The organism is Geomonas sp. Red32 (assembly GCF_023652955.1).
Classification (GTDB): Bacteria; Desulfobacterota; Desulfuromonadia; order Geobacterales; family Geobacteraceae; genus Geomonas.
Map to the genome: position 1 here is coordinate 1,373,722 of NZ_JAKLOY010000001.1, position 115,111 is coordinate 1,488,832.

The 115,111-nt window shown below is 64.1% G+C and carries 95 protein-coding genes (1 of these 95 cut by a window edge); 66 read left to right on the forward strand and 29 right to left on the reverse strand.

Annotated elements, in window-relative coordinates; translation table 11 throughout:
• The 3 genes from L4X63_RS05980 to L4X63_RS05990 form a co-directional block, all read left to right on the forward strand.
• Nucleotides 1–2,101, forward strand: the 3' portion of a protein-coding gene (locus L4X63_RS05980) for a DUF748 domain-containing protein (RefSeq protein WP_250677670.1). It extends 1,502 nt beyond the left edge of the window; 2,101 of the gene's 3,603 nt are visible here — the last part of the coding sequence; its start codon lies off the left edge, out of view; its stop codon occupies nucleotides 2,099–2,101.
• Between the two features lie 198 nt (nucleotides 2,102–2,299).
• On the forward strand, nucleotides 2,300–2,965 hold the full coding sequence (locus tag L4X63_RS05985; protein ID WP_250677671.1) for a DUF1318 domain-containing protein: 666 nt from the start codon (nucleotides 2,300–2,302) through the stop codon (nucleotides 2,963–2,965).
• 281 nt (nucleotides 2,966–3,246) lie between these two features.
• Entirely contained in the window at nucleotides 3,247–3,408 is a 162-nt protein-coding gene (locus tag L4X63_RS05990) for a hypothetical protein (protein ID WP_250677672.1), read from the forward strand.
• A gap of 163 nt (nucleotides 3,409–3,571) precedes the next feature.
• Here L4X63_RS05990 and L4X63_RS05995 read toward each other — a convergent pair whose 3' ends face one another.
• The 3 genes from L4X63_RS05995 to uppP all read right to left on the reverse strand — a co-directional run bounded on the left by L4X63_RS05995 (nucleotide 3,572) and on the right by uppP (nucleotide 5,653).
• Nucleotides 3,572–4,036: a hypothetical protein gene (locus L4X63_RS05995; protein ID WP_250677673.1), complete on the reverse strand. Its 465-nt coding sequence runs from the start codon at nucleotides 4,034–4,036 to the stop codon at nucleotides 3,572–3,574.
• A 17-nt stretch (nucleotides 4,037–4,053) separates the two neighbouring features.
• Nucleotides 4,054–4,755 carry a RadC family protein gene (radC, locus tag L4X63_RS06000; protein WP_250677674.1) on the reverse strand — a complete coding sequence of 234 codons (702 nt, stop codon included), beginning with the start codon at nucleotides 4,753–4,755 and terminating at the stop codon, nucleotides 4,054–4,056.
• Between the two features lie 85 nt (nucleotides 4,756–4,840).
• Nucleotides 4,841–5,653 carry an undecaprenyl-diphosphatase UppP gene (uppP, locus tag L4X63_RS06005; protein WP_250677675.1) on the reverse strand — a complete coding sequence of 271 codons (813 nt, stop codon included), beginning with the start codon at nucleotides 5,651–5,653 and terminating at the stop codon, nucleotides 4,841–4,843.
• A gap of 197 nt (nucleotides 5,654–5,850) precedes the next feature.
• Here uppP and L4X63_RS06010 point away from each other — a divergent pair, with 197 nt between their 5' ends.
• Nucleotides 5,851–6,468: a DUF47 domain-containing protein gene (locus L4X63_RS06010; RefSeq protein WP_250677676.1), complete on the forward strand. Its 618-nt coding sequence runs from the start codon at nucleotides 5,851–5,853 to the stop codon at nucleotides 6,466–6,468.
• The gene (locus L4X63_RS06015) at nucleotides 6,461–7,462 is read left to right on the forward strand and encodes an inorganic phosphate transporter (RefSeq protein WP_250677677.1); all 1,002 of its coding nucleotides are present in this window, start codon (nucleotides 6,461–6,463) and stop codon (nucleotides 7,460–7,462) included. Before L4X63_RS06010 ends, L4X63_RS06015 begins: the two co-directional genes overlap by 8 nt.
• Nucleotides 7,463–8,056: 594 nt before the next feature.
• Here the strand turns inward: L4X63_RS06015 and L4X63_RS06020 are convergent.
• Complete coding sequence (locus L4X63_RS06020; protein ID WP_250677678.1) at nucleotides 8,057–8,551, reverse strand: DUF2062 domain-containing protein; 495 nt, start codon at nucleotides 8,549–8,551, stop codon at nucleotides 8,057–8,059.
• Between the two features lie 150 nt (nucleotides 8,552–8,701).
• Between L4X63_RS06020 and proB the strand changes: the two genes are divergently transcribed.
• The 9 genes from proB to L4X63_RS06065 all read left to right on the forward strand — a co-directional run bounded on the left by proB (nucleotide 8,702) and on the right by L4X63_RS06065 (nucleotide 17,247).
• Nucleotides 8,702–9,826, forward strand: coding sequence for a glutamate 5-kinase (gene proB, locus L4X63_RS06025; RefSeq protein WP_250677679.1), 1,125 nt, complete (start codon nucleotides 8,702–8,704; stop codon nucleotides 9,824–9,826).
• 384 nt (nucleotides 9,827–10,210) lie between these two features.
• On the forward strand, nucleotides 10,211–11,467 hold the full coding sequence (locus tag L4X63_RS06030; RefSeq protein WP_250677680.1) for a glutamate-5-semialdehyde dehydrogenase: 1,257 nt from the start codon (nucleotides 10,211–10,213) through the stop codon (nucleotides 11,465–11,467).
• A 140-nt stretch (nucleotides 11,468–11,607) separates the two neighbouring features.
• A complete protein-coding gene (gene nadD, locus L4X63_RS06035; protein WP_250677681.1) occupies nucleotides 11,608–12,258 on the forward strand; it encodes a nicotinate-nucleotide adenylyltransferase in 651 nt (216 codons plus the stop codon).
• Nucleotides 12,248–12,634, forward strand: a complete 387-nt coding sequence (gene rsfS / locus L4X63_RS06040; protein WP_250677682.1) for a ribosome silencing factor — start codon at nucleotides 12,248–12,250, stop codon at nucleotides 12,632–12,634. Before nadD ends, rsfS begins: the two co-directional genes overlap by 11 nt.
• Entirely contained in the window at nucleotides 12,631–13,095 is a 465-nt protein-coding gene (locus L4X63_RS06045; RefSeq protein WP_250677683.1) for a 23S rRNA (pseudouridine(1915)-N(3))-methyltransferase RlmH, read from the forward strand. The genes rsfS and L4X63_RS06045 overlap by 4 nt, the downstream gene beginning before the upstream one ends.
• A gap of 72 nt (nucleotides 13,096–13,167) precedes the next feature.
• Nucleotides 13,168–14,706 (forward strand): 2,3-bisphosphoglycerate-independent phosphoglycerate mutase, encoded by a 1,539-nt coding sequence (gpmI, locus tag L4X63_RS06050; RefSeq protein WP_250677684.1) that lies wholly within the window; start codon nucleotides 13,168–13,170, stop codon nucleotides 14,704–14,706.
• 226 nt (nucleotides 14,707–14,932) lie between these two features.
• Nucleotides 14,933–15,595 (forward strand): flavodoxin family protein, encoded by a 663-nt coding sequence (locus L4X63_RS06055; RefSeq protein WP_250677685.1) that lies wholly within the window; start codon nucleotides 14,933–14,935, stop codon nucleotides 15,593–15,595.
• Between the two features lie 26 nt (nucleotides 15,596–15,621).
• On the forward strand, nucleotides 15,622–16,275 hold the full coding sequence (locus L4X63_RS06060; RefSeq protein ID WP_250677686.1) for a lactate utilization protein: 654 nt from the start codon (nucleotides 15,622–15,624) through the stop codon (nucleotides 16,273–16,275).
• A gap of 249 nt (nucleotides 16,276–16,524) precedes the next feature.
• A complete protein-coding gene (locus L4X63_RS06065) occupies nucleotides 16,525–17,247 on the forward strand; it encodes a ComFC family protein (protein WP_250677687.1) in 723 nt (240 codons plus the stop codon).
• Between the two features lie 148 nt (nucleotides 17,248–17,395).
• On the opposite strand, the gene L4X63_RS06070 is transcribed toward L4X63_RS06065, so the two are convergent.
• Nucleotides 17,396–19,888: a helicase C-terminal domain-containing protein gene (locus L4X63_RS06070; RefSeq protein ID WP_250677688.1), complete on the reverse strand. Its 2,493-nt coding sequence runs from the start codon at nucleotides 19,886–19,888 to the stop codon at nucleotides 17,396–17,398.
• A 349-nt stretch (nucleotides 19,889–20,237) separates the two neighbouring features.
• Between L4X63_RS06070 and mnmL the strand changes: the two genes are divergently transcribed.
• A complete protein-coding gene (mnmL, locus tag L4X63_RS06075) occupies nucleotides 20,238–21,161 on the forward strand; it encodes a tRNA modification radical SAM protein MnmL/YtqA (protein WP_250677689.1) in 924 nt (307 codons plus the stop codon).
• Between the two features lie 324 nt (nucleotides 21,162–21,485).
• Here mnmL and L4X63_RS06080 read toward each other — a convergent pair whose 3' ends face one another.
• Nucleotides 21,486–22,685, reverse strand: coding sequence for a BamA/TamA family outer membrane protein (locus L4X63_RS06080; RefSeq protein ID WP_250677690.1), 1,200 nt, complete (start codon nucleotides 22,683–22,685; stop codon nucleotides 21,486–21,488).
• Nucleotides 22,686–23,091: 406 nt separating this feature from the next.
• Between L4X63_RS06080 and flhA the strand changes: the two genes are divergently transcribed.
• From flhA to flaF, 24 genes are all read left to right on the forward strand, one after another.
• Nucleotides 23,092–25,176, forward strand: coding sequence for a flagellar biosynthesis protein FlhA (flhA, locus tag L4X63_RS06085; RefSeq protein WP_250677691.1), 2,085 nt, complete (start codon nucleotides 23,092–23,094; stop codon nucleotides 25,174–25,176).
• The gene (flhF, locus tag L4X63_RS06090) at nucleotides 25,166–26,560 is read left to right on the forward strand and encodes a flagellar biosynthesis GTPase FlhF (RefSeq protein ID WP_250677692.1); all 1,395 of its coding nucleotides are present in this window, start codon (nucleotides 25,166–25,168) and stop codon (nucleotides 26,558–26,560) included. The genes flhA and flhF overlap by 11 nt, the downstream gene beginning before the upstream one ends.
• On the forward strand, nucleotides 26,557–27,471 hold the full coding sequence (locus L4X63_RS06095; RefSeq protein WP_250677693.1) for a MinD/ParA family protein: 915 nt from the start codon (nucleotides 26,557–26,559) through the stop codon (nucleotides 27,469–27,471). Before flhF ends, L4X63_RS06095 begins: the two co-directional genes overlap by 4 nt.
• Complete coding sequence (locus tag L4X63_RS06100; protein WP_250677694.1) at nucleotides 27,455–28,207, forward strand: FliA/WhiG family RNA polymerase sigma factor; 753 nt, start codon at nucleotides 27,455–27,457, stop codon at nucleotides 28,205–28,207. The genes L4X63_RS06095 and L4X63_RS06100 overlap by 17 nt, the downstream gene beginning before the upstream one ends.
• Before the next feature lie 9 nt (nucleotides 28,208–28,216).
• Nucleotides 28,217–28,933 carry a flagellar basal-body rod protein FlgF gene (gene flgF / locus L4X63_RS06105; protein ID WP_250677695.1) on the forward strand — a complete coding sequence of 239 codons (717 nt, stop codon included), beginning with the start codon at nucleotides 28,217–28,219 and terminating at the stop codon, nucleotides 28,931–28,933.
• Between the two features lie 90 nt (nucleotides 28,934–29,023).
• Nucleotides 29,024–29,812: a flagellar basal-body rod protein FlgG gene (gene flgG, locus L4X63_RS06110; RefSeq protein WP_250677696.1), complete on the forward strand. Its 789-nt coding sequence runs from the start codon at nucleotides 29,024–29,026 to the stop codon at nucleotides 29,810–29,812.
• A 1-nt stretch (nucleotide 29,813) separates the two neighbouring features.
• Nucleotides 29,814–30,551, forward strand: a complete 738-nt coding sequence (flgA, locus tag L4X63_RS06115; protein ID WP_250677697.1) for a flagellar basal body P-ring formation chaperone FlgA — start codon at nucleotides 29,814–29,816, stop codon at nucleotides 30,549–30,551.
• Between the two features lie 35 nt (nucleotides 30,552–30,586).
• Nucleotides 30,587–31,246 carry a flagellar basal body L-ring protein FlgH gene (locus L4X63_RS06120; RefSeq protein ID WP_250677890.1) on the forward strand — a complete coding sequence of 220 codons (660 nt, stop codon included), beginning with the start codon at nucleotides 30,587–30,589 and terminating at the stop codon, nucleotides 31,244–31,246.
• A 121-nt stretch (nucleotides 31,247–31,367) separates the two neighbouring features.
• On the forward strand, nucleotides 31,368–32,423 hold the full coding sequence (locus L4X63_RS06125; protein ID WP_250677891.1) for a flagellar basal body P-ring protein FlgI: 1,056 nt from the start codon (nucleotides 31,368–31,370) through the stop codon (nucleotides 32,421–32,423).
• A gap of 12 nt (nucleotides 32,424–32,435) precedes the next feature.
• Nucleotides 32,436–32,780, forward strand: a complete 345-nt coding sequence (locus L4X63_RS06130) for a rod-binding protein (protein WP_250677698.1) — start codon at nucleotides 32,436–32,438, stop codon at nucleotides 32,778–32,780.
• Nucleotides 32,767–33,069, forward strand: coding sequence for a flagellar biosynthesis anti-sigma factor FlgM (gene flgM / locus L4X63_RS06135; RefSeq protein WP_250677699.1), 303 nt, complete (start codon nucleotides 32,767–32,769; stop codon nucleotides 33,067–33,069). The genes L4X63_RS06130 and flgM overlap by 14 nt, the downstream gene beginning before the upstream one ends.
• 12 nt (nucleotides 33,070–33,081) lie before the next feature.
• A complete protein-coding gene (locus tag L4X63_RS06140) occupies nucleotides 33,082–33,579 on the forward strand; it encodes a flagellar protein FlgN (protein WP_250677700.1) in 498 nt (165 codons plus the stop codon).
• The gene (gene flgK / locus L4X63_RS06145; RefSeq protein WP_250677701.1) at nucleotides 33,580–35,028 is read left to right on the forward strand and encodes a flagellar hook-associated protein FlgK; all 1,449 of its coding nucleotides are present in this window, start codon (nucleotides 33,580–33,582) and stop codon (nucleotides 35,026–35,028) included.
• A 17-nt stretch (nucleotides 35,029–35,045) separates the two neighbouring features.
• Complete coding sequence (locus L4X63_RS06150; RefSeq protein WP_250677702.1) at nucleotides 35,046–35,966, forward strand: flagellin N-terminal helical domain-containing protein; 921 nt, start codon at nucleotides 35,046–35,048, stop codon at nucleotides 35,964–35,966.
• Between the two features lie 168 nt (nucleotides 35,967–36,134).
• Nucleotides 36,135–36,389, forward strand: a complete 255-nt coding sequence (locus L4X63_RS06155; protein ID WP_250677703.1) for a flagellar FlbD family protein — start codon at nucleotides 36,135–36,137, stop codon at nucleotides 36,387–36,389.
• A 19-nt stretch (nucleotides 36,390–36,408) separates the two neighbouring features.
• Nucleotides 36,409–37,173, forward strand: coding sequence for a flagellar motor protein (locus L4X63_RS06160; protein ID WP_250677704.1), 765 nt, complete (start codon nucleotides 36,409–36,411; stop codon nucleotides 37,171–37,173).
• Nucleotides 37,174–37,935: an OmpA/MotB family protein gene (locus tag L4X63_RS06165; protein ID WP_250677705.1), complete on the forward strand. Its 762-nt coding sequence runs from the start codon at nucleotides 37,174–37,176 to the stop codon at nucleotides 37,933–37,935.
• Between the two features lie 300 nt (nucleotides 37,936–38,235).
• Nucleotides 38,236–39,285 (forward strand): glycosyltransferase, encoded by a 1,050-nt coding sequence (locus tag L4X63_RS06170; RefSeq protein WP_250677706.1) that lies wholly within the window; start codon nucleotides 38,236–38,238, stop codon nucleotides 39,283–39,285.
• Complete coding sequence (locus L4X63_RS06175; RefSeq protein ID WP_250677707.1) at nucleotides 39,278–43,732, forward strand: tetratricopeptide repeat protein; 4,455 nt, start codon at nucleotides 39,278–39,280, stop codon at nucleotides 43,730–43,732. The genes L4X63_RS06170 and L4X63_RS06175 overlap by 8 nt, the downstream gene beginning before the upstream one ends.
• Nucleotides 43,720–46,734 carry a tetratricopeptide repeat protein gene (locus tag L4X63_RS06180; RefSeq protein WP_250677708.1) on the forward strand — a complete coding sequence of 1,005 codons (3,015 nt, stop codon included), beginning with the start codon at nucleotides 43,720–43,722 and terminating at the stop codon, nucleotides 46,732–46,734. Before L4X63_RS06175 ends, L4X63_RS06180 begins: the two co-directional genes overlap by 13 nt.
• 187 nt (nucleotides 46,735–46,921) lie before the next feature.
• Complete coding sequence (locus L4X63_RS06185; protein ID WP_250677709.1) at nucleotides 46,922–47,740, forward strand: flagellin N-terminal helical domain-containing protein; 819 nt, start codon at nucleotides 46,922–46,924, stop codon at nucleotides 47,738–47,740.
• Between the two features lie 72 nt (nucleotides 47,741–47,812).
• Nucleotides 47,813–48,550: a hypothetical protein gene (locus tag L4X63_RS06190; protein ID WP_250677710.1), complete on the forward strand. Its 738-nt coding sequence runs from the start codon at nucleotides 47,813–47,815 to the stop codon at nucleotides 48,548–48,550.
• Between the two features lie 5 nt (nucleotides 48,551–48,555).
• Nucleotides 48,556–48,945, forward strand: coding sequence for a flagellar biosynthesis repressor FlbT (locus tag L4X63_RS06195; RefSeq protein ID WP_250677711.1), 390 nt, complete (start codon nucleotides 48,556–48,558; stop codon nucleotides 48,943–48,945).
• On the forward strand, nucleotides 48,935–49,324 hold the full coding sequence (gene flaF, locus L4X63_RS06200) for a flagellar biosynthesis regulator FlaF (protein WP_250677712.1): 390 nt from the start codon (nucleotides 48,935–48,937) through the stop codon (nucleotides 49,322–49,324). Before L4X63_RS06195 ends, flaF begins: the two co-directional genes overlap by 11 nt.
• Nucleotides 49,325–49,684: 360 nt before the next feature.
• Here the strand turns inward: flaF and L4X63_RS06205 are convergent, their stop codons facing one another.
• The 19 genes from L4X63_RS06205 to L4X63_RS06305 form a co-directional block, all read right to left on the reverse strand.
• Nucleotides 49,685–51,466 carry an O-linked N-acetylglucosamine transferase, SPINDLY family protein gene (locus tag L4X63_RS06205; protein WP_250677713.1) on the reverse strand — a complete coding sequence of 594 codons (1,782 nt, stop codon included), beginning with the start codon at nucleotides 51,464–51,466 and terminating at the stop codon, nucleotides 49,685–49,687.
• A 12-nt stretch (nucleotides 51,467–51,478) separates the two neighbouring features.
• On the reverse strand, nucleotides 51,479–54,838 hold the full coding sequence (locus L4X63_RS06210; protein ID WP_250677714.1) for an O-linked N-acetylglucosamine transferase family protein: 3,360 nt from the start codon (nucleotides 54,836–54,838) through the stop codon (nucleotides 51,479–51,481).
• Entirely contained in the window at nucleotides 54,831–59,627 is a 4,797-nt protein-coding gene (locus L4X63_RS06215; protein WP_250677715.1) for a glycosyltransferase, read from the reverse strand. The genes L4X63_RS06210 and L4X63_RS06215 overlap by 8 nt, the downstream gene beginning before the upstream one ends.
• Nucleotides 59,624–66,613, reverse strand: a complete 6,990-nt coding sequence (locus tag L4X63_RS06220; RefSeq protein ID WP_250677716.1) for a glycosyltransferase — start codon at nucleotides 66,611–66,613, stop codon at nucleotides 59,624–59,626. The genes L4X63_RS06215 and L4X63_RS06220 overlap by 4 nt, the downstream gene beginning before the upstream one ends.
• Nucleotides 66,513–67,544 (reverse strand): NAD-dependent epimerase/dehydratase family protein, encoded by a 1,032-nt coding sequence (locus L4X63_RS06225; RefSeq protein ID WP_250677717.1) that lies wholly within the window; start codon nucleotides 67,542–67,544, stop codon nucleotides 66,513–66,515. Before L4X63_RS06225 ends, L4X63_RS06220 begins: the two co-directional genes overlap by 101 nt.
• Nucleotides 67,544–68,281, reverse strand: a complete 738-nt coding sequence (locus tag L4X63_RS06230) for a class I SAM-dependent methyltransferase (RefSeq protein ID WP_250677718.1) — start codon at nucleotides 68,279–68,281, stop codon at nucleotides 67,544–67,546. The genes L4X63_RS06225 and L4X63_RS06230 overlap by 1 nt, the downstream gene beginning before the upstream one ends.
• A 365-nt stretch (nucleotides 68,282–68,646) precedes the next feature.
• Nucleotides 68,647–70,665: a glycosyltransferase family protein gene (locus L4X63_RS23585; protein WP_284694462.1), complete on the reverse strand. Its 2,019-nt coding sequence runs from the start codon at nucleotides 70,663–70,665 to the stop codon at nucleotides 68,647–68,649.
• 20 nt (nucleotides 70,666–70,685) lie between these two features.
• Complete coding sequence (locus L4X63_RS06245; protein ID WP_250677719.1) at nucleotides 70,686–71,789, reverse strand: DegT/DnrJ/EryC1/StrS family aminotransferase; 1,104 nt, start codon at nucleotides 71,787–71,789, stop codon at nucleotides 70,686–70,688.
• Nucleotides 71,786–72,250, reverse strand: coding sequence for an acyltransferase (locus tag L4X63_RS23590; RefSeq protein ID WP_284694463.1), 465 nt, complete (start codon nucleotides 72,248–72,250; stop codon nucleotides 71,786–71,788). Before L4X63_RS23590 ends, L4X63_RS06245 begins: the two co-directional genes overlap by 4 nt.
• Nucleotides 72,243–73,310 (reverse strand): Gfo/Idh/MocA family protein, encoded by a 1,068-nt coding sequence (locus tag L4X63_RS06260; RefSeq protein ID WP_250677720.1) that lies wholly within the window; start codon nucleotides 73,308–73,310, stop codon nucleotides 72,243–72,245. The genes L4X63_RS23590 and L4X63_RS06260 overlap by 8 nt, the downstream gene beginning before the upstream one ends.
• Nucleotides 73,311–73,554: 244 nt before the next feature.
• The gene (locus L4X63_RS06265; RefSeq protein WP_250677721.1) at nucleotides 73,555–74,886 is read right to left on the reverse strand and encodes a glycosyltransferase family 4 protein; all 1,332 of its coding nucleotides are present in this window, start codon (nucleotides 74,884–74,886) and stop codon (nucleotides 73,555–73,557) included.
• The gene (locus L4X63_RS06270) at nucleotides 74,883–75,614 is read right to left on the reverse strand and encodes a sugar phosphate nucleotidyltransferase (RefSeq protein WP_250677722.1); all 732 of its coding nucleotides are present in this window, start codon (nucleotides 75,612–75,614) and stop codon (nucleotides 74,883–74,885) included. Before L4X63_RS06270 ends, L4X63_RS06265 begins: the two co-directional genes overlap by 4 nt.
• A complete protein-coding gene (locus L4X63_RS06275) occupies nucleotides 75,611–76,834 on the reverse strand; it encodes a LegC family aminotransferase (RefSeq protein WP_250677723.1) in 1,224 nt (407 codons plus the stop codon). Before L4X63_RS06275 ends, L4X63_RS06270 begins: the two co-directional genes overlap by 4 nt.
• Complete coding sequence (locus tag L4X63_RS06280) at nucleotides 76,831–77,838, reverse strand: NAD-dependent 4,6-dehydratase LegB (protein WP_250677724.1); 1,008 nt, start codon at nucleotides 77,836–77,838, stop codon at nucleotides 76,831–76,833. Before L4X63_RS06280 ends, L4X63_RS06275 begins: the two co-directional genes overlap by 4 nt.
• A gap of 26 nt (nucleotides 77,839–77,864) precedes the next feature.
• Nucleotides 77,865–79,187, reverse strand: coding sequence for a B12-binding domain-containing radical SAM protein (locus L4X63_RS06285; protein WP_250677725.1), 1,323 nt, complete (start codon nucleotides 79,185–79,187; stop codon nucleotides 77,865–77,867).
• Between the two features lie 237 nt (nucleotides 79,188–79,424).
• Entirely contained in the window at nucleotides 79,425–79,958 is a 534-nt protein-coding gene (locus L4X63_RS06290; protein ID WP_250677726.1) for a class I SAM-dependent methyltransferase, read from the reverse strand.
• Between the two features lie 33 nt (nucleotides 79,959–79,991).
• Complete coding sequence (locus L4X63_RS06295; RefSeq protein ID WP_250677727.1) at nucleotides 79,992–81,206, reverse strand: tetratricopeptide repeat protein; 1,215 nt, start codon at nucleotides 81,204–81,206, stop codon at nucleotides 79,992–79,994.
• Between the two features lie 173 nt (nucleotides 81,207–81,379).
• Nucleotides 81,380–83,200: a tetratricopeptide repeat protein gene (locus L4X63_RS06300; protein ID WP_250677728.1), complete on the reverse strand. Its 1,821-nt coding sequence runs from the start codon at nucleotides 83,198–83,200 to the stop codon at nucleotides 81,380–81,382.
• A 299-nt stretch (nucleotides 83,201–83,499) separates the two neighbouring features.
• Nucleotides 83,500–84,369, reverse strand: coding sequence for an EamA family transporter (locus tag L4X63_RS06305; RefSeq protein WP_250677729.1), 870 nt, complete (start codon nucleotides 84,367–84,369; stop codon nucleotides 83,500–83,502).
• A gap of 135 nt (nucleotides 84,370–84,504) precedes the next feature.
• Here L4X63_RS06305 and L4X63_RS06310 point away from each other — a divergent pair, with 135 nt between their 5' ends.
• Complete coding sequence (locus L4X63_RS06310; protein WP_250677730.1) at nucleotides 84,505–84,843, forward strand: hypothetical protein; 339 nt, start codon at nucleotides 84,505–84,507, stop codon at nucleotides 84,841–84,843.
• On the opposite strand, the gene L4X63_RS06315 is transcribed toward L4X63_RS06310, so the two are convergent.
• Nucleotides 84,797–85,621 (reverse strand): metallophosphoesterase, encoded by an 825-nt coding sequence (locus L4X63_RS06315; RefSeq protein ID WP_250677731.1) that lies wholly within the window; start codon nucleotides 85,619–85,621, stop codon nucleotides 84,797–84,799. The genes L4X63_RS06310 and L4X63_RS06315 overlap by 47 nt on opposite strands.
• Nucleotides 85,622–85,790: 169 nt before the next feature.
• On the opposite strand from L4X63_RS06315, the gene L4X63_RS06320 reads away from it, so the two are divergent.
• From L4X63_RS06320 to recQ, 24 genes are all read left to right on the forward strand, one after another.
• Nucleotides 85,791–86,213 carry a peptide chain release factor family protein gene (locus tag L4X63_RS06320; RefSeq protein ID WP_250677732.1) on the forward strand — a complete coding sequence of 141 codons (423 nt, stop codon included), beginning with the start codon at nucleotides 85,791–85,793 and terminating at the stop codon, nucleotides 86,211–86,213.
• A gap of 531 nt (nucleotides 86,214–86,744) precedes the next feature.
• The gene (gene rho / locus L4X63_RS06325; RefSeq protein WP_250677733.1) at nucleotides 86,745–87,992 is read left to right on the forward strand and encodes a transcription termination factor Rho; all 1,248 of its coding nucleotides are present in this window, start codon (nucleotides 86,745–86,747) and stop codon (nucleotides 87,990–87,992) included.
• 99 nt (nucleotides 87,993–88,091) lie between these two features.
• Nucleotides 88,092–88,307, forward strand: a complete 216-nt coding sequence (gene rpmE, locus L4X63_RS06330; protein WP_250677734.1) for a 50S ribosomal protein L31 — start codon at nucleotides 88,092–88,094, stop codon at nucleotides 88,305–88,307.
• Between the two features lie 100 nt (nucleotides 88,308–88,407).
• Entirely contained in the window at nucleotides 88,408–89,097 is a 690-nt protein-coding gene (thyX, locus tag L4X63_RS06335) for an FAD-dependent thymidylate synthase (protein WP_250677735.1), read from the forward strand.
• Nucleotides 89,098–89,246: 149 nt separating this feature from the next.
• Nucleotides 89,247–90,155, forward strand: coding sequence for a DUF1385 domain-containing protein (locus L4X63_RS06340; protein ID WP_250677736.1), 909 nt, complete (start codon nucleotides 89,247–89,249; stop codon nucleotides 90,153–90,155).
• Nucleotides 90,156–90,176: 21 nt separating this feature from the next.
• Complete coding sequence (prfA, locus tag L4X63_RS06345; RefSeq protein ID WP_250677737.1) at nucleotides 90,177–91,250, forward strand: peptide chain release factor 1; 1,074 nt, start codon at nucleotides 90,177–90,179, stop codon at nucleotides 91,248–91,250.
• Nucleotides 91,251–91,259: 9 nt separating this feature from the next.
• Nucleotides 91,260–92,123 (forward strand): peptide chain release factor N(5)-glutamine methyltransferase, encoded by an 864-nt coding sequence (gene prmC / locus L4X63_RS06350; protein WP_250677738.1) that lies wholly within the window; start codon nucleotides 91,260–91,262, stop codon nucleotides 92,121–92,123.
• Between the two features lie 101 nt (nucleotides 92,124–92,224).
• On the forward strand, nucleotides 92,225–93,490 hold the full coding sequence (gene murA, locus L4X63_RS06355) for a UDP-N-acetylglucosamine 1-carboxyvinyltransferase (RefSeq protein ID WP_250677739.1): 1,266 nt from the start codon (nucleotides 92,225–92,227) through the stop codon (nucleotides 93,488–93,490).
• 147 nt (nucleotides 93,491–93,637) lie between these two features.
• Nucleotides 93,638–94,276: an ATP phosphoribosyltransferase gene (gene hisG / locus L4X63_RS06360; RefSeq protein ID WP_250677740.1), complete on the forward strand. Its 639-nt coding sequence runs from the start codon at nucleotides 93,638–93,640 to the stop codon at nucleotides 94,274–94,276.
• A gap of 18 nt (nucleotides 94,277–94,294) precedes the next feature.
• Nucleotides 94,295–95,584: a histidinol dehydrogenase gene (gene hisD, locus L4X63_RS06365; protein WP_250677741.1), complete on the forward strand. Its 1,290-nt coding sequence runs from the start codon at nucleotides 94,295–94,297 to the stop codon at nucleotides 95,582–95,584.
• A gap of 47 nt (nucleotides 95,585–95,631) precedes the next feature.
• Nucleotides 95,632–96,219, forward strand: a complete 588-nt coding sequence (hisB, locus tag L4X63_RS06370) for an imidazoleglycerol-phosphate dehydratase HisB (protein WP_250677742.1) — start codon at nucleotides 95,632–95,634, stop codon at nucleotides 96,217–96,219.
• 52 nt (nucleotides 96,220–96,271) lie between these two features.
• The gene (hisH, locus tag L4X63_RS06375; RefSeq protein WP_250677743.1) at nucleotides 96,272–96,895 is read left to right on the forward strand and encodes an imidazole glycerol phosphate synthase subunit HisH; all 624 of its coding nucleotides are present in this window, start codon (nucleotides 96,272–96,274) and stop codon (nucleotides 96,893–96,895) included.
• Nucleotides 96,896–96,937: 42 nt separating this feature from the next.
• Nucleotides 96,938–97,669 (forward strand): 1-(5-phosphoribosyl)-5-[(5-phosphoribosylamino)methylideneamino]imidazole-4-carboxamide isomerase, encoded by a 732-nt coding sequence (gene hisA, locus L4X63_RS06380; protein ID WP_250677744.1) that lies wholly within the window; start codon nucleotides 96,938–96,940, stop codon nucleotides 97,667–97,669.
• A 175-nt stretch (nucleotides 97,670–97,844) separates the two neighbouring features.
• Nucleotides 97,845–98,603, forward strand: a complete 759-nt coding sequence (gene hisF, locus L4X63_RS06385; RefSeq protein ID WP_250677745.1) for an imidazole glycerol phosphate synthase subunit HisF — start codon at nucleotides 97,845–97,847, stop codon at nucleotides 98,601–98,603.
• A gap of 162 nt (nucleotides 98,604–98,765) precedes the next feature.
• Complete coding sequence (locus L4X63_RS06390; protein ID WP_250677746.1) at nucleotides 98,766–99,095, forward strand: phosphoribosyl-ATP diphosphatase; 330 nt, start codon at nucleotides 98,766–98,768, stop codon at nucleotides 99,093–99,095.
• Between the two features lie 129 nt (nucleotides 99,096–99,224).
• On the forward strand, nucleotides 99,225–99,422 hold the full coding sequence (rpsU, locus tag L4X63_RS06395; protein WP_011940832.1) for a 30S ribosomal protein S21: 198 nt from the start codon (nucleotides 99,225–99,227) through the stop codon (nucleotides 99,420–99,422).
• Between the two features lie 9 nt (nucleotides 99,423–99,431).
• Nucleotides 99,432–99,875 carry a GatB/YqeY domain-containing protein gene (locus L4X63_RS06400; protein ID WP_284694464.1) on the forward strand — a complete coding sequence of 148 codons (444 nt, stop codon included), beginning with the start codon at nucleotides 99,432–99,434 and terminating at the stop codon, nucleotides 99,873–99,875.
• 112 nt (nucleotides 99,876–99,987) lie between these two features.
• A complete protein-coding gene (locus L4X63_RS06405; RefSeq protein WP_250677748.1) occupies nucleotides 99,988–100,506 on the forward strand; it encodes a CvpA family protein in 519 nt (172 codons plus the stop codon).
• An 18-nt stretch (nucleotides 100,507–100,524) separates the two neighbouring features.
• Nucleotides 100,525–102,279: a DNA primase gene (gene dnaG / locus L4X63_RS06410; protein WP_284694465.1), complete on the forward strand. Its 1,755-nt coding sequence runs from the start codon at nucleotides 100,525–100,527 to the stop codon at nucleotides 102,277–102,279.
• A gap of 42 nt (nucleotides 102,280–102,321) precedes the next feature.
• Complete coding sequence (rpoD, locus tag L4X63_RS06415) at nucleotides 102,322–104,079, forward strand: RNA polymerase sigma factor RpoD (protein WP_250677750.1); 1,758 nt, start codon at nucleotides 102,322–102,324, stop codon at nucleotides 104,077–104,079.
• Between the two features lie 256 nt (nucleotides 104,080–104,335).
• A complete protein-coding gene (gene queC / locus L4X63_RS06420) occupies nucleotides 104,336–105,013 on the forward strand; it encodes a 7-cyano-7-deazaguanine synthase QueC (RefSeq protein ID WP_250677751.1) in 678 nt (225 codons plus the stop codon).
• Nucleotides 105,014–105,105: 92 nt separating this feature from the next.
• Nucleotides 105,106–105,954, forward strand: a complete 849-nt coding sequence (gene folE2, locus L4X63_RS06425) for a GTP cyclohydrolase FolE2 (protein ID WP_250677752.1) — start codon at nucleotides 105,106–105,108, stop codon at nucleotides 105,952–105,954.
• Between the two features lie 110 nt (nucleotides 105,955–106,064).
• Nucleotides 106,065–106,736, forward strand: a complete 672-nt coding sequence (locus tag L4X63_RS06430; protein WP_250677753.1) for a TIGR04282 family arsenosugar biosynthesis glycosyltransferase — start codon at nucleotides 106,065–106,067, stop codon at nucleotides 106,734–106,736.
• 99 nt (nucleotides 106,737–106,835) lie between these two features.
• Complete coding sequence (gene recQ / locus L4X63_RS06435; protein WP_250677754.1) at nucleotides 106,836–108,662, forward strand: DNA helicase RecQ; 1,827 nt, start codon at nucleotides 106,836–106,838, stop codon at nucleotides 108,660–108,662.
• A gap of 92 nt (nucleotides 108,663–108,754) precedes the next feature.
• Here the strand turns inward: recQ and ilvA are convergent, their stop codons facing one another.
• From ilvA to L4X63_RS06450, 3 genes are read right to left on the reverse strand one after another with little or no spacing between them, the layout of a single operon-like run.
• Entirely contained in the window at nucleotides 108,755–109,963 is a 1,209-nt protein-coding gene (gene ilvA / locus L4X63_RS06440; RefSeq protein WP_250677755.1) for a threonine ammonia-lyase, read from the reverse strand.
• A gap of 57 nt (nucleotides 109,964–110,020) precedes the next feature.
• Complete coding sequence (locus tag L4X63_RS06445) at nucleotides 110,021–111,019, reverse strand: cation diffusion facilitator family transporter (RefSeq protein ID WP_250677756.1); 999 nt, start codon at nucleotides 111,017–111,019, stop codon at nucleotides 110,021–110,023.
• 48 nt (nucleotides 111,020–111,067) lie between these two features.
• Entirely contained in the window at nucleotides 111,068–111,820 is a 753-nt protein-coding gene (locus tag L4X63_RS06450; protein WP_250677757.1) for a hypothetical protein, read from the reverse strand.
• Between the two features lie 146 nt (nucleotides 111,821–111,966).
• Here L4X63_RS06450 and trxB point away from each other — a divergent pair, with 146 nt between their 5' ends.
• Together trxB and L4X63_RS06460 are read left to right on the forward strand one after the other, a co-directional pair.
• Nucleotides 111,967–112,914, forward strand: a complete 948-nt coding sequence (gene trxB, locus L4X63_RS06455) for a thioredoxin-disulfide reductase (RefSeq protein ID WP_250677758.1) — start codon at nucleotides 111,967–111,969, stop codon at nucleotides 112,912–112,914.
• Nucleotides 112,915–112,959: 45 nt separating this feature from the next.
• Nucleotides 112,960–114,489 carry a YifB family Mg chelatase-like AAA ATPase gene (locus tag L4X63_RS06460; protein ID WP_250677759.1) on the forward strand — a complete coding sequence of 510 codons (1,530 nt, stop codon included), beginning with the start codon at nucleotides 112,960–112,962 and terminating at the stop codon, nucleotides 114,487–114,489.
• Nucleotides 114,490–115,111 lie beyond the last annotated feature (622 nt).

The following is a 115,111-nucleotide window of genomic DNA, read 5'->3' on the forward strand; positions in this document are numbered from 1 at the left end:
CAAGGCCGACGAGGGGACCGTTTCGCTGGCGGCAGAGCTCTCCGGAAAAGGGGCCAACGACTTCGCGGCGACCGCCCGCCTCGCCGTCCACGACCTGCGAGGCCAGAGCGGGAAAAAAGCGATCGGGGCCGGATCCGCAGCGGTCACCCTCGCCCTCAGCCGTGCGGCGGGGAAACTATCCCTCGACGGCAATGCCGACTTGGGACGCCTCGCCGTCGATACCACAAAGGGCGATGCCCGTTTCCACTTCCAGCTGGCCAACCAGGTGCTCACCCTTCAGGATGCCCAGGCCGAGGTGGGCGGCGTCAAGTTGGCGATCAAGCAGCTGACCGCGGCGGTTCCCAAGGCCGAGCCGGTGGAAAAGGGGAAACGCTATCCGTTGCAGGGAGCATTCAACGGCGTCAGAGTCACCCGCGGCGACTGGGACGTGAGCGAGATGGCGGGGACGGTGAAGGGGAGCTACCTCGCCGCCGGGGATGGCCGGTGGCTGGAAGGGGGAGCCGACGTCAGCGCGGGCGGAGTCGACTTCAAGGGAAAACGCCTGGGCGCCCCCGCGCTCCATGCGACCTTTGCCAGATCGGGTGCCAGCATCACCGCTGGTGGCGACCTTCTCGGCGGCAGGCTCTCCGGATCGGTCGCGCTTGATCCTTTCGCCGCGGCCGCCGGTACCGGGTTCGACCTCGCCGTAGCCAAGGCCCGCGTCGTCGATGCCCTCCAGTGGTCGGCTCCCGCGGCTCCCTCGCGGGCCCGCCCGAGCGCGGGGACCGTCGATGTGAGCTGCAAGGGGCACTATTCCACCTCGGACGGGTTCGTCTGCAGCTTCGATTCCGCCGGGGAAGGTATCGCCCTCTCCGGCGCCGGCGGCAAGGCCCTGGTGTCCGGTGCGGCACTTACCCTCAGCGGAAGCCTGGCCAAGGGGGATCTCACGGTAAAGGAAGGGACCCTCGCCCTCGGCCCGGCCTGCAAGGTGGTGGCCAGTGGCCAGGTGAACCAGGTCTTCAAGCCGGAGCGGCAGGGAAAGCTGGTCGCCACCCTCCCGCGCACGCAGGTGAACGGCGTCATCGATCCCCTGGTGAATCTCCTCCCGCGCTCGCTCCAGGAGGGAAACCTCGACGGCTCGCTCTCGGCAGCGGCGGAGATCGCCTTCGCCCAGGGTGCCAAGCTGCTGCAGGGAACCGTCACCATCGACCACGGCAGCTTCGAGGTCCCCGCCCAGAAACTCTCCTTCGGCGAGATCAACGGCAGCATCCCCTTTTCCCTGGATCTGTCGGGGAGCGGAACCATGCGCCCTCCGGAGGTTACCGCCTACAACCGGGAAAACTATCCGCGTCTGTTCCCGCAGTTGGCCGCCGACCCCGGGCGCGGCGAGACCTTCACCATAGGAAAACTGTCGCTGGGGTCGCTTAAGATGGGGGCGCTCTCCATGAGGCTGGTGGCGGAGAAGGGGGTGACGGAGATCACCAAGTTCCGCACGACCCTTTTCCAGGGGACTCTGGTCGGCAAGGGATACCTGACCCTCTCGGACCGTCTCCTCTTCCGGACCGATCTGCTGATCAACGACCTGAGCCTGAAGACCCTGTGCAGCATGTTCCCGGCCATCTCCGGCTACATCTCGGGGCGCGTGGACGGAGTGGTCAGCCTGAGCGGCAAGGGGGGAAGCCTTGCCGGGATGACCGGGTTCACCGATGTCTGGGCGCGGGAAGGGGGAGGCGAAAAGATGCTGGTCAGCAAGGAGTTCCTCCAAAAGCTCGCCAAGCAGAAGCTGGGCGGATTCTTCTTCCGCTCCGACCGCGAGTACGACCGGGCGGAGATCAAGGCGATGCTGCAGCAGGGGGATCTCTCCTTCGAGTCGCTCATCATCGAGCACACCAACATGGTCGGGGTGCGGGATTTGAGCGTGTCGATCGCCCCGGAACAGAACCGGATCGCCTTGGACCACCTGCTGGATTCCATCAAGGAGGCGGCGGTGCGCGGCAAAGGTGGCACGGCGAAGCAGCCGGAAGCGGCGAGCCCGACCTCGGCCCCGGCGGCTGCGCCCGCGCAGGCACCCCAGGGGCAGGAGGCAGCGCCGCCGGCGACGGAATTTAAGTGGGGAGAATAGGGAAGGGGAGGGAGCGACCAGGGAGGGGCGGTTGAGGGGAGGGAGGGTTTAAATGAGAAGAGGGCGTGGTATATTCTTAGGCTGAATCGTTTAGGCAAAAAAAGGAGCTTTTGGGGTAACCCAAGTGGTTTGGTTTATCCGCGAAAATCCGTAAAATCCGCGTCATCCGCGTTCTAAGCTTTTTGCATTGGAGGTGTCATGAAAAACATTTGGAAACTGATCCTGGCCGTGGCCTGCTTCTTCCTCGCCGCCTGTGCGGTCATCACGGTCAACGTCTATTTCCCGGAGAAGGCGGCCAAGGAGGCTTATAAATCCCTGGACGACATGCTCCTTAAGCCGGCCGACAAGGGTGCGCAGCCGTCGGCCACGCCGCCCGCCCCGGCCCCGGCGGCTCCGGAGGCGGCCAAGCCGCAGAGCAGTCTGTTCAACGAGGTGCCGTCGTTCTCGCTGGTCGGCTCCGCCTACGCGGCCGAAAACGAGGCCGATACCCTGGCCATCGAGCTCTCCAGCATGCCAGAGGTGGTGAAGGCCTACGACGACATGAGCCGCCGCCTTCCCCTTATCCATCAGCTCTTCGCCAACGGCGCCATCGGGATCTCCAACCAGGGGCTCGTCAGCGTGCGGGACAAATCGAAGGTGACCGCCCAGGACCAGGCTCAGATCGCCGCCGAAAACCAGAGCCGGAAGACGGTGGTGATGAGCATGGCCAAGGCGATCCTGAAACTCAGGAAGGAGAAGGAGAGCCAGGCCGCCATCAACCAGGTGATGCCGAAGGCGGCCGCCACCTTTGCCGAGACCAGGCAGGAAGGTGCCGAGCCCGGCTGGTGGATCCAGTTGCAAAACGGCCGCTGGGTCCAGAAATAGGTGTCAAGCTGTGCAAATTCTGAACTGCTGTACGAAGTGTGAAAGTGCCTGACCTGCCGTCGTTTTGTTCCCAGTCCGGCTGACGCGAAGGTGTCATGAGTTCAAAAGTTGCGGGGATGACACCTTCAGCCGTCATCCTTTGAACAATAAAAATCCCTCAAGTTATCAGTAACTTGAGGGATTTTTTCGTCTGGTGGAAAAATTGGCACCGGTTTTGTAGATAGAAAGTACAAGAGCGGCACGTTGCTAAAGTTGAACAGCCGCCGGTAACGAGGACTCAGATGCAGAACGTGATTTACATAGACGAGTACCGGTCGAACCGGCAGGCCAAAGCCGACAAGCTCACCAAAGCAGGACCGGTCAAGCCTCTCCCCAGCCCCCAGCGCATCTGGGAGCTGCTGGATAGAAACATCAGCATCGACGTCTGGAAAAAGAACAACTAGCCGCAGCAGCTAATACCAACAAGAAAAAAACGCAGGTCCCCAAACTTTTGCGCCGGTGGGAGTTCTCCTTCCTTCCGGCGCCTTTTTTTTGCCTGGAGATCGGGCCCGGTCAGGAAATCATGTCGCGGAGGTCGGAAACCTCGGTGGGGTACGCCCAATTCTTTTAGCCTACACGGAAGCGGGCGAGGGTGGCCCGGGCGTGGGGGCTCGACAGGTCGGGGTTGATCTCGATCTCGAGGGCTTCGACGCCGGGGAGATCGACATCGTAGCTCTCCTGCTCCGTGGTGGTGCCGGGGGGGCTGAAGTTGAACTGTTGACGGACGATCTCCTGCAACTCTCCCCCACCGTGGCCCCATCGGATGACGAACTCCTGGGTGCGCGGGTGCTCGGGCTCCTTGATGGTCAGCGCGATCACCCTGATATGTTGGGGCTGGTCGAACTTGAGCCGGATCAGCTGTTTGCCCGGAGTTGCCGCCCGCCACCCTTCCCCGACCGGCGGCACCAGGGCCGCCTCGATGGGATGGGACGGGTCCTCGGAGGTGACTTCGACCCGGGCGATGGCGTCGAGATTGAGGCAGCGGACCGTTTCCTGGTGATTCTCCTGCAACGGGACGATGGTTTTTCGCATGGGATCTCCTTGTAGGACTAGATGTGGCCTCTCTCTGCGAAGCTGTAGAAGGCACCTTCGCCGATGATGATGTGATCGAGCACCTTGATCCCCATTACCTCTCCCGCATCCCGCAAACGCCTGGTAACCTCCAGGTCTTCGGGGCTGGGGGTGGGATCGCCGGTGGGGTGGTTGTGGAGCAGGATGATGGCGGCGGCCGACTCGCGCACCGCCACGTTGAAGACTTCCCGGGGGTGGACGATGCTCTGGTTGAGCGACCCCTCGGAGACCCGGATCCGCTTGATGATGCGGTTCTTGCCGTCCAGGAGGAGCACCATGAAGTACTCTTTGCGGATATCCCTGAACTCGTAGTCGAGGTCGGAGAACTGCTCGTAGACCTGCAGGGCGGAGGTGAAACGGGTAAAGGATTCGATGGGGCGCTGTTCGCCGCGCAGACGGCGGGCGAGGTCGAGGGCGGCCTTGACGGAGCTCGCCTTGGCGGGGCCCAGCCCCTTGATGCGCTGGATTTCGGCGCAGGAGGCGTCGGAGAGGGAACGAAGCGATTGGAATTCGGCGAGGAGGTCGCGCCCGAGGTCGAGGGCGCTGCGGCTGGTGGCGGCGTCGCCGCTGCCGATGATGAGGGCGAGGAGCTCGGCATCGCTCAGGGCGGTGCAGCCGTGCTGGAGCAGCTTTTCACGCGGCCGCTCGCTTTGCGGCCAGCTTTTGATTCCCCCCTTCATCCCCACCTCCAGCCGTCGCCGAATAATGAAAATTAAGCTTACCTAACTTAATAAGCTTTGCCAGGGTGGGGGGCTTATTTTTCCTTTAGTAGCCGAGGAAGATGAGGGTGAGGGCGCCGCAACCGGCCAGCAGGCGGTACCAGAAGAACGGGTACAGGGAGTCCCGCTGGACGAGTTTCAAGAGGAAGGCGACGCTCAGATAGCCGAAGACGGCGGAGGTGGCGATCCCGATGGCGAGCGGGGCGGCTTCGCCGGCGGGGATGCCTGCTTTCACGAGGTGGCCCACCTTGAGGATGGCGGCTCCCGCCACGATGGGAAGCGAGATGAGGAAGGAGAAGCGGGCCGAGGCCTCGCGGTTGAAGCCGAGCAAAAGGGCGGCGGTGATGGTGATGCCGGAACGGGATACGCCGGGAAGAAGCGCCAGGCACTGGGCGAGCCCGATGATGATGGCGTACTTGAGGGTCATCCGGTCCACCCGCCACCTCTTGGCGCCGGTGGTGTCGGCGAAGGCGAGCAGCACCCCGAAGCCAATCAAAAGCGCCGCGATGGTAGCCGGGCTTTTGCGGAACATCTCCTCGATCGGTCCCTCGAGGGTCTTACCCACTATCGCTGCGGGGATGGTGGCCGCCAGGATGTAGTAGGGGAGCCGTTTGGCCGGGGTGTTGGCCCCTTCCTTGAGGGAGGCGAGGAAGCTTCCGAACAGTTCGAGAATGTCCCGCCAGAAGTAGAGGGCGAGGGCGATGAAGGTTCCCAGGTGAAGGGCTACGTCGAAGGTGAGCCCGGATTCGGGCCACTTGAGGAATTTGGGGATCAGGATCAGATGGCCGGAGCTACTGATGGGAAGGACCTCGGTGAGGCCCTGAACGGTGCCGAGCACGGCGGCGTGAATCGGGTTCATGTGGGTGTAGCTCCTGCCTATCTGATTAAAATCCCGTGCAAGATAAGCGAAACACCCCCGGAAATCAAGGGATAAAGGGGGGGGCTTCATTAAAGGCCGCCGTATACCAAATTCACACTGTCAACTTTGTTGCGAATGTGTTATATCTACACGGTTTTGTTACACAGACTGGGCCAGAGGCCGCAATCGGAGGAGCAATGTTCGGGTTGATACCTAAGGATGAGAAGTTTTTCGCCATGTTCAGGGAGATGTCGCACAACATCGTGCAGGGAGCGGAACTTCTCAAGGACATGCTGGACAATTTCAGCGATCCCGCCACCAGCCAGCGCAAGATCAAAGAGGTTGAGCACAAGGGCGACACCATCACCCATGACATCATCAAAAAGCTCAACAAGAGCTTCGTGACTCCCTTCGATCGCGAAGACATCTACGCCCTCTCCTCGGCCCTGGACGACATCCTGGACCTGATCGACGCCTCCGCGCAGCGGGTGGTGATGTACAACGTCGAGAAGCCGACCCCGGAGTCGAAGGAACTCGCCTTCCTGATCCTCAAGTCCTGCCAGACTATCGACAAGACCGTTGCGGTCCTCGGCGGCAAGCTCGAGCCGATCAGCGCCTACTGCATCGAGGTCAACGCGCTCGAGAACGAGGCCGACCGCGTCTGCCGCGAGGCGATCAGCCGCCTGTTCGACGAGGAGAAGGACCCGATCCAGCTCATCAAGTGGAAAGAGATCTACGAGACGCTGGAGACCGCCACCGACAAGTGCGAAGACGCTGCCAACATCTTAGAAAGCGTGGTGGTAAAAAATGCCTGAGACGACGCTCGTACTTCTGGTCGCCGTGATTGGTTCGGCGCTGTTGTTCGACTACATCAACGGTTTCCACGACACCGCCAACGCCATCGCCACCTGCGTATCCACCCGTGCCCTTTCGGTGCGGGCGGCGATCATCATGGCGGCGGGGCTGAACTTCGTGGGGGCGATGATCTCCACCAAGGTGGCATCCACCATCGGCAAGGGGATCGTCGACGCCAACAACATCACCCAGGTCGTGGTACTGGCCGGCATCCTCGGCGCCATCGTCTGGAACCTGATCACCTGGTACTACGGACTCCCTTCCTCCTCGTCGCACGCCATCATCGGCGGCCTGGTCGGATCGGTGGTGGCCCATGCCGGTTTCGGCGCGCTGCACTGGAAAGGACTGCAGAAGATCGTCACCGTACTGCTGGTTTCTCCGGTCGTCGGTGCCATCTTCGGTTTCCTGTTCATGGTCGGCATGATGTGGACCTTCCGGAACAGCGCTCCCTACGGACTCAACAAGAACTTCCGTAAGCTCCAGATCCTCTCCGCCGCCGTCATGGCCTTCTCCCACGGGACCGCCGACGCCCAGAAATCGATGGGGGTCATCACCATGGCGCTCGTGAGCTATGGGACGCTCGCCACTTTCGAGGTGCCGACCTGGGTCAAGATCGGCTGCGCGATCGCCATGGCGCTCGGGACCGCCGCCGGCGGGTGGAGGATCATCAAGACCGTCGGTCACGACTTCGTGAAGCTGCAGCCGGTACACGGCTTCTGCGTAGAGACCGCCTCCGCGGGCGTCATCCTGGGCGCTGCCGCCATGGGGCTTCCCACCAGTACCACCCACGTCATCACTTCCGCCATCCTGGGGGTCGGTCTGTCCAAGAGGATGTCGGCGGTCAACTGGGGGGTAGCTTACCGGATCGTCGCCGCCTGGGTGATCACCATCCCGGCGTCCGCCTTCATGTCGTTCATGCTGTACACCGTGGTGACCCCATTTTTGGGAAGATAGGTCGCGGGTGACATGAAATGAAAAGCGCCGGAGCGTTAGACGCTGCCGGCGTTTTTTTATTTGGTAAAACCGGATTAGAACGCGGATGACGCGGATGACGCGGATGACGCGGATTGAGCGGATTGAGCGGATTGACGCGGATTGACGCGGATTGACGCGGATTGACGCGGATTGACGCGGATACGGCAAAGACAGGGACGGAAGATCTTGGGGGAAAGGCTAAGGCAAGGGACGAATAGAACACGGATGACACGGATTGAACGGATTGACACGGATACGGCAAAGGCAGGGACGAAAGATCTTGGGGAAAGGCTAAGGCCAAGGGACTGATGGAACGCGGATGACGCGGATTGAGCGGATTTACGCGGATACGGCAAAGGCAAAAACGGAAGATCTTGGGGGAAAGGCTAAGGCAAGGGACGAATGGAACACGGATGACACGGATTGAACGGATTAACACGGATACGGCAAAGGCAGGAGCGAGGCTTTTGAGGCAAAGGCTTTGGGGTTACCCCTAAAGCTTTTGAAGGTTTATCCGCGTAAATCCGCATAATCCGCGGTCATCCGCGTTCAAACGGTTTTGACGTTATAGATCTAATCGAGCTCTTCCCCGACTTCATCCATTTCCTTGTCCATCTCGGCCTGGGCGGCGTCTTTGGCGCGGAACCTGACCACAAGATAGTAGCAGATGAAATAGGCGACTATCGCGGCCAGGAAGCCCAAAATGGAACTGCCGAGGATGATCGACTTGGCATACTTGGCGAGGTTGTGCCACTCGAGCCCCCCCTGAAGCGCCTGCTGCGGGAGCTCGTTGACACTCCGCCCCCTGAGGAACCTTCCCAGCTTATAGCTCACCCCGAGAATGGGAACTACGGTGATCGGTGTGTTAACCCAGGCTCCAGTGATGCACGTGATCTTGTTGAGTCTGAAGATGAAGGCGGCTGCTATGGCAAGGGGGGTATGAAGTCCGAAGAACGGGGTGAAGCTGATGAAAACTCCGACGGCAAAGCCGGCTGCTATGTGACCGGGATGGCTGTCTAGTGAGAGAATGGTGTATATTCGTTTTTTCCAGAGCGATTTGTTAAGCAATAGGTCACCTCAGTGTGGCGCCGACAGTCTAAAGACCCGTCTGCAGTTTGTCAAATCATTTGAGCCACATCCAGTGATGGCGTTTGCCATGAGTTTGGAAACGTGCTACTATCCCGTTTTTTAAAAAACTATCATGATGAGACAGCTTCGATGCGCAAGGAACTGCTAAGAAAAGCCAGAAGGATCGTGATCAAGATAGGGAGCGGCGTGCTCGCCGACGCCTCCGGTGAGGGGATCTCGGCGGAGTTCCTTAACGGGCTCGCCGGGGAGATCGCCCGCCTCAGGGAGAAGCACCTGGAGATCGTCATCGTCTCCTCCGGTGCGGTGGCCGCCGGCCGCTCGCTCTTGGGGCTGACGGACCGCCCGAAGACGCTGCCGCAGAAGCAGGCTGCCGCCGCGGTGGGGCAGTCCCGGCTGATGCGGGCCTACGAAGAGGCCTTCTCGGCCTTCGGGCTGACGGTCGCCCAGATCCTCCTTACCCGGGACGACTTGGCCAACCGTCGACGCTTCCAGAACGCGCGCGGCACGCTCGACACGCTGCTCGCTTCCGGGATCGTCCCGGTCATCAACGAAAACGACACCGTGGTGGTGGACGAGCTGAAGTTCGGCGACAACGACAACCTCTCCGCCTTGGTCACCAACCTGGTGGAGGCCCAGCTCCTTCTCATCATGACCGATATCGACGGGCTCTACACCGCCGACCCACGCAGCAATCCCGACGCCACCCTCATCGGCCAGGTCCGGACCATCACCCGCGAAATGGAGCGGGGTGCTGGCGGGAGCGGCAGCAGCGTCGGTACCGGCGGGATGGCCACCAAGCTGGCCGCCGCCAAGAAGGTAACCAAGGCGGGCGGCGGCGCGGTGGTGTTTGCGGGCAAGACCGGCGGCAACCTCTCGCGGGTCATGGCTGGGGAGGAGATCGGTACTTTCTTCCTTCCCGCCGGCGATGCCTTGAACCGCCGCAAACACTGGATCGCCTACACCTTGAGGCCGACCGGCACGCTGATGGTGGATGCCGGGGCGCGCGAGTTCGTCGGGAAGAAAGGGAAGAGCCTGCTCCCTTCCGGAATCGTGAAGGTGGAGGGACGCTTCGCCCGCGGCGCCTGCGTGAAGGTGGTGGGGCCGGACGGGACGGAGTTCGCCCGCGGCCTCGTCGACTACTCGAGCCAGGAGATCGAGCTGATCAGCCGGCACAAAAGCAGCGAGATCGAGCAGATCCTCGGCTTCAGGTATGGGGACGACGTCATCCATCGGGATAACATGGTCGTTCTCTAACGGCAAATCCCCCCTGTATAAGCCCTCCCCCTCCCTTGATGGGAGGGGGAACTTTGAGTCTCTCGTCGGGCTAAAATCCCCCCTGTCCCCCCTTCGCAAAGGGGGGGACCTCACGCAGGCACTCTCCCCTCCCCTGGAGGGAGGGGCTAGGGGGTGGGGGAAGCATCCACGGAGCGCCGAGGCCAGCCTCAAAGGTTATGGCCTCACCGGCTAAAATCCCCCCTGTTCCCCCCTTCGCAAAGGGGGGGACCTCACGCAGGCAACGCTCCCTCCCTTTCAAGGTGTATAGACGGGGTCATGGGGAGGGTTGGGGTGAGGATGGGGTTGGTGTACAATAAATGAATCCGCTTTTCCGCAGGTTTTAATGTTTCCGGAGGTACCGTAATGTCCGTAGCCGAAAAGATCGCTTCCATCGCCGCTGCCGCCCGGCAGGCTTCTTTCGCCATGGCGAAACTATCCACCAGCGTCAAAAACGACCTCCTGATGGATATGGCCACGGCGCTCGTCAATAATGCCGCCCACATCGTCGAGGAGAACCGCAAGGACCTCGAGGCGGGCCAGAAGCGCGGGCTCTCCGCCGCCATGCTCGACCGCCTGATGCTGGACGAGAAGCGGATCAAGGGGATGGCCGACGCGATACACGAGGTCGCTGCCCTGCCGGATCCGGTCGGCGAGGTGACCAACATGTGGAAGCGCCCCAACGAGCTGATGGTCGGCAAGATGCGGATCCCGCTCGGGGTCATCGGCATCATCTACGAGTCGCGCCCGAACGTCACCTCGGACGCCGCGGCCCTCTGCCTCAAGAGCGGCAACGCGGTGGTGCTGCGCGGCGGCTCGGAGGCGATCTACTCCAACATGGCCATCGCCCGCTTCCTCAAGGAGGAGCTCACCAAGCGGAACATCCCCGAGGCGGCGCTCTCCATCATCCCGTTCGTCGAGCGCGAGGGGGTCGAGGAGATGCTCAAGCAGGAGGAGTTCATCGACGTCATCATCCCCCGCGGCGGCGAGAGCCTGATCCGCTTCGTGGTGGAGAAGTCGAAGATCCCGGTCATCAAGCACTACAAGGGGGTCTGCCACGTCTTCGTGGACGCGAGCGCCGACTTCGAGATGGCGAAAAACATCGTCATCAACGCCAAGACCCAGCGCCCCGGCGTCTGCAACGCCCTGGAAACGCTCCTGATCCACCGCGACATCGCCGAGAAGTTCGTCCCCTTCATCTTCGACGTGCTCTCCGAGCTGAAGGTCGAGCTGCGCGGCGACGAGGCATTCTGCCGGTTGGCCCCGAAGGCGACCAAGGCGGTGGAAGAGGACTGGGCGGCGGAATTCCTGGATCTCATCCTGGCGGCGGCGGTGGTGGACGACATGGACGCGGCCATCGATCACATCAACCGCTACGGCTCGCTCCACACGGAGTCGATCATCACCTCGGACTACGGCAACGCCCAGCGCTTCATCCGGGAGGTCAACTCCGGCGTGGTGATGGTCAACGCCTCCACCCGCTTCTCGGACGGCAACCAGCTTGGCCTGGGCGCCGAGATCGGCATCTCGACCACCAAGCTCCACTCCTTCGGGCCGATGGGACTTACCGACCTCACCACCACCAAGTTCATCGTCTACGGCGAAGGACAGGTTCGGGCGTAGCATCTTGTTCCCCCTCCACCTGAGGGAGGGGGCTAGGGGGTGGGGAAAGCATCCACGGAGTGCCCAAGGCTGGCCTCCCCCCCACCCTGACCCTCCCCCTCAAGTGGGGAGGGGAGGTATTCCAAAGGGACAGAGGCGGCATGAAAACCGGGATACTGGGCGGGACCTTCAACCCGATTCATAACGCGCACCTCAGGATCGCCGAGGAGGCGCGGGACTTGTTCGGCCTGGACCGGGTGATCTTCATCCCGGCCGCGACGCCCCCCCACAAGCCCACCGTCGGCCAGCTCTCCTTCGCGAGCCGCCTGGAGATGGTGAAGGCGGCGGTGGCCGACAATCCCGCCTTCGCGGTCTCCAACATGGAAGGAGTGCGCGGCGGGAGGTCCTATTCCATCGATACCTTGCGGGAGCTCAAGGAGAGATACCCCGAGGACGAGATCTACTTCATCGTCGGAGCCGATTCCTTCAACGACATCTCCACCTGGCGGGAATACAAAGAAATATTCGGTATTTGCCACCTGATCTGCGTGCAACGTCCGGGATCCACCATCGACAGCCTGGCCAAGGCCCTCCCTGTTGCCTTGGCCCCGGAATTCTGTTATGATCCCGCGGCTAATCGTCTTAATCACGGCTCGGGACACTGTGTCTACGCGCTCAACGGTGTCCTCTTGGACATCTCTTCAAGCAAGATCCGCAAGCTGGTCAGGGCGGGTCGCTCGATCCGCTACCTGGTACCGGCGGCGGTCGAACATTACATCAAGGAACAGAGGTTATACATCGATGCAAGATAAAGTGGCGATGCCGGTCGAGGAGAGAGCCATCAAGTGCGCGGCCTTCGCGCTAGACAAGAAGGCGCTCAACGTGAAGGTCCTGAACATCAGCAGGATCTCGAGCATCGCCGATTTTCTGGTCCTGGCCAGCGGCCGTTCGGACCGTCAGGTGCAGGCGATCGCCGACTCGGTCAAACAGGGCTTGAAGCCGTTCGACCACGCTCTCGATACCGAGGGGTACGACCAGGGGCGCTGGGTGGTAGTCGATTACGGCGACGTGATCGTTCACGTCTTCCAGGAGGAAGTCCGCGCCCTCTACAATCTCGACGAGCTCTGGAACCGCGCGGCCGAGATCGAGATTCCCGACGAATTCCAGTGGGAGAATAAGCAGGCGTGAGGCTGAAGCTCCTCTGGGTCGGCAAGACCCAGGAAGCCTGGGTCAAGACCGGCATCGACGAGTACGCCGGCCGGATTAAACGTTATGCCCCCTTGGAGATCCTGGAAGCCCGGGACGAGAAGGGGGCCGCGGCGCCCGCCATGCGGGAGAGGGAGTGCGAGAGGCTCGGCAAGCTCCTCCCCAAGGGGGCCCGCCTGGTGGTCCTGGACGAGCGGGGGGAGCAGATGACCTCCCCCGAGTTCGCCTCCTTCCTCTCCAAAAGCCGCGACCAGGGGATACAGGATCTGGCCTTCGCCATCGGCGGGGCCTACGGTTTCACCGACGGATTCCGCGCCCAGGCGTTCAAATCCATTTCGCTCTCTAAAATGACGCTTACCCATCAGATGGTCCGGGTGTTCCTGCTGGAGCAGATCTACCGCGGCTTTACCATCATGAACGGCGAGCCATACCATCATGAGTAGCGTGCGTGTTGCATCCAAATTAAGGTGAAGTCCTCTTCACCTTTTTTAATTTCTCGAGTGAGGGAGAAGACCATGGCAAAGAAACCGCTGCTGCTGATGATTCTCGACGGCTGGGGGATCAACCCCGTAACGGAGCATAACGCCGTCGCCCAGGCTAAGACCCCGAACATGACCCGTCTCTGTGCCGAGTATCCCGCCGGTGAGATCGACGGCTCCGGGATGGCGGTCGGGCTTCCCGCCGGCCAGATGGGGAATTCCGAGGTCGGCCACACCAACATCGGCGCGGGGCGCGTGGTCTACCAGGACCTGACCCGCATCTCCAAGTCGATCATGGACGGCGATTTCTTCGACAACGCGGCGCTCCTTGAGTGCATGGCCAAGTGCAAGGCGGGAAGCGGGCGGCTCCACCTCTCCGGCCTTCTCTCCGACGGCGGCGTCCATTCCCACGAGACTCACCTCTATGCCTTGATCGAGATGGCCAAGCGGCAGGGGATCAAGGAGATCTTCGTCCACTGCCTGATGGACGGGCGCGACACCCCGCCGCAGTCGGGGGGCGAATACCTGGCCAGGCTCGAGGCGCAGATCAAGAAGATCGGGGCGGGCAAGATCGCCACCGTGATCGGCCGCTTCTACGCGATGGACCGCGACAACCGCTGGGACCGCGTGGAGCAGGCCTACCGCGCCATCGTCATGGGCGAAGGGGAAAGGTATCCTTCCTCGGAAGCTGCCATCAAGGCGAGTTACGCCGCCAAGGTCACCGACGAGTTCGTGAAGCCTTCGGTGATCGCCGACAACGGGGCTCCGGCCGGGAAGCTTAGCGACGGCGACGCCTTCATCTTCTTCAACTTCCGCTCCGACCGCGCCCGCGAGATCACCCGCAGCTTTACCGACGCCTCCTTCTCCGGTTTCGAGCGTCCGGTCTTCCCGAAACTCTCCAGCTACCTCTGCATGACCACCTACGACGAGACTTTCGGGCTCCCGGTCGCCTTCGGCGTGGAGGAGCTGACCAACATCTTCCCGGAGGTCATCGCCGCGGCAGGGAAAACCCAGCTGAGGATCGCCGAGACCGAGAAATACGCCCACGTCACCTTCTTCTTCAACGGCGGCCGCGAGGCGCCGTTCGAGGGCGAGGACCGCGCGCTGATCCCCTCCCCGAAAGAAGTCACGACCTACGACCAGAAGCCGGAGATGAGCGCGTACCTGGTGACCGACGAGCTTATGAAGCGGCTCGACGAGGACAAGTACGACGTCATTATTTTGAACTTCGCCAACGCCGACATGGTCGGCCATACCGGCATCATGCCGGCCGCCATCCGCGCCGTCGAGGCGGTGGACGAGTGCGTCGGGAAGCTGGTGGAGAAGGTCCGCTCCAAGGGTGGCGTCACCATCATCACCGCCGACCACGGCAACGCCGAGATGATGGTGGACGAGACCGGCGGGCCCCACACCGCCCACACTTGCGACATGGCTCCGGTGGTGCTGGTGGACGATTCCCGCAAGAACGTAAAGCTTAGAAAAGGGGTGCTGGCCGACCTCGCGCCGACCATGCTGGCGATCCTCGGTCTCCCGCAGCCGAAGGAAATGACCGGCAAGAGCCTCATCGAGGGGTAAGCCGCCGGCTCCGTTTGCCCCCCCTCGAGAGGGAGTGCGGCGGACAAGGTGTCCATGATCGAAGAAAGTGCCCTTGCGTCCCCCCCTTTGTGAAGGGGGGACAGGGGGGATTTTTGACGCCGCGCCGGCTAACGGCACTTCGTTGAAACTTACCCCACCCCCTGACCCCCTCCCTCAAGGGGAGGGGGAATAAAGAGTAGCTACAACCGTTTCATAGGAGAACGTCTTGAAAATCATCGCCATCAACGGCAGTCCCCGCGGCATGAACGGGACCACCGGGAAACTTTTGGAAGAGGTCCTTGCGGGGGCCACCGAGGCCGGGGCGGAGGTCGAGATCGTCGAACTCTCCAAGACCCCCATTACGCCGTGCGTCGCCTGCGACCGTTGCCATGCGGTCGGCCCGTGCCCCCTTAAGGACGAGTACGAGGTGATCAAGGCCAAGATGGAGGCCGCCGACGCGGTCGTCCTGGCAAGCCCCAACTACATCTTCAGCGTCACCGCGCAGATGAAGTCTTTCATCGACCGCTGCAACGGTCTCGCGCACCGCACCGCCCTGGAAGGAAAATACGCCGTGGTGGTGGAAACCTCCGGCGGTGGCGGGGACGACGAGGTGCTGGACTACATGCTGCGCGTGGTAAACTCCTGGGGTGCCCAGTGTGTGGGGAAAATCGGCTCCCCCGGCATGGGGCCGCGGAAATTCCCGAACGAGGAGGCGCTTTTCGGCCAGGCGCGCACCCTCGGACGCGAGCTCTGCGCGAGTGTACGCGAACAGCGTCACTTCCCGGAGCAGGATGAGTGGCGGCTGGCCTTCAAGGCGCGGATGGAGCAGCTGATCGGTTTCATGAGAGAGTACTGGCCGTACGAACGCGAATACTTGGCGAAGCGGTAACTTCTACTACGAGAAAGGGGGGAGACATGAGCCAGACGGAAGAGTTGAACGATTGGGCGTATGCCCAGAAGTGCCACAAAGCTGTCGAGGGGCTGAAAAAAAATGGCTTCGACGCGGTCTTCTGCAAGAGCGGGGAAGAGGTCTTTCACTACATCGTCAACGAAGCGGAGTACGCCCACAGCATCGGTTTCGGCGGCTCTCTCTCCATCGCCGACCTCAAGCTTTCCGAAAAGTTGAAAGGGATGGGGAAAGAGATCCTCAACCACGGCCTGCCCGGGCTCACTCCCGAGGAAAAGCTCGCCATCACCCGCCGTCAGCTGACCTGCGACCTCTTCCTCACCGGAAGCAACGCGGTCACTCTCGAGGGCCAGCTGGTCAATATCGACGGCAACGGCAACCGCGCCGCCGCTATGTTCTTCGGCCCGCTCAAGGTCATCGTGGTCGTCGGGAGGAACAAGCTCGTGGACGGCTCCGTCGAGGACGCCATCCACCGGGTGAAGACGTACGCCTCTCCGCCCAACGCCAAACGTCTCAACCTCTCCACCCCCTGCACGGTGACCGGTTTCTGCGGAGACTGCAACTCGCCGCAGCGGATCTGCCGGGTGACGACCATCATCGAGAAGAGACCGCGCAATACCGACATCCGCGTGCTGGTCGTCAACGAAGATATGGGATTGTAGACAAAATATTATGATGTGCTAATCTTCTTCTACCCCTGAAGTCGAACGATCCTGTAATGGCCCTCCCCGAAGTCCTTCGCGGAGGGCCGCTTTTTGTCTCCAAAGTCCCCCTTGATAAATGGGGATTTAGGGGGATTTACCTCTCGATCAGTCAACGTCAAATCCCCCCTGTCCCCCCTTTGACAAGGGGGGGACGTTGTTTCGGCAACTGTCCCCGATATTCCGCAATGACTCCTCCGCGAGGTGTCCATGCTCCTCCCACGCTCTCTGCTGGATATCCTCTTTCCTCCCCTTTGCCACGCCTGTAGATCCTTCATTCCCCTGGCTGGCGAGATCCTGATCTGTCCCGAATGTCTGGAGAAAACGTCCTTCCTCGTAGGCCCGCTTTGCACCATCTGTGGCACTCCCTTCACGACGGAGAAGGGGCGCGGTCACCTCTGCGGAGACTGCCTTGGGCGGCTGCCGCTCCATCGCTCGCGCTCGGCGGTGGTGTTCGCCGGTCCGGTGCGGGACCTCATCCACGGGTTCAAGTACGGAAACCGGGTCCATCTCGCCGATCCCTTGGCCATTCTGATGGCGGGGGCGCTGGCTTCATTCCGGGAGGAGGCCCGGCCGGAACTGATTCTGCCGGTTCCGCTGCATAGAAAGCGATTACGGGAGCGGGGCTTCAACCAGGCTCAACTGCTGGCCAAGGTTCTGGAGAAGCGGTGGCGGGTGCCGGTGGAGACGGGTAACCTGCGGAGGATTCGGTGGACGGATCCGCAGACGACGCTCGACGCGGAGGCGCGCTGGCTCAACGTCTCCGGTGCCTTCGAGGTCAAAAACGGCAAGCGGCTGGCGGGGAAGCGGGTGATGCTGGTGGATGACGTCCTCACGACGGGGAGCACGATGAGGGAATGCGCTGAGGTCCTGCTGGATGCGGGCGTGGCGGAGGTCGTGGCGGTGACGGTGGCGAGGGGTGGGGTGCAGTAGGGGCGAACGGCAAATCCCCCCTGTCCCCCCTTTGACAAGGGGGGGACTTGAGGGCTCCGGCGGTGGAGAAGGGGCGAGAGTTAAAAAAGGGGGACAGGTTACACGAGGGGGACAACGGGCACCTTGCGGTGTCAGGCCTCTCCCACGTTTAGCCTTGGGCGAAGAAGGCTTCCATCCTGGCGCAGAGGGCGTCCTCTTCCCCTTTCTCGACGGTGACGCCGTGGAGGGCGGTGAGAAAGACGCGGCCGTAATTCTTGGTGAGGACGCGGGAGTCGAGGATCAGCACGGCGCCGCGGTCTTCCTTGCTCCTGATCAGCCGGCCGAACCCCTGCTTGAACTTGATCACCGCCTGCGGGACGGTGTAGCTCATGAAAGGATCGCCCCCCATGGCGGTAATGTGCTCGCTCCTCGCCTCCAGGATCGGCTCGGTCGGTACCCGGAACGGGAGCTTGGTGATGACCACCAGCTCCAACCCTTTCCCCTGCACGTCCACCCCTTCCCAGAACGAATCGGTGCCGAAGAGAACCGGATTGACGGCGGCCCGGAACTTGGTCAAAAGCAGGTGCCGGTTGGTCTCCCCCTGCCGCATCGGCGCGAGCCCGGCGGCCTTGAGAGGCTCGTTGAGCCGGTTACTGACCTTCACGAGCAGATCGTAGGAGGTGAAGAGCACGAAGGCCCGCCCTTGGGAGATCTTGAGCGCCTTGAGCAGATGCTCGCAAAGGCGCGCCTCGAAGTGGGCGGACGCGGGCTCGGGCATGTCGGAGGGAACCGCCACGAAGGCCTGTTTCGCGTAGTCGAAGGGGGAGGGGAGGAGGAGCTCGCTCACCTTCTCCTTGGGGAGCTGATCGATCCCGCAACGCTTCTTGAGGAAGTCGAACTTCTCGCCGACCGCCAGCGTGGCAGAGGTGACGACCACGGTACGGAAATGGTCGAGGATGGCCTTCTTGATGGAATCGGCAACCTCCAGGGGGGATGAACAGAGCTTGGCGGCCGGCCCTTTCTTGAGCTCGAACCAGCGGCAGAACTCCTCTTCCCGGGTGGTGAAGAACCTGAGTGCCGCCACCGCGGTCTCCATCCTGAGCTTGATCCCCTGCAGGTCCGCCAGCGGCCCGGCGAGTTTTTCGAGCACCTTGTCCTGCAGCCGGTCGCATCCCTTCAAAAACGCCTGCATGGCGGAAGCGTATTCCCCCAGCGCCTTGCAGATCTCCTCGATGTGGACACTCACCTCGGCCCAAAGCGGCGTCGTGTAGATACCGGGAGTCACCCGCAGCTTCTGCTCGGTCCCCTTCATCTTCAGCTTCTTCATGAGGGCGTCGGCGATGGCGTCCATCCCCCGGGTTACCGTGTCGAGAACCGCCACCCGTTTAGGAATCAGGCGCCCTTCCAGCACCTCGGCGATTTCCAGGTAGAGGTCGTCCTGCGACTCGGGAACGGCGGCGGAGAGCTGGGTGGAGAGCTGGGGAAGCACGCCGCGGTGGGATTTCTTGGGATGCTGGAGCTTGCCCATGAGCTTCACCAGGGCGAGCCGGGAGACCTGGCTGGAGAGGAAGCTGGTGGCGACATCCTCCAGGTGGTGACCCTCGTCGAAGATCAGCCGCGAGAAGGGGGGGAGAATGGCGGTGGCGTCGTAGCCGGTCTCCTGGCGCACCGAGAGGTCGGCCATGAGGAGCGCGTGGTTGACCACCAGCACATCGGCTCCGGCTGCCTCGCGGCGGGCCTTGTAGAAGAAGCAGCGGGCGTAGTTGGCGCATTTGACACGGGTACACTGGTCCGCCTCGCAGCAGACTTCCTCCCAGACCTCGTCCTTGGGAATGAAAGAGAGGTCGCTGCGGCAGCCATCCTCGGTCTTCTTGCTCCAGGCGACGATGGCGTCGAGCTCCTGGGCCGCTTCGTCCTTGAAGAGGGAGGCGTCGGCGGCGTTCATCTGGAGCTTGCGGAGGCAAAGGTAGTTACCGCGCCCCTTGACCAGCACGGCGCGGAACTTCACCCCGGCGTGCTCCTGGAGAAAGGGGATATCCTTCTGGATCAGCTGTTCCTGGAGGTTGATGGTGTTGGTGGAGACCACCACCCGCTCCTTGTTGCGGACCGCCCAGAGCGCGGCGGGGAGGAGATAGGCGAGGGACTTGCCGGTGCCGGTGCCTGCCTCGACGACGGCCACCCGCCCCTCGTTGAAAGCCTCGGCCAGCAGGAGGGCCATCTTGGTCTGTTCGGGACGGTGCTCGTAGCCGGGGAGCGATCCGGCGAGCTCGCCATCGGGGGCGTAGAAGCGCTCGATCTCGGGGTAGCTCAGCCGCTCGATGCTCTTGCGGGCGAAAGGGGCGACGACCTGGTTGCAGCGCTCGGCGTGGTTGTCGATGATGTAGAAGCCGATCCCCTGGTTTCCCAGCAGGGAGGCTATCTCGACGTCGGGCTGGGAGGGGGTGAGGTTGCCGGAGGGGTGGTTATGGATGACGACATCGCCGAAGGTGGCGGCGATCATGATGGCGGGGACTGCATCGCGGTTGCCACGGGCCAAAGCCTCGACTTCGACTACCACCCGGGCTTCGTCGGTACGACCTAAAAAGAAGACTTCGTTGCCTTCCGCTTCACTGATTGACGCACGAAGCTGCTTGATAGCTTCCGCCGAAAAACATCTTTGCATAGTGGATGAAAATACAGGGTTCGGCCGGGAGGCGCAACAGAAAAGGGCGATCTAGCGGGAAAGTTCGGGCCTTCAGGTTCCCCCCTTTGCGAAGGGGGGACAGGGGGGATTTTTACCGGCGACAGTCATTGCCGAGGCGCAGGAAGAGGCACCCCTCCGGAAAGTCCCCCTTTGAAAAAGGGGGATTTAGGGGGATTTGCTGTAGCCGGTGAGTTGGGCAGAACCAAATCCCCCCCGCCCCCCCTTTTTTCAAAGGGGGGAGTGTCAAACGGAGAGGGACTTGCCGATAGCGGGGATAGCCTTTCCTTGGGCCACCAACCTGTGGTAGAAGAACCGTCTGGGGGAACGGATGGATCATCGCTACAACGCATTTTCCGACGAGCTGAAACGGCTCTTCGGCTGCAAGGTTCAGAGGCTGTCGGTGGACGCCGGGTTCACCTGCCCGAACCGGGACGGGAGCCTCGGGGGCGACGGCTGTTCGTTCTGCGGCGGGAAGGGGTCGGGTTCCTACGGTATCCTGCGGGGCTCGGCCGTAGCGGAGCAGCTCGAGCACTCCAAGGAGGTCATGGTCCGCAAGTACAAGGCGGCCAAATTCCTCGCTTATTTCCAGTCGTATTCGAATACCTATGGGCCGGTGGAGCGCCTTAAAGAGGTCTACGACCAGGCGCTGTCGGTCCCCGACGTGGTGGGGCTCGTCGTGGGGACCAGGCCCGATTGCCTCCCGCCGGACGTCCTCGACCTCCTCGCCGGCTACGCGAAACGCTGCTATTTCTGGCTGGAGCTTGGCCTGCAGTCTCCCCTGGACCGGACCCTCGACGCCATCAACCGGGGACACGACGTCGCGTCCTTTACAAGGGCCGTAGAGGAGTGCAAGAAGAGGGGAATCCGGGTCTGCGCCCACCTGATCCTGGGGCTTCCGGGGGAGAGCAGGGAGGAGATGCTGTCCGGAGCGGAGTTCGTCAACGCCGCCGGGGTGGACGGGGTGAAGATCCACCTGTTGCACGTGATGCGGGGGACCCGGCTTGCCGAGGAGTATGGGCGGGGGGAGGTCACGGTGATGGATCGGGATCAGTACGTCGGGCTTGTCTGCGATTTCCTGGAGCGGCTCGATCCCCGGATCGTGGTCCAGCGGCTCACCGGGGACGGCAACCGGCAGGACTTGATCGCGCCCCTCTGGTCGCTGAACAAGTTCGAGGTGCTGAACTGCATCGACAACGAGATGGAGAGGCGGGGGAGCTGGCAGGGAAAACCAAGGACAATGGAACGCGGATGACGCGGATTGGGCGGATTAACGCGGATCAGGCAAAGGCAAAGACTAGATCAAAAGCAATGGAACACGGATCAAATCTGATGTAACGGATAAAGGCGGATTAGGCTTTAAATCTTTTTTTACTCAATCAGAAGCTAAAATGATGAAAGGCGGATCACCCGAGAGGGGACCCGCCTTGTCTTGTTTTAAGGGGTAACTCTAAAAGTCTTTATCCGTGTACATCTGTTACATCAGATTTGATCCGTGTTCAAAGGTTTAAGGTTTTAAGATTTATCCGCGGAAATCCGCTAAATCCGCGTCATCCGCGTTCTATTAAGGTTTTGATCCTTAGAACGGATACCCCAGTCCCACGAAGACGGCGGGGCCTTCACTGCCTACGCCGACGTCGATACGCCCCACGATGTTCGGCCTGATCACCGCCCGGAAACCGACGCCCGGGTTGAATTCGAAGGCATTGGGGTTCACTTCCACCATCGATTTCATCACGCCGCCGAAGTCGACGAAGGGGGCCAACTCCCAATCGGCGGTCACTCCGAAGATCTCCCACCTGAAGAGCCTGATCCTCTCCTCCAGATTCAACAGCATATAACTGCTGTCGATGAAACGGTTTCTCCCGTAGCCGCGCAGGGTGTTCTCGCCTCCCAAGACGCTCCGCTCCAGAAAGGGGACATGCTCGCCGAGCGTCTGGCTGTAGGCGAGCCTCGCCACGCTGATGTAGCGCCCGTCCACCAGCGGAAGGTATCCCTTCACTTCACCGTCGTAGTGGCGATAGTTGGCGCTGCTCCCGAAGATGGTGGCGCTGTTCTCGAAGGCCACTTTGGCCCGGATCCCGGTGGTCGGCATGGTGGGGGAATCGAGGGTGTTGTAAATGAGTGAGAGCGACTGGGCATGGGCGGTGAACCCGTTCACGCCGGGGATGTTGGGGAAACGGTCCCGGATGAAGGGAACCTTCCGCACCGCCCCCTCACCGATGCCGACATCGCGGTAACGCTCCCCGACCTGGAACTGGGTATGATCCAGCACAGGATAGCCGGCGGTCAGCGTGAAGCCGGTTTCTTCGTCGGCGTAGTTGGTCTCCTTGTCCTTCCGGCTCCACGACTGGAAGCCGTAGAAGCGGGCGGAACCGTCGGAGAAGGTGTAGAGGAAGAGGTTCAGCTCCAGCTCCCGGTTCATCAGGCTCTGGTCGCGGACCTTCAGTTCGTAGTCCTCGTTTACCTTGGTCGACTTGGAGAGGTTGAACTCGAAGCTCCGGTCGGCGGTTGGGTAGTAGGCCCCGTAGAGGGTTGAGGAGATGCCGAAGTTGTCGTTCTGGTTGACCTGGGGGGCGAGCAGCGAACAGACCTCGTCCTTCTCGTTATGCAGGAGAAAGGCGGTCAGGCCGCCGTAGGTGATCCCCTCGTTGGGGCTGGAGGCGATCACCGGCAGCGGGATGGTCACCACCTTTACCCGTTGGGTTTCGAGCGGGGGAACCGGAACCTGCCCCGGAGCCAGGTACGTGGTGCACCCGGCGAGCAGGAGGGCAAGCATTAAGAAAATGTAAAGCCTGAAGAACATTGGTCGTTATCGTCCGGAAAAATTGAAGAAAGATATCCCGTCGCGGAGGCTTTTACAACAAAAAAAATAGCGGTAACTGCGCCCCTTCCGGCTGCTCCGGCCCGGGGAGACGATCGTTCCGGAGTGGGGTGACCGGCCATCGGCACAGGTCAAAATGTTGACCCGGGACCCGATAAAAATGACGGGGCCGGCGCCCCGGCAGGGGGGGAGGCCGCCCCCGCAAACCGTTACGAAACCGCCCAGTTACCGTCCCACCCGCCCGCACTCCCCTGTTTTCCGCGCCTTACGTCTTCCAACGGCCTCCTTTCGAGAGGATGGCATACCGGTTGCACAGTGTCCTGCCATAGAAATTCCACCACCCACGAGGAAAACGGCAGGCATGGCCACTCCAGCAGCGAACACTTTAGCCGCACCGGCGGCAGGCAGGAACTCGGATATCTACATGGCGGTAGCCCTCATCGGGATACTCTCCCTGATGATCATTCCGCTTCCCGCCTTTCTCCTGGACATATTCCTGGCCACCAACATCACCGTCGCGCTGGTCATCCTGCTGGTCTGCCTCTACACCACCCAGGCGCTCGACTTCTCGGTCTTCCCCTCCATCCTGCTGGTCACCACGCTCTTCCGGCTGGCCCTCAACATCGCCTCCACCCGTCTCATTCTGTTGCACGGCAACGAGGGGACCGAGGCGGCGGGGTCGGTCATCAAGGCCTTCGGCCAGTTCGTGGTCGGGGGGAACTATGTGGTCGGTGCGGTCATCTTCCTCATCCTGGTGATCATCAACTTCGTGGTCATCACCAAGGGTGCCGGGCGCGTGGCCGAGGTGGCCGCCCGCTTCACCCTGGACGCCATGCCGGGCAAGCAGATGGCCATCGACGCCGACCTCTCCAACGGGCTTCTGACCGACAAGGAGGCCAAGCAGCGGAGGAAGAACATCTCCCGGGAGGCCGACTTCTACGGCTCCATGGACGGCGCCTCCAAGTTCGTCCGCGGGGACGCGGTGGCCGGCATCCTCATCGTGCTGGTCAACATCCTGGGCGGCTTCGTGATCGGCGTCTGGCAGAAGGGGATGCCGCTCACCGAGGCCCTTTCCAACTACACCCTTTTGACCATCGGCGAGGGGCTGGTGGCCCAGGTCCCGGCGCTCATCATCTCCACCGCCGCCGGCGTCATCGTCACCCGCTCGGCCGACGAGAACAACTTCGGCCACGAGATCGCCGGCCAGCTGATGAACTACCCCCGGGCCTTCCAGGTCTCCTCCGGCGTCCTCTTCCTCTTCGCCCTCATCCCGGGGCTTCCCCACTTCGCCTTCCTGCTCCTCTCCGGCACCGCCTTCCTGGTCTCCCGCATGGCGACCGAGAAGAAGGTCGAGGAGGTGGAGGAGGCGGCCGCCGCGGCCCAGGTGGCCGACGAGGACCTCGACCAGATCAGCTCGATCCGCCCGCTCGACATGCTGGAGCTCGAAGTCGGCTACGGGCTGGTCCCGATGGTGGACGCCAACCAGCAGGGGGAGCTCCTCGACCGCATCCGCTCCATCCGCAAACAGGTGGCCGACCGGATGGGGTTCATCGTTCCCCCGATCCACATCCACGACAACCTGCAGCTGAAACCGTACGAGTACAACATCCTGATCAACGGCGCCAAGGTGGGGGGCGGCGAGCTCTCCGGGCAGTACCTGGCCATGGATTCCGGCGGCGCCGCCGGCCTCATCGAGGGGATCAAGACCACCGAGCCGGTCTTCGGGCTCCCCGCCATCTGGATCAAGGGGAAGGAACGGGAGAAGGCGCAGGTCTCCGGCTACACGGTGGTCGACAACACCACCATCCTGGCCACCCACATCAGCGAGACCATCAAGAAGCACGCCCACGAGCTGGTCGGCCGCCAGGAGCTGCAGGCGCTCCTCGACTCCATCGCCGCCACCCTCCCGAAGGTCGTGGAGGAGCTGGTTCCCTCGCTCCTCTCCCTGGGGACCGTGCTCCGCGTGGTCAAGAACCTCCTCAAGGAAAACGTCTCCATCCGCGACCTCCGCTCCATCCTGGAGACCCTGGCCGATTACGGCGGGGTGACCAAGGACCCGGACATGCTGACCGAGTTCGTCCGCCAGAGCCTGGGGCGCTACATCGTCGAGCAGTACAAGCGCGAGGACGACACCCTCTGCGTGCTGACCATGGACCGCGAGGTCGAGGAGACCATCGCCGACGCGGTCCAGCTCTCCGAGCAGGGGAGCTACCTGGCCATCGACCCGCACGCCGCCCAGAAGATCCTGGCGGCGATCAGGAGAAACGCCGAACAGTTCGACGGCGTGGGAGCGCTGCCGGTGCTGATGGCCTCTCCCACCATTCGCCGGCATGTCAAGAAACTGACTGAACGCTATCTTCCCAACCTGGCGGTCATCTCGCACAACGAGATCCCGCCCAACATTAAAATCCAATCTCTAGGGGTGGTGATGCTCAATGCTAGTTAAAACCTTTCAAGCGGAACAGATGTCGGAGGCGCTCAGGATGGTGAAGGCCGAGATGGGCCTGGACGCGATGATCCTCTCCTCCAAGAAAGAACGGCGTAAGGGTATCCTCGGGTTCTTCAGCAAGCCCTACTTCGAGGTCACCGCGGCCCTGGAACCGCGGCCGGTGGCCCCGCGCCCCAACCCGTACCAGGAAGAGCAGCCTCCCCCGAGGGAGCTCTCCACCCGCGAGGAGTTCCAGAACTCGATGCTGGGCCCCCTGGCCCGCGAGGTCCGCGAGCTGAAGCAGCGGGTCGAGGCGCTCACCAGGAAGGACGCCGCCTCCGCCGCACCGCCGGCCGACAAGGGGCAGCGCGGCGAGGCCGGCGGCGAAGCGGAGGCCCCGCGGACCTTCGCCAAGGAGGAGCTCGAAGAGATCAAGAAGCTCCTCTACAGCGCGGTCGGCGCCAAGGATAACGGGCTCCCGAAGGCGCTCAGCTTCCCGATGGCCGACGCCGCCGAACCGGTGGTCTCCGGTGCCATCGAGACGTTCGCCAAGCCGCTCCACGCCACGGCGGCCACAGCGGCACCTGCGGCTTCGGCCGCCGCCGACGAGCGGACCCAGATGGTGCTCGAGCTTCTGGCCGCCGAGCTCCGGGCCGCGGAGCTGAGCCCGGCCGCCATCGACCTCCTCGTCGACCATATCCGTCCCGCCGCCGAGGCGGGCGCCACCGCCCACCAGCTGCGCGGCATGCTGGTCCAGACCCTCTCCGGGATGGTCAAGTGCGCGGGAAGCGTCCGGATGAAGAAAAACGGCACCAAGATCATGGCGGTGGTCGGGCCGACCGGCGTCGGCAAGACCACCACCATCGCCAAGCTGGCCGCCCTGCACGCCTTGAACCGCGGCCTCTCGGTGGCGCTCGTCACCACCGACAACTTCAGGGTAGGCGCCGTCGAGCAGCTGAAGACCTACGCGAAGATCATGGACCTCCCGCTCGAGGTGGTCTCCACCGTCCCCGAGATGCAGGAGGCGCTGGCCGCCCACGCCGACAAGGACCTGATCCTGATCGACACCGCAGGCAGAAGCCCCAAGGATTCCGAGCGGATCGAGGAGCTCAAGGGGTTCGTCGAGTGCCACCCCGGGATCGAGACCTATCTCTGCGTATCGGCCACCACCCGCCCCCGCGAGCTGGACGAGATCGTGGCCATGTTCGGATCGCTCCCCATCGCCCGGCTCCTCTTCACCAAGCTCGACGAGAGCGAAAGCTACGGCTGCATCGTCGACACCCATTTGAAGCACAAGCTCCCGCTTTCCTATTTCACCACCGGGCAGAAGGTACCCGAGGACATTGAGCTCGCCACGGCGAGAAGGCTCGCCACCCTGGTGGTGAAGGAGGTTGCACGATGAGTTCTTTTCACGGCTCGGCAGACCAGGCCGACACCCTTCGGCAACTGGCCGGGCGCACCAAGAACCGCCCCGTTACGGAGCGGGTTAAGCTTCGCGAGGGACTCAGGGTGATCTCGGTCACCAGCGGCAAGGGAGGGGTCGGCAAGAGCTCGGTGGTGGTCAACGTGGCCGAATCCCTGGCCGCAGCAGGAAAACGGGTGCTGATCGTCGACACCGGCCAGGGGATGACCGGCATCTGCATGAGGCTCGGCAGGGAAGCCCAGTACGGCCTCGGGCACGTGATCGGCGGCGAGCGGAGCCTGGAGGAGACCGTGGTCGAGGCGTCCCCCGGCATCAGCATCCTCCCCGCCGGTCTCGGCATGCACCAGTACAGTGCACTTTCCCCGAGCGAACGGGTATCCCTTTTGCAAGGTATGATCAGGCTGCAGGACCGCTTCGATTACTACCTGATCGACACCGCCCCCGGGCTGGCCGCCAACGTCACCGGCTTCGCCGCCGCCTCGCGGGAGATCATGCTGGTGATCACCCCGGAACCAACCTCGATCACCGACGCCTACGCCTTGATGAAGACCCTCTCCGGACGCGATCCGGGGTTGAAATTCAAGCTGGTAGTCAACATGTGCAAGAACGCCGAGGAGGGGAGCACCCTCTACAACAAGCTTTCGGCCATCACCGGCCGCTTCCTGGAGATCTCCATGGAGTACGCCGGATGTATCCTGCAGGATGAAATGTTAGTGGAATCTGCCAAGCGCCGGGGCCCCGTCTGCCGCCTCTTCCCCGACTCCCGGGCCTCGCTGGGATTCAAAAGTTTGGCACAGAGGTTATTGTCGGAAACTGGGGTAATGCCCCAGATGCCGGGCGAACCGGCAGCGAGCGTGACGCAGTGGAGGAAACATGAACTGTCTTCTTAAGGCCTATGAGCAAGAGGCGCATCGCGGGGTGCCGCTCAGCAGGGACGAACTGGTGGTATCCCACCTCCCGCTGGTCAAGTTCATCGTGGACCGGATCGCCTCTTCCCTTCCCCCCCACCTGGACCGGGAGGATCTGAGAAGCGCCGCCATCGTGGGGCTCATCTCGGCCGCCGAAAGGTTCGATCCGAGCCGCGGGGTGCAGTTCAAGACCTTCGCCGAGCAGCGCATCCGCGGGACCATCATGGACGAGCTGCGCGCCCAGGACTGGCTCACCAGGAGCCTCCGCGACAAGTTCAAGAAGCTCGAGAAGGAATTCGCGCTTTTGGAGCAGCGGCTGGGGCGTAACCCCTCCTCCGACGAGGTGGCGGTGGCCATGGGGCTCGAGCTCAAGGACTACTTCCGGCTCCTCGAGGAGATCCATCTCCTCTCCTTCGTCTCCCTGGACGACGCCTGGCACGACGAGGACGGCGCCCCCTTCGGCCTTCTCGACGTCCTGGAGGACAAGGGAACCGAGAGCCCGCAGAACCAGATGATCGCCCGCCAGACGGTGGAGAGGCTTGCCGAGGCCATCGACAACCTCCCCGAGAAGGAGCGGATCGTCATCACCCTGTACTACTACGAGGAGCTGAACCTCAAGGAGATCGGGGCGGTGCTGGATCTGACCGAATCGCGGATTTCCCAGCTGCACAGCCAGGCCATCGTGAGGCTGCGCGGCAAGATGAAGCGGGTAGCGTAGGGGGATAGCATGAACAGCGGGATGTATGCGGCCCTGTCGGGGAGCCTGACGGCGCAGCGCCGGCTCGATGTCCTGACCAACAACCTGGCCAATGCCAGCACCGCCGGCTTCAAGGCCGACACCATCGGGTTCGAAAGCGTACTGGCTGGTGTCAATAATCCGACACAGCAGCCAATTTTTGCCAACGAACGGTACTCGACCGACTTCTCCCAGGGGCCGCTGCAAAAAAGCGACAACACCTTCGATCTGGCCCTGGAAGGGGAGGGGTTCTTCGTGGTGAACACCCCCGACGGGCCGGCCTACACCCGGCAGGGTAACTTCCAGCGCGGTCCGGGAGGCAAGCTCGTGACCAGCGACGGTTACGAGGTGCAGGGGGGCAACGGTCCCATCACCATCGCCAACGGGAGCCGGGTGATCATCGACGAGAACGGGCAGGTGAACGTGGACGGCAGCGCGGTGGGGACCATCAGCCGGGTGGACTTCCCGAAGCCGTACAGCCTCAGCAAACAGGGGAACGGCCTGTGGGTGCCGGCCGACCCGGCCGCCGCCCCGGCCGCGGCCCAGACTCCGGTCAAGCAGGGGTACCTGGAAGGCTCCAACGTGAAGGTCGTGGTGGAGATGGCCCGCATGATCGAGACCAGCCGTTTCTTCGAGTCGTGCGCGCGTGCCGTCCGAAGCTACGACGACATGGCCGCCAAGGCGGCCAACGACTTGGGAAAAGTGTAAAGCCGAGACCGGACTCCGCAGGTTTCACAACCTAGAACGTAGAACTTAGAACATAGAACGGCAGTCAGCACTGCCGTTAAGGAGCATTTCATGATCAGGGCCCTTTGGACCGCCGCCTCCGGTATGCAGGCGCAGACGACGAACATAGACGTGATCTCCAACAACCTGGCCAACAGCAACACGACCGGGTTCAAGAAGAGCCGCGCCGACTTCGAGGACTTGATGTACCAGACGGTGAAGACCACCGGCGCCCCGGCCACCAACTCGACCACCACCCCGACCGGCATCCAGATCGGCCTTGGGGTCAAGCCGGCGGCGGTCACCAAGATCTTCTCCACCGGCAACATCGTCCAGTCCGGCAACCAGCTCGACCTCGCCATCCAGGGGGACGGCTTCTTCCAGGTCCAGCAGACCGACGGCACCACTGCCTATACCCGCGCCGGGACCCTCAAGAAGGACGGGCAGGGGCGCCTGGTCACCTCGGAAGGGCAGCCGATCCTCCCGGAGATCCTGATCCCCAGTAACGCCCTGAGCGTCAACATCGGCAGCGACGGCACGGTCTCGGTCCAGCAGCCGGGTCAGAACACCTCCACCACGGTCGGCACCCTCCAGCTCGCCTCCTTCCCCAACCCTTCGGGGCTGAACGCCATCGGCAAGAACCTCTTCCTTCCCACCGACTCCTCCGGCAACGCCACCACCGGCACCGCCGGCCAGAACGGGCTCGGGACGCTGGAGCAGGGGTACGTGGAGCAGTCCAACGTCAGCGTGGTGGACGAGATGGTCAACATGATCGTCGGGCAGCGCGCCTACGAGATCAACTCCAAGGCGGTGCAGGCCTCCGACGAGATGCTGCAGCAGGCCGCCCAGTTGAAGAGGTAGCATGATGAAAGCTTTGGTGCTGGCAGCCCTCCTCTTCCTGATCCCCTCCGCCGTCCTGGCGCTTCCCACCCCGGTGAGCGTTCCCAAGCCGGTGGCGACCGTCTCGGTCCCCGAGAGCGAGGTGAAGAAGGTGGTCGAGGAGTTCCTGGTGCAGCGGGCCGCCCCGCTCAACGCCAAGATCTCCATCAAGAGGATCGGCTACAGCGGCGACCTGAAGCTCCCCGCCGGCGCGGTCAGCTACGAGGTGATCGCCCCCGACCGCTGGGAAGGGTACGGCAACGGCTCGCTGGCCCTCATCGTCCGGGTGGACGGCGAAGTGAAGAAGAACCTCACCGTGCTGGTCGAGGTCGAGGCGCTGACCGACATGGTGGTGGCGACCCGTACCCTGGAGAGGGGAGAGGTTGTTACCGCAAGCGATCTCTCCGTCGCCAGCCGCGACATGGCCCACGTGCAGGGAAGGTTCCTGAAAACTGTCGACGAGGCGGTAGGCCTCCGGGTGAAGAGCTCCGTCCGGGCCAACTCCCCGGTGCGGGGCGACTACCTCGAACGGGTCCCGGTGGTGAAGAGCGGGCAGCTCGTGACCATCGTGGCGGAAAACGAGGTGGTGAGGATCACCGCCATCGGCCGGGCCAAGAATTCCGGGGCGGTGGGGGACCAGATCATGGTGGTTAACACCTCCTCGAACAAGGACGTGCCGGCGCGCGTGGTCGATGCCGACACGGTCAAGGTGGAATTCTGATGATCCGGAAAGGAGTACAACGATACATCGCGGGGATGGCGGCGGCGGGGGCGGTGCTCCTGATGACCGCCTGCTCGCATCAGGTGGCCGAGGTCCATACCCGCAGCTTCGACGAGCAGATGCCGAAGGTCCAGCCGAACTACGCCTCCGGCTCCATCTGGCAGGCCTCCTCCACGGGGCTCGCCGAGGACGTGAAGGCGCGCCAGCGCGGGGACATCATCACCATCGTCATCTCGGAGTCGGCGAGCGCCAGCAAGAACGCGACCACCGACACCAAGCGGGGCTCCAGCATCTCGGCCGGCATCCCCAACCTCCTTGGGCTGGAGAAGACCCCGGTCAAGACCTGGGCCGACCTCGCGAACCTCTTGAGCGCGAACTTCGATTCCAAGTACTCGGGTAGCGGTTCCACCACCCGGGCGGACACCCTGAACGCCACCATGAGCGCCAAGGTGGTCGATGTGGCCCCCAACGGGAACCTCGCCATCGAGGGGAGACGCAACGTCAAGGTCAACAACGAGGACCAGATCATCGTCCTGACCGGGACGGTGCGAAGCCGCGACGTAACCGCCGACAACACGATTGGTTCCGCCCTGATCGCCGACGCCCGGATCAACTACACCGGTAACGGAGTGGTGAGCGACCGGCAGCGGCCGGGGTGGCTATTGAACATCTTCGACAAGATCTGGCCCTTCTAACCGCCGCGCCTCCCCCGCCGGGGAGGCGTCCGGCCGTTTGCGGGCGAAAGTTTCGCCCCGAGGTACCGACGTGAAAGCACTCGCAGTCAAAATCCTGGCCTTTGCCGTTCTCCTGCTCCTCATGCCGCAGCTCTCCTTTGCCGCGCGCATCAAGGACATCGCCGCTTTCGACGGCGTCCGGGACAACCAGCTGATCGGTTACGGCCTAGTGGTCGGCCTGAACGGCTCGGGCGACTCGGACCAGACCAAGTTCCCGGTGCAGTCCCTGGTCGGGGCTCTGGAGAGGCTGGGGATCACGGTGAACCGCGGGGACATCACGGTCAAGAACGTGGCCGCGGTCATGGTCACCGCCGAGCTCCCCCCCTTCTCCAAGCAGGGTAACCATCTCGACGTGCTGGTCTCATCGGTGGGCGACGCCAAGAGCCTCGCGGGGGGGACCCTGCTCATGGCTCCCATGAAGGGCGGCGACGGGCAGATCTACGCGGTGGCCCAGGGGGCGGTGCTGACCAACTCCTTCTCCTACGGCGGCCAGGCCGCCAGCGCGATCAAGAACCATCCGACCGCCGGCACGGTTCCGGGCGGGGCACTGATCGAGCGGGAGATCCCCAATGTCCTGGCCGGGAAGAGCGTCCTGAAGCTGAACCTCCACCAGGCCGATTTCACCACCGCGAGCCGGGTAGCCGCCGCCATCAACGAGCGCTTCAAGTCCGAGATCGCCACCCTGACCGACCCCGGCAGCGTCAACATCCTGGTCCCCGACGCCTACCGCGGCTCGATGATCTCCTTCCTGGCCCAGCTCGAGCGGCTGGAGGTCAACCCCGATGTCGTCGCCCGGGTGGTGATGAACGAGCGGACCGGCACCATCGTGATGGGTGAGAACGTCCGCATCTCGACGGTGGCGGTCTCCCACGGGAACCTGACCGTGGTGGTCAAAGAGGCCCCCCTGGTTTCCCAGCCGGCTCCCTTCTCCAAGACCGGCACCACCACAACCGTCCCCAGGACGGAGCTGAAGGTGGCCGAGGAGAAGGTCAACGTCTCGCTCCTGAAGGAAGGGGCCAACCTCGGCGACGTGGTGCGCGCCCTCAACACGCTGGGGGTCACCCCGCGGGACCTGCTGGGAATCATGCAGGCGATCAAAGCGGCCGGCGCCCTCAACGCCGAGCTGAGCGTCATGTAGGCGGGGGAGACGATGGAGATCAATACGCAGCTACCGGTGATCCCGCTGACCGCCGCCACCCCCAAGCTCCCCGCGGATCCCGCCGCGGCGAAGGACCAGGCCGCCATCAAAAAGGCCGCCCGCGGTTTCGAGGCGATGTTCCTGGGGATGATGATGAAGTCGATGCGCGCGACGGTGGGCGAGAACAAGCTGACCGGCGGGGGGCGCGGCGAGGAAACCTTCCGTTCCCTGCTCGACCAGCAGTACGCCGATGCCGCCGCCAACGGCGGGGGGGTGGGGCTGGCCGGCATGCTGGAGCGGGAACTGACCCGCCAGCAGCACCCGGTCCCCCCGGGAGGAAGTCATGGTGATAAATAGCGCAGCCTACAAGGTGCAGCTCACCCGGACCGACGCGGCCTCCACCGACGGGGCACCCACCCCGTCCAGCCAGGCTGCCGCGCAGCAGCCGCAGCAAAAAAGCCAGGACCGGGTCAGCATCTCCTCCAAGGAGCTCGGGATCGACCGGCTCAAGCGGGAGCTGGACGCCCTGCCCGAGATGAGGATGGACCGGGTGGCGCTGGCCCGGCAGAACATGCAGGGAGGAGGCTACCGGGTCGATCCCGCCCTCCTCGCCCAGAAAATGATCGAACAGCACTCAAGTCTGTAAGGGAGAAGCCGAATGAGAGTTAGCATAGCCGAACTGGTTGCGGCCCTTGGCGAAAAGGGGTCTCTGATGAGGGAACTGAAGAGGCTTTTGCAGGTGGAACAGTCCTGCCTGGTGACGCTGGACCTGGCTAAGCTGGAGGAAAACCAGCAGCAGATCCAGGGGGCCATGGAGAAGCTGTCGGGGCTTTCCGAGCGCTGCCGCGGGATGATCGCTGCGCTCTCCGCCGAGCTCGGGCTCTCCGGAGGGGCGGCCCTTTCCCCGATCATCGCACGGCTGCCGGCCGAGGAGCAGGCTTCCCTCAGGGAGGCCCAGCGGACGGTGGCGGCCGATTCCCGGGAGCTCGGGGGGGCGCTGGCCCTGAACCGCGGGCTTTTGGAAGATTCCCTCACCTTCGTCAACCAGTCGGTCGGCTTCTTCAACCGGCTCTTCAATCCCGGCGACACCTACGGGATGGCGGGCTCGCTGGTCTCCAGGCGCGGCGGGAGCCGGTTCGTCTGCAAGGAGGTCTAAATGAGCATCAGCTCGATCTTCGATATCGCCGCCTCCGGGGTGGCCGCCCAGCGTTTCGGCATGGAAGTGACCGGCGAGAACATCGCCAACGTCAACACCACCGGCTATGCACGCCAGCAGGTGATGCTGCAGACCGGGCCGATCACCACCGGCACCAACGGTTTCCCGATGGCCACCGGGGTGGAGGTCCAGACGGTGCGCCGCGCCTACGACGGGATGCTGCAGCAGCAGATCGTGAGCGGCAACTCCACCTACCAGCAGAACCTCACCCGCCAGACCGCCTTGCAGCAGATCCAGCCCTCGCTGAACGAGCTTTCCACCGACGGGCTCGGGAGCGCGGTGAGCAAGTTCTTCTCCGCCTGGCAGGACCTTTCCACCAACCCGGGAGGGACCGCTGAGCGGCAGGCGCTGATGACCGCCACCAACGTGATGACCGACGATTTCCACCAGGTGAGCTCCACCCTCTCCGGGGTGGCCAAGAACGCCGACACCAGCCTGGCCGGGATGACCGCCAACCTGACCGGCAACGCGAAGGATCTCGCCCTGGTCAACCAGCAGATCATCGCCACCACCGCAGTGGGAGGCAACGCCAACGAGCTTTTGAACCAGCGCGACCAGCTGATCCAGCAGATGTCGCAGACGGCGGGAATCTCCTCCACCATCAACTCGGACGGCACCGCCACCGTATCGCTTGCGGGCGGGGAGACGCTGGTCAACAGCACCAAGTACGCAACCGTCTACACCAACACCAACGCCTCCGGGACCAACGATATCCTGATCACCGGGATAGGGAACCCTCCCCCGGCCAACACCCCGGCCTCCGACACCAACGTCTCGGCCACCATCGGCGGGCCCAACAACAGCCAGGGGACCATCGGCGGCGCCTTGCAGGTGCGCGACACCATCGTACCGGGGTACCTCTCGAGCCTCAACGAGATGGCCTCCCAGCTGGTCTCGACGGTCAACACCCAGCACAAGACGGGGTACGCCCTGGACGGGACCACCGGCAACAACTTCTTCGACCCTGCCGGGACCACCGCGGCGAACATCGCCATCGATCCCCTGCTGACCGTCCAGAAGATCGCCGGCGGGCTCCCGACCGCCACCGACCCGATCCCGACCAGCGCGAACAACAACGGCAACGCGCTCGCCATCGCCAACCTGCAGAAGAGCCCGGTCGCCTTCACCACCGGCAACGCCACCTTCAGCAGCTACTACAATGCCATGGTGGCCAAGGTGGGGGTGGACACCCAGAGCGCCCAGAACACCACCACCCAGGGGCAGTCGTTCCTGAACCAGCTGAATAACCTCTGGCAGTCCAACGCCGGGGTCTCCCTGGACGAGGAGCTGACCAACCTGACCCGCTACCAGCAGGCCTTCCAGGGGTCCGCCAAGGTGATCAGCGTGGCTACCTCCATGCTCGACACCGTGCTCGGCCTGATCCAGTAGGCCCAAAGGAGACCGACATGCGTATCACCGCCAACATGACCGCCGATAACGCGCTCTACAACATCCAGCAGCAGCGCCAGACGCTGGACGCCCTGCAGGAGCAGGCCTCCTCCGGGAACCTGGTGAACCGCCCCAGCGACAACCCGCTCTCCACCCGGCAGATCCTCGACATCCAGAACCAGATCGCCAGCGGGGACCAGTACAACTCCAACATCCAGAAGGCCCAGCTCCTTTTGAACGTCTCCAGCACGGCGCTCAACTCCATGGGGGACATCATGACCCAGGTGAAGCAGATCGCCGGCAAGTTCGCCTCGGGTTCCACCGACTCCACCGCCATCGCGGGCGCGGTGAGCAACCTCACCCAGCTGAAGGGGCAGCTGATCGACCTCGGGAACACCCAGTACGGCGACCAGTACGTCTTCGGCGGCTTCAAGAACGGCCAGCCTTTCGACGCCGCGGGGAATTTCACCGGCACCAGCGATTCCCTCAACATCCCGATCTCGTCGAGCAGCCAGGTCTCCACCTCGGTCTCCGGCGGGAACCTGCTGCGCGGCGGAACCCCTCCGGCCGCGGTCGGTTCGGGCGCCACCGCCGGCAACCAGCCGGTGGACGTTCTCGGGGGGATCGACGCCCTGATCACCGCCATCTCCACCAATAACACCAGTGCCATCAACGACGGGATCAAGAACATGAAGGCGGGGAGCGACCAGTTAAACGCCAGCATCTCGGACGTGGCCGGCCGGCTCACCAGGCTGAGCAACATGCAGAGCATGATCACCAACAACCAGAACACCCTGAAGGACGCCTACGGCAACCTGCAGAACGTGGACCTGGCCAAGGTGGGGGTGCAGCTGAGCCAGCAGACCACCGCCTTCAACGCGGCCCTCTCCACCACCGCCAAACTGACCCAGCTCTCGCTTCTCGACTACATGCAGTAGAGAGGGGGCAGGGGCGCACGCCGAAAGAGCCGGACGGAGAGGCTGAGTTCCGTCCGGCCTTTTTTTTGCAGCGTCCCCGATAGCGCTAAAGGTTTTCCGGTTACCGCCGAAAATGTAAGTAGCGGTCACGGCCGCTCCACCAAGAAACTCCCCTCAGAAGGTGACGGTATGATCAAGGTAACCACCAGGGACGGCAGCGAGTTGTTCCTCAACTGCGACCTCATCGAGTTCATCACCGAGACCCCCGACACCCACATCACCCTCTCCAACGGCAACCGCTACCTGGTGCTGGAGCCGGCCAAGGTGATCATCGGGCGGATGGTGAGCTTCAAGGCCAGGCTTTTGAGGCTCGGGATGGCAGGCGGGAGGCGTTACCTCCGCAGGAGCAAAGCCGACAATTTTCATCCCCAGTGCGGGATCTAACCAGTAACCCCAGGCCGTTATGGATATCGCAAGCATCATAGGAATTCTGATGGGGTTTGGCGCCGTGTTCGGCGGCGCTGCCCTCGAAGGGCTGCACATGGGGGCCCTGATCCAGCCCACCGCGGCGATCATCGTGCTCGGTGGTACCTGTGCGGCTACCTGCGTCAGCTTCCCTATGGCTACCCTTTTGACTGCCGTGAAGGACCTGAAGAAGGTCTTTCTCCCTCCCAAGGACGATCCCGAGGCGGTCATCAAGAACATCATCAACTACGCGGCCAAGGCGCGCAGAAACGGTCTCATCTCGCTCGAGCAGGAGGCCCAGACGGTGAAGGACTCCTTCACCAAGAAGGGGATCTCGCTGGTGGTGGACGGCATCGACCCCCAGAAGCTCAGGGAGACCATGGAGATCGAGCTCTCCAGTTTCGAGGCCCACGGCAAGGGGAGCGCCGAGGTCTTCGAGTCCGCCGGCGGTTTCGCCCCCACCATCGGCATCATCGGCGCCGTGCTCGGCCTGATCCACGTCATGAGCAACCTCTCCGACGCCTCCAAGCTCGGCGGCGGCATCGCGGTCGCCTTCGTGGCCACCATCTACGGCCTCATGACCGCCAACATCATCTGCATCCCCTTCGGCACCAAGCTGAAGCACCGCCTGAAAGAAGAGCTGCTCCAGAAGGAGATGGTGATCGAGGGGCTGATAGCCATCCAAAACGGCGAGAACCCCCACTTCATCGAGCAGAAACTCAGGGCCTACATGCACGAGCCGGGCGAGAAGAAGGGGAAATAGATGGCCAGAAAGAAAGAGCCCGAAAAGGAGCCAAACCACGAGCGGTGGCTGGTCTCCTACGCGGACTTCATCACGTTGCTCTTTGCCGTCTTCGTCACCCTCTACGCCATGAGCCAGAGCGACAAGAAGAAGGTGGAGGAGGTGATGCAGTCGCTCCGCGAATCCTTCGGGTACAGCACGAGCTCCCCCGCCTCCAAGCCGGCGGTCATCGAGTCCGGCACCATCAGCGTCATCCCCTCCATGCGCAAGATCACCCAGGTTCCGCGCCACGGGAAGAGCCGCGGCGGCGAGCAGGATTTCAAGAACACCAAGGCCTCCATCGAGGCGTACCTGATGAAGGCCGGGGCAATGGGGAAGGTCACCGTCTCCATCACCCAGCGGGGCCTGGTGGTGAGCCTCAAGGAGGCCGGCTTCTTCGACTCGGCGAGTGCGACCCTGAGGCCCTCCTCGTACACGCTCCTGAACGACGTCATCAGCTCGCTCTCCAGCTATTCCAACTCCATCCGCGTCGAGGGGCACACCGACAACGAGCCGATCAGCTCGCGGGCCTTCCCGTCCAACTGGGAGCTCTCCACCGCCCGCGCCACCTCGGTGCTGCAGTACCTCATCCGCAACGGCGATTTCGACCCCGCCAGCATCTCGGCGGCCGGCTACGGCGAGTACCGCCCGGTGGCCGACAACGACACCGAGGAGGGACGGCAGAAAAACCGCCGGGTGGACATCGTCCTCCTCTCCGAGCAAGGGCAGCGGAACGAGCCGTAGTCCGGCCGGTCAGACCAGTCAGACCAGTCAGACCAGTCAGACCAGTCAGACCAGTCAGACCAGTCAGACCAGTCAGACCAGTCAGACCAGTCAGACCAGTCAGACCAGTCAGACCAGTCAGACCAGTCAGACCAGCCTGGCCGCGCCGTCATCCTGACCCCTCGCTGTCAAACAATTGACCCTTACCCCTCCTTTCCGCCGAACCCCCTCCAAAAACGCCACCTTAGCCCCCCTTCCGCGCTGGTACGGTAGTTGCTCACCTTTGGTGTCCACTCCCAACTCCAATGCAAAGGAACCACCATGAAGGTATCCATGCCCAGCGGCTCCACGCACGGCTGGGGGATCGCCGGCCGCTATCTCGAGGCCGAGATCGCCAAACTTCCCCCCGTGGAAGGAGTCACCCTCCACTGCATGACCCGCGCCCTCGCCCCGCACCGCCCCGAAGAGTGGAACGCCATCAACATCGGCTACTGCTTCTTCGAGGACAACATCGAAATCCTCAACTTCACCCGCGAGGCGGCCCGCCGCTGGGACTTCATCGTGGCCGGTTCCAAGTGGTGCGAGTACCACCTGCGGATCGGCGGCGTCAAGGAGACCTGCACCATCCTGCAGGGGGTCGATCCCGCCAACTTCTTCCCGCTTCCGCTCCCCCCCGACGACCGCTTCGTCGTCTTCTCGGGAGGAAAGTTCGAGCTCCGCAAAGGGCAGGACATCGTCATCGCCGCCATGAAGGTCTTCATGGAACGCCACCGCGACGCCTGGCTCTCCTGCAGCTGGACCAACCAGTGGCCCTTCTCGCTCGCCACCATGGGCTCCTCCCCCTTCATCTCCTACCGCCACGACGAGGAGGACTTCCTGACCCTCCCCGAGCGGACCATCCTGATGAACGGTCTCGACCCCACCCGCATCTATGCCCACCCCCTGGTGGACAACGCCGCCATGCGCGCCATCTTCGCCCAGACCCACCTCGGGCTCTTCCCCAACCGCTGCGAGGGGGGAAACAACATGGTGATGTGCGAGTACATGGCCTGCGGCCGGAGCGTGATCGCCTCCGCCACGAGCGGCCATGCCGACGTCATCACCCCCGACATCGCCTATCCCCTCACCCGCTACCGCCCGATGGTGGTCGGCAGCGGCCCGGTGACCGCCGTCTGGGAGGAGCCGTCGCTCGAAGAGGTGATCGAACAGCTGGAGGAGGTCTACCGGCACCGCGACCAGCTGGCCGCCACGGGGGCTAAGGCCGCCGAGGCGATGACTTCCTTGAGCTGGGCCTCGGCCGCCCGCCAGTTCCATTTCCTCGCCACCAAGCTGGCCGCCCGCGCCGAGTTCGCAGGAAAGCGCGGTGTCTAACCTTCCCGGGACAGCCGGCAACCCCGGCGACCTGTTTGCCCGCGCCCTCACCCTCCACCGCGAGGGGAGGTTCGCCGAGGCGGCCGAGATCTACCGGCTGCTGGCCGGACAGCCCGGGCCGCTCTCCGCCAACGCCCGCATCAACCTGGGAGCCATCCTGGCCGGGGAGGGAAGGCACGAGGAGGCGCTACTCCACTACCGCGAGGTGCTCGCCGAGCGGGGCGATGAGCCGCTCGCCCTCAACAACATGGGAAACTCCCTGTTCAGGCTCGGGCGCTTCCCGGAGGCCGCCGCCTGTTTTTCCCGGGCGCTCGCCCAGGCTCCCGATTGCCAGGAGGCGCGGCTGGGGCTCGGGGCCTCCCTGCAGCGCGACGGCGACGCCGAAGGGGCCATCGCTTGCTTCCGCGAGGCGCTCCTCCGCGACCCCGGCAGCGCCGAAGCCCATTGGAACCTGGCGCTTGCCCTGCTCATCAGCGGCCGCTTCGAGGAGGGTTGGCGCGAGTACCGGTGGCGCTGGGAAAAGGATTCCTTCACCTCGCCAAGGCGCCTTTTCCGGGAACCGGCCTGGGACGGCTCGCCGCTTGGCGGCCGCCGTATCCTGGTCCACGCGGAGCAGGGGTTCGGGGACACCATCCAGTTCGTGAGGTACCTCCCGCTGGTCGCGGCCCTGGGGGGGACGGTGATCGCCGAGGTCCAGGCCGAGACCCTGCGCCCCCTGCTCGAAACCATGCCGGGGGTGGCCGAGGTCTGCGTGATGGGTGAGCCGCTTCCCCCCTTCGACCTGCAGACCCCGCTCCTCTCCCTGCCGCAGCTCTTCGGCACCACCCTCGACACGGTCCCGGCCCGGGTGCCGTACCTTGCCGCCGATCCCGCCAGGGTGGCCCAGTGGCGGGAACGCCTGGAGATCCACGACGGTCTCAGGGTGGGGCTCGTCTGGGCCGGGAAGCCGCAGCCGGATCCCTTCCGCTCCTGCACGCTCGAAGAGCTCGCTCCCTTGGGGGATATTCCCGGCGTGAACCTCTACTCGCTGCAGCTGGGAGGATCTCCGGCAACCGCCGGGCCGGAAATCACCGACCTGACCCCGCTCATCGCCGACTTCGGAGATACCGCCGCCCTCATCGCCCACCTTGACCTGGTCGTCTCGGTGGACACCGCGGTGGCCCATCTGGCGGGGGCGCTGGGAAAACCGGTCTGGCTGATGCTTCCCAAAGGGGGGGACTACCGCTGGCTCTTGGCCCGGGAGGATTCCCCCTGGTACCCCACCATGACGATCTTCCGTCAGCAGCGGCAGGGGGACTGGACGCCGGTGGTGGAGCGGCTGGCCGGAAGGCTCGAGGAAGAGGGGGGGCGGCTCATGGAGGGCGCGGTGGCCGCGGCTCCCTTCGACGGGTGGCGGCAGTACCGCTGCGGCGTCTACCTGGCCGCCCGCGGGCGCCATCCCGAGGCCACCGTCCGCTTCACCAAGGCCTCCCAGTTCCTGCCGGGGAGGTGGGAGCCCCACTACTCCCTGTCGGCCTCACTGCAGCTCATGGGGAGGGTGGCCGAGGCGGCAGTCAGCCTCGAGGAGGCGGTCAACTGCGGAGGGGACCTCCCGGTCGTCCACGAGGCGCTCGGGATCATGCGGCAGATGCTGGGGGATCTGGAAGGAGCGGTGGAGGCCTACCGGCGCGCCGTCGAGCTCGATCCCTCCCTGATCAAGGCCCGCTACAACCTCGCCACCGCGCTCAAGGAGAGCGGGCGCTTCCACGAGGCGAGGAGCGGTTTCGCCGAGGTGGTGAGGCTTGCCCCCGGCCACGCGGACGGCCACTGGAACCTGGCGGTCACCGCCCTTTTGACCGGCGACTTGGCGACCGGGTTCCGGGAGTTCGAGTGGCGCTTTAGAAAGAGCGAGCATCCCCCCGTCCGCCGCTGGCAGTCGCATCCCCGCTGGGACGGCTCGCCGCTCGAGGGCCGTACCATCCTCCTGTGGGGTGAGCAGGGGCTGGGAGATACCCTTCAGTTCGTCCGTTATGCCCCCCTGGTCGCCCGCCGCGGGGGAAGGGTGATGGTGGAGGTGCAGTCCGCCTCACTCGGCTCGCTCATCGCCCGGGTGGAAGGGGTCGGCGCCGTCGTGGTGGCGGGCGAGGAACCTCCCGGCTTCGACCTGCAGGCCTCCCTGCTGGACCTTCCCGCCCTCTTCGGAACCGGACTCTCCACGGTCCCGGCCGGCGTCCCCTACCTTTCCGCCGATCCCGGCTCCCTGGAGCGGGCTGCCGCGGCGATACCGTGCGTCGGGAGCCTTCGGATCGGGATGGTCTGGTGCGGCAATCCGCAGCACGCCAACGACGCCAACCGCTCGCTCCCGCTGGAAAAGCTCGCCCTCCTGGAGGGGCTTCGCGGGGTGACCTTCTATTCGCTGCAGGTGAGCGAGGAGGCGGTCCGGCGGGAGGCGGAATCGCCGCTTGCGCTGGTACCCCTTGCCCCCTCCATCGGTGGCTTCACGGATACCGCGGCGCTCGCCTCCCGGCTCGACCTGGTGATCGCCGTCGACACCTCGGTGGCCCATCTCTGCGGAGGGCTCGGGCTTCCGGTCTGGGTGCTCGTCCCCTTCATCCCCGACTGGCGGTGGATGGCGGAGCGCGAGGACTCCCCCTGGTACCCCACCATGCGGCTCTTCCGCCAGCAGCGCCCCGGCGATTGGGATGGCGTGCTGGCGCGGGTGAAGCAGGCGCTGGCCGGGCTGGTGACGCAGCCGTCTCCCCCTTCTTCCGCCGATCACCGGGAGCGGGGGCTCGTCCTCAGTCAGGAGGGGCGCTTCGCCGAGGCGGTCCCCGAGCTGCGGCTCGCCTTGGAAGATCATCCCGGCGACGTCGAACTCCTCAACAATCTCGGTTGTGCGCTGGCCGGGGGAGGGGCCCACGGGGAGGCGATCGGCTGCTACGGCCGGGCGGTGGCCCTGGTCCCCTCCTTCATGGCGGCCCACTACAACCGGGGGAATAGCCTCAGGTCGCTGGGACGGGCGGCCGACGCGGAGGAGAGTTACCGGCGGGCCCTGGCGCTCGAACCGGGGCTTCCCCAGGGGTGGCACAACCTGGCCCTTGCCCTGCAGGACCAGGGGAAGGGGGACGAGGCGAAGGAAGCCTATGAGGCCGCCCTGTCGATCAGGCCCGATTACCTGGAGGCGCGCCACAACCTCGGTGAGCTTTACCATGGCCGGGGGGAGCTCGACGCCGCCGAGGCCTGTTTCCGTCAGGTCCTCTCGCGGGATCCCCGCTATCTCCCTTCCTGGAACGCGCTGGGGATCGCCCTCCAGGTCCGCTACCGGCTGGAGGAGGCGGTGGAGTGCTACCAGACCGCGCTGGCGCTCGATCCCCATTACCTGCACGCCCTCAATAACCTCGGCTCCGCCTGGAAGGCGCTGGATCAGCCGGAACGCTCGATGGAGTGTTACCGGAGGGTGCTCGAGCTCGATCCCGGCTATGCGGACGCCCACTGGAACCTCGCCCTCGTGCAGCTTTTGATGGGGGAGTACCGGGAGGGGTGGCGGGGGTACGAGTGGCGCTTCGAGAAGGTCGATCCCATCCCGCGGCGCGACTATCCGCAGCCCCGTTGGGACGGAAGCCCGCTGCACGGCAAGACGATCCTCCTCCACTGCGAGCAGGGGTTCGGCGATACCATCCAGTTCGTCCGCTACGCCGCCGAGGTGGCCCGCCGCGGCGGGGAGGTGGTGGTCGAGTGCCAGTCCGCCGCCATCAAGGCGGTGGTGGCGACCGTTCCCGGCGTTTCGTGCGTGGTGGCGCGCGGGGAGGAGCTCCCCCGCTTCGACGTCCATGCCCCGGTGATGAGCCTGCCCTATCTCTGCGGGACCACGCTCGCCACCGTGCCCGCCGATGTCCCGTACGTTGCCGCCGACCCGCGGCTGGTGGAGAAGTGGCGGGAGCACCTTCCGGCGGATGGCTTGCGGGTCGGGCTGGTATGGGCGGGGCGGAAGAGCTACAAGGATGACGCCAAGCGGTCGCTGGCGCTGGAGCGGTTCGCGCCCCTCGCCAAGGTGGCGGGAGCCCGTTTTTACTCGCTGCAGGTGGGGGAAGGGGCGGATCAGGCCGCCTCGCCGCCGGCGGGGCTCGAGGTGGTCGACCTCGGCTGCTCCATCCGGGACTTCGCGGACACCGCCGCCATCATGGCGAATCTCGACCTGGTGATCGCGGTGGACACCGCCGTGGCCCATCTCGCCGGAGCGCTGGCGAAGCCGGTCTGGGTGCTCTTGCCGACCGGCAACGACTGGCGCTGGCTGATGGAGCGGGAGGACTCCCCGTGGTACCCGACCGCGCGGCTCTTCCGGCAGCGGCGCCAGGGGGACTGGGACGAGGTGCTGGCACGGGTGGCCGCCGAGCTCCGGCGGCTGGCACGTCCGGCTGGTCCGACTGGTCCGACTGGTCCGGCAGCGAGGTCGCCATGGACCTGCTAGCCGAGCTGCAACGCGCCCTGAACGCCAACGACCCTGCCCGCGCCGCCGAGCTCTGCTCGCAGCTGCTGGACGCCAACCCCGACCGTGTCGATCTTTTGACGCTGGCCGCCACCCTGGCCCGCCAGCTCGGACGGCCGGAAGCCGCCCTCGGCTTCCTGTCGCGGGCGGCGGAGCTGCACCCCTCGGTCCCCGAGCTCCAGAACAACCTCGGCGTCATCCTCGAGGACCTCGGCCGCCACGCCGAGGCGGCCAAGAGCTGCCGCCGGGCTATCGACCTGCGACCCGGTTACGGCGACGCCTACGCCAACCTCGGCAACTCCCTGAGAAGCCTCGGCGACTTCGACGAGGCGGCGGCGAGCTTCCGCCAAGCCCTGGCCATCGACCCCGCCTGCACCGACGCCCTCTACAACCTCGGGAACCTCCTCCGCTTCCTCGGGAGATGGGAGGAGGCGGTGGAAAGCTACCGCACCCTGCTCTCCCTCCTTCCGGGGCACCTCTCCGGCTGGATCAACCTGGGGGGCTCGCTCCTCAAGCTCAACCGCTTCCAGGAGGCCATCGAGGCGGAACGGCGCGCCCTGGCGCTGGACCCCTCCAACGCCGACGCCCATTGGAACCTCTCCCTCGCCCTCCTCACCCTCGGCGACTACCGGAACGGCTGGCGCGAGTACGAGTGGCGCCTGAAAAAACCCGCCGCCGGCTACGGATTGACGGCGGCGGGACGTCCGCTCTGGGACGGAAGCCCCCTTGAAGGGCGCACCCTCCTCATCCGGGGCGAACAGGGGCTCGGCGACCTGTTGCAGTTCTTCCGCTTCGTCCAGCTGCTGGCCGGGCGCGGGGAGCGGGTGGTGCTCGAGTGCCCCCCCCAGCTCCTTTCCCTCATCGCCTCCCAAAACCCGGCCATCGCCTGCTTCCCGGCGGGGGGGAATCCTCCGCCGTTCGACTGCTTCGCCTACCTGATGAGCCTTCCCGACCTGCTCGGCATCACCCTCGAGAACCTCCCCGCCGCCATCCCCTACCTCGCGGCGGACCCGGAGCGGAAGAGGGCCTGGGGAGAGCGGATCGGCAAGGAGGGCGCCGCCGTCGGCCTCGTCTGGGCCGGGAGTGCCACCTATCTCAACGACCGCTACCGTTCGCTTCCCCTCGCCGCGCTGTCCCCCCTGGCCGCCCTCGCCGGAGTCCGGCTCTACAGCCTCCAGGTGGGAAGCGCCTCGCAGGATCTCGCCACCGTCCCCTGGGGCGGCCGGGCCGCCGACCTCGCGCCGGAGCTGACCGATTTCGCCGAGACCGCCGCCGCCGTCGCCAACCTCGACCTGGTGGTGACCGTCGACACCGCGGTGGCGCATCTGGCGGGCGCCCTGGGGAAACAGGTCTGCCTCCTCCTCCCGTTCTCCGGCGACTGGCGCTGGCTCGACGGACGCAACGACTCCCCCTGGTACCCGGGGATGCGGCTCTACCGGCAGCCCACTCTCGGCGACTGGGAGCCGGTGATCGCCTCCCTTGTGAGGGATCTCGTGCCGGAGCCGGATGGCCTCAACCGGCTCTTCCGGGAAGCCAACGCCCTGCGGGAGGCGGGCAGCCTCGACCAGGCGATAACCGCCTACCGGAGCCTGCTGGACCTTCTCCCCGGGGCGGCCGAAGTCCACAACAACCTCGGCCTGGCCCTCCAGGACGCCAAGCGCCCCGGCGAGGCCGAGGAGAGTTACCGTACCGCCTTAAGGCTCAACCCCGAGCTCGCCGACGCCTGCAACAACCTGGGGACCATCCTGGTCTCCCGCGGCGGGTACGAGGAGGCCGAGCCGTTTTTCCGCCGGGCGCTGGACCTTCGCCCCGGCTACCTTCCCGCCTTAACGAACCTCGGCGCCTGCCTCCAGGTGCTGGAGCGGCCGGGAGAAGCGGTGGAGCTCTACCGGCGGGCCATCGTGCTCGCGCCCGAGGCGATGGAGCCCCGCATCAACCTGGGGACCGCGTGGCAGGAGCTCCGCCAGCCGGAGGCCGCGGTGGCGGTCTACCGGGAGGCCCTGAAGAGGGAGCCGGATAACCCCGAGCTGCACTGGAACCTCGCCCTGACCCTGTTGAGCCTGGGGGACTTTAAAAACGGCTGGCGCGAGTACGAGTGGCGCCGGGTCACCTCCCCCTCTGCTCTCGGCCCCTCCCCGGCCCCCGGCGAGTGGGAGGCCGCCCTGCGTCCCGGCCGCACCATCCTGATCGATTGCGAGCAGGGGCTCGGGGACACGCTCCAGTTCGTCCGCTACGTTCCGCTGGTGGCCGCCCGGGGGGCCAACGTGCTCCTTCGCTGCCAGTTCCCATCCCTGAAGCCGCTCTTGACCAGGGTCGCCGGGGTCTCGGCGGTCTACGCGCGGGGCGAGGAGCTTCCCCCCTTCGACCAGGCGATCCCGCTCCTGAGCCTTCCGGCCGTCTTCCGCACCACCATGGCGACCGTCCCCGCTACCCCTTACCTCAGCGCCGATCCCGACCGGGTGGCCGCCCTGGCCGGCCTCGTCGCCGGAAACGCCGCCGGAAAGGCCTCCCTGAAGGTGGGGCTCGTCTGGCGGGGAGGGCCGCTTCCCCGTAACCGCGCCTGCCCCTACCCGGAATTGGCCATGCTGGCGGGGGTCGAGGGGGTGGAGTTCTTCTCACTGCAGATCGGCGAGCGGCCGGACCGGGAGCTCCTCCCCGCCGCCGACCTCTCCGGAGAGCTGACCGATTTCGGGGCGACCGCCGCCCTGGTCTCCCATTTCGACCTCGTCATCTCGGTCGATACCGCCTGCGCCCACCTCGCCGGGGGGATGGGGAAGCCGCTCTGGCTCCTCCTCCCCTACGCCTGCGACTGGCGCTGGCTCCCCGCCTCGGACCGCTCCCCCTGGTACCCTTCCATGCGGATCTTCCGCCAGGAGCAGCCCGGCGACTGGAAGGGGGTGCTCGCCCGCGTGCGCACCGGGCTTGCGGCCGCCACTTCCGCCCGCGTTGCCAGCGCTGGGGCGGGAGGCTGGCGGATGAATTAATTATAATTCTGCCGCCTCATTTATAATTAAAGTTACCGCCCCCTCAAGCCGATAAAGCGCCCAAGAGCTGAAAGTCCCTCCAGAATAGAGGGGTTCACTCGTGGGCGTTTTTTCGTGCGCCCGCGTCGATACAAACCGCAGAAACCACCGGCCTAGAAGGCCGGAACATCCAGAAAGGAGAACGACCATGGCAGTCAGCGACATCTCTCTCACCGCAGGCATGAGGACCAACCTTCTTAACCTCCAGCAGACCAGTCAGCTTTTGAACCGTACCCAGCAGAGGCTCTCCTCGGGCAAGAACGTCAACAGCGCTCTCGATAACCCGACCAACTACTTCGCGGCCCAGAACGCGAACCAGCGCGCCGGCGACCTCGCCGACCGTAAAGACGGGCTCTCCGAAGCCGTCCAGACCGTCAGCGCCGCCAACGCAGGCATCACCGCGATCACCGGCCTGATCCAGGCCGCCAAAGGTATTGCCACCTCCGCCCTCTCCACCTCCGACACCAACGTGCAGTCCAAGCTGGCCGCCCAGTACGACACCATCCGCAGCCAGATCGACAACCTCTCCTCCGACTCCGGGTACCAGGGCTTGAACCTCCTGAGCTCGGTCAACACCCTGACCGTCAACTTCAACGAGACTGCCTCCTCGTCGCTCAAGGTCATCGGCTTCCAGGCCAATGCCACCGGCCTGAGCCTCACCGGCGCCAGCAACAACTGGCAGACCACTTCGGACATCACCTCCGACTCGGCGAAGATGGACTCGGCGATCACCACCCTGAGGACCAACACTCAGACCCTGGCCGCCAACCTGAACATCATCACCACCCGTCAGAACTTCACCGACAGCATGATCAACACGCTGCAGACCGGTGCGGACAACCTGACGCTGGCCGATATGAACCAGGAAGGCGCCAACATGCTGATGCTGCAGACCCGTCAGAGCCTGGGCACCACCTCGCTCTCGATGTCGTCGCAGGCGGCACAGGCGGTCCTGAGACTCTTCTAGATCCATAGGCACCAAATGCCGGGGCGGGGAGCGGACTCCCCGTCCCGCATTACCTCTGAGAGGAGGTAAACCATGTCCATCGCCACGATACAGGCCGAGACGGTGGCCCCGCAGCCACCCGGGCAGGCCGACAGCTTCCCCGTCCCGCAGGACTCCCCCCGCGACACCACGACTACCTCCACGACCGCTAACGACCAGGTGCAGATTACGGGACGGCTCGGGACGGCCCTGCAGCAGCTGCAGGATAAAAACGACCAGCAGAATGGCCTCGCGGACGCCATCCGGAGCAGCCATCGTGCGGCGGCCTCTCTTCGCCAAAAGCTTGACTCCGCGAAGGCTCCCCTGCAGACCATCGTCAAGAATTTCCCCCCCTTCGCCCCCGAGGACAAGGAGCGGATGAAGCTTTTGATGAGCTATTCCTCCCTCCGCAAGGAGATCGACGAGCTGACCTTCCCCCCTCCCCCCGACGTGGTCCAGGCCCACAAGGTGCCGGCGGTTCCGGCGACCCTTCCGCAGGGTGCCACCGATAGTCAAATTAATGACCACCTCGCCAAACTTGACGCGGCGTCGGCCGCGGTGGGGGATTTCCAGAGCTCGCTGGCGGCGGGAACCGCCTCGCTGGTGACCAATTCCGGCTCCACATCGTTGTTTTCAGGGCCTTCCGGCGCCACTGCCGGGGCTACGGCGGCTCCGCTGGCCGATTCCTCCGCCTGGCAACTCAGCGCGGAAGTTGGCCGGCAATTTGCATCCTCAGTTGCCCAGGGGGTGACGGTCGACGGCCACCTCCAATTCCTGAAAGGATTGGGCTAGCTGATATGTCGCTAAAAATCACCTTGAAAGGCAACGAGCGGCTGATTGTCGGTGGGGCGGTGGTCAGAAACGGGGGCAAGGGGACGATTCTCTTCATCGAGAACACCGTGCCGATTCTCCGCGAGAAGGACATCCTGGGGGAGAAGGACGCCACTACCCCCTGCAAACGGGTCTACTTCACCATACAGCTCATGTATATCGATGAGGCCAACGTGCCGCAGTACCGTACCACCTATCTGGACCTGGCCCGGGACATCCTCGAGGCTGCCCCCAGCACCGCCAGCTACCTTGAGCAGATCAGTACGCGGATAGAGGACGGCAACTATTACCAGGCCCTGAAGGCTGCGAGGAATCTCATCGAGTACGAAGAGGAGCTACTTAAAAATGCAAACTAACAGCGCGATCAAAGAGTACATGGGCATTCAGAAGGAGAGCATGTCGGGGCGCGAGCTGGAGGCGTCTGTGTTGACCAAGGCCGGCCTGATGCTGAAGGCCTGCCAGGAAAACTGGGACGCCGCGGACCGTGAAACCAGGCTTTTGGACGCCATCAAGTACAACCAGCGGGTATGGAGCTTCTTCCAGGCCGAGCTCTCCGAGCCGAGCAACCCGATGCCGAAGAAGCTCAGGGAGGACATCCTCAACCTGAGCCTGTTCCTCGACAAGAGGCTCTTCGAGGTCATGGCCTATCCGGACCCGGCCAAGCTTTCCATCGTGATCGACATCAACTTCAACATCGCCGCCGGGCTCAGGACCAATCCCGAGGCCGAAGCCTGATCCGCCGGTAGTTTCAGAAGTTCCACAAGGGGAGGAAAGTGAGTGGGGGGCGACCGTCGCCGGTCGCCTGCATCCCGCTCCCTTGCCTCCTCTTTTTCGTCTGTGCCACCGAGAGCGCCGGCACGGCTTGGCGACGGCTTAAATCCCCCCTGTCCCCCCTTCCGCCTTAGCCAAGGCTTCAGCGGACACGTCGCAAAGGGGGGGACCCTGCGCTGGCTGCTATCCCTCATTCAGGCCGCGTGCCGAAGCCTGCCTCCCTGCCGCCTCCAGGCCCCCCTCCCCTGGAGGGAGGGGCGAGGGGGTGGGGGAGGTATCCACGGAGTGCCGAAGCCTGCCTCCCCCCCACCCTGTCCCTCCCCCTCAGGTGGGGAGGGGACCTGGGGCTACCTCCAGCAACGCAGCCTCCAGCTCGCGGGTGACGCCCGCGCCGTCGAGAAGCGGCGAGGCCTGCAGCCGCTCCCGCATCCCGCTCCGCATCTTCGCCAGCGCCTCCCGGTTCCCCGCCAGGCCGCGGGCGATCTCCAGGTACTCCTCCGGATTCACCGCCACCAGGTTTCCCAGTCCGCAGTTCCCCAGCATGGTCGCGCCGGTGCGCGAGGCATGCCGGCTCCCCGCCATGGTCACCACCGGAACCCCCATCCAGAGCGCCTCGCAGGTGGTCGTCGTCCCGTTGTAGGGAAAGGTGTCCAGGCCGATGTCGACCTTGCCGTAGTGGGCCAGGTGCGTCAGCGTGGTGGGATGCCCCTCGTGGAGCTCGACCCGTTCCGCAGCAATCCCCTCCCTCTCGAAGAACTCCATCAGCCGCCGGCGTACCTGCCCATCAGCAAGCGGCTTGGCCTTCACCAGCAGATGCGCCTCCGGGACCTCCCGCAGGAGGCGGCACCAGAGCGCCAGCACCTCGGGGGTGACCTTGGCGAGATTGTTGAACGAGCCGAAGGTGATCCTGCCACTGGTGAGAGAGGGGAGGGGGGCGACCGCCGGGGCCTCCGGGTCGGGGAGGTAGCAGGAGAAGATCCGCGGGAGCCGGATCAGCCGCTCCCGGTGGAACATCTCCCGCCCGGGGGGATCGGCGGTGGCGTCGGTGATCCGGTAGTCCATCTGGGAAAGCCCGGTGGTGTCGGGATAGCCGATCCAGGTGATCTGGATGGGGGCGGGCTTGCGGGCGAAGAGCGGGAGCCGGTTTCCCGAGGTGTGCCCGGCCAGGTCGATCAGGATGTCGATACCGTCTCCGGCGATCATCCGGGCGGCCTGGCGGTCGTCGAGGGTGCGGATCTCCCGCCACCCGTCGGCAAGCGCCTTCAGCCGTTCGGTGACCCGGTCGCCACCCCGCTGGTTGGCGTAGCAGAAGATCTCGAAGCGGCTCTTGTCATGGTGGGCGAGGACCGGCTCGATGAAGCGGGCCACCGAGTGATCGCGGAAGTCGGCCGATACATAGCCGATCCTGATCCGGCCCCGGCTGGCCGGGGGACGTACGGGGGGCGCCTCCTCTTCCGGCTTGGGGGAGAAGGGAGCCGTCGTGGAGGCCTCGATATGTTCCCGGCAGATCTCGCGGTCGCCGAAGCGGTACGAGTAGTGGAGGGCGAAGAGGAGGTTCTGGCGGGCGTCGAGATGATCGGGATCGGCCGCCAGCGCGGCGCGGTAGCGCTCCACCGCCTCGAGGCTTCTCCCCTGGGATTGCAGCACGTTGGCGAGGTTGTAGTTGAGCCGCACCGAGCCGGGGGTAATCCGCACCCCATCGGCGAGAATCGTCTCCGCCTCCCCCAGCATCCCGTGATCCTTCAAAAGGGAAGCGAGGTTGATGCGGGCATCCTGGTACCCAGCTTCCAGCCGGATCGCCTCCTCGAAACAGGGAAGCGCCTCCCCGGCCCTCCCCGCCTGCTGAAGCGCGACACCGAGACCGTTCAACGCCCGGGTGTCCTCCGGCGTGACGGCGAGCGCCTGCCGGAAGTGGAGGATGGCCTGTTCCGGCTCATCCAGTGAGGCCCGGATCACCGCAAGGAGGTAGTGGGCCCGGCCGCAGGCGGGGGCGTTTGCCAGGAGCCCCTCCAGCTGGAGGAGGGCATCTTCCTGCATCCCCTTCTTGAGGAGCAGGCCGGCGTACTTCAAAAGCGCCACGCTCGCGTTTTCGATCTCCCCGGACACGGCCGCCTCCCGCTAGTTCCGGTACAGGGTGATCTGCCGCAGCCGGTCGAGCCTCGCACCCAAAAGTCTCAGTGCCCCCGGTTCCCACTCCTTCAGTTCGGCTACCGCGCAGGAGACGTTGGAGAGTCCGTTACCGATGAACGCCTCGCAGCGGAGCGCCAGCAGGGTGTCGACGATGACCTCCTCCCCGATCCGGTAGCGGCTGAGATGGCGCTGGTAGTGGACCCCCTGGCTGTTGTCGGTGCGGGTGGCGCCGGTGGTGATCACCCGTTCCCCGTAGCGCTTCAGGTACCCGTCGAGGATCTCGCGGTCGTCGGTCATCAGGTACAGCCGCGAGTTGGGGAACTGCCGCAGGTGGCGCTCGATCTCCGAGTGGTAGAGGGTGTTGAGCCTCGTCAGGTTGGGATCTTCCCCCCCCTTGTCGCCGCCGCGCACGTGGAGCGCCAGGTGGGGCTGCCCCGCCATCTTCTCGCGGTAGAAGCACTCCGCCTTGGCAGCGATCCACGGTTTCACCTTGAGGTAGCGGCGGCAAAGGTCGCGGGAGACCTCCTCGCTGCTCAAGCCGTAGAGCTGATGCCCGGGGGGGATCCAGGGGGTGAGGTCGTGTACCCCGTAGTGGAAGTCTCCCACCACCACCTCCTCGTTGCGGTCGAGCGCGTGAAGCGAGGAGAAGCGGGACCAGGGGCCGTCGGCCTGGTTGAGGGTGGCCATGGTCAGGTTGCGCGCGTTCCACTTGGGGGGATAGAAGCTGGCCGCCCTTTCCGCCAGCTCCTCGACCCGGTAGCGGCTGATCGGCTCGAAGAAGCTCTCGAAGGCGTTGGTGGAGGGATCGTCGCTGAAGAGGCTGTTGCCGCCCCACTGCACGACGGGGATCCTCCCGGTGATCTCCGCCAGCAGCAGCTGCCCGATGACGTGATTGACGTCCGACCAGAAGCCGTAACCCCACGCCTTGATCAGCAGGAACCGCTGGCGGCTATCGGCCGGCGGCTTGAGCCGGGCCGACTCCTCCGCCTTGAGCAGCCGGATCCGGGTGGCCACCGAGTGGTCCCCCAGCTCCTGGGCCTCGCCGAAGCCGCGGACGGCGAGCTGCGGCTGTCCGAGGAGAAGCGCAATCTCGCCCAGCATGACGCTGACCGCCGGGCCCGGATAGCCGCGGTCCTGGAGGTAGCGGCAGATCAGTTCGGCGGGGGTGATGAAACCGGCCGCCATCAGCAGTTCGGCGGTCTCGAGGAGGGTCTGGTCCTGGACCGGTTCGATCGGGGTCAGGCTCTGGCACATCCGCAGCCGGAACGCATCGCGGTTGACCGCCGCCGCCAAGTCGGCCGTGGTCTGGCGGTCGAGCGTCTCCTGGATGCCGGGGAGGGCCCGGGATTGGGGGCCGGCGGTCCGCAACAGTTCCAGGTAGCACTGCAGCGCCTGGTCGAGCTTGGCCTCCCGGAGCAGGGCATCCCCGGCCTCGGCGAGGTTTCCCCGCTCACGGGGAGGAACCACCGGGGGGGAAGGGGTCGCCCGCCCGCCGCACCAGGTGCGCCACATGGCGGCGTAGGCCTCTTCCAGCCGGTAGGTGAAACCGATGCCGTCGGTCAGCTCCGAGGCCGCCATCCTGCTTCGCAGGCTCTTCCTCAGCTCCGCCAGGGGGGCGAGGTCGCCGGCCAACTGGGCGGCCGCCTTCTGGTACCGCTCGGGATTCTCGGCCACCAGGTGCCCGAGCCCTACCGACTGAAAGAGCGAGACGCCGACCCGCGAGCGGTGGGTGGCGCCTGCCAACGTCACCACCGGAACCCCCATCCAGAGGGCTTCGCAGGTGGTGGTTGTCCCGTGGTAGGGGTAGGTATCGAGCGCGATGTCGACCTCGTGGTAGAGGGCCAGGTGCTCGCGGTACCCCGGGGTGTTGCCGCGCAGAGTCAGGCGGTCCGGCGAGACCCGGTGGGCGGCGAAGAGCTCGCACAGTCTCTCACGGGTCCGCTCGTCGGCGAGCGAGTACCCCTTCACCAGCAGGGTCGAGCCCGGCACCCGCTTCAGCACGCCGGCCCAAAGCGCCACTGTCTCCACGGTGATCTTTGCCGGATTGTTGAAGGAGCCGAAACGGACGCCGCGGCCGCTCTGGGCCGGGAGCGGCCCCTCCTCGGGTGCCTCCTCGGGGGGAGCGAAGCAGAGGAAAGGAGCGGGGAGCCTGACCAGCGTTTCGGTATGGTAGCGCTCGGTGAGTCCGGGAGGATCGCAGACGGGGTCGGTGAGCCGGTAGTCCACGGCGGCGAGCCCGGTGGTATGCGGGTAGCCGAGCCAGCTCACCTGGACCGGGGCGGGCTTGCGGGCCAAAAGCGGGAGCCGGTTGTCGGCGGTGTGGCCGCAGAGGTCGACCAGGATGTCGATTCCGTCGTTACGGATCATCTCCTCGGCCTTGGCGTCCGGGACCCCGGCGATGTTGACGAAGCGGTCCGCGAGCGCGGCCAGGGCGGCACTCTTCTCGTCCGGTACCGCCACGTTCGAGTAGCAGACGATACGGAAGCGGCTGCGGTCGTGGTGCCGGAGCACCGGCTCGATGAAGCGGGCCACGGCGTGGGAGCGGAAGTCCGCCGAGAGGTAGCCGACTGTGACGATCCTGGCCGGGTCGGGGGTGTTGCGGTGTTCGGCGGCGGGGAGCCGCAGGAGGGCTCCGTAGGCGAAATGCTCGGCGGCCACCTCCTCTTCCGGGATTCCCGAGGGGTAGCAGAGGGCGAAGAGGAGCGAGCTGTGAGCCTCGTGGTAGTCGGGACGCGCCGCGATGGCCGCCCGGTACTGCTCGATCGCCTCCCGGTGCCGCCCCTGGGCCTTGAAGGCGTTGGCGAGGTTGTTGTGGGCCTCGGGGTAGCCGGGGCGAAGGCTCAACGCGCGCTCGCAGCAGTCGATCGCCTCGGAGATCCTGCCGTGGCGCTCGCACAGCACCCCCAGGTTGTTGTAGGCCTCGGGATAGCCGGGATCGAGCCTGATGGCGTCGCGGAAGGTCCGGTAGGCGTCCTCCGCCTTACCTTCGGCGGAGAGCGCCAGCGCGAGGTTGTTCCGGACACCGGGGTCGAGGGGCTTCAGGCGGCAGGCCGCCTGCAGAGCGGCGACCGCCTCGGTCATCCTCCCCAGGCGGGCGAGGGCGAAGCCTGCGTTCTGGTGCGCTTCACCCCACTCCGGGCGCAGGGCGGCCGCCCGCTGGAAGTAGGGGAGCGCGTCGGCCGGGCCATGGAGGCGGTCGAGCGTGCAACCGAGGTTGAAGCTGGCGGCCGCGAAGCCGGGATCGATCTCCAGCGCCTTAAGATAGCAGGAGGCGGCGGCCTGGAGATCATTTTCCGCATACAGGCGGTTTCCCTTGCCGAAGAGTTCTTCTGCCGTTTCTTTAGCCATGAGAGGTTCTCTGGGCCGGGTCGCTGCCGGGCCAATAGTTTGACGCCGCTTCCGGAGAGACGCTCCGGGCGAACTCCCTCACCCGTTCCGCCGGCTCCAGGCGGCCACCCTTTTCCAATCCCCCCGCGTACTCGTCCAGGAAGTCCCGGCTGTCGAAGCGGAGCTGCCGCAGCCGCTCCACCAGGGCCAGCGCCTCGTCGCGGCTCCCGGTGAGCAGGGAGGCCACGCAGAGCAGCGACAGGGCCGGCGGGTAGCCCGGCCAGCGCTGGAGCATCGTCTGGCAACCGGCCGTGGCGGCGGCCAGGTCACCCAGGTAAAGGTCGCACTTCGCCAGGTTGAAGGCCGCCTCCTTGGTGTCGGGAGCCAAGGTGGTGGCTATCCCGGCATAGGCGCGGGCCTCGCGGTAGTTGCCGGTGGCGAGATAGAGGTAGCCGAGATTGAAGTAGGCATCGGGGTTTTGCGGCCTGAGCTCGAGCACCTTCTGCCAGAGCTCCAGGGCCTCGGCGAAACGCTGCAACTCGGTGGCCTGCACGGCCAGCTCGGTGATTGCCTCCACGCTCCCCCCGGTCTCCTCCATCTTCTTGAGACCCAGCCGGTAGTAGCGCTCCTGCTTCTCCGCGTTCTTGGCGGCGTCGAGCCGCCCGTAGTGATGGATCGGGACGTCGCAGGCGTGGATGGGGATGCCGCACCGCAAGAGGGAGACTTCCAAGAGTTCGTGTACCGCCCCCTCGAAGCGGACCCGGGGATCGTTGGGGATCACCCGGACCTTGTCACTCGGGGTCCATCCCGCTCCCCGCTCCTCGGCGGCGTACTCGCCGGCGTTGGGGGACCAGTTCTTCCGGGTGATCTCGTCCGTGTAGTTGCGGGTGGTGAAGGAGAAGGCGGTTGGCCCCCCGCACACCTTGAGCAGTTTCGCCAGCGGCTCGAGGTCGCGCGAGGAAAGTGTCTCGTCGGCATCCAGGATCAGGATCCACTCCCCTTTGGCCTGGGAGAGGGAGAAGTTCCGGGCGTCGGCAAAGCTGCCATTCCAGGGGAAGAAGAAGAGGCGGGCGCCGAAGAGCCGGGCGATGTCGCAGGTCCGGTCGCCGGAGCCGGTATCGACCACCACCACCTCGTCGGCGAACCCCTTCACGGAGTTGAGCGCGGTGGCCAGGTGCGAGGCCTCGTCCTTGACGATCATGCAGACCGAGATGCTGCCGGGGCCGGAAGCCTCCGGGGGATCGCCGGCCAGCCGGCGGATCTGCAGGGCGGCGTCGAGGGTGGCATCGTCGAGCCCGAAGGCGACAGCGCTTTTTTGGATCACCTCCACGGCCTGCGGGAAGCGGCGCTGGCGGATCAGCACCTCGATGAGCCCGAAGGCGAGCCCCTTGTGGTCCGGGTAGAGATCGACCGCCTCCCGCACCCTCCGCTCCTCCTCGGCGAGGAGGCCGGCCTCGGTCGCGAAGTCGTGGTAGCGGCCGAGGGCGCTCATGCAGGTGGGGGCCAGCACGAAACCGGACTCGGCGAGCCTGAGCCCCTGGTCGCGCTGACCCGCACTCCAGAGGATCCTTCCCAGTTCGCTATAGGAAAGACTGGAGCCGGGGTCGGCCTCGATGGCTTTGCGGAACTGTTCCTCGGCTTCCGCCCCTTTCCCGAGGCGGGCGGCCAGCATGCCGTTGACGGCCAGCGTCGCTGCCCCGTCGGGATCCCATTGGGCGGCGAGGGCTGCGGCTTCCCGGCCGCGATGGTGATCGTCGAGGCCGAGGTGGCAGCGGGCGGCCAAGAGCGTGGCGGAGAGCTCAGCCCCCGGCGGGATCTCCGCCAGGACCTCCAGGGCGCTGGCGAAACTCCCCGCCTCGTACAGGATTTCCACCAGTGCCAGGTAGGGGGCGGGGCTCTTCGGCGAGCAGGCGATTCCCTGCTGGAGGAGGAGGTCGACGGCGTCGCTGTTCTTCCCCTGCCGGGCGAGCTTGCGTCCCGCGGCGATGGCGTTGATGGTCACCACCTTGCGGGCGAGCGCCTCATCCAGCCTGGCCAGGTCCCATTTTTCGTGGAAGCGGGCGCGGTTGGCGTTCATGGAGGCGGCGTAGTCGACGTTGTTGCCGGTGAAGGAGCGGCTCCCGTAGTGGTGGATGAAGACGTCGCCGGCGATGACGCAGCCGTAGCCCGCCAGGGCCGCCCGCAGGCAGAAGTCGTCGTCCTCGAAGTTCCCCGACCCGAAGCGGGTGTCGAGCTCTCCGATGGCGTCCACCACCTTCCGGGGGAAGAGCATGCAGAAGCCGACCACCCGCTCGGTCGGCAGGCGGCGCCCGAGGTGATCGGTCCGGAAGCGGCGGGCGTAGGCGTCGAGCTCGTCGAGGTTCCGGTAGCTGGTGCCGCCGATCCGCTGGGGACCCGCGATTTCATTGGTCATGGGGCCGGCGATGCCGGCGGCGGGCTCGCGCTCCAGGCACTCCAGCATCCCGCCGAGCCATCCCGGGGTGACTACCACGTCGTTGTTGAGAAGGAGGATGTGGCTCCCGCAGGCCTTGGCCATGCCGATGTTACAGCCGGCGGCAAAGCCGAGGTTGCGGCCGTTCTCGACCAGGTGGTGGTTCGCCCTGGTGGCGCAGAACTCCCTGAGCCAGGGGACCGTTCCGTCGGTGGAGCCGTTGTCCACCAGGATCACTTCGTGGGGTTCCGGGGTGTGGCGCTCGATGCTCTCCAGGCACTCCCGGGTGCATTCCAGCTGGTTCCAGGTGAGGATGACGATGGAGGTGAGCCGGGAGCCAGCCGGGGCCAGGCGGAAGAGGTACTGGTAGACGGCGCTCTCCTCCTCCAGGGTCGGGCTCTGGATTCCTCCCTGCCGGAGGGCGTCGAGCATGCGCGGTGGCATTCCGGCATCGCCGGAGAGGGCGACCGGGATGACCTCGACGATCTCCAGCCCGGCGCGGGCGAAGAGGGCGGCGGCGCTTTGGCGGGTGAAGAAGCGGAGGTGGGTGCGGTCGAGGATGCCGGCGTCGGCGTAATCCCAGGATCCTTCCAGAAGGTCGCGCACCACGCTCCAGTGCCGGACGTTGGGAAGGCTCACCACCATCTCGCCGCCGGAGGCGAGCTTGGTTTTCAGCCCGGCCAGTACCTGCCCGGGATCGGCGAGATGCTCAAGGACATCGGCCAGCACGATGCAGTCGAAGTGGCGCTCCGGGAGCTCGGGAAGGGCGGCTTCCACGGGGGAGGCGATCACCCGGTCGAGGAGCTTCCCGGCGGACGCTGCGGCCCCGGCATCGGTCTCGATCCCCCACACCTCGGCGCCTTGGCGCTTCTTGAGGAGGGCGCCGACTTTACCGGCGGCACAGCCGACGTCCAGGATGCTCCGGGCGCTGCGCCTCACCAGGCGCCGGACTTCGGGGCGGGTGAAGGCGAAGTAGGCGGGGGCGTCGTCGGCCGGGGCGTCGGCCTGGGGGCGGACCTGGTGGACGGAGTGGACCTGGTGGACGGAGTGGACCTGGTGGACGGGGTGGACGCCGAGAGGAGTTTGCGAAGTTGGTTGAGCTTGGTGGACCGGCTGGCCCGGTTGGCTCTGCTGGCCCGGCTGGCCCGGCTGGCCTGGCTCGGCGGCGGGGCTGGCGGCGGCGAACTGGTCCAGCCAGACGAGGTTGCGGGCGGCCAGGGCGCTGCCGGGGTCGAGCTCCAGGGCGCGCTGGTACTGCTCGCGGGCGGCCTGGTAGCGCTCCAAGAGGACCAGAATCAATCCCACGGTGAGCCGGGTCTCCACATTGTCCGGCTTCTCCTCGGCCTCCCGCAGGTGGAACTGCAGCGAACTGTACAGCTCGTTCCGCATGAACGCCTGCAACTGGTCGCGGTAGCACGATGCCCCCGGCGCCAGGATGGCCGCCTTCTCGAAATGCTTCTTGGCGTAGCCGATCTCCCCTTTCCGGTAGTAAAGCTCGGCCAGTTCCTGGTGGATCTCCGGTGAGCAGCGATGGATGGTGACGAAGCGTTCGAGCTCGGCGAGCTTCACCGTCTCGTTGGCGGCTCCGGCCATCAGCTCGCGCCAGCCTGCCACCAGCTGCGGGTGGAGCTCGGGCTGAGCCGGGGTGAGCGGGGCGAAACGGGGACGGTACTCCTTCTGCACCGCCAAATACTCCAGGGTCGGGAGATCCCCCTTGCGGGAGACAGTCTCCTCGCTCAGCCAGTAGAGCCCGAGGAATTCCGGGACGTGGACGAAGTCGTAGCGGAGTGCTGCCCGCAGCCAGAATTCGTAGTCCGCGGCACTCTTGAACCGCTCGTCGAAGTAGCCGATGGCGTCGTGCAGGGAGCGGCGCCAGAGGGGGAACGGGCCGACGCAGCAGAGCTCCAGGAGCGATAGCCGGTCGAACTCGGGCCAGTCGCGGAAACCGAAGGGGCGGTGGTGCTCGAAGGTCCCGTTCTCCTGCTGGGTGATCCGCATGTCCGGGTAGGCGAGCACGCACTCCGGCCGGGCCCGCAGTACCCCCACCAGCCGCTCGTAGGCGTCGTGCCGCAGGCGGTCGTCGGTATTGGCGTTGGTGACGAACTCCCCCCTCGCCTCGCGGATCCCGCGGTTCCAGGCCTGGTAGACCGTCTCGCGCCGTTCGGTCCGGAGGTAGCGGATGTTGTCGTAGCGCTGCTGGAATTCCTCGACGATCGCCCGCTCGCTTTGCTGCGATCCGCTGTCGACGACGATGATCTCCAGCTGCGGCGCTATGGTCTGGGCCTCCAGATCCTCCAGTTTTCCCCGGATGAAGCGCTCGGCGTTGTAGGTGGAGACGATGGCGGAGACCAGGCAGGTTTTGGCGGAGCCGCTGTTCATAGTGCCACCCCCTGGACGGGCCGTTGCTCCTCGGCTTGCGGGTACCGCGGCGGCCGGTCGCCGACCAGGATCGGGAGCGGCGCCGGCGGGCTGTACGGCCTCTTCTCGGCGGCGAAGATTTCCCGCTCGCGGGCCAGCACCCGGTTGGCCTCTTCGGTGTACCCCGCCTTGTCCTTGGACTTCTGGAGCGGATGGTCGCGGAAGCCGGCGATCAGGGCCTCGATGGAGTAGAGTTTGGCGCCCCGGAAGAAGCGGGCCCAGAGCTCCAGGTCGGCGGCGAGCTTCAGGCTCGTGTCGATGTAGGAGCCGCTTCGCTCCCAAAGCCCCCGGCGCCAGAAGGTACCCTCCTGCTGGATCAGTTCCTCGTCGGCCAGGTACTTGGCGCGGGAGTTCATGGGGAGAAAGCTCAGGATGTGCTTCTGGTTCCCCGCCTCGTCGAAGCTGTTGGGGCGCCCCATCACCCATTCGATCTCCGGGTGCTCCATGAAGATGGTGGAGACCGTCTCGAAGGCGCCGGGATGGAACATGTCGTCGGCGTTCAGCCACCCCAGGATCTCCCCGGTCGCGCGGTTGAGCCCTTCCTCGATGGCGCTGTACTGCCCGTCGTCGCGATGGCTGCGCCAGAAGGCAATGTGGCGTTCGTGCTTCTTGATGATCTCCACGGTGCCGTCGGTGCTTCCCCCGTCCATCACGATCAGCTCGAGGTTCGGGTACTCCTGGGAGAGGATGGAGTCCAGGCAGGCCTCCAGGTATTGGGCGTAGTTGTAGGAAGGGATCACCAGCGAGATCTTCGGCTTGGCCATCCCGCTCCTGGTCAGTCTCGTGCCGACGCTCCGGCCAGCGGGCGCCACGGCGGCTGCCGGAGATGCGGCAGCGGGCGGGAACTCTAGGCAGATGATCTCCTGAATGGTTCTCGCCATCTTCTCCCATGAGAAATGCTCGACCTGACGCAGCCCGGTCTTGATCAAGTGGCTGCGGACGTCCGGGTTCAGCACGTTGATCAGGTCCGCGGCCAGCTGGTCCGGGCTGTCCGGATCGACGTAGAGGGCGGCGGCCCCGGCCACTTCGGGGATCGAGCTGTTCTGGCAGGTGATCACCGGGCAGTGGCAGGCCATGGCCTCCAAGAGCGGCAGGCCGAACCCCTCGTGGGTGGACGGGTAGACGAAGGCCGCCGCGCAGGCGTAGGCGAGGCGGAGCTCCTCGTCGGTGAAGTTGGCGAGATGCACCTCGCACCCAGCCGCCAGGGCGGCCAGCTCCGGTTCCAGCTGGGGAGCGCCCCCCACGCAGACGATGGAGTACTCCTCGCGGTCAGGAAGCCGGGAGAAGGCCTGGAAGAGGAGCTTGCCGTTCTTGTGCTCGGTCCGTTTCCCCACGAAGAGGAAGTACGGCTTGGTCAGCCCGCGCGCCTTGCGGAACTCGCTTTTCTCCTGCTCGGAGGCGGGACGGAACAGGGTACGGTCGATGCCGCAGTGGGCGACTTCGATGTGGCCGGCGAGCTCGGGATGGAGGCTCTCCATGTTGCGGGCGGTGCTTTGGGAAACCGCCACGTACGCGCTTGCCCGCGCCATTGCGTGGCGCTTCTCGGTCCACTGGGCGTCGTTGAGGTCGTACAGCCCGCTCATCTCCGGGATCATGTCGTGGCTCAGGAAAAGCGACGGCGTGGTGAGCGGCGACGAATAGTAGGTGGAGATGAACAGATCCGCCCCCTCCTCGTCGCAGACCTTCTGCACCCGTGCCCTATCCACCCCTTCGGGGCGAGCGCTGTAGGCCGGGAGCGTGCGGTAGCGAAGGCCGGGGATCTTGGGGGCGGTGCCGATCCTGTCCAGCAGTACGACCGATTTCCCGAAGCCGCTCTTCCCCCATTCGGTGAGGAGCGCCTCCCACACCCGGGTGATGCCGGTCTTCGGCGTCATGAAGAAGACACCGTCCACCACCACGGTCGGATAGGGGGCGCTGCCCGCCATTGCAGCGGCCGGAAGTCCCCCTTTGGAAAAGGAGGATTTAGGGGGATTTTCTTCGGCAAGACCAGAAATCCCCCCCTGCCCCCCTTTTCCAAAGGGGGGGGCGCCCGGGTGAGTCGGAGAAGCCGCGGGAGGCGAGGCCACCGGCCTCTCATGTGGCGCGAGCGGTACCCTGATCTCTTCCAGCAGTTTGACCGGCGGCATGGCGTCCAGCCCGGGATGGGGGACCCGGATCAGGTTGAGTTGAGTCGGGATACGGCCGGCGTTGAGCTCGTCCAGGTATCCTCTCAGCCGCGGCGTCATCTCCGGGCTGAGTGCGATGGCGGCAATCGCCGCCTCCCGTTTCCCTTGGGCCATGGCGGCCACCGCCAGGTTGTCGACCACCTCGGGCTTGCCGGGCATCAGCTCCAACGCCTTCCGGTAGAACTGCTCGGCCAGCGGGAGATCGGTGAAAAGCGAGCCGCTGCAGCCCATCAGGAGGTTGCCGAAGTCGACCAGCACGGCCACCCACGCTTCCCGCGAGGGGGCCGATTTCAGGAAGGGGTAGATCTCGTCGAGGGGAAGGGTAGTGCGCGGCGTCCCGATGAAGCCCCGCACCTCCCGCATGACCTCTTGCGGATTCTGGTAGGAAAGGTTGTCGATCGACTCGTGGTAGAGCACGGCGATCTCGGGGATGTGGAGCGCTCCCTTCCTGAGCGCCAGCCGGAAGAAGAACTCGTAGTCGCCGGCCCGCTTGAAGTTCTGGTCGAAGGTTCCGATCTCACCATGGGCATCGGCCCGCCACATCACCTGGCAGCCGAAGGGGCAGTCGAAGAGCGCCTGCCGGAGGTCGAAGTCGGGGAGGAGCCACTTCTTGGTGGCGCTGTTTTCCTCGAAGGTCTCGTTGGCTCCGCAGGTCATGAGGGCGTCGACGTAGGCGAGCCCCTTTCCGCTTCGCTCCAGCTCCTGCGCCATCATCTCGAAGCAGTCGGCGCGGTGGCGGTCGTCGGTGTTGGCGTGGGTCAGGAAGCGGCCATGGGCGAGCGCGATCCCCCGGTTCCAGGCGGCATAGAGGGTCTCCCGTTCGGTCCGCCGGTAGACGATGTGCGGGTGGCTGGCCATCAGCTCGCGGGCGATTTCCCCTTCGTTTTGCTGGGAGCCGCTATCGATGATGATGATCTCCAGCTGGCCCTGCCGGTAGAGGGTCTGGCGGAAAAGGTCTTCCAGACAGCCGCGGAAGAATTTTTCGGCGTTGTAGGTGGAGACGATGGCGGAGACCAGGTAGCTGGCGGGTCCAAAGTCCCCCTTGTCAAAGGGGGATTTAGGGGGATTTGCCTCTCCAGTTGTGACCATCGAATCCACCCTGTCCTCCCTTTGACAAGGGGGGGACGCCGTTGCGGCAGCTTCCTCGGGGGCTTGCGACGGTTTTTGCCAGAGGATGTTGTAGGAAAGCGGGAAGCCGTGCTCGCGGAAGGAGGTCTTGGTCATCGGCTTCCAGTGCCGGTCATAGGCCGCCTCGCTCATGGCGTACACGTACGGGTCGGGATAGAGCTGTTCGAAGGGAGCCCAGCGGTTGACGGTGCGGTTGGCCTTGAAGAGGTAGGGGAGCAGGCCATTGCCCCAGGTATACCTGCCGCGGGCCACCACGTCGAAGCAGTGGAGCGACCAGCCGCCTGGCTTCAGGAGCCGGTCGATGTCGCGGTTGATGGCGGCGAAGTTCTCCTCGCTCTCAGGCACGTGCTCCAGCACTGAGATGCTGAAGACCAGATCGAAATAGCCGTCGGCAAGCTCGGGGGTGAAGGAGCCCAGGTACTCGCGCACCAGCTTGAAGCCGTCCACCTCGATCCCCACCGGACCGTTCCCCAATCCCTCCAGCTTGTCCAGATTCCAGCACTCGTAGTCGTCCTTCAGGGCTCTCAGCACGCGCGAGGCACCCCCGCCTACCTCCAGGATGCGGGACCCGGCGGGGACGTTGTTCTTGATGAACGAGTAGACCAGGAGATCCTGGTAGACCTTGAGGTCGCACTGGGAGGGATCCGCCGGGGCCCCGTAGAGCTCCAGGTCCCGTCCCGCGAAGTAGGCGAAGTGGAAGGTGCGGGAGTAGGTGAAGGCGCCGAAGTTCTCGGCGGTCACCGAGGTGTGGGCGCGGGATTCCACGTCGGCCACCTGCAGGGGCGCCGGGGCGGGCGCCAGCGCTGGGCAGCGGGTCGCCTGGAAGTAGCGGCGCTCCCGCTCGATCACCTGCGCCGCCTCGGCGTTGTAGCGCTCCAGCATGGTGGCGGTCTTCTGCTCGGGATGGTTGCGGAAACCTCCCAGCGGCGCGTGCAGGGTGGTGAGCTGCGCATGGCGGAAGAAGCGGGTCCAAAGCTCCATGTCGGCCGCGAGCCCCAGTTCGGTGTCGAGGGTACCCCCGGCGAGGTCCCAGAGGGAGCGGCGCCAGAAGGTGGACTCCTGCTGGATGTGCGGGGGGCCGATCTCGCCGGCCAGGTACTTTTCCCGCGACCAGAGGGGGGGCTCCTGGGCCATGTAGAGCAGCGCTCCCGAGGCGTCCCATCCGGTCGGGCTCCCGGTGATCCAGGAGGTTTCCGGGAAGAAGCGGAAGGCGTCGGCCACCAGCCGGAAGGAGCCGGGGTGGTACTTGTCGTCGGAGTTGAGCCAGGCCATGATCTCGCCGGTCGAGCGCCCGAAGCCTTCGTTGACCGCCAGGTAGTGGCCGCCGTCCGGCCTGCTTTGCCAGTAGGCGAGATGCTTCTCGTACTTTTTGATGATGTCGGCCGAGCCGTCGCTGCTCCCGCCGTCCATCACGATGTACTCGAGGTTCGGGTAGTTCTGGGAGAGCACGGAATCGAGGCACTCCTCCAGGAAGGAGGCCTGATTGAAGCTCGGGGTGACGATGGAGATCTTCGGCAGCTTCGGGACCAGGATCACGAAACTCGGCTTGGACTGCTCCTCGGTGGGAGCATCGATGCCAGGGTGCCTGGCGCCGTTTTGGGAAGGAGTCAGTCCCCTATCGGGCACTCCCTTTTGAAGGGGATAGGCGATGAGGGGCGGCGGGGGGGCGGTGGAGAGCGCGCACGGGAGCTGGCGCTCACGGTCGATCACGTCGTCGCACTCGGCGATGTACTCCCCCCGGAACTGGTTGCAGCGCTGCCCCCCGCTGTAGTAGCGGAACCCGCCCAACAGGGCGTCGACGGTGTGGAGTTTCGCGTGCCGGCTGAAACGGAGCCAGAGCTCGAAATCGGCGGCGAGCTTGTAGGAGAAATCCAGGGTGCCGCCGGCCTTCTCCCAGAGGCTCCTCCGCCAGTAGGTCGCCTCCTGCATCACGAACAGGGAAACCTGGTGGATCAGCTCCTTGCGGAGGAGTTCGGTGCGGCTCCAGGTCTGGGTCTCGAAGCCGTAGGATCTGAGGTTCCCCTCTCCGTCGAAGCCGACCCGCTTGCCGGTCAAAAACTCGATGTCCGGGCGGTTCATGAAGACATCGACCAGCACCTTGAGGCCGCCGGGGTGGAGCATGTCGTCGGAGTTGAGCCACCCCATGATCTCGCCGGTTGAGCGGCGGAACCCTTCGTTGACGGCCCGGTACTGGCCGCCGTCGGGACGGCTCTGCCAGTAGGCAAGGCGGTTCTCGTACTTCTTGATGATCTCGACGGAGCCGTCGGTGCTGCCGCCGTCCATGATGATGTACTCCAGGTTAGGATACCCCTGGGAGAGGACCGACTGAATGCAGTTCTCCAGGTGCTCGGCCTGGTTGAAGGACGGGGTGACAATGGTGATGCGGGGCAGGGTGGTGGACCCGGTGGACCCGGTGGACCCGGTAGGGGCTGCGTGGGCTGCGGGGGCTGCGGGGGCTGCGGGGGCAGACGGCGCTTGGGCGGAGACGGCGGCGCCCTGGTCGATGGCGATGGCGTCGCGGGCGATGGCGCAGAACTGGCGGCCGTAGGAGAGTACCAACCGGTGCGCCTCTTCGCGCGCGACCCGCTCCAGCTCGTACTGGGGACCGGGAGTCAGCGTCGGGACCATCTCCTTGAGCTTGGCCTTGAGGGAAGGAAGCGAGGCGCGGTCGAAGTACTGCCCGTTCCTGGGGGCCTGCTCCTGGTGGACCGGAAGGTCGGAGAGAAGCATGATCTTCCCGAGCGCCCGGCAATCCTCGATCACGGTGCTCCATCCCTCGAACAGCGACGGCTGGACCAGCGCCATGGAGCGCCTCACCAGCTGGATCTGGTCGTGGCGGGGGATGCTCCCCAGGATGTGGACCAGGTGCTCCACCCCCATCGAGCGGATCCGTTCCTTCAGGTCGTCGAAGAAGCCGGGGCAGCGGTAATCCTCGGTGTGGCCGGTGCAGACCAGGTGGATGTCGGTTCCTTCGGCGTGCAGCTCCCCGATGGCGGTGAAGAGCATCGCGTGGTTCTTATGCGCCCAGAACTGGTTGCAGCAGATAAGGAAGTTGTCCGGGAGACCGTACTTCTGCTGGACCTCGGCGCAGTCCGCCTGGTACCAGCTCTCCTGCGGCATAGCGTAGAAGGATAGCACCCGGGTGATGGCCTTGGAGCCGGGGAAGAAACGGCGGAAATCGTTCTGGGCGTCGCGGCTGCTCAGGATGAGAAGCTTGGCATCCCGCGCGATGTTGGAGAAGCACTCCGAGCGCGACCGGCATTCTCCTTCGTGAAAGAACTGGGGAAGGTGCAGGTGTTGGAAGTCGGGTATCCAGCAGCCGGCCTTGGCCGTCGGCCAGGCGCCATTCATCAGCGGGAAGAAGAAATCGAGCACATCCAGGAGATCCCGATGAGTGGGGGTGTAGATGAAGTCGGGATACTCCTTGTTGTAGGGGCCGATGAAGATGACGGCCTTGAAGAGATGCAGAAAGTGCTGGTGGAGTTCCAGCCTCGGCAGGCTCTCTTCGGTAACGATCTGGTACAGCTCGGGGCGCTCGTCCTCCGGCAGGCCGCTAAGCGCCTTTACCAGCAACTCGATGTAGGAGACCCCGCCCATCCAATTCTTGTACCCGATGACCGGTATCCCCACCTGCAGCCGTCGTTTTTCTGTCATGCCTCGATTTCCTCTGTTCCTTGAACCAGGAGATGTATCCGGCGAGCCCCGCGTCGAGATCGACGCTTGGGCGGTAACCCAGCGCGGCGAGCTTATCGATGCTGGCCTCCCAGTTGAGCGGGTCGCCGTGGCGGACGACACCGTTGAAGGTTACCTGCTTGCCGTTGTCGAAGTGCCTGGCGAGGGTTTCCGCCAGCTCGGCGATGGTGGTCTGGACGCCAGCGGCGGCATTGAATACGCCGGAAGCGTCGCTGTTGTGGATGGTTTCCACCGCCCGGGCCACGTCGAGCGCGTGGATGAAATCCCGGCTCTCGGCGCCGGTACCGAAGAGCTCGACGCGACGAAGCCTGGGATTGACGAACTTCTGGCAGATGTCATGCACCACCTGGCGCTGGAGCCGTTCGCCGTAGGCGGAAAAGATCCTGAGAATGGCGACTTTCATGCCGTGCAGGGCGGCGTGCTCCTGGGCCAGCGTCTCGCAGAGCATCTTGTGGTAGCCGTACGGGGAGACCGGGCGAAGCGGCGCACTCTCGTGGATCGGGAGCGTCTCCGGGTTGCCGTAGACCGATGCGCTGGAGAGAAGAACGAAGCGGCAGTCGGGCGCGTGGAGGCGCAGGGTGTCCAGAGTGAAGGCGCAAACGTCGACCGTCTTGAGAAAGTCTCCGTAGGGATTCTGGACCGAATCGGCCACCGACGCGGTACCCGCGCAATGCACCAGGAGCTCCGGGCGGAAGCTCTTGATCGCCTTGACCAGCGCCGGGTCGGGAAGCGTCATCCCGCACAGCCGCCAGAGGTTGGGGATGGTCCTGGTGTAATCGGTGGCGAAGCGCCCGACTGCGGCCACGCTGTACCCCTGGCCGCCGAAGTGGCGGGCGATGTGCGAGCCGAGAAACCCTCCCGCACCCGTTATCAGGACTCTTTGGCCGCCCATCACTTGGTCCGGATGGCGAAGGCGACGCCGAAGCCGGCCTCGGTGTACTCGTAGTGGGCGAGGAACGGGAAGCGGGCCATGGCGCGGAGCCAGACGTTGGCCAGGTACGGGTGCGCCGGGTGGGCGATGTCGTCGAAGACCAGCACGCCGCCGACCGAGAGGCGGGGGATGACGTTGCAGAGGTCGTCGTAGGCCCCGGCGTCGGAGTGGTCGCCGTCCACGGTAATCATGTCGAACTGGAGCTGGGGATTCTGCTCGAAGAAGGCCGGGACGGTCTCGTGGCTGTCGCCGTTCACGAAGTAGAGCTGGCCGGTATGGCCGTGGCGGGCGAGCTCGTCTTTGACGAATTCCGGTCCCGGGTTCTCCATCCCGGCGTAGTTCTGGATCCACATGTCGAAGGCGACGATCCCCACCGTCGGGCAGCTGCGCACCACTGCGGAGGCCGATCTCCCGCGCCTGACGCCGATCTCCATGTAGGAGCGGGGCTTGAGACATTTGCCGGCCGCGTACAGGACGTTGACGATGTCGTGGTAGTGCCAGTACTTCCCGAAGCGCTCGCGGTTGGCCCGGTAGTAGGCGTCCACGTACTGGGTGTACTCGTCGGTCGCGAGGAGCTGGTGGAACGAGCAGATCTCCTCCCAGGTTTCGGGGCTGGTGGCGACTCGGGCGAGCGTGGTCGGGGTGAGTATGGTGGGGCCATAGTGATTGGCGCCGTGGTCCAATGTGCTCTGTAGCATGCCGGTTCCTTTTCTCATGAGCTTATGGGGAATAGTGGCGGGACAGCGGTGCCTTCGCCGCTGCTGGCGGCGTCCGGATGCAGCTTGCCGCAAGCGGGCGAGGGCGGTCCTCTCCCCATTTTGCAACTAGCATGCCGCGGCCGGAGGGAGGCTAACATGCCGAATCTTCGTGGATGATGAGGAGATGGGAGATGCCTGGTCAAAAAATTGTCTGCCCGGCGCCAATGTTCCGGTGAGGGAGGGGAGAGGAGATAGGAGATAGGAGATAGGAGATGGGAAGCACCTCCCTCCTCCGGCCTTCGGCTACCCTCTCCCGGAGGGGAGAGGGCAAACGCAAAAAGGAGAGGGGGAGGAGTAAGGGGGAGCTAGGGGAGGTTCCCCCGCCCGGCGAGCACCGGTTCGAGGGTATGGAGGACGGCGTTGCGCCGCAGGATCTCCCGGTACTCCTCCCTGCCCGGCAGCGGCATCGCCTGGCGCTCCTCCAGGATCCGCTGGATATCCTCGGCATTTCTCGTTCTTTCCCACCGGCTGGTGCGCGGCGAATACATCTTGACGATCTGGGCGGGGTTCCCCACCACCACCGAGAAGGGGGGGATGTCCCGGGTGACCACCGCGTTGGCGCCGATCACGCTACCGCGCCCCACGGTGAGGTTGCCGGAGATCACCGTGTTGATCCCCAGCCAGCAGTTCTCCTCGACCACCACGCTCCGGTTGAAGGTCGCCCCCTGCTGGATGACCGGCTGCATGATGTCGCTGAAGATGTGGTCGGCGTCCGAGATGTAGACGCGCGGCGCAAAGACGCAGTAGTCGCCGATCTCCAGGGTCCCGCCGGTGGAAATCATCCCCTGGCGCCCCACCAGCACGGTGCGGCCGATCTTCATCCGGACATGCTGGTCACGGATGCAGACGTTAAGCCAACTGCAGTCGCCGATGCAGCTGCCGGCGCCGATGGAGACGTTTCTCATTCCCAGCACCTGTACCATCGCTCCGAAGGCGACCCCGGGGAATTGTCCCTCCAATTCCTCGATCTCCTTTCGATAGGGGGAGTCCGCGCCGCTGGCCGCCAAGCCTGGGGGGGAAGGGGGCGCCGCCGCGGTAGGCCGGAAATGCCATTGGGCCAGCGTGGAAGTCTCCGGATGTCCCGTCCCCGGGGCCTCCGTCGCCATCAATTCCTCCTTTTGCCGCTGCAGGGCCAGGTATCGCTCGGTCCCCGCCGGAGGGGTGCTTCCCTCCATCCCCGCCGGCGCCTGAACCGCCGGACGCGAAGCATGGTGGGCGCTAGCTGCCGCGGCCAGGCTGCGGCCGCCGTCCAGGTGCGTTTTCAGAATCCGGTCGAGCTCCAGGATGCGATGCTCCATGCTGTGCTCCAAGGAGCATCGCTTGCGGCCGCGGCTCGCAATCACCTCCCGCTCCAGGGGATGCCGGAGGTAGTGATCGATCTTCTCGAGCAGTTCGCCGCCGCCGTGGTAGGTCTCCACCTCGACCCCGGGCTCGAAATACTTCCCGATGTTGCCGTTGTACTCGGTGAGGAGGAACGAGCCTACCCCGGTGGTCTCGAACATCCGCATGTTGCTCGACTCGGCCCCCGCCATGTCGATGTGGGCGTTGAAGACGATCTCCCCCTGGCGCAGTGCGCGGTACATGTCGAGCCCCCACAGGGCTCCCCGGTTGATCCGGGCCACTTCCGGCGGCATCTGGCGCGGGTCCCCGGCCAGGAAGAAGGCGGGCTCGAAGGAGCCGGCCTGTGCCGCGCGGGCGATCTCGAGGAGCAGGGTGTTGCGTTTGCCGTGCTCGGCTGACCACCCTCCGGTGAAGATGACGTTGTAGCGCTTGGGGGCGTCCTGGACGCTCTGGGCGAGAGTGGTGGGGAAGCCGGGGGAGAACCGCTCGACGGCGGGGACCCCCATGGCGCGAGCGGCATCGAGGCAGACGGTGGAGCTCGAGACGATCAGGTCGTAGTTGGACCAGTCGGTTGCCGGGTCGATGGAGGCGGCACGCCAGCCAGCCACCAGCCGGGGGCGGTGGGAGAGGGTCGCGATGAAGCGGCCGTCGAAGACGATGGGATTCCCCATGTAAACGATGTCGGGGCGCAGCGCCTCAATCTGCATGCGCACAATGTCGTAGAGCCAGTTGTTTTCCTGGGGGAGCGTCCTGCCGTTCTCCTTGAGCCACATCCCTTGGCTGAACGGGCAGTTGGCAATCACCAGCTGGACATCGTAGCCGAGGCGTTCCAGGTAGGGTGTGTAGATGTGGGGGGCCCCGAAGCCGTCCTCCACCAGCGCCTTGACCTGCTCGGCATAGGGTGCACTGGCCAGCGCCTGCCGTTTGCCGTAGAACTCCTGCAGGTAGTTTTCGTAAAAGGTGTGGATCAAAAGGAACTTCATCGTCTACCCTCCGTGGGGACTCAGGAAACGGCGCGGCGCAATGTCTCGATCACGCGGTCCTGCCGTTCTTCTCCCAATTCCGGATAGAGAGGAAGGGAGAGGATGCGCGGCATGAGGCCGGCGGCCACCGGGAAATCGGCGGCGGTGTGTCCCAGGTGGCGGTAGGCACCGAGGAGGGGGAGCATCACGGGGTAGTGCACGCCGCAGTCGATCCCCTCCTGCTTGAGAACCGCCTGCACCCGCTCGCGCTCCTCCACCTGGATCACGTAGAGATGGAAGACATGCCGGAGTCCGTCCCGCACGGCCGGGACCACCAGCCCGCTTCCGGAGAGACGCTCGCTGTAGCGGGCCGCCAGCGACCGCCGCGCCTCGGTCCACTGCTCCAGGTGACGCAGCTTGGTCTCCAGGATGGCCGCCTGCAGCCCGTCCAGCCGGGAATTGCGCCCCTCGAACTCGTGATCGTACTTGGCGATCCTGCCGTGGTTGGCGATCATGCGGCAGCGCTTGGCCAGCTCGGGATCGCCGGTAACGATGGCGCCGCCGTCGCCGTAGGCGCCCAGGTTCTTTCCGGGATAGAAGCTGAAGGTCCCCGCCGCCCCGAAGGTACCCACCCGCTGCCCCTTGAACTGTGCGCCGTGCGCCTGGGCACAGTCTTCGACCACGGTCAGGCCGCGTTGCCGGGCCAGGTGCATGAGCGCGTCCATGTCGCACGGCTGGCCGTACAGGTGGACGGCAACGATGGCGCGGGTGGCGGGGGTGATCTTGCGCTCGGCATCGGCGACGCTCAGGGTATAGGTGAAGGGATCGCAGTCGCAGAAGACCACCTTGAGCCCTGCGGAGGTGACCGCTTCACTGGTGGCGATGAAGGTGTTGGCCGGGACGATCACCTCGCTGCCGGCGGGGAGCTCGAGCCCCTTCAGCACGATCTCCAGGGCGTCGGTGCCGTTGGCTACCCCCACGCAGTGTTCCGCCTGCTGGTAGGAGGCGAAGCTCTTTTCGAAGGAGGCCACCGGCTTGCCGCCGATGAAGGCAGATTCCGCGATGACGCCGGCGATGGCCTCGTCGATCTCGGGTTTGATGGTGCCGTACTGGGCCGCCAGGTCGAGAAATTTTATCTGCATCATATCCCCCGTATCTTGCGGGCCGGGTTGCCGGCGTAGATGCCGGGCTCTTCGATGTCGCGGGTCACCACGCTCCCCGCGCCGATGACGACGCGATCCGCGATGGTGACCGGGAGGATGGTGGCGTTGGTCCCGATGGAGACGTGGTTGCCGATCACCGTCTCCTTCCACCTGGTGCGGTCCCCTCCGGCGGGGCCCCCCTCCGCGAAGCTGTCGTTGATGAACATGGCTCCGTGGGAGATGAAGCAGTCGTCGCCGATGGTGACCAGCTCGCAGACGAAGGCGTGCGACTGCACCTTGCAGCGCGCTCCGATCTTCGCCCCCTTCTGGATCTCCACGAAGGGGCCGATGAAGGAGTCGTCGCCGATGGAGCACTCGTAGAGGTTAACCGGTTCGACCACGGTGACCCCTTCGCCGAAGCTCACCTCCCGGATGGCGGCCCTTTTGATCCGCGGCTCACCCATTGACCACCCTCCCCAGCCGGCACTTCTCGGGCCTAAAGCGCAGATGGACCTCGCGGCCGGTCTCGATCGATTCGTAGATGGCGTTGATGAGCTCCAGCGACTTGCGCCCCACCAGTCCGTCCACCAGGGCCGGAGTGCTGTTCTTGACCGACTCGATCACGTGGCTCAGGTAGGCCACATGCCCGAAACCGTACACGTTGGGAGGATTCTGGCGGTACTTCTCGACCACCTCGGCGTCTTCGGGCTCGGGGGGGGAGAAGTTCCAGACCTTCATCTCGTTGACGGCGAAGCCGCCGATCTCCACCGTGCCGTGCTCCCCGAGGATGGAGAGGGACCCCTCCAGGTCCTTGGGGCGGGCCGCTGTGGTGGCCTCGACGATCCCGAGGGCGCCGCTGGCGAACTTGATCACCGCCACCCCGGTGTCTTCCGTCTCGATGTCGGCCAGCGCCGTGGTCGACTTGGCGAAGACCGACTCCGGCTCTCCCAGCATCCATTCCAAAAGGTCTATGTGGTGGCTCGCCTGGTTGGTGAAGACCCCGCCGTCCATGGCCCAGGTGCCGCGCCAGCTATCCTGGTCGTAGTACTCCTGGGTCCGGCACCAGCGCACCCGCACCGTCCCCATCACGATCTTGCCGAAGCGTCCGCGGTCCAGCGCCTCGCGCAGCTTGAGCACCGGATAGTTGTAGCGGTTCTGCTTCACGACGAAGAGCTTGATCCCGGCCCGATCGCACGCCTGGATCATGGCGTCGGCGTCGGAAAGCTTGAGCGCCATCGGCTTCTCAACCACGATGTGCTTGCCGTAGGGGGCGAGCTCGATGGTGTGGCGGGCATGGTTGCCGCTCTCGGTGAGAATGTTGACGATGTCGATCTCCACCTGCGCCATCATCTGGTGCATGTCGGTAAACCAGGGGACCCCGTACTTCTCCCCGTAGAACCGGGCACGCTCCCGGACGACGTCGCAGACCGCGGCGAGCCGCGCATCCGGGAGCTGTCCCCCGCCGAGTATCTCCGCATGTTTCTTGGCGATCCTACCACAACCGACCAGCGCGAAATTGAACATGAGCTTCCTCTCGTCTGTCCTCTGAAATGGCACCCCCGCTCGGGGGGTGCATGATGGGCTGGAGCCATAGTAGCAATAGCAGTGCCAGCCGGCTTCCGCAGGCAAGCTGCCGATATCTCGGGTGAATTACGAACCGATGTCAGTCAAAGTTTTGACGGCCGGGGGAGGGGGAGGAGGGCGGGAGGGGGAGGAAAGGTGCCGCGTCAAAACGCCGTCACGCCCGGAGGGGGGGCCTCCTTTGCCGCTATCCCTTGAGCGACATCAGGCGCACGCTTTTGGCCAGGGCGAGGGCCTCGCCGGAATCCGGGTGGACCCGCAGTTCCAGCTCCACCTCCCGGTGGCAGGCGGCGAGGTCGCCGCCGGCGAAGAAACGGTAGGCGCGCTCCAGGTGCGGGGTGGCAGGCTCCGGGGAGGGCGCTTCCTCCCGGTCGGGGGCATGGAGCATGGCGCCGGCTTTTCCCCCCGCGCACACTCCCGCGTACACTCCCGGGAGTCCCTTTCGGTAGATCCCCTCGTCGAGGGTCGCCCGCACCTCCTCCCGCGCCGCCAGGGCGGCGGCAAGCCTCTGTTGCGGGGGCTCTTCGGCCAGTTCCACCATGGCCCGGATCAGCTCCTCCTCGTCCCCGGGGAGGAAGGTCCTGAAGTGGCGCTCGACGAAGGTGCCACGGTAGCTCGGGAGCATGACCGAGATGGCGCTCTTTCCGCAGGCGGCGCTTTCGGCGAGCGTAATCGGGAGGGTGTCCCGCGAGGGGTAGTTGACCACGACGTCGCTCAGGGCGAAGACCTGGGGAAGGAGCTCCGCGCTCACCTCCTCCATGAAGCGCACCTGTCCCGCGATCCCCAGCTCCTCCACCCGTCTCTTGAGCTCGCTCTCGTATTTGAGATGGTCTCCGAAGCTGACCCGGTTGAAGATCTTGAAGAGGAGGATGCCGTTACCCCCCATGGCGGGGAGCGCCCGGGCGAAGGCCTCCAGGATCAGGTGATGGCCGTTGCTTTCGCCCCAGCCGCGCGGAGAGAGGAACACGGTGGCGTCCGCCGGGATGCCGAGCCGCTCCCGCCAGGCGAGCGCCTCCTCCCGGTAGCCGGGGGCGAAACGGACGGTGTCGACCCCCAGGTGGAGAAAGGTGGTCGGGATCAGGCGGCCGGCGAGCTGGCAGCACTTGTCGGCCATGGTGGGGGCGTCCACGATGGTGAGGTCCGCGCCGGCCAGGGTGGCGCCGATCATGCGCCGCTGGTTCTCGTCGTGCCCCGCCAGGAAAAACTGGTTGATGTCCGAGCCCCAGGCGGAGAGGACCAGCGGGCGGAGGCCGGCCTGGACGCAAAGCCAGGCCTTGTGGTCGATCCAGTGGACATGCACCGCGTCGGGGCGAAACCGGTCGCGGATCTCTCCGAGGGCCCCCAAGGTGGAGGGGAGATCCCCAAGGTTCGGGAAGGGGAGGAAGCGGTACCCCCCTCCCGCTGCGGGCAACGGGTCGCGCTCCCCCAGGAAGAGAACCTCGTGCCCCTGCTCCAAAAGCCAGTTGATCGGGCGGACCGTGTGGGGGCTGAACCAGGGGCCGATGGTAAGGATCCTCATGCGGCAACCACCTGCCTGGGTAAGAGGATGTCCTTCATGGACTCGAACTCGTCCTGGGCCTTCGCGTAGTCGGCGTGGGAGCCGAGGTCGAGCCAGTAGGCGTCGTTGGGGTATCCCGCGATCCGCTTGCCATCCTTGAGCATGCGGGCCACCACGTCGGGGAAGTCCAGGTAGGTTCCCCGGGGCTGGATGTAGTCGAGCACTTCCGGCTCGTACATGTAGATCCCCATGCTCACCAGGTAGTTAAGGGTCGGTTTCTCCAGGAAGCTCACGACCTCGTGGTTGTCGTTGATCTCGATCACCCCGAGGTCGATCTTCACCGGACGCTGGTTGAGGGCGATGGTGAGCGGGGCCCCCTGCTCCTTGTGGAAGCGGTAGAACTTCGCGTAATCGAGCGTGGTCAGGATGTCCCCGTTCATTACGAGGAACGAATCGGTGAGGTCGGGGACCAGTGCCAGCGACCCCACGGTCCCCAGCGGCTGCTGCTCGCGCACGAAGTTGATGGTCGCGTTTTCCACCGTGGGGGAGCCGTCGCGGAAGTAGGCCTGGATCAGCTCGGCCAGGTATCCGAGGCTCAAGGTGATCTGGTTGAATCCGTGGTGGGCGAGCTGGTGGATGACGATGTCCAGGATGGGACGGTCCCCGAGGGGGACCAGCGGCTTGGGAAATACCGTGGTGTAGGGTGCCAGACGTGTCCCCTTGCCTCCTGCCAGGATGACGGCCTTCATGGTTGTTCTCCTTGTTCCCCGTGGTTAACGGGGGTAGATCGCTCCAGGGCCAGGCCGAGGGCCGGGCTGCTGGGGATGTTGATGATCCGGTCGGCGAGCCCCTCCGCCGTCGAGAGCTCCATGCGCGGGGCGTCGAGGTAGGGGGGGAGCCGGTGCAATGGCTCCCAGGCGGGGCGCGCCATGATCCCGCGGTCGTTCAGTTCGTCGAGGAGCCGGTCGCGCAGACCGGCCAGCTCGGGAGCGAGCAAGAGCGCGTTCAGCCAATAGTTGCTCTGGCACCCCTCGGGGGCGGCGAAGAAGCTCGCCCCGGCGAGGGTGGCGAACTCTTCCCGGTAGTAGGCGGCCAGCCGCCGCTTGGCGCTGAGAAAGGCGGGGAGCTCCTCCATCTGGGCCACCCCGAGCGCCGCGTTCAGGTTGGGGAGCCGGTAGTTGAAACCGACCGCGTCGTGCCGGAAGGCCCAGCGGTGCGGAAGCTTCGCGGTGGTGCTCAGGTGCCGGGCCCGGCGGGCCAGCGCCTCGTCGCCGGTCAGGATCGCCCCTCCGCCCCCGGTGGTGACGATCTTGTTGCCGTTGAAGCTGACTGCCCCCAAAAGTCCGAAGGTGCCGGTGTGCGCCCCGCGGTAACGGGAGCCGAGCGATTCCGCGGCGTCCTCCACCAGCGCCAGGCCGAAACGCCCGCAGAGCTCCGATAGCCCCTGGAGATCCGCGGGATGGCCGAAGGTGTGCATCGGCACCAGGGCCCGGATCGGGCGGCCGCTCATCCGGTTGCGGCAGCCGCCGGGGGAAGGGAGGGCGATCTCTTCCAGGTACCGTGCGAGCTTGACCGGGTCCACCCCGAGCGTGGAGATCTCGCTGTCCACGAAGTGGGGGACGGCGCCGCAGTAGGCGACCGCGTTGGCGGTGGCGACAAAGGAGAGGGCCGGGATCAGCACCTCGTCCCCCGGCTCGACGCCGGCGAGGAGCAGGCAGAGGTGGAGGGCGGCGGTGCCGTTTACCACGGCGACCGCGTGGGGGGCTCCGGTGAAATCCTCCAGTGCCCGCTCGAAGCGGTCCACGAAGCTCCCCACCGAGGAGACCCAGCCGCTGTCGAGGCACTCGCGCACGAAGTTCCACTCACTGCCGGCGAAGCACGGCTCGTGGAGGGGGATGGGCCCCTCTTTACCGCCGGCGGCGCGGCGCACCACCCCGGCAATCCTCTCGGCCAGCGCCGGCGCGGTCATACCGTGTACCCCTCCCGGTAGCGCCTGAGGTTGCCGGGGTCGCTGAACCAGGCGACCGTCTTGGCGAGACCCCGTTCCAGCCCTTCCAGCCCGCCGTAGCGCGGCACCCAGTTGAGGAGCCGGCGGGCCTTGGCGTTATCGGCCCACAGCCTTTCCACCTCGCTCTTCTCCGGCCGGATCCGCTGCTCGTCGCTCTCGATCTCCACCCGGCTCCCCATCAGGCGGCAGATCAGCTCCACCGTGTCGCCGATGGAGATCTCGAAGTTGCTCCCGATGTTGAAGACCTCGCCCGGCGCCTGGTCGGCCTCCAGGGCGGCGATGAAACCGGCCACCGTGTCCTCGATGAAGTTGAAGTCCCGGGTCGGGGCGAGTGCCCCGAGCTTGAGCGAGCGGGCCCCCCGGGCGATCTGGGTGATCACGGTCGGGATCACCGCCCGGGTGGACTGGCGGGGACCGTAGGTGTTGAAGGGGCGCACGATGGTCACCGGGGTCTCGAAGCTGTGGTAGAAGGACATGGCAATCTGGTCGGCGCCGATCTTGGAGGCGGAGTAGGGGGACTGCCCCTGCAGCGGGTGCTCCTCCGTGATGGGAACGAAGCGGGCGGTGCCGTACACCTCGCTGGTGGAGGTCTGCACGAGCCTCTCCACCCCCAGGTCGCGGGCGGCCTGCACTACGTTGAGGGTCCCCCTCACGTTGGTATCGAGGTAGCTGTCCGGGGAACGGTAGGAGTAGGGGATGGCGATCAGCGCCGCCAGGTGGAGTACGAGGTCGCACCCCTTCATGGCCGCGCGGACCCCGTGCGGGTCGCGTACGTCGCCGGCCACCGTCTCGAACGAGCCGGAGAGCTCGGGAGGGAGCTGGTCCAGCCATCCCCGCGAGTCGAAGGAGTTGTAGAGCACGAAGGCGCGCACGTCCAGGCCGCGCCGCACCAGTGTCTCGGTGAGGTGCGAGCCGATGAAGCCGTCGGCCCCGGTGATGAGGATCTTCTTTCCCTTAAGGTTCATCGCTTCTCTTCTCCCTCGGTGCTGGGCTAGCATCCGGAGCGCCCGGCGGCCCGCTTGATCCGGGGCCCGCCCTGCTCGCCTCGTCGCTGGCGGTAGGCGGCGCGCTCCTTGAAATGGTCGACCAGGTACGCCTGCAACTCCCTCAACTCCCCGTTGGAGAGGGTCTTCGTGCGGGTGAAGGTGTTGTGGTACTCGCAGGAGGAGGCGTAGTCGATCCCTTTGTGCAGCTCGTGGCGGTAGTCAAGGCTTCCGGGGACCGGAACGTAGAGCGAAAACCCGACCTCCTCCGGATCGAGCTCCTCGATGAAGGGGATCCGCTCGAGGACGGTCTCCCGTGTCTCCTCGGGAGTGAAGCCGAGGATGAAGTACCCCTTGCGGACAAGCCCCATCTCGCGGGTGATGCGGAACGCCTCCCGTATCTGGTCCGGAGTGTTTGGTTTGCCGGTCAGATGCATGAGGGATGGGCCGCTCTCCACCCCCATCCAGACCTCGCGCAGGCCGGCGCCCACCAGTTTTTCCAGCACCTGCCGGGCGCCCTTGTTGAGGAGCGTGGAGGCGACCACGTTCATGCCGAAGCCAAACTCCACCCCCCGGGACTTCTTCAGCTCGGCGAGCCTCCCCATCTCGGGGGTGAGGAAGACCTCGGCGTCGCACATGAGCACCATGGAGTCGCGGTCCATCCCCCAGCGGTCACGGAGCTCCTCCATCTCCGCCACCATGTTCTCGGCGGTTCGGCTGGAGCCGTGCTCCCTGGTGAAGCTGCGTGCCGCGCAGAAGATGCAGTCGAAAGGGCAGCCGCCGCGCTGCAGTTCCATGGAGGTCTTGCGCCCTTCCCCTAAGGCTGCGAGCTTGGCGAAGTGACGGTCCACCCGGATCAGTTCCCGGTCCGGGAAGGGGCAGCGGTTGAGATCCTTCATGAGCTCCCTGCGCACGAAGCGGGGAGGGGACTCCGATTGAAGTACCTCCAGCCACCCCTCTTCGCCGGGCCCCTGGACGAAGCAGTCCACCGCGTGGCCGTAAAGCTTGGAAAGCTCCGCCTCCCCCAGCCCATGCACGGCGTACCCTCCCCAGACGATGCGGGCTCGCCGGTTGATCTTCCGGATCTCCCGGATGAGGGCCAGTGCGGCGGTGGTCTGGAAGCTGGTGAGCGAGAAGCCGATCAGGTCTGCCTCGGCGCAGCCGGCGACGATGGTCTCGTCCGTGTCGAACTGGCCGTGGAAGAAGGTGTACTGTTCCGGGGTGAATCCGAAGCGGTAGGAGTAGGCTGCGATGTACCCGAGTCCCAGGCTTTCCCAGGAGTGTTCGCTCCTCGGGGCGATCAGTACGATCCGCAGCTTCTTAGTGGGCATGGTGGTCCCCTTGGGTGCGCGGCGGTGACGCTTGCCAGCGCTGGTATCGCTAACGGTAGGTTACGGAAGACACGTCAGGGCTAGCAATTGTCATGCCGCGGCCGGCAGCGGTGTAACGGCCGGTAAATTGCGGCTTTTGCCGGGAAATTCCGTTTGTCAATATTTTGAACGTGGAGGGGGGCTTCGAGCACTTTTGACGGCGGGCAAAGCTGGGGAGGGGCGGGGAAGGGGGCGAAACTAAACGGCGGCCGGGAGTTTCCTGGCCACCATGTTGAGACTGATGAGGCGGTCCTTGAAGCGGAGCGAGCTGGTGTCAGAGAAGAGGCCGAAGGTCTCCACCCGCTGGATCAGGCTGAAGCCCGCCTGGTGGAGGAAGTAGGTGAGGAAGTCCTCGTTGAGGCCGACCTGGTGGAAGTCGTTTTGGTGGGTGTGCCCGCCGAAGATCATCCGCATGAGGGCGAAGCGCTCGTCGACGGTGAGGTTTACGCTGTCGAGGTAGAGGGTTGCCAGTGCGTCCAGGTCCGGGACGCTCACGTAGATGGTGCCGAAGGGACGCATGACGCGGTACCACTCGTTGAGGGTGCTCTGCAGCTCGCTCTGGTAGTCGAAGTGCTCCAGGATGTGGGAGGCGTAGATCTCCTGGATGGTGCCGTCGGGAAAGCGGGAGAGGTCGTTGGCGTTGCCGAGGTGGTCGACGTGGGGGAGGTCGCAGATGTTCATGATCTCCCACCCTTCGGCCGGGGTGGTGCCACCGATGTGGAGTTTGCGCATGTGATGGTCCTCGGCCCGCCTGCGGCCGGCCGGTTAGAACGGGGTCCCGGCGTAGCCGTCGTACTGGTCGGCGGTGGGATCCATGGTCTTGCCGAGGATGTCCTTGCCGGAGAACTTGAAGACCATGTGGGACGGGTCGATGGTTGCGTTGTTGGTGGAGTTCTGGCTCAGCATGAAGGTCACCGTCGCCTGCTGCTGCTGCGGATCGTAGGTGACGCTGGTCGGGTTTTGCGGAATATAGGCCTCGGTGGGAACCACCGGGAGGAGGTTGTTGTAGTAACCGGCTGCGCCGCCGTTGGCCTTGCTGATGGTCCAGTTGGTCGGATCCTGCACCGAGGAAGGGTCCATCTGCGAGTCGAAGGTGAAGGTGAGGGTGAAGAGTTTGGACTGGTTGGGCTGCTGCGTGGCGGAGTTCACCCCGAGCATGCCGAGGAGCTGGGTTCCCATTCCCAGCGCGCTGCCGAAGTTGTCGAGGTCCCCGCCGCCGCCGGCCACCATCTTCGGCTTGGCGATGGTGGCGGAGAGGAGCGCCCCTTGCGTCGCATCCAGGTTGGTGACGGTGTCGACCTCGTGCTGGGCATTGGTGGTGTCGTTGAGGGCGGCGTAGGCCACGCCGAGCTCGAAGTGTGCGGCAGTCATCTTCGGCCTCAGCTTGACGGCCTGTGTCAGTTGTTTGACTGCGTCGGAGTAGTTCCCTTCCTTGTTGTAGGTCGCCCCCAGCGCGTAATAGACGTTGGGGTCGTTGGGGGCCATCCGCTGGACCTTTTTGAACTGCGTTTCGGCGTCGGTATAGCGCCCCATCTGCTGGTACATCTGCCCGAGCGTGTACGGCGCGACCTCGTCGGTCGGATCCAGCTTGACGGCGGTCTTGAACTCTTTCTCGGCCTGGGTGTACTGCTTGTTCCCCATGTAGACGTTGGCCAGGCTGGTATGGACGGTTGCCTGGGACGGGTCGATCTGGAGCGACTGCTTGTAGATCTTGATCGCCTCGCTGGTCTTGTTCTGAACGAGGTAGGTCTGGGCCAGGTAGTTGTAGGATGTGGTGTTGGTGGGATCCATCGCGATGGCCCGCTGAAACTCCTGCGCGGCCTTCGTGTAGTTCTTGCTCTGGTAAAAGCCGATGGCACTGCTCAAAGCGCCGTTGGCCAGTGACTGTTGCTGTTGCGAAGTCGAGGCGAGCGTGCTGTAGATGTCGTAGGCGGAGGCGGAGCCGCTGCCTCCTGTCATGCCGTCGAGAACGTTTGCCATTGAGAGTCTCCCTCGTGCCAGGCGGAGTTTTGGTTCATCCAGTTTATCGGCAGCTTCAGAGAAAACTTTAGCTTTAATCGAAGGCCCGCGTCCGGAAGGTGGACGCGGGCCAACTTTTTACCCGTCTCTTCTGCTTCGATTGCCTCGCCCCTTCAGGAAAGGGGGCGGCTGTATCACGCGTTGGCGCAGCGCTTGAGGTTGCTCAGGCACTCGCGGGCGGCCTGGTTCCACGGTTCGAGCTGGGTGACCTTGCCGTAGAAGGTCTCCGCCTCCTGGGGGCGGTCCAGCAGCGTGCAGATCTTTCCGAGGGACATCAGGGTATCGACGTTCTTCGGCTCCTTCTGTAGCTGGTCCAGGTAGATGGCGATGGCGCCGTCCACGTTGCGCCCCTCGACGAAGTAGAAGTCGGCCAGGTTCTTCTGGAAAGTGGCGTTGGCGGGAACCAGGGCCGCCGCCCGCTCGTAGTGGGCCAGTGCCTCCTCCTTGTCCCCCCTCTCGTAGCAGAGGACGGCAAGATCGTTGTGTGCCGGGGCGAAATTGGGGTAGACGACCAGGATCTTCTCTAGCTCCCTGGTGGCCTCGTCCAGCTTACCCTCCGCAACCATGTGCTGGACGTTTTCGTAACGATCCTCGGCAGGCTCGTCGTCATCGTCGTCGGCGGCCTCGGGAGCGTTCTCCTGCTCGGCCCGGAGCTCGGTCAGCCGCTCGCGCACGGTCTGGTTCCACGGCTCGATCTCCAGTGCCCTCTGGTAGAAGGTCTCCGCTTCGTTGGGCTGGCCGACTACCTGGCTGATGATGCCGAGGTTCAACAGGGTCTCCACGTCCCGCGGGTCGTCTTTCAAGAGCTCGAGGTAGATGCCGATAGCCTCGTCGGTCTGTCCCTCCTCCACGAAGAGCATGTCGGCGAGGTTCTTCCGGAAGGTCGTGTCGCGGGGGGAGAGCTCGACCGCTCTCCGGTAGTGGAGAAGGGCGGCTTCCTTGTTGCCGGTGAGGTAGTGGAGGGCGGCCAGATCGTTATGGGCGGTGGCGTGGCCGGGGTATGTGGCGATGTGCGCTTGCAGCGCCCGTTTCGCCTGTTCGCGGTCTTCTCCGTTGACCACCGGCTGCAAGCGGGCAAACGCCTCGTCGGCGGATTCCGCCACCGGCGCGACCATCGGCTGGGAAACGGCGAACGGCTGGTTCGCCATCGGCTGCGGGGCGCTGGCCTGCTGGGGGGCCGGAGTGCTGGTGGCTTGGCTGGCCATCTGCGGGGACATGCTGACCGGCTGGCTGGCCATCGGCGGGGTGAGTGGGGCGGCTTTGGTTGCAGCCTCGCCTCCCTGGGCCACCATGGTCAGCCCGGTGAATTCCGGCAGGTGAACCACGCTGAAACGCTCGGCACACTTCTGGAGGAAGGCACCCATCGCGCCGTCCCCCTCGCCGATGCAGCCGATGGTGTAGTGAAGCTCGCGGCGCCACATGGCATGGTTCGGTACCTCGCCCGCGCGAAGCAGCGCGACCGGATCCTTACCCTGCCAGCTGCGGCTCCCGGCGCTGACATGCTGGGCGAAGCTCTGGTGCGGGATGGCGGTCAGACAGGTGTTGCCGAAGGCTAGCATAGCCTCGGGGTGCTGCCCGAGGGTGGCGGAGAGGAGCTCGTAAGCCTCGCTTCTCATCCGGTCGGCCACGTTGAGCAGCGTGATGAAGCGGCCGGAGGCGATCTTGACCGCTAGGTTGACACCGGCGTAGGCACCCGCCCGGTACGGTATCCTCAGGGAGACGATGTTGCCGAACCTGCGCTGAAGGTCGGTGACGATGGCGGTCTCGGACTGATCCGACCCCTGGTCCACCACGATGACCTCCATGCTCTGGGCGATCGTCTGCTCCATGAGTCCCGCCACGCACTCCCTGACCTGCGACTCCTGGTTGCGGGCGACCACGATGGCGGTGACGAGGGGACGCTCTTCTGCTTCGGTTACGGCTGCTCCGCCGCGGTTGACTTCAGGCAGGCTCATAGGTTCGATCTCCGTTCTGGGTGAGTTTCTATTTGCAGGGTCATGGAAATGTCAATTTTCTGCCCCTGCCATTCTCCCAACGCGAGGAGAAGGCAGGATGAGACGGTACCGACGATGATTAAGCAACGGCTGTGCCAGCAACACCTTCGATGGCCGGTGCAGTTGCTGGACCAATCGCCGGTGCGGGGTCTGAAGGCTCGCCGGACGCGGAATTACGGCGGAGGGGATGGCTGTCATCGAATTGCTGAGGGCGGGGGAGGCAAGGTGTCGCGGGTATCGTCGTCAAAAAGCCGACACGGTCACTGGCCGCAGGCAATGAGGAAGACTCCGGCCAGCATGATGAGGCTGGCGAGGACTCCGCCGCGCTCCCCGAAGAGGTACCGGCCGTAGAGGAGCCCGAACAGCAGGCTCAATCGTTTCACCGCGATCATGTAGGCGACGTTGGTGAGGGTGATGGCGTAGATGTGGGAGAGGATCTGGATGGAGTAAAACAGCGCCGGCAGCAGCGAGGCGGCCAGTACTCCGTTGGTGGAGAGGGCGGCCAGTTCCTTTTTCCCCTTGTACAGGGCCAAGGGCGCGGTGAGGAGCACGAGGAGCGGGAAATAGACGGCGGCGAAGAAAAGGGGGGAGGAGAGGGCGATGGCGCGCTTGCCGATCACCGAGGTGACGCTGTAGATGAGCGCGACGGCGATCATGCAGAGCGATCCCTTTTCGCTGAAGAGCGCCTTTAGTGGCGCCAGGACACCCCCCTCACCCCGCCCGGCGTTGAGCAGGTAGCTTCCGAGCGCGATGAGGAGCACTCCCGCAGCGCCGGCCGCGGTCAGTTTTTCGCCGAGGAGGAGCGTGGGGATGACCAGGAGCAGCAGCGGGGTGAGGGAGAGAAACGGGAGGGTCAGGTTCAAGGGGGAGAGTTTCAGCGCCTTGCTGTAGAGAAAGAGCGCCGCGGCCTCCAGCGGCAGGCCGAGGAGGAGGCAGAGGTAGAATTCCCGGCCCAGGGGAGGGGTGGGAATGAACGGGAGCGGGATCAGGAAGAGTGGTGCGGCGGGAAGGATCCTCAGCCAGGTGACGAGGTACTCGTTATGGCCGGCCAAGGCCTTCTTGGTGAGGGCATCGCTGGTAGCGAGCGTGAAGGCGGAGATGAGCGTCAATGAAAGCCAAAGCGGAATCATGACGAAAGCATAGCGCAGGTGGTGGCGGTGCGCAGGCGCAAGGGGGAAAAGGGCGGGTGCGGTTGACTACGGGGGAAACGGGGGCCTAATTGACATGTTCTACGTCCTTAGTTCGAAGGTTACGGAGGTGTGGGCATGAAACGCCACCGGAACGCAGTGGGGATCATGGAAGGGGCAAAAAACGTCTGTGCCATCGCGCGGTCGCTGGTGGAGGCCGCCGAAGAGGCGGTGGGAGAGGGGCTCGGTGCCGAGCACGATGCCGCGGTGAGGATGATCGTCCACCGGCTGGCGGGTCTTTGCCAGGTGGAGGATATCGCTTACGGCTTCGATCCGGTGACCGGACGCGACGTCTTTGGCATGCTCATGAACGAGTGCAGGGAGAAGGCGGGGCACGAGCCGGCCGGGATGGCCGGTGAGAATGAGCGGATCATCCTGTTGCGTCCCAGCCTGAAGGAGCTTCCGGAAGGCGGTTGACCAGCGTGGCGAGGGTGAGCTCGGGACGGATGTTGATCCGCAGCGGGATACCGCTCTCCCCCAGTCCCCCGCTCACGATCAGGGTGGTCTTTCCCTTGCGGAAGACCCCAAGGTCCCAGGGTGGGAAGAATCCCATGGCCGGGACGAAGGCGGCTCCCAGGAGCGGGAGGCGGAGCTGGCCTCCGTGGGTGTGGCCGCAGAGCATGAGATCGACGCCGAGTTTGGCCGCCAGCGGGAAAGGATGGGGCGAGTGGGATAGGAGCACCACCGGGCTTTCCGCGCCGGTGTCATCCATCGCCTGCGCCAGCCGGGCCCGGCGGGTGACCGGGTCGTCGATCCCTACCACCTGGAGCCGTTCGTCCCCCTTTTCGACCACCGCGGTCTGGTTGGGGATCACCTTGGCTCCCGCCTGGCGCAGCCGCTCGTTGAACTCCTCGCCCCGGTCCAGCCGCCAGTCGTGGTTTCCCGGTACCGAGAAGATGGGGCCGCCGAAAAATTTCTTGATCCCCGCCACCAGGTCCAGCGCCGGTTTGAGCGACGGCGCGGTCCCCACCACCAAGTCGCCGGTCAAAGCCACCATGTCGAAGCGCTCCCGTTGGACGAGGGCCAGCAGCAGCTCCCCCTCCGGGCCGTATTCCTTGTCGTGCAGATCGCTCAAGTGCAGGATGGTGAAACCTTCGAAGGCGCGGGGAAGGTCCTGGACCGGGACCAGGTACCGGCGGATTCTCACTGATTCCTTTTCCAGGTAGAGGTAGGGGAGCGCTGCCAGTGTGCCCATCAGAAACGCCCGTCGTGAAAGTAGCATCATCTTGAAGCCCCTCCGGCAATGAAAAAATTATAACATGCCCGTCCGGCGCCCGAGCGCGCTGCGGATGGGCCGTGAGCCATATCTTTGACTTCGTCTCCGGCTGTCGGTATTATGACGCCGATTTCGAAAGGAGCGTCCGATGGCGGATTTCGCGGTCAGCGAGGAAAAGAACCGGTGGCTCAAGGCCAAGATGGAGCAGTTGGGTGTCAAGGAGAGCGACATCGAGGAGCGCTTCGTCCACGCCTCCGGGAGGGGCGGCCAGCACGTCAATAAAAGCTCTTCCTGTGTCTATCTCAAGCACATCGCCACCGGGACCGAGGTGAAGTGCATGGAGTCCCGCAGCCAGTCGCTCAACCGGTTTCTGGCCAGGCGCTACCTGCTTGAGAAGCTGGAGGGGCTTTCCGGGAAATCGACCGGCAAGGACCTGGCGGCCGAGAAGTTGCGGCGGCAAAAGGCGCGGCGGAAGAGGCGGGCGGGCTCGAAGTACGTCCAGGGCGAAGCTTTGGCGGAAACGGCTGGAGGAGATGAGGCGGAAACGGCCGGAGGAGATGAACGGGGGTAGCCGGCCGAGGAAGGAGTAGCAGCCGGTTCGGGAGAGTACGCGGCGCCGCAGCCGGTCCCCTCCATGCGTAGCGGATAAGGGGACCGGCTGCGGCCGGGGGCGGACCTTTCCCGGAGTAACTGTTTGGCAAGGAATGTGCTTAGAGGGAGGGGAGACGTTAGACTGTCGGTATCTCGGCCTTTTTCCCGACAGCGGGAGATGAGCTCCCGGCGTAGCTTTTCCCGGCTAGCGGGGAATTTAGCAGGACAAAAAAAAGTTGACAACCTAATGAGGTGGAGGGTATAAATTTACATTATCCTCAATAAGACCTTGCATCGATCCTTATACTACCTCTTACGCTCTCACAGACCACTACCGGTAACGACACCTCAAGGTTACACTTACTTCACACTTACTCATCAAGCATTTTCATACTAGGCAGTCCACGCATGTGACCATGCCGCTCTCATATCGTACATATCCCCGCAAGCTAACGACAGGCAAACCGGCACCCCCGATCCGATGGAGACTTGCGCCATCCCAGGAGAACAGATGAACTTACAGGAACTCAAAGAGAAAAAAATCAACGATCTCACGGCCATTGCCAAGGGTCTCAACATCGAGGGGGCTTCGAGCCTGCGCAAGCAGGACCTGATCTTCGCCATCCTCAATGCCCAGACCGAGAAGAACGGCATGATCTTCGGTGAAGGCGTGCTTGAGACGTTGCCGGACGGCTTCGGGTTCCTGCGGGCTCCGGATTACAACTACCTCCCGGGTCCCGACGATATCTACGTCTCCCCCTCCCAGATCCGCCGCTTCAACCTGCACACCGGCGACACGGTGGCGGGCCAGATCCGCCCCCCGAAAGAGGGAGAGCGCTACTTCGCGCTCTTAAAGGTCGAGACCGTCAACCACGAGTCTCCCGAGGTGGCCCGCGACAAGATCCTGTTCGATAACCTCACCCCGCTCTACCCGGAAGAGAAGCTCAAGCTGGAGACCGCTCCCGACAACATGTCGACCCGCGTCATGGAGCTCATCGCGCCGATCGGCAAGGGGCAGAGGGGTCTCATCGTCGCGCCGCCGCGTACCGGCAAGACGATGCTCATCCAGAACATCGCCAACTCCATCGCCGAAAACCACCCCGAGGTCTTCCTGATCGTCCTTTTGATCGACGAGCGCCCGGAGGAGGTTACCGACATGCAGCGCTCGGTCAAGGGGGAGGTCGTTTCCTCCACCTTCGACGAGCCGGCTTCCCGTCACATCCAGGTGGCCGAGATGGTCATCGAGAAGGCCAAGCGCCTGGTCGAGCACAAACGCGACGTCGTCATCCTGCTCGACTCCATCACCCGTCTGGCCCGCGCCTACAACACCGTGATCCCTCCCTCCGGCAAGATCCTCTCCGGCGGTGTCGACTCCAACGCCCTCCACAAGCCCAAGCGCTTCTTCGGCGCCGCCCGCAACATCGAGGAGGGTGGCTCGCTCACCATCATCGCTACCGCGCTCATCGATACCGGTAGTAAGATGGACGAGGTGATCTTCGAGGAGTTCAAGGGTACCGGCAACATGGAACTCCACCTCGACCGCAAGCTGGTCGAGAAGAGAACTTTCCCGGCCATCGACATCAACAAGTCGGGGACCAGGAAAGAGGAGCTGTTGATCGACAAGGCCTCGCTCAACCGGATCTGGATCCTCAGGAAGGTGCTCCACCCGATGAACGTGGTCGACTCCATGGAGTTCCTGATCTCAAAACTGGGCGGGAGCAAGACCAATCAGGAGTTCCTGGACTCCATGAGCAAGTGAAAAAGAGCTTGAAAGTTTCCACTGAAGATGTTATGTGTGTAGACTTTCCGGTTCTAAATCATGCAAAGTTACCGGGGCTTGCCCCGCGAGGAGGAAGATATGAAGGCAGAAATCCATCCGAAGTACAACGACATCACCGTCAAGTGCCTGTGCGGCAACCAGTTCCAGACCCGCTCCACCAAGCCGGAGATCAACACCGAGGTCTGCTCGCAGTGCCATCCGTTCTACACCGGCAAGCAGAAGCTGATGGATACCGCGGGTCGCGTCGAGCGTTTCCGCAAGCGGTACAACATCGCGGCCAAGCCGACGGAATAGAGGTTCTCGCTTTTGCGGATCCGGTGAGGGGATTTTGTCTTTGGCGAAATCCCCTTATTTCGTTTTCTCTATGCCGCCCGCTGGCTTTTGAAGGATCTTCATGAAGGTTGCCCTTCTTCAACACACCCCCGAGCCCGAGCTCACCGTCGCCTTGGCCGCCCGGCTCTGCTATTCCAAGATCGACATTGGCGCCTTGAAAGAAAAACTCACCGGCGCCGACATCAAGAATTTCCTCGACAAGATCATGTCGCTCGGGCATCAGTCCGTGCTGGAACACGCCTCCTTCACCTTCGGGATCGAAGGGATTTCGCGGGTGACCAGCCACCAGCTGGTGCGCCACCGGGTCGCATCCTACTCCCAGCAGTCCCAGCGCTACGTCTCCCACACGGAACGCTTCGGCGTGGTCACTCCCCCGTCGATCGCGGAGAACCCGGAGCACCTCGCCCGCTTCGAGGCCCAGGTGGCGGCGCTGCACGCGGCGTATGCCGAGCTGGTGGAGGCGGGAGTGCCGGCCGAGGACGCCCGCTATCTTCTGCCCAACGCGACCGAGACCAAGATCCTGGTCACCATGAACGCCCGCGAGCTCTTGCACTTCTTCGGCGTCCGCTGCTGCGAGCGTGCCCAGTGGGAGATCCGGGCCATGGCGATCGAGATGCTCAGACTGGTCCGCCCGGTTGCTCCCACCATCTTCGGCCAGGCCGGCCCCGGCTGCCTCGCCGGTCCCTGCCCCGAGGGGAGCATGTGCTGCGGCAAACAGAAGGAAGTCCGGGCGTTCTTCAAGGAGTTGTAGGTTTCCCCACCCTCGCTCTGGCACGCGTACGGCCGGCCAGGTATGAAAGGGGACAGGCCCCTGCGGAGCCAGTCACCCGGTGGAATTGCCGGTACGTAGCAGGACCCGAAGTGCTGCCGGTTACGGCGGCGCTTCACATGAGGTAATCAATGAGCAAGATCAACATCGGTGGACAGGCGGTTTTGGAAGGGGTCATGATGCGGGCGCCCCGCTCGCTGGCCATAGCGGTCCGGCGGCCGGATGGCGAGATCTCGGTCAAGAGCGAGACGGTCGTTCCGCTCTCCGAGCGTTTCCCCATCACCAAGCTCCCTATCGTAAGGGGGGCGGTGGCCCTTTTCTCCTCGCTTATCACCGGCATCAAGGCACTTAACTTCTCCGCCAACGAGGCGCTCCCCGAAGAAGAGGGGAAAAAGGAAGAGCTCTCCGGCTGGGCCATCGGCGGCACCATGGCCTTCGCCTTCGGGTTCGGCATCCTCCTTTTCTTCATCATGCCGCTCTATCTCACCAAGTTGATGGTCCCGGTGATCGGCGGCTCCAACATCGCTTTCAACCTGGTCGACGGCGTGATCAGGGTGGCGGTCTTCCTCGTCTACATCATCTCCATCTCCCGGATGAAGGACATCCAGCGGGTCTTCCAGTACCACGGGGCGGAGCACAAGTCGATCTTCACCTTCGAGGCCGGCGAGGAGCTGACGGTCGAAAATGTGAAGAAATACAGCTGCCTGCATCCCCGCTGCGGCACGAGTTTTCTCCTGATCGTCATGCTGGTGAGCATCCTGGTCTTCTCGCTGATCCCCAAGCTGTGGCCCTTCTACTTCAAGGCGGGCGCGAGGATCGTCCTGCTTCCCATGATCGCCGGGCTCTCCTACGAGGTCCTGAAATGGACCGCCAAGCGCGAAAACAACCCCTTCGTGCGGATGTTGATCGCTCCGGGGCTCGCCTTGCAGCGGCTGACCACCCGCGAACCGGACGATAGCCAGATCGAAGTGGCCATCAAGTCCATGCAGGTGGCCCTGGATATCAACGGCGGCCACAAGGATGACCGCCTGGTCGTCTAAATATTCCCCTGAGGTTTATAAATGTTTGAAAAGATAGCCGAACTGGAAAGACGTTATGAGGAACTGGAGTCGCTCCTCGCGGATCCCGAGGTGTTGGCGAACCAGACCGAGTTCAGGCGCCTCTCCAAGGAGCATTCGGGCCTTTCCGAACTGGTCGCCGCCTACCGTGAGTACAAGAAGCTCCTCTCCGATATGGAGGACAACCGCGAGCTCATGAAGGAACCGGACCAGGAGATGCGCGAGATGGCCGAGGCCGAGCTTGAGAGCCTCGAGAAGCGCCGCGTGGAGCTGGATGCCGAGATCAAGGTGCTCCTCCTTCCCAAGGACCCCAACGACGACAAGAGCGTCGTGCTGGAGATCCGCGCCGGCACCGGCGGTGACGAGTCCGCCCTTTTCGCCGGCGATCTTTTCCGCATGTACACCCGCTATGCCGAGACCAACCGCTGGCGTGTCGAGATCATCTCTGCCTCCGAATCGGAGAAGGGGGGCTTCAAAGAGGTCGTGGCGCTCATCGAAGGCGCCGGCGTCTTCGCCAAGCTGAAGTACGAGTCCGGCACCCATCGAGTCCAGCGCGTCCCCGAGACCGAGGCCCAAGGCCGCATCCACACCTCTGCCTGCACCGTCGCCGTGCTTCCCGAAGCCGAGGACGTCGACATCGACATCAATCCCGTCGACCTCAAGATCGATGTTTACCGCTCCTCCGGCGCGGGCGGGCAGCACGTCAACACCACCGACTCCGCAGTCAGGATCACCCATATCCCAACCGGCACCGTGGTCGCCTGCCAGGAAGAGCGTAGCCAGATCAAGAACCGCGCGAAGGCAATGAAGGTCCTCAAGTCGAGGATCCTCGACTCGATCCAGATGGAGGCCAACGCCAGGATGGCCGCCGACCGCAAGAGCCAGGTGGGGAGCGGGGACCGCAGCGAGCGTATCCGGACCTACAACTTCCCGCAGGGGAGGATGACCGACCATCGGATCGGCCTGACCCTGTACCGTCTCGATGCCATCATGGCCGGGGACATCGCCGAGATCACCGATTCCCTGAGGACCCACTACCAGATGGAGGCCCTCCAGGCCCAGAGCGAAGGGATGTAACTCCCCTCTATGACCACGCAGCGGGAAACATGGGACGTCCTCAAAGTCCTCAACTGGACCAAGGGGTACCTCGCCGAAAAAGGGGTGGAAAACCCGAGGCTGGAGGCGGAGTGGATGCTCTGCGAAGCCCTCTCCCTGGACCGCGTGGGGCTCTATCTCAATTTCGACAAGCCGCTCAGCGATGCCGAGCTGGCCTCCTACCGGGGGCTGGTGGCCCGGCGGGGCAAGCGCGAGCCGCTGCAGTACATCCTCGGGACTCAGGAGTTCATGGGGCTCGACTACCGGGTGACCCCGGCGGTGCTGATCCCCCGGCACGACACCGCGGTGCTGGTCACCGAGGCGATCATGCGGGCGGCCCAGGTCCGGAGCATCCTCGACATCGGGACCGGCAGCGGTTGCGTGGCGATCGCCCTGGCCAAGGCGCTTCCCGAGGTGGAAGTCTCCACGGTCGATGTTTCTCCGGAAGCCATCGAGGTGGCCCGCGGCAATGCCGAGAGGAACGAGGCGAGGGTGATCTTTTTCAAGGGATCGCTTTTTGAGCCGGTCGCGGGCCGGGAATTTGACATGATCGTCTCCAACCCGCCGTACATTCCGGCTGGCGACATCGCCGGCCTTCAGCAGGAGGTGCGGGGCTTCGAGCCGGTCGGCGCCCTCGACGGCGGGGCCGATGGACTCGACTTCTACCGATCCATCACCTCCCAGGCCTCCGGCCATCTCAATCCGGGCGGTTGGCTGTTGTTCGAGGTGGGAGCGGGGCAGGCACCCCAGGTGCTGGGGCTCCTTAAGCATTACGGCTTCACCGAAGAGACTTTCACCCAGACCGACCCCGCCGGCATCGAGCGGGTGGTCGGCGGCCGCCTGGCAAAGAGCTAGCTAGTGTGAACTCCCCCTTTGAAAAAGGGGGAGTTAAAAAAAACAAAGAGTTCCCGCTCCGCAAGGACGCGGGCGAAACCAGAAAAACAAAAGAGGTACTAGTGGACAAACTGGTCATTCACGGCGGTAAGAAGCTCTCCGGCGAGGTAACCGTCAGCGGTTCCAAGAATGCTGCCCTTCCGATATTCGTCTCCACCATTCTCGCTCCCGGCTGCACCGAAATCAGTAACGTCCCCTTCCTGAGGGACATCAACACCACCATCAAGGTGCTCGAGCAGTTGGGTGCAACCGTCGAGGGGCGTGGCAACATCGTCAAGATCGATACCACCAACCTCAACAGTTTCGAAGCCACCTACGATCTCGTACGCACCATGCGCGCCTCCGTGCTGGTGCTCGGACCGCTCCTCGCCCGTTTCGGCCAGGCCCGCGTTTCCCTTCCCGGTGGCTGCGCCATCGGTGCCCGTCCGATCAACCTGCACCTGAAGGGGCTTGCCGCGCTGGGTGCCGAGATCACGCTGGAGCACGGCTACGTCGAGGCCAAGGCCAAGCGTCTCAAGGGTGCCCGGATCAATTTCGACATCTCCACCGTCGGGGGCACCGAGCAGCTGCTGATGGCCGCCGCCACCGCCAAGGGGGAGACTATCCTCGAGAACGCCGCCCGCGAGCCTGAGATCGTCGACCTCGCCGACATCCTCACCTCCATGGGCGCCAAGATCGACGGCGCTGGGACCGATACCGTCCGGATCCAGGGTGTCGACGAGCTGTCCGCCACCAGCCACACCGTCATGCCGGACCGCATCGAGGCCGGGACCTTCATGATCGCCTCCGCCATCACCGGCGGCGATATCAAGATCCACAATATGCGCCTCGAGCACCTGGACGCCCTGACCTTCAAGCTCCAAGACGTTGGCGTCGAAATCACCAACAAGGACGGCGTGGTGCGAGTCAAAGGGCCCAAGAAGCTCAAGAGCGTCAACATCAAGACCCGTCCGTACCCCGGCTTCCCGACCGACATGCAGGCCCAGTTTATGGCCCTCATGTGCCTCGCCGAAGGCGCCAGCGTGATCTCGGAGAACATCTTCGAGAACCGCTTTATGCACGTCTCGGAGCTTTTACGTTTCGGGGCGGATATCACCATCGAGGGGAACAGCGCCACGGTGAAGGGTGTCAAAAAGCTGTCCGGCGCGCCGGTTATGGCCACCGACCTCCGCGCCTCCGCGTCGCTGATCCTGGCCGCGCTGGCCGCCGACAACACCAGCGAGATCTCCCGCATCTACCACCTCGACCGCGGCTACGAGTCGATCGAGAAGAAGCTCGCCGGCCTTGGTGCCGACATCCAGCGCGTGGTGGACAACAACCAGATTTAGCAGAGGCCTTTCTCTGAAAGTCCTCCTTGTTAAAGGGGGATTTTAGGGGGATTTGCATTTTTATTGGCTGTCCCCTCAGCAGGTTGAACAAAGGCAAATCCCCCCCCGCCCCCCTTTAACAAGGGGGGAGTCCAAGAGGTATTTGAAATGACCGATTACGTTACCATTGCCATACCGAAAGGCCGGATCCTCCAGGACTCCGTCGCCCTCTTCAAGAAGATCGGGATCGACTGTGAGGAGCTCCTCTCCGATACCCGCAAGCTCGTCTTCGTGAACGAAGAGCAGAAGATGCGCTACATGATCGTGCGCGCGACCGACGTGCCGACCTACGTCGAGTACGGCTGCGCCGACCTCGGCATCGTGGGCAAGGATACCCTCATGGAGGCCGAGAAGGATCTCTACGAGCCGCTCGATCTCAAGTTCGGGTACTGCCGCCTGATGGTGGCCGAGCCCGTCGAGCTCTCCCACAAAGACGACCCGTCTGCCTGGAACAACATCAGGATCGCCACCAAGTATCCCAACGTGACGGAGAAGTACTTCGCCTCCAAGGGGATCCAGGTCGAGATCATCAAGTTGTACGGCTCCATCGAGCTGGCCCCGCTGGTCGGGCTCTCCGAGCGGATCGTCGACCTCGTCTCCACCGGCGAGACGCTGAAGCAGAACGGCCTGGTCGAGGTGGAGCACATCGCCGAGATCACCTGCCGCCTGATCGTTAACCGCGCCAGCCTTAAAACCAAGCACGACCGGATCTCCAAGATCATCGAAGGACTGGAACAGCACATCTAACATCCTGAGAGGTTTCAGATGCAATTCCTTGATATACGAGAAGCGGATTTTCAGGCGAAGTTCGATGCCATTGTTGAGCGTGGGGAGGAGTCGGGACGCGAGGTAGAGGAAGTCGTCCTTGGCATCATCGCGGACGTGCGCAAGCGCGGGGACGAGGCGCTGCTCGATTACACCAAGCGCTTCGACCGTCTTGAGTGCGAAGCCGCCTCCGGGCTGGAGGTCACCGCCGCCGAGTTCGACAAGGCTTTTGCCGAGCTGGACCAGCAGGACCTGGCCGCCCTCAAGCTCGCGGTCGAGCGCGTGGGGCGCTTCCACGAGAAGCAGAAGCAGCAGACCTGGATCTCCACCGAGGAGCCGGACATCATGCTGGGTCAGAAGGTGACCCCGCTCGCCAAGGTCGGCATCTACGTCCCCGGCGGAAAGGCCTGCTATCCCTCCAGCGTGATCATGAACGCGGTCCCGGCCAAGGTCGCCGGCGTCGGCGAGATCATCATGGTGGTCCCCGCCCCGGGCGGCGAGCTGAACGCCCACGTCATGGTGGCGGCCAAGCTCTCCGGCGTGGACCGCGTCTTCAAGATCGGCGGCGCCCAGGCCGTTGCCGCGCTTGCCTACGGCACCGCGACCGTCCCCCGCGTCGATAAGATCACCGGCCCGGGCAACATCTACGTCGCCACCGCGAAGAAACTGGTCTTCGGCCAGGTCGGCATCGACATGATCGCCGGACCGAGCGAGATCCTGGTCATCAACGACGGCACCGGGAACCCCACCCACATCGCCGCCGACCTCCTCTCCCAAGCCGAGCACGACGAGCTTGCCTCTTCCGTCCTGATCACCACCGACCGCTCCTTCGGCGAGAAGGTGGCTGCCGAAGTGGAGCGCCAACTGAAGGAACTTTCCCGCGAGAAGATCGCCAGGAAGTCATGGGAATCCTTCGGCGTCATCATCGCTGCCGGCAACCTCGAGGAGGCCATCGCCTTCTCCAACCGTATCGCTCCCGAGCACCTGGAACTGGCGGTGGAGAATCCCTTCGAGATCCTCCCGCTCATTACCAACGCGGGCGCCATCTTCATGGGGCACTACACCCCCGAAGCCGCGGGCGACTACCTGGCCGGCCCGAACCATACCCTGCCGACCGGCGGCACCGCCCGTTTCTTCTCCCCGCTTTCGGTCGACGATTTCGTTAAGAAGAGCTCCATCGTCCACTTCACCAAGGGGGGGATCCAGCGTTTAGGCCGCGATATCGTCAGGATCGCGGAGCTGGAAGGTCTCGAAGCCCACGGCAAATCGGTCAGCGTCCGCCTCGACTGAGCGGGCTCATTCATTGTTCTGCACTGAATAATCAAGGAGGAGGCGTCATGGCAAGATCGGCAACCATCGAGCGGATCACCAAGGAAACCCAAATCAAGCTCTCCCTGGAAATCGACGGCAAGGGCGAGTCGCAGATCTGCACCTCCGTTCCGTTCCTCGATCACATGCTGGACCTGTTCGCCCGCCACGGCCTGTTCGACCTGAAGGTCGAGGCCCACGGCGACATCGATATCGACTTCCACCACACCGTCGAGGATATCGGCATCGTACTCGGCACCGCCTTCAAGGAGGCGTTGGGAGACAAGAGCGGCATCCGCCGCTACGGCCATGCCGTGGTCCCCATGGACGAGACGCTGGCCAACGTAACGACCGACCTTTCCGGGCGGCCGTACTTGGTCTACAACGTCCCCCTGCCCAAGGTGAAGCTGGGCGATTTCGACGTCGAACTGGTCTGCGAGTTCTTCCAGGGTTTCGTCAACCACTGCGGCGCCAATCTCCACGTGAACCTCTCCTACGGCAGTAACGTACACCACATCATCGAGGCCTGCTTCAAGGCGGCCGCCCGTGCGCTCGATCAGGCGACCCAGGTCGATCCCCGCATCGAAGGTGTGATGTCGACCAAGGGGAAACTCTAGCGACGCGGCAGGCAGGCTGATCAGGCCCTGCTTCCGATAAGGACCATTACCAATGATTGCGATTATCGATTACGGCATGGGGAACCTCCGCTCCGTGCAAAAGGGCTTTGAGAAAGTAGGCTTCGAGGCGGTAGTAACCTCCGATCCCAAGGTGCTCCTCGACGCTGAGCGCGTGGTGCTCCCGGGCGTCGGCGCCTTCCGCGACTGCATCCGTAACCTGGAAGAAGGCGGCTTCATCGATCCCATCTTCAAGGTGATCCAGGCGGGCAAGCCGTTTCTCGGTATCTGTCTTGGTCTCCAGCTCCTTTTCACCGAGAGCGAGGAGTTCGGCATCCACAAAGGCCTCAACATCATCCCCGGCAAAGTACACCGATTCCCGGAAGGGATGGAAGAGGCAGACGAGGCTCTCAAGGTTCCCCACATGGGATGGAATCAGATTTCGATGAAGAAGGACTCCCCTCTTTTCACCGGAATCGCCGATGGTTCCAACGTTTACTTCGTGCACTCCTACTACGTGAAGCCGGAGGACGGTAGTGTCGTCGCCTCCACCACCAGGTACGGGATCGACTTCTGCTCCTCCATCTGGAAGGACAACGTGGTGGCCACCCAATTCCACCCGGAGAAGTCGCAGGAGAAAGGGCTGGCGATGCTGAAGAACTTCGCCACCATGAAGTAGCTCACTCGACCTTTCTGTTAATTCAATGTCCTTGGAGTTGAAATGATCGTCATACCCGCAATTGATCTGAAAAACGGCTGCTGCGTCCGGTTGGAGCAGGGGCTCATGGACCGCGACACGGTGTTCAACGACGACCCCGGTGCCCAGGCTGCCGAGTGGCAGCGGCAGGGTGGCGAGATCCTCCACATCGTCGACCTGGACGGAGCCTTCGCCGGGGAGCCGAAGAACCGCTCGGCCATCGAGTCCATCGTCAAGTCGGTCACCATCCCGACCCAGCTCGGCGGCGGGATCAGGGACATCCAGACCGTCGAAGCCTACCTCTCCCTCGGGATCGGCCGCGTCATCATCGGCACCGCCGCGCAGAGGAACCCGGATTTCGTGAAAGAAGCCTGCGCCAAGTTCCCCGGCAAGATAGTGGTCGGCATCGACGCCAAGGACGGGATGGTCGCGGTCCAGGGGTGGGCTGAAGTCACCGGCGTCACCGCCACCGAGCTCGCCAAGAAGTTCGAAGGGTATGGAGTCTCGGCCATCATCTACACCGACATCAGCCGCGACGGCATGATGCAGGGGCCGAACATCCAGGCCACCAAGGCGCTCGCCGAAGCCATCTCCATCCCGGTCATCGCCTCCGGCGGGCTCTCCTCGCTGAAGGACATCGAGAACCTGATGGCCATCGAAGCATCCGGGGTCACCGGCGTCATCACCGGCAAGGCCATCTACTCGGGAGCAATCAAACTCTCGGAGGCTATCGCACTTACCAAGCGCGGGGCGTAAAATCCCCGCCGGGGGTGTGGTCGACTCGGCGCGTAGGTTGCGTTGAACGGCTTCATCGTGAAACGCAACGATTACCATTACTGCTGGAACCGCCGCGTTTCGTTCCTCAACGCGGCCTACTCCGGCTAAAACCGGCTGAACCCATCTCGTCTGGTGGGTAGGAACGGAGATCACAGTGCTTACTAAGAGAATTATTCCCTGCCTTGATGTGAAGGGTGGGCGGGTTGTGAAAGGGGTCCAGTTCCTGGGCCTGCGCGACGCCGGCGATCCGGTCGAGATCGCCGAACTCTACGACAGCCAGGGGGCCGACGAGCTTACCTTCCTCGACATCACCGCTTCCTCCGACGAGCGCGACATCATCATCGACGTCGTCCGCCGCACCGCCGAGCGCGTCTTCATGCCGCTTACCGTGGGCGGGGGCGTCCGGGTGGTCGAGGATATCAGGCGGCTTCTGAATGCGGGGGCCGACAAGGTCTCCATCAATACCGCCGCGGTCAACCGTCCCGAGTTCGTCAACGAGGCGGCCGAGAAGTTCGGCTCCCAATGCACCGTTGTCGCCATCGACGCCCGCAGCCGCGAAGGCGGCGGCTGGGAAGTCTATACCCACGGCGGCCGTCGTCCGACCGGGCTCGACGTCATCGAGTGGGCCTGCCGGATGGAGGCCATGGGGGCGGGCGAGATTCTTTTGACCAGCATGGATCGTGACGGCACCAAGGACGGCTACGATCTTCCCCTCACCCGTGCGGTCGTCGACGCCGTGAGCATTCCCGTTATCGCCTCCGGCGGTGTCGGCGGGCTCTCCCATCTTTACGACGGCTTCACCGCTGCCGGTGCCAGCGCCTGCCTCGCCGCCTCCATCTTCCACTACCGCGAGCACACCATCCAGGAAGCCAAGGAGTATCTGCGGGACAGAGGCGTAGCCGTCAGGCTTTAGCTTTAAGGGGACTGGCTCCTCGCAGAGGTGCCTGTCCCCCTTCTTTTCGCCTTTCAGGTGTGGTTTTACCCAAAAAAAGCCTTAGATTTATCCGCGTAAATCCGCTCAATCCGCGTCATCCGCGTTCCATTAGCTTTTAGATTGTTTTTCCAGGAGTCATCGATGGATCACCAGAACAACGACATCATCGCCGCCGTCTACCGCGTCATCCAGGAGCGTAAGGCCAGCCCTTCCGAGAAATCCTATACTGCGAGCCTGATGGCCAAGGGGATCGACAAGATCCTCAAGAAGGTGGGCGAAGAGGCGACCGAGGTGGTCATCGCCGGCAAAGGCGGCAAGCGGGAAGAGATCGTGTACGAGACTGCCGACCTCATCTTCCACAACCTGGTGCTCCTCGGCTACTATGATATCGATCCGGAAGAGGTATACGCGGAGCTTCGCCGCCGGTTCGGGATCTCCGGTATTGAGGAGAAAAACTCCCGGGTTGAGTAGTATTAGCACTGAGAAATATCTTGACAGTCCTTGCGGATTTGATATAGTGCTTGTTCCTTGACGAATGTCTGCCGGCCGGATCTACCCACGAAAGTAGTAAATCTAGAAAGAGAAGGGGGGGGAATATGGATGCCGGGAGTAAAGGTAAAAGAAGCTGAGCCGTTTGAGCTTGCTCTTAAAAAGTTCAAAAAACAGTGCGAAAAAGCGGGGATTCTTTCTGAAGTCCGCAAAAGAGAGCACTACGAAAAGCCCAGTATCAAGAAAAAGAAAAAGGCCATCGCTGCTCGCAAGCGCGCGCTGAAGAAACAGCGGAAAATGGTTGACTAAGAGGGATATATGCAGCTTCGGGAGAAACTTCAGACCGAGATGAAGGAAGCGATGAAAAGCCGCAACGCGGCCAAGCTTTCCGCCATCCGGATGGTACTCTCGGCGGTGAAGAACCGTGACATCGAGCTCCGCCGTGAGCTCAATGACGCGGAGATCACCGAAACCATTGCGACCCTCTGCAAGCAGCGCAGGGAATCCATCAAGCTCTTTAAGGAAGCAGGCAGACAGGAGCTCGTGGATAAGGAAGAGGCAGAGTTAAACCTCATGCTGACCTTCCTGCCCCAGCAGCTGACACGGGAAGAACTGGAGTCTCTGGTAACGAAGATTATTGCCGAGACTTCCGCCTCCGGAGGCAAGGACATGGGCAAGGTCATGAAGGCCTTGATGCCCCACGTCTCCGGCCGAGCGGACGGGAAGCTGGTTAGCGAAATTGTGAAGGAAAAACTCGCGTGAAACATCGTCCCCGGGTCCTCCCGGGGGCGTTGCGGGTTTCTTGAGTCATGGGTGGGGGCTGATCTAGCGATTTGCCCCTCTTTTGCTTTGTGTCAGCCGACCGGGTGTTTGCATGATCCTTCTCGATATCCTGATCTGGGTTATATTGCTCTTTTTCGTAGCAAAGGGATTCTCGAAAGGTCTCATCAGGGAAGCCTGCTCTCTCCTCGGCTTCGTCATCGGCGGCTGGGCCGCATTCAGATACTACTCAACCCTCAGCATCGGCCTGAGACACTTTATCAACCTCCCACAGAAAGTTGCGCAGCCGCTGGCGTTTCTCCTCGTCTTCCTGCTGCTCGGCCTCCTTTTCTATCTCCTCGGACACCTGCTAACCGTCTTCTTTAAGATCATGCTGCTCGGTGGCATCAATCGCGTGGGGGGAATTCTTTTCGGGTTCCTGGAAGGGGCGTTTATTCTCTGCGTGATCCTCTACCTGGGGACCCTGCAACCGGTACCGGAAAAGATCAGGAAATCGATCGCGGCCTCGAAGACCGCGCAGGCCTTCGCCACCACGGGGGCTGACATCGCGGCGGGTTGGGATCGGTCGCTTCACAAGGAACCGACACCGGCGCAAGGGGTGCGGGCCAAGTAAAGGTTTGAGACAGTGTCGATGATACCGGAGGACAAGGTCAGGGAAGTACGCGAGAGGGCTCCTATCCTGGAGGTCGTCTCCGACTACATGAGCCTGCGGAAATCCGGCGCGAATTACCAGGGGATCTGCCCCTTCCACGGGGAGAAGACGGGGTCATTCAACGTCAACCCCGCCCGGGGGATCTTCCACTGCTTCGGCTGCGGCGTGGGAGGGAACTCGGTCGATTTCATCATGCGGATCGAGTCGCTGAGCTTTCCCGAGGCGGTCAAGTTCCTGGCCAAACGGGTGGGAGTCGACATCCCGGAGCGCCCCCTCACCCGCGATGAGAAGCGCAAGATCGACGAGAAGGAACAGCTGTACCAGGTCAACCAGCTCGCCTGCGAGTTTTACCGCCGCGTGCTGGAGACCGAAGAAGCGGGGGCCGCAGGGAGAAGTTACCTGCAGCGCCGCCTGGTGGACAAGGATACCGCCGCCACCTACCGGATGGGGTTCGCCCCCGCGGGGTGGGACAACCTGGCCAAGTTCCTCCAGCGAAAGGGGATCGCGCCCGAGCAGGCCGAGAAGCTGGGACTCTTGAGGAAGCGGGACGGCGGAGGGTACTACGACACTTTCCGGAACCGGCTCCTTTTCACCATCGCCGATCTCCACGGCGATCCGATCGGGTTCGGCGGGCGGGTGATGGACGACTCGCTCCCCAAGTACATCAACTCCCCGGAGTCGCTCATCTACCGCAAGAGCGAGGTGCTCTTCGGGCTAGACCTGGCGAAAAAGGGGATGCGGGAGCGCGGCAGCGCCATCATCGTGGAGGGGTATTTCGACCACCTGGCCCTCTACCGCGCCGGCTACACCAACGTGCTCGCCACCTGCGGCACCGCGCTGACCCCCCAGCACCTCAAGGTTATCAGGCGTTATGCCGAAAGAGTCTTCATGCTCTTCGACGGCGACGAAGCGGGAAGAAAGGCCACCGAGAGGTCGCTGGAGCTTTTCCTCGAAGAGAGCTTCCCGGCCCGGGTGGTTGAGATGCCACAGGGAGACGACCCGGACACCTTCATTAACCGCGAAGGTAGCGAGGCGTTTGCGCCGTTTCTAGAGAAGGCGCCGCCGATCTTCGAGTTCTTCTACCGTGGCCTCGCCAAACGGATCGATACCTCCACCGTGGAAGGGAAGGTCGCCTTCGTCAACGAGGTCGCTCCCCGGCTGGCCAAGATCGCCGATCCGGTCGAGCGGGACCTGTATGAGAGGGAGATCTGCCGGGCGGTTCCCGGATTGACCCCGGCCATGCTCCGGAAGAAAGGTGGAGCGACGGTAGCCGACGTGAGACCGGCACTCCGTCCGCAACCCGCGGCCCGTCCCACGGCGTCCAAGACCGAGGACGTGCTGTTGACCCTGATGGTGAAATACCCGGAAGTAGCCACCCAGGTCCGTGAGCACGGAGTGGAGAAGCTCTTTGGGCCCGCGCACCTCAAGGTGGCTCAAGGGATAGTGGCGGGAAGTGAAGCCGGCGAGCTGGACCTCACCGGGCTTTTACAAGAGCTGGAGCCGCCGGAAGAGCGGGCCCGGCTCCTCGCGTTGTTCGTCGAGGATGCCCACCTCGAGGACATGGACCCGATCAAGGCCTTCGAGCAGTGCCGCATGGCGTTGGAGCGCAGGGCGCTCAAGGGAACCAAGGAGTTAGCCAGGGAACTGGCGAGCGTGGATCCCGATTCTCCGCGGTACTTGGAGATCCTTGCCGAGCTGGAATTGTTGCGAAATAAAAAATCTAAACTACTGTAGAATTATCGATTGAAGAGATAAGCGGTTAGCGGAGCGTGTTTAATGGCCAAGAAAAGCATGGACGAAGTGAAGCAGCTCATCGACCTTGGGAAGGAAAAGGGGTTCCTCACCTATGAGGAAGTGAACGACCTCCTTCCCCCGGACATGGTGTCGTCCGACCAGATCGACGACGTGATGAGCATGTTTGGCGATATGGACATCGAGATCGTGGACTCCGCCCAGAAGGTGAAGATCCCCAAGATCAAGATGGACCTCGAGGAAGAGGAAGAGCACGAAGGGGAGCAGGACGAGGTCGAGTTTGAGCCGGGTACCCTGGGCCGCACCAGCGACCCGGTCCGCATGTACCTCCGCGAGATGGGCTCCGTCTCTCTTCTGACCCGCGAGGGAGAGGTCGAGATCGCCAAACGGATCGAGGTGGGCGAGCGTGACGTGGCAAGCGTCATCCTCAACACCCCGATCACCGTCAAAGAGGTGATCTCGCTCGGCGAGCGGCTCCGGAAACAGCAGATCGGCGCCATCGAGATCTCCAAGGACGTGGAGGAAGAGGTACTGGAAGAGGGCGAAGAGGATCTGCAGGCCCTGCGGGTACTCGGCATCATCGACGGTATCAAGGAATTCGACCAGCGGATGGAAGAGATTCAGGCCGCCCTGGAGCCGGAGAAGAATGCCTCCGCCAAGGAGCGTGAAGCCCTGCAGGCGGAACACGCCGATCTCAAGGTGCAGATGGCCGACCTCCTGAAGTCCCTGCGTCTCAAGGACCGCCACATCGAGAAGATCTCCCAGCGCCTGAAGGAGCTTTCCTGCAAGGTCGACCTGGTCATGCAGGAGAATTCCGAGCTCGAGCAGGAGACCGGGACCCAAAAGGAAACCTTCCTCTCCGCGCTGGACGCCCTCAAAGGTGCCACCGACGGCGAGTGCAGCAAGAAACTCAAGATGAGCTGCGAAGACGCCCAGAAGCTCGAGAAGGGCTACCGCGCCATCGAGAAGAAGCTCCAGAAGATCGAGCAGGAGTCCGGCTTCAAAGCGAGCGAGCTCTCCAACGCGTTGCTTGCCATCGAGGAAGGGGAGCGCAAGGCCAAGCTGGCCAAGAGCGAGCTGGTCGAGGCCAACCTCCGTCTGGTGGTCTCCATCGCAAAGAAGTACACCAACCGCGGCCTGCAGTTCCTCGACCTGATCCAGGAAGGGAACATCGGCCTCATGAAGGCGGTCGACAAGTTCGAGTACCAGCGCGGTTACAAGTTCTCGACCTACGCGACCTGGTGGATCCGGCAGGCCATCACCCGCGCCATCGCGGACCAGGCCCGCACCATCAGGATCCCGGTCCACATGATCGAGACCATCAACAAGCTGATCCGTACCAGCCGCCAGCTGGTGCAGGAGATCGGCCGCGAGCCCTCTCCGGAGGAGATCGCCGAGCGGATGGCGCTGCCGCTCGACAAGGTACGGAAGGTCCTCAAGATCGCCAAGGAGCCGATCTCCCTGGAGACCCCGATCGGCGAGGAAGAAGATTCCCACCTTGGGGATTTCATCGAGGACAAGGGGGTCGTCTCCCCGCTTGAGGCCGTCATCAAGGCCAACCTCTCCGAGCAGACCTCCCGGGTCCTTTCCACCCTCACCCCGCGTGAGGAGAAGGTCCTCAGGATGCGTTTCGGCATCGGCGAGAAGAGCGACCACACCCTCGAGGAGGTCGGTCAGGACTTCGAGGTGACCCGCGAGCGCATCCGGCAGATCGAGGCCAAGGCGCTCAGGAAGCTGCGCCACCCGAGCCGGGCCAAGAAGCTCAAGAGCTTCGTGGAATAGCCAGATAGGCCGCACCGGATAACGGCGCGGCCTTCTTTTTTAGAGTCGGGGGACTGCTCCGCAAGGTGCCTGTCCCCTTTTGCCGGTCTGAAAGAAACAAAATCCCCCCTGTCCCCCCTTCGCAAAGGGGGGGACGCTTGGTCGGCGGCATCGCGAGGTACCAGGCCCGGGAGTAGTTCCCCGCGGCAGGTTCCCTTCTCTTCAAGGGGAGGGGCAGGGTGAGGATGGTGTGGTTAGTAGATCAACGAGGTAACCAATGAAGAAGAAAGCAGTCGTTTTGTACAGCGGAGGGTTGGATTCCACCACCTGCCTGGCCATCGCCAGGGCCGAAGGCTTCGAGCCGTATGCCATCAGCTTCGCCTACGGTCAGCGCCACAGCTACGAGATGGAGGTGGCCAAGCGTAACGCCCGCCCGATGGGGGCGGCCGATCACCTGCTGGTCGAGTTCGATCTCCGCAAGATGGGCGGCAGCGCCCTTACCGCCGACATCGAGGTCCCGAAGGACGGTGTGGGCGACGACATCCCGGTGACCTACGTCCCGGCCCGGAACACCATCTTTCTCTCCTTCGCGCTTGGGTACGCCGAGACCCTCGGGGCTTACGACATCTTCATCGGCGTGAACGCCCTCGACTACTCGGGCTACCCCGACTGCCGACCCGAGTTCGTCGCCGCCTTCCAGGCCATGGCCAACCTGGCCACCAAGGCCGGTGTCGAGGGGGAGCAGATCAAGATCCACACGCCGCTCATCAGCCTCACCAAGGCCGAGATCATCCAGAAGGGGCTTTCCCTCGGGGTCGACTACGGGCTGACCCACTCCTGCTACGATCCCACCGAGGACGGCTCCTCCTGCGGTCTGTGCGACTCCTGCCGGCTGCGGCTGAAGGGGTTTGCCGAGGCCGGGGTGACCGACCCGGTCAGGTACGTAAAGCGGTAGCGCTGAAGGCGGCTACCCCATCCTCACCCTGTCCCTCCTCCTGAAGGGGAGGGGCTCCGTTGCCTGACGATACCAATTCACGCGAGTCAAGAATGCCTATCGATAAAGAAAAAGCAGGGCAGAACAGCGAAGATCAGGCGGCGCCCGGCCAGGCCGCCGGCAAGCCGCTCACCGACGTGCAGCTTTCCCGCGATACCAGGAACATTCCCATCAGCAAGGTGGGGGTGAAGGACATCTCCTATCCGATCGTGGTGATGGACAAGAATCACTCCTACCAGAGCACCGTGGCCAGGATCAACATGTACGTGGATCTCCCCCACCACTTCAAGGGGACCCACATGAGCCGCTTCGTCGAGATCCTCAACGCCTACCGGGAGCAGATCGCCCTCGACAAGATGGAGACCATCCTCGCCAAGATGAAGGAGAAGCTCGGCGCCTCCTGCGCTCACCTCGAGATGGAGTTTCCGTACTTCATCGAGAAAAAGGCGCCGGTGTCGGGAGCGAAGAGCCTGATGGAGTATACCTGCACCTTCAGCGCCTCCCTCTCCGGCACCTTCGACTTCGTGCTCGGCGTCAAGGTGCCGGTCACCTCCCTTTGCCCCTGCAGCAAAGAGCTCTCCCGCTACGGCGCCCATAACCAGCGCTCGGTCATGACGGTGCAGATCCGCTACAACGATTTCATCTGGATCGAGGATCTCATCGAACTCATCGAACAGTGCGGGTCCTCGCCTGTGTATTCGCTGTTGAAGCGCGAGGACGAGAAGTTCGTCACCGAGCGGGCCTACGAGAACCCGCGCTTTGTTGAAGATATGGTGCGCGAGGCGACCGTCAGGCTGCTATCTCTCGAGAATATCACGTGGTTTTCGGTCGAGGCCGAGAACTTCGAATCCATCCACAAGCACTCCGCCTACGCCGCCATCGAGCGCTCCAAGGGAAATTAGGAGCCTCTAGTCATAAGTTTGACTGTGGATAAAGTTGTTAGTAACTCGGAAAACTGTGGACAACGCTACAATTTCGGCCCTAATTGGTCCTCTTTAAGATAATTGACCTAATGAATCCCGTACTGGCCATTTTCGCTAAAAACCCGACCCCCGGACAGGTCAAGACGCGACTTACTCCGCCGCTCACACCCAGGCAGGCCGCCGAGCTCTACCACTGCATGCTGGTCGACACCGTGACTCGTGTGAAGGCGCTGGGAGTGGAGTCGATCATCTTCCATGACGGTGGCGCCGGCTTCTTCCGGAGTGCCTTTCCCGGGATGCGGCTGGTGCCCCAGGCCGGGGCCTGCCTCGGCACCCGTCTCGAGAACGCCTTCGACGTCATGGCGGAGCTCGGATACCGGGAGCGGGTGGTGATCGGGACCGATGCACCCGATCTCCCCCTTCCTTTCATCGGGCAGTCCTTCGAGCTTCTGGCCTCGGGTACCGGCGCCGTGTTCGGCCCGTCGGAGGATGGCGGCTACTACCTCGTGGGGATCCGGGGAGGGTACGGAACCCTCTTCAAGGAGGTTCCCTGGTCAGGGCCGCAGGTGCTCTCCACCAGCCTGGACCGCGCACAGGAGAGCGGCTTGCAAGCCGGTCTCCTCCCCTCCTGGTACGATGTCGACAGCTTCGAAGATCTGGCCCGTCCCGGCCTCACCGACCTCGCCAGCCAGGCGCCGCTCACCCGCGACTTCGTCAGGGAGTACGCAGGAGGCCGCCCCATGGCCGCCATCTCCGCCTGAAATTCCGGCCATTGACATTGCCCCCGCAGCTGTTTTCATGGTAGAAGCGACGTGAGCCCGCCAGGCTCGCCCCATTTTCCCCCGATCCAGGAACCATCCATGCCCCCATCGCCACTCAAGGTCCTCAGCGAGGTCTTCGGCTTTACCAGTTTCCGTTCCAGCCAGCAGGAGATCGTGGAAACGGTCCTCGACGGCAGGAACGTCTTCGTGCTGATGCCGACCGGCGGGGGGAAGTCCCTGTGCTATCAGATTCCCGCCCTCTGCCTCCCCGGGACCGCGCTGGTCGTTTCCCCGCTCATCTCGCTCATGAAGGACCAGGTCGACGCCCTGCGGGAGAACGGCGTGGCTGCCGCCTGCTACAACTCGGCGCTGGGAGAAGCGGAGGCCAGACGGGTGCTGGCGGAGTTTCATAGCGGCGAGCTGAAGCTCCTCTACGTCTCCCCCGAGCGGCTGGTGAGCGAAGGATTCCTGGAGAGGCTCAAGTCGGTCCAGGTATCCCTCTTCGCCATCGACGAGGCGCACTGCGTGTCCCAGTGGGGGCACGACTTCCGCCCGGAGTATGCGCAGCTTGGCCTCTTGCGCGAGGTATTCCCGCAGATCCCGGTGATCGCCCTCACCGCCACCGCCGACGCCCAGACGCGGAGCGACATCCTCTGCCGCCTCGGGCTCGAGGACGCCATCTGCTACATCGCCGGATTCGACCGGCCAAACATCCGCTACCACGTGGTAGAGAAGAGCAAGCCCTTCACCCAGCTCATGGGGTTCCTCGGAAACCGGCGGGACGAGGCGGGGATCGTGTACGCCCTGTCGCGCAAGCGCGTGGAGGAGGTGGCCAAGAAGCTGGATGCGGCGGGAATCAAGGCGGCCGCCTACCACGCCGGGCTCCCCGACAAGCAGCGCCACCGGGTCCAGGAGGAGTTTCTCAAGGACGACATCCGGGTGGTGGTCGCCACCGTCGCCTTCGGCATGGGAATCGACAAGTCCAACGTCCGCTTCGTGGTCCACTACGACATGCCGAAGAGCATCGAGAGTTACTACCAGGAGACCGGGCGTGCCGGGCGCGACGGGCTTCCTGCCGATGCGCTCCTTCTCTTCGGCTACGGCGACATCGCCATCTCCCGCTCCCTCATCGAGAGCGGCGGCAACGAGGAGCAGAACCGGATCGAGCTGCACAAGCTGAACTGCATGGCCGCCTTCGCCGAGGCCCAGACCTGCCGCCGCCGCGTCCTCTTGGGGTACTTCGGCGAGCGGCTGGAGAAGGATTGCGGCAACTGCGACATCTGCGACAGTCCACCGGAGCGCTTCGACGCCACCGAGGTGGCCCGGAAGGCACTCTCCTGCGTTTATCGGGTGGGACAGCGCTTCGGGATGGGGCACGTCATCGACGTCCTGCGGGGCTCCCAGAACCAGCGGATGATGGAACTCCACCATGACCGGCTCTCCACCTACGGGATCGGCAAGGATCTCTCCCAGGATGCCTGGTCCAACCTGATACGGCAGTTGATCCACCTGGGGTACGTGGAGCAGGACGTGGGGAACTATTCCGTGCTCAAGCTGACGGAGCGGGCGAGGCCGCTATTGCGGGGAGAGGAGCGGCTGGAGCTTGCCAAACCGCGCGACCCGCGGGTGGTGGAGAAGAAGACCAAGCCGAAAGAAACCACCTACGAGGAGTCGCTTTTCCTGGAGCTGAAGGCGCTGCGCAAGGAGATCGCCACCGAGCAGCAGGTGCCGCCCTACGTAGTCTTTGCGGACGCGACGCTGGCGGCCATGGCGGCCCAGCGGCCGGGGGGCAAGTGGGACCTGCTGCGGATCCCCGGCGTGGGGCAGCACAAGCTGGCCAAATACGGGGATGCCTTCTTAAGGGTGATCAGGGAGCACGGTGGGAATGCAGTAGAAGAGATCGGCGAGGACGCCACCGACGAATAATCTTCGGCAAACTGCCACCGATACCACCCGCTGTTGGCGGAGCGTTCCCCCCTTTGCGAAGGGGGGACAGGGGGGATTTTAGGCGGGGGAGATCACCTGATAACTTCCAGATGATACCCGGTGCCGGTGAGATGCTTCACCACTTCCTGGATATGCTCGGCGCCGCGGGTCTCCAACTCCACCAGCACCTCGGTTCTTCCGATGGGAAGCGATTCGGAGCGGCGGTCGTGGGTGATGATGGATATGTTGGCCCGGGCGGCGGCGATCTCGGTCGACAACCTCGCCAGCGCCCCCGGCACGTCGTCCAGTTCCACCTTCAGCTTCAGGTAACGCCCGGCCGCCAGCAGGCCGCGCTCCACCACCACCGCGATAGTCTTCACGTCGATGTTCCCGCCCGACAAGAGCGCCACCGTCTTTCCGGAAATCCGCTTCACCTTGTTATTGAGGAGGGCGGCCAGCCCCACGGCACCGGCCCCTTCCACCATCAGCTTGTTCCTCTCCAATAGCGACACGATGGCCAGCGCGATCTCCTCTTCCTCGACCAGCACCACCTCGTCCACCAAATCCTTGATGACCGGGAAGGTGTTGGTGCCGGCCGTCTTTACCGCGATACCGTCGGCGAGGCTCGCCCGGATCGGCACGGTGACCACCTTGCCGTTTTTCAACGCCTGCTGCATCGAGGGGGCCGCCGCCGACTCCACCCCGATCACCCTCACGTGGGGATGGGTTTCCTTGATGGCCTTGGCGATGCCGGCGATGAGGCCGCCTCCCCCGATCGGCACCAGGATGTTGGCGAGATCGGGAAGATCCTCCAAAAGCTCCAGGCCAATGGTCCCCTGCCCGGCCATCACCAGCGGGTCGTCGAAGGGATGCACGAAACGGGCTCCCGTCTTCTCCGCCTCGCGGTAGGCGGCAGCGCACGCCTCGTCGAAATTCTTCCCCTCCAGCACCACCTCCGCGCCGTAATCCCGGGTAGAGAAAACCTTCTGCGGCGGCGTGGTCTCCGGCATGTAGATCACCGACTTCACCCCGAGAAGGTCGGCCGAGAAGGCCACCCCCTGGGCGTGGTTACCTGCCGAGGCGGTGATCACCCCGCCCGAGAGTGCCGCGCGCGGCTGCGCGGTCATGAAGTTCATCGCGCCGCGGATCTTGAAGGCGCCGGTGCGCTGGAGGTTTTCGCACTTGAAGTAGAGGGGGAGGCCGAGCTTATCGCTGAAATGCTGGGCATGGATCAGCTCGGTCCGCCGCACCCTTTTCTTCAATCGGTGAGCGGCGTCGAGGATCAGGTTGTAATCGAGCATTGGTTACCGTCCGGGAGAGGGGGGCGGGCGTCTTTCAGTGAAGCGCCTATCTCCCCTTTAGTGATGATGGTCGTGGTGATGGTCGTGACCGCAGGTGCCATGCGGGTGGTGGTGCGGGTGTGCGTGCGCCTGCGCCAGCGAGGAGGCGCGGGGGCGATGACGGAACTGCTTGATCCCCTGGGCATCGGTGCAGCGTACGCTCTCGACCTGAAGCGTGGTATGGGAGATGTGGAAGCGCTCGAAGAGCCGCTCCTCGATCTTTCTCAGCATCTTGCCGTGCTCCCCCTTGAAGCTCGCCGGTACCACGATATGGCCGGAGAGCGCGATGATGTGCGAGCAGATGGTCCAGATGTTGACGTGGTGCACTTCCTCGACCCCTTCGACTTCCTTGATGGCGGCGGAAACCTGGTTGACGTCGACCCCCTTGGGTACCCCTTCCAGGAGGATATGGACCGCCTCGCGGATGACCCTCCAGGAGCCCCAGAAGATCACGAACCCGATGCCGACCGAGATGATGGCGTCGAGGATGTACCAGTTGCTGAAGTACATGATGATGCCGCCGACGATGACGCCGACCGAGGCTGCCGCGTCTCCTATCATGTGGAGAAAGGCGCTTCTGACGTTGAGGTCGTCGTGGGAGTGCCCATGCAGGGCTCCGGCGGCGAAAACGTTCATGGCCAGGCCGACGGCGGCGATGATCATCATCGGGAGGCTCTTGATCTCTTCGGGACGCACCATCCTCCCGAACGCCTCGTAGCAGATGATGCCGGCGATCACGAAGACCGTGGTGCCGTTGATCAGGGAAGCGAAGACCTCGGTGCGGTGCCAGCCGAAGGTCCGGGTGTCACTGGAGGGGAAGGAGGCGAGCTTGATGGCCCCCAGTGACAAGAGGAGGGCGAAGAGATCGAGGAAGACGTGGGCCGCATCGGAGAGGAGGGCCAGGGAGTTGGTCCACATACCTCCGGCGAGCTCGGCCACCAGGGTGGCCGCGGTCAACACGATGGCGTACTTGAATCGTCCGGCAATGCTTTGGTCCAGATGGGTCTCGGCGTGCATGGCGACCCCCCCGGGAGCGGGCCTTCACCCGCTCCCGGCTTTGGTTTACTAGAAGCTCAGCGCCGCCTTCAGCGTGTAAATCGGGCGGACCTCGTATTCAACCTCGGCAGTGATGCCGAAAAGCGGAAGCGGAGAGATCTTGACCCCGGCGAAGCCGCGCGGCTGCCAGAACTTCTCGTTGCTGAGCGGGCTACCGGTCAGGGTGGTCGAATACCTCTGCAGGTCGCCGGTCGCCTTGCTCATGATGTACACGGCGCCCACCCCGGCGTACGGGGTGAGAATGAAGAAGCCCTTGCTGATGGAGGCGTCAATCCCCGCCGTCTGCAGGTCGAGATCCTTCACGCCGGCCAGCTTGGTGTAGGTGGCGCGGATGCCGAGGGCCGGGGTGATGGCGGAACCCTCGAGAATCGCCTTGCTGAGCTCGGCACCGTACAGCTTGATGTTGGAGTCGGGGACATAGGCGTAGGATGCGCCGACGTCGATGCCGAAGGGGAGCCCTTTACGGGCGCGGATCTTCGGGATGAACAGGTACGAGGGGGCGTCGCCGTTGAAGGCCCGGTCCCAGTAGCTATTGCTGCCGGTCTTGATGTCGATGGCGGAAACCTCGACACCGGCATCGAAGCCGGTCAGTCCAAGGGGCTCGGCAGGAGCGACGTTTTTGTAGGAGATGGCGCCGCCGGCCTCTTTGGAAAGACTCTTGAATTCGCCTTGAGTCAGTCCCTGGGTGAAGTTGATGCTGGCAGCCATCGCTTGCGAAGCTATCAGCGCCAGACACAATGCCAGAAAGATTACTTTTTTCATATGTCCCTCCATCTCATTATAGTGCCTATGACTTGGATATTAACAGAGGTACCCATTCCGGTCAACGAGTTACGGGGTTTGCCGCCTTGCCATTTTATGTATATACTGATATCTTTCCGCCCAAAAGACATCTGGAGGTCCAGCTAATGGATGTGGTTCACCATCGATTGATAATTCTCGGTTCGGGACCCGCAGGATACACAGCCGCCGTGTATGCCGCGCGGGCCAACCTTAACCCGGTGCTCATCACCGGATTGCAGCAGGGTGGGCAGTTGATGACCACCACCGAAGTGGACAACTGGCCGGGCGACCCGGAAGGGGTGCAGGGCCCGGACCTCATGTTCCGCATGTTTCAGCACGCCGAGCGCTTCGGGACCCAGATCATCAACGATCACATCAACAGGGCCGATCTTAAGAACCGCCCGTTCGTGCTCGAAGGGGACAACGGGACCTACAGTTGCGACGCGCTGATCATCGCCACCGGGGCCTCGGCCCGTTACCTCGGCCTTCCCTCCGAAGATGCGTTCAAGGGGAAAGGGGTCTCCGCCTGCGCGACCTGTGACGGGTTCTTCTACCGCGGCAAGCCGGTGGCCGTCATCGGCGGCGGGAGCACCGCCGTGGAAGAGGCGCTCTACCTCTCCCACATCGCGAGCCACGTTACCGTCATCCACAGAAGGGACAAATTCCGGGCCGAGAAGATCCTGGCCGACCGGCTGATCGAGAAGACCAAGTGCGGAAACGTGACCATCGAGTGGAACCAGAATCTCGACGAGGTGCTGGGGGACGAGTCCGGGGTGACCGGGGTCAGGATCCGCCACGCATCCGGCTCCGACAAGATCATCCCGGTCCACGGCTGCTTCATCGCCATCGGTCACACCCCGAACACCACCTTGTTCGACGGACAGCTGGAGATGGACGAGGGGTATATCAGGACCCAGTGCGGCAACGAAGGAAACGTCACCGCCACCAGCATCCCGGGCGTCTTCGCCGCAGGCGACGTGCAGGACAGGATGTACAAGCAGGCGATCACCTCCGCGGGAACCGGATGCATGGCGGCACTCGACGCCGAGCGTTACCTTGATATGCTGAAGTAGTGCAGAAAGGCAGTAAAGTCCCCCCTGGTCGAACCGGGAGGTGTCATGCTTGCCAAGGTACTCTCCAGCGCCGTCGTGGGAATCGATGCCATCCTGATCGATGTCGAGGTGGACATCGCCCAGGGGCTCCCGCAGCTTGCCACCGTAGGACTCCCCGAGGGGGCGGTCAAAGAAAGCAAGGACCGCGTCAAGGCCGCCCTCAAGAATTCCGGTTACGACTTCCCCAACCGCAAGATCACCGTGAACCTCGCCCCCGCCGACGTTAAGAAGGAGGGGGCGTCGTTCGATCTCCCCATGTCCATCGGCATCCTGGCGGCCACCGCCGTGGTGAAGCCGACCCGTCTGAAGGAGTACCTTCTTTTGGGGGAGCTATCCCTGGACGGCGGGGTGAAGCCGGTGCGCGGCTGCCTCTCGGTCGCGGTCGCGGCGCGGGAGGCGGGGCTGACCGGCGTCATCATCCCCACCGGAAACGTGAGCGAGGCGGGGGTGGTGGAGGGGGTCGAGGTGCTCGGGGTGAGCGAGCTCTCCCAGGTGGTCGATTTCCTCAACGGCTCCCTGGAGATCGTTCCCTACCGTGCCGACATCGCCGCGCTCCTCACCGAGCCCTCCGAGGCGGGGGACGATTTCAGCGAGGTGAAGGGGCAGGAGCACGCCAAGCGCGCCCTGGAGGTCGCCGCCGCGGGGAGCCACAACCTCCTCATGATCGGGCCTCCGGGATCGGGCAAGACCATGCTGGCCCGGAGGATCCCCTCCATCCTCCCTCCCATGCTGTTCGAAGAGGCCATCGAGACCACCAAGGTTTACAGCGTCATGGGGCTTCTCGAGCGCGATCATGCGCTCATCACCGCCCGTCCCTTCCGCTCCCCCCATCACACCATCTCCGACGTCGGCCTGATCGGCGGCAGCAACACACCCAAGCCGGGCGAAGTATCCCTCTCCCACAACGGCGTCCTCTTCCTCGACGAGCTCCCCGAATTCAAGAAGCACGTCATCGAAGTCCTGCGCCAGCCGATGGAGGACGGGCGGGTCACCATCTCCCGCGCACTCTCTTCGGTCACCTATCCGTCGCGGATCATGCTGGTGGCCGCCATGAATCCGTGCCCGTGCGGGTATCTGGGGGACACCATACACCAGTGCTCGTGCACGCCCTTGATGGTTCACCGTTACCGCTCCCGGATCTCGGGGCCGCTTTTGGACCGGATCGACATCCACATCGAGGTGCCGGCCCTGAAGTACCGGGACTTGGCCGACCGGGGGGAGAGCGAGACCTCCGCCGCCATCGCCTCCCGGGTGGCGGCCTCGCGCGAGGTGCAGAAGGAGCGTTTCAAGGGGACGAAGGTGCGCTGCAACGCCCAGATGACCGCCCGCATGATCAGGAAATTCTGCGAACCCGACGCGGCGGGAAACCGCATGCTCGAGCTGGTCACCGACCGCCTGGGCCTCTCGGCGAGGAGCTTCACGAGGATACTCAAGGTAGCCCGCACCATCGCCGACCTGGAGGGCGCCGACACCGTCAACGAACAGCACATCTCCGAGGCGATCCAGTACCGGAGCCTGGATAGAAAGACTGGTTAACGGAACGGGTCGGGAGCCTGCCTACCCAAAAGCGGACCTGCTTTTTCCGAGGTGAGGTCGTAGATAACAAAAGTAAGACCTCGTTTAAGAGAAGTAAGACCGCACTTAAGGAAAATAAGACCACATATAAGTGAAGTGACACCGCAGGTAAAGAAATCGTCCCCCTCATGAGGCAAGGCGAGGCGTTGCTTAGGCAAGGATGGGGCCGAAACTGGCTTCGACAGCTCTCCATCGACGAAAAAAGGGTGGCCGAAAACGAAATATGAGGCATCCGAGAGAAAAAAGAGGGGGGAAGGAGCGGGGGGAGGGGGACTTTCAATTTTCGAGGACGTCGTTCGAGAAAACGCAGGACTGCTTCATGTTAAAGCAGGTCGTATTTTACTTAAAACTGACCCCATCTTATCTAAAGCTGACCTCATATTAGAAAATGCAGCCTCACCTTGGAAAATCCGACCCCGCCTCGGGAAAGGCCGGCGGTCGTTTTTCTCTGGGAGTCATCGCGATAACCGGAGTACGGGGCATTCGAAGAAGAGACAGTGGCTTTTCGAGAGGGGGGAAGGACTTACATGGCTCGTGTAAGTCCTTTTCTTTTAGGCTTCGTCCCTCCCCTGGCGCGGAGCTG

Excerpts from the sequence above, each read along its gene's own strand:
- L4X63_RS05985 (WP_250677671.1), top strand. The coding sequence starts at position 2,300 with ATGAAAAACATTTGGAAACTGATCCTGGCCGTGGCCTGCTTCTTCCTC.
- L4X63_RS05990 (WP_250677672.1), top strand. The coding sequence starts at position 3,247 with ATGCAGAACGTGATTTACATAGACGAGTACCGGTCGAACCGGCAGGCC.
- L4X63_RS05995 (WP_250677673.1), bottom strand. The coding sequence starts at position 4,036 with ATGCGAAAAACCATCGTCCCGTTGCAGGAGAATCACCAGGAAACGGTC.
- radC (WP_250677674.1), bottom strand. The coding sequence starts at position 4,755 with ATGAAGGGGGGAATCAAAAGCTGGCCGCAAAGCGAGCGGCCGCGTGAA.
- uppP (WP_250677675.1), bottom strand. The coding sequence starts at position 5,653 with ATGAACCCGATTCACGCCGCCGTGCTCGGCACCGTTCAGGGCCTCACC.
- L4X63_RS06010 (WP_250677676.1), top strand. The coding sequence starts at position 5,851 with ATGTTCGGGTTGATACCTAAGGATGAGAAGTTTTTCGCCATGTTCAGG.
- L4X63_RS06015 (WP_250677677.1), top strand. The coding sequence starts at position 6,461 with ATGCCTGAGACGACGCTCGTACTTCTGGTCGCCGTGATTGGTTCGGCG.
- proB (WP_250677679.1), top strand. The coding sequence starts at position 8,702 with ATGCGCAAGGAACTGCTAAGAAAAGCCAGAAGGATCGTGATCAAGATA.
- L4X63_RS06030 (WP_250677680.1), top strand. The coding sequence starts at position 10,211 with ATGTCCGTAGCCGAAAAGATCGCTTCCATCGCCGCTGCCGCCCGGCAG.
- nadD (WP_250677681.1), top strand. The coding sequence starts at position 11,608 with ATGAAAACCGGGATACTGGGCGGGACCTTCAACCCGATTCATAACGCG.
- rsfS (WP_250677682.1), top strand. The coding sequence starts at position 12,248 with ATGCAAGATAAAGTGGCGATGCCGGTCGAGGAGAGAGCCATCAAGTGC.
- gpmI (WP_250677684.1), top strand. The coding sequence starts at position 13,168 with ATGGCAAAGAAACCGCTGCTGCTGATGATTCTCGACGGCTGGGGGATC.
- L4X63_RS06060 (WP_250677686.1), top strand. The coding sequence starts at position 15,622 with ATGAGCCAGACGGAAGAGTTGAACGATTGGGCGTATGCCCAGAAGTGC.
- L4X63_RS06065 (WP_250677687.1), top strand. The coding sequence starts at position 16,525 with ATGCTCCTCCCACGCTCTCTGCTGGATATCCTCTTTCCTCCCCTTTGC.
- L4X63_RS06070 (WP_250677688.1), bottom strand. The coding sequence starts at position 19,888 with ATGCAAAGATGTTTTTCGGCGGAAGCTATCAAGCAGCTTCGTGCGTCA.
- mnmL (WP_250677689.1), top strand. The coding sequence starts at position 20,238 with ATGGATCATCGCTACAACGCATTTTCCGACGAGCTGAAACGGCTCTTC.
- L4X63_RS06080 (WP_250677690.1), bottom strand. The coding sequence starts at position 22,685 with ATGCTTGCCCTCCTGCTCGCCGGGTGCACCACGTACCTGGCTCCGGGG.
- flhA (WP_250677691.1), top strand. The coding sequence starts at position 23,092 with ATGGCCACTCCAGCAGCGAACACTTTAGCCGCACCGGCGGCAGGCAGG.
- flhF (WP_250677692.1), top strand. The coding sequence starts at position 25,166 with ATGCTAGTTAAAACCTTTCAAGCGGAACAGATGTCGGAGGCGCTCAGG.
- L4X63_RS06095 (WP_250677693.1), top strand. The coding sequence starts at position 26,557 with ATGAGTTCTTTTCACGGCTCGGCAGACCAGGCCGACACCCTTCGGCAA.
- L4X63_RS06100 (WP_250677694.1), top strand. The coding sequence starts at position 27,455 with ATGAACTGTCTTCTTAAGGCCTATGAGCAAGAGGCGCATCGCGGGGTG.
- flgF (WP_250677695.1), top strand. The coding sequence starts at position 28,217 with ATGAACAGCGGGATGTATGCGGCCCTGTCGGGGAGCCTGACGGCGCAG.
- flgG (WP_250677696.1), top strand. The coding sequence starts at position 29,024 with ATGATCAGGGCCCTTTGGACCGCCGCCTCCGGTATGCAGGCGCAGACG.
- flgA (WP_250677697.1), top strand. The coding sequence starts at position 29,814 with ATGATGAAAGCTTTGGTGCTGGCAGCCCTCCTCTTCCTGATCCCCTCC.
- L4X63_RS06120 (WP_250677890.1), top strand. The coding sequence starts at position 30,587 with ATGGCGGCGGCGGGGGCGGTGCTCCTGATGACCGCCTGCTCGCATCAG.
- L4X63_RS06125 (WP_250677891.1), top strand. The coding sequence starts at position 31,368 with ATGCCGCAGCTCTCCTTTGCCGCGCGCATCAAGGACATCGCCGCTTTC.
- L4X63_RS06130 (WP_250677698.1), top strand. The coding sequence starts at position 32,436 with ATGGAGATCAATACGCAGCTACCGGTGATCCCGCTGACCGCCGCCACC.
- flgM (WP_250677699.1), top strand. The coding sequence starts at position 32,767 with ATGGTGATAAATAGCGCAGCCTACAAGGTGCAGCTCACCCGGACCGAC.
- L4X63_RS06140 (WP_250677700.1), top strand. The coding sequence starts at position 33,082 with ATGAGAGTTAGCATAGCCGAACTGGTTGCGGCCCTTGGCGAAAAGGGG.
- flgK (WP_250677701.1), top strand. The coding sequence starts at position 33,580 with ATGAGCATCAGCTCGATCTTCGATATCGCCGCCTCCGGGGTGGCCGCC.
- L4X63_RS06150 (WP_250677702.1), top strand. The coding sequence starts at position 35,046 with ATGCGTATCACCGCCAACATGACCGCCGATAACGCGCTCTACAACATC.
- L4X63_RS06155 (WP_250677703.1), top strand. The coding sequence starts at position 36,135 with ATGATCAAGGTAACCACCAGGGACGGCAGCGAGTTGTTCCTCAACTGC.
- L4X63_RS06160 (WP_250677704.1), top strand. The coding sequence starts at position 36,409 with ATGGATATCGCAAGCATCATAGGAATTCTGATGGGGTTTGGCGCCGTG.
- L4X63_RS06165 (WP_250677705.1), top strand. The coding sequence starts at position 37,174 with ATGGCCAGAAAGAAAGAGCCCGAAAAGGAGCCAAACCACGAGCGGTGG.
- L4X63_RS06170 (WP_250677706.1), top strand. The coding sequence starts at position 38,236 with ATGAAGGTATCCATGCCCAGCGGCTCCACGCACGGCTGGGGGATCGCC.
- L4X63_RS06180 (WP_250677708.1), top strand. The coding sequence starts at position 43,720 with ATGGACCTGCTAGCCGAGCTGCAACGCGCCCTGAACGCCAACGACCCT.
- L4X63_RS06185 (WP_250677709.1), top strand. The coding sequence starts at position 46,922 with ATGGCAGTCAGCGACATCTCTCTCACCGCAGGCATGAGGACCAACCTT.
- L4X63_RS06190 (WP_250677710.1), top strand. The coding sequence starts at position 47,813 with ATGTCCATCGCCACGATACAGGCCGAGACGGTGGCCCCGCAGCCACCC.
- L4X63_RS06195 (WP_250677711.1), top strand. The coding sequence starts at position 48,556 with ATGTCGCTAAAAATCACCTTGAAAGGCAACGAGCGGCTGATTGTCGGT.
- flaF (WP_250677712.1), top strand. The coding sequence starts at position 48,935 with ATGCAAACTAACAGCGCGATCAAAGAGTACATGGGCATTCAGAAGGAG.
- L4X63_RS06210 (WP_250677714.1), bottom strand. The coding sequence starts at position 54,838 with ATGGCTAAAGAAACGGCAGAAGAACTCTTCGGCAAGGGAAACCGCCTG.
- L4X63_RS06215 (WP_250677715.1), bottom strand. The coding sequence starts at position 59,627 with ATGAACAGCGGCTCCGCCAAAACCTGCCTGGTCTCCGCCATCGTCTCC.
- L4X63_RS06220 (WP_250677716.1), bottom strand. The coding sequence starts at position 66,613 with ATGACAGAAAAACGACGGCTGCAGGTGGGGATACCGGTCATCGGGTAC.
- L4X63_RS06225 (WP_250677717.1), bottom strand. The coding sequence starts at position 67,544 with ATGGGCGGCCAAAGAGTCCTGATAACGGGTGCGGGAGGGTTTCTCGGC.
- L4X63_RS06230 (WP_250677718.1), bottom strand. The coding sequence starts at position 68,281 with ATGCTACAGAGCACATTGGACCACGGCGCCAATCACTATGGCCCCACC.
- L4X63_RS23585 (WP_284694462.1), bottom strand. The coding sequence starts at position 70,665 with ATGAAGTTCCTTTTGATCCACACCTTTTACGAAAACTACCTGCAGGAG.
- L4X63_RS06245 (WP_250677719.1), bottom strand. The coding sequence starts at position 71,789 with ATGATGCAGATAAAATTTCTCGACCTGGCGGCCCAGTACGGCACCATC.
- L4X63_RS23590 (WP_284694463.1), bottom strand. The coding sequence starts at position 72,250 with ATGGGTGAGCCGCGGATCAAAAGGGCCGCCATCCGGGAGGTGAGCTTC.
- L4X63_RS06260 (WP_250677720.1), bottom strand. The coding sequence starts at position 73,310 with ATGTTCAATTTCGCGCTGGTCGGTTGTGGTAGGATCGCCAAGAAACAT.
- L4X63_RS06265 (WP_250677721.1), bottom strand. The coding sequence starts at position 74,886 with ATGAGGATCCTTACCATCGGCCCCTGGTTCAGCCCCCACACGGTCCGC.
- L4X63_RS06270 (WP_250677722.1), bottom strand. The coding sequence starts at position 75,614 with ATGAAGGCCGTCATCCTGGCAGGAGGCAAGGGGACACGTCTGGCACCC.
- L4X63_RS06275 (WP_250677723.1), bottom strand. The coding sequence starts at position 76,834 with ATGACCGCGCCGGCGCTGGCCGAGAGGATTGCCGGGGTGGTGCGCCGC.
- L4X63_RS06280 (WP_250677724.1), bottom strand. The coding sequence starts at position 77,838 with ATGAACCTTAAGGGAAAGAAGATCCTCATCACCGGGGCCGACGGCTTC.
- L4X63_RS06285 (WP_250677725.1), bottom strand. The coding sequence starts at position 79,187 with ATGCCCACTAAGAAGCTGCGGATCGTACTGATCGCCCCGAGGAGCGAA.
- L4X63_RS06290 (WP_250677726.1), bottom strand. The coding sequence starts at position 79,958 with ATGCGCAAACTCCACATCGGTGGCACCACCCCGGCCGAAGGGTGGGAG.
- L4X63_RS06295 (WP_250677727.1), bottom strand. The coding sequence starts at position 81,206 with ATGGCAAACGTTCTCGACGGCATGACAGGAGGCAGCGGCTCCGCCTCC.
- L4X63_RS06300 (WP_250677728.1), bottom strand. The coding sequence starts at position 83,200 with ATGAGCCTGCCTGAAGTCAACCGCGGCGGAGCAGCCGTAACCGAAGCA.
- L4X63_RS06305 (WP_250677729.1), bottom strand. The coding sequence starts at position 84,369 with ATGATTCCGCTTTGGCTTTCATTGACGCTCATCTCCGCCTTCACGCTC.
- L4X63_RS06310 (WP_250677730.1), top strand. The coding sequence starts at position 84,505 with ATGAAACGCCACCGGAACGCAGTGGGGATCATGGAAGGGGCAAAAAAC.
- L4X63_RS06315 (WP_250677731.1), bottom strand. The coding sequence starts at position 85,621 with ATGGGCACACTGGCAGCGCTCCCCTACCTCTACCTGGAAAAGGAATCA.
- L4X63_RS06320 (WP_250677732.1), top strand. The coding sequence starts at position 85,791 with ATGGCGGATTTCGCGGTCAGCGAGGAAAAGAACCGGTGGCTCAAGGCC.
- rho (WP_250677733.1), top strand. The coding sequence starts at position 86,745 with ATGAACTTACAGGAACTCAAAGAGAAAAAAATCAACGATCTCACGGCC.
- rpmE (WP_250677734.1), top strand. The coding sequence starts at position 88,092 with ATGAAGGCAGAAATCCATCCGAAGTACAACGACATCACCGTCAAGTGC.
- thyX (WP_250677735.1), top strand. The coding sequence starts at position 88,408 with ATGAAGGTTGCCCTTCTTCAACACACCCCCGAGCCCGAGCTCACCGTC.
- L4X63_RS06340 (WP_250677736.1), top strand. The coding sequence starts at position 89,247 with ATGAGCAAGATCAACATCGGTGGACAGGCGGTTTTGGAAGGGGTCATG.
- prfA (WP_250677737.1), top strand. The coding sequence starts at position 90,177 with ATGTTTGAAAAGATAGCCGAACTGGAAAGACGTTATGAGGAACTGGAG.
- prmC (WP_250677738.1), top strand. The coding sequence starts at position 91,260 with ATGACCACGCAGCGGGAAACATGGGACGTCCTCAAAGTCCTCAACTGG.
- hisG (WP_250677740.1), top strand. The coding sequence starts at position 93,638 with ATGACCGATTACGTTACCATTGCCATACCGAAAGGCCGGATCCTCCAG.
- hisD (WP_250677741.1), top strand. The coding sequence starts at position 94,295 with ATGCAATTCCTTGATATACGAGAAGCGGATTTTCAGGCGAAGTTCGAT.
- hisB (WP_250677742.1), top strand. The coding sequence starts at position 95,632 with ATGGCAAGATCGGCAACCATCGAGCGGATCACCAAGGAAACCCAAATC.
- hisH (WP_250677743.1), top strand. The coding sequence starts at position 96,272 with ATGATTGCGATTATCGATTACGGCATGGGGAACCTCCGCTCCGTGCAA.
- hisA (WP_250677744.1), top strand. The coding sequence starts at position 96,938 with ATGATCGTCATACCCGCAATTGATCTGAAAAACGGCTGCTGCGTCCGG.
- L4X63_RS06390 (WP_250677746.1), top strand. The coding sequence starts at position 98,766 with ATGGATCACCAGAACAACGACATCATCGCCGCCGTCTACCGCGTCATC.
- rpsU (WP_011940832.1), top strand. The coding sequence starts at position 99,225 with ATGCCGGGAGTAAAGGTAAAAGAAGCTGAGCCGTTTGAGCTTGCTCTT.
- L4X63_RS06400 (WP_284694464.1), top strand. The coding sequence starts at position 99,432 with ATGCAGCTTCGGGAGAAACTTCAGACCGAGATGAAGGAAGCGATGAAA.
- L4X63_RS06405 (WP_250677748.1), top strand. The coding sequence starts at position 99,988 with ATGATCCTTCTCGATATCCTGATCTGGGTTATATTGCTCTTTTTCGTA.
- dnaG (WP_284694465.1), top strand. The coding sequence starts at position 100,525 with ATGATACCGGAGGACAAGGTCAGGGAAGTACGCGAGAGGGCTCCTATC.
- rpoD (WP_250677750.1), top strand. The coding sequence starts at position 102,322 with ATGGCCAAGAAAAGCATGGACGAAGTGAAGCAGCTCATCGACCTTGGG.
- queC (WP_250677751.1), top strand. The coding sequence starts at position 104,336 with ATGAAGAAGAAAGCAGTCGTTTTGTACAGCGGAGGGTTGGATTCCACC.
- folE2 (WP_250677752.1), top strand. The coding sequence starts at position 105,106 with ATGCCTATCGATAAAGAAAAAGCAGGGCAGAACAGCGAAGATCAGGCG.
- L4X63_RS06430 (WP_250677753.1), top strand. The coding sequence starts at position 106,065 with ATGAATCCCGTACTGGCCATTTTCGCTAAAAACCCGACCCCCGGACAG.
- recQ (WP_250677754.1), top strand. The coding sequence starts at position 106,836 with ATGCCCCCATCGCCACTCAAGGTCCTCAGCGAGGTCTTCGGCTTTACC.
- ilvA (WP_250677755.1), bottom strand. The coding sequence starts at position 109,963 with ATGCTCGATTACAACCTGATCCTCGACGCCGCTCACCGATTGAAGAAA.
- L4X63_RS06445 (WP_250677756.1), bottom strand. The coding sequence starts at position 111,019 with ATGCACGCCGAGACCCATCTGGACCAAAGCATTGCCGGACGATTCAAG.
- L4X63_RS06450 (WP_250677757.1), bottom strand. The coding sequence starts at position 111,820 with ATGAAAAAAGTAATCTTTCTGGCATTGTGTCTGGCGCTGATAGCTTCG.
- trxB (WP_250677758.1), top strand. The coding sequence starts at position 111,967 with ATGGATGTGGTTCACCATCGATTGATAATTCTCGGTTCGGGACCCGCA.
- L4X63_RS06460 (WP_250677759.1), top strand. The coding sequence starts at position 112,960 with ATGCTTGCCAAGGTACTCTCCAGCGCCGTCGTGGGAATCGATGCCATC.